The organism is Bradyrhizobium sp. LTSP857, assembly GCF_000938285.1.
Taxonomy (GTDB): domain Bacteria; phylum Pseudomonadota; class Alphaproteobacteria; order Rhizobiales; family Xanthobacteraceae; genus Bradyrhizobium.
The window spans coordinates 1-112,390 of the sequence record NZ_JYMS01000005.1 but is presented as its reverse complement, the minus strand read 5'-3'; the positions used below and the strand labels follow the sequence as shown (position 1 = coordinate 112,390).

Genomic DNA, 112,390 nt, shown 5'->3' with positions numbered 1-112,390 from the left:
CCTGAGAGCTTGTGACGCTTTTACTTGTTCGGAACGGAGTGGAGTTTCCTGTCGCGGTAAATGGCGGGTCTGAGTTCGTCGATGAGCTCTCGTTTATGCGCTGCGGAGGCGGTTGCCTTGCAGGATGTTGTTGGTGAGGGCGTACCAGAGCACGACGGCGCGGACCTTTTCGATCCCGCGCACGGTCAATTGCCGTAGGTTCCAGTTGCGCCAGCGGGCATGGATGCACTCGCATATCGAACGGGGCTTGTACCGGGCCTTGCCCTCTTTGCTCGCCATCCGCGCACGCCAAGCCAGTACCCCCGCGCCGTCGCCGCGTCGCGGCAGGTAGGGGTCGGTGCCGTGCTTGGATTGAGTGGGCGGGCAAAAAACCTCTATGCCCTCGGCATGCGCCCACTCGATGTCTTCCGCGCTGCCAAAGCCGCCATCGACGAGATGGTCTTTGGGCAGGCCGCCAGGGCGCGTGCGCTGCCGCTCCAGCATGGGCCGCATCAGCCCGCGGTCGGACCCCGTGTTGCATACCTTAACGTCAGTGACGAACTGCTCGCCGGCCGCACTCGTCACCTGCACGTTGTAGGCTGGGCGGAAGCCGCCATCCGCCATCTTCATGACCCGTGCATCGGCGTCCGTCGTCGACGCGCGCGGCTCCTTCGGCGTCTTGCCATTGCCTTGCTTGCTCTCGCGTTCCTTGCGCTGCTGCTTGATCTCGGCAAGCGCCGCCTGCGCCGCTTTCACGCGCGCGCTGCGTTCCTGCGCGGCTCGCTCCTTGGCTGCCCGGGCGCGCTGATTGCTGGCGTCAGAGCGCACGTCGACTTCGCGCTTGAGGTCTTCCACCACCGTCCCAGCCAGGGCCAGATGCCGCTCGAGTGTCGCCTCGCGCCGGAACGAGGCGGCTCCCGCGCTGGCCCGGACCCGCACCCCGTCCTGCGCCAGTGTCGCCAGATTGACGAGACCAGCCTTCGCCAGCGCCGCCAGATGCTCGCTGAGCAGCCGGTCCAGCAGGTCGGCGCAACCGACCCGGAAGTCCGCCAGCATGTGATAGTTCACCGACACCCCGCCGCACAGCCAACGATAGGCATCGTGGCTCTCGCACAGTCGCTCCAATGCTCGCGCGCTGCCGACGCCCTCGCTGGTGGCTGAGAGCCACAGCGCCAGCAAAAGCCGCGGCGAGGTCGCGGGGTGACCGGGGCGGTCGCCCCTGGCCTTGATCCGGTTCTCCAGCTCACTCAGATCAAGCTCTTCGACATAAGACCAGATCAGGCGCACCGGATGGTCTTCCCCGATCAGGCTCTCGATATCCACCGCTCGCAACGCGATCTGGTCGCGCTGTGGCTCACGCAGCCGTGGCGCGCCGAGCGGCGCCGCGTCGGCTTCAGGCTTCGACTGCGCCGGCAGATCACCGAACAATTCATCGGCAGCCATCTTCGCCTCCCGCCAATCCATCATCGCCAGAGAATCACATGCCACCGGCATTCGGACAGATTTACCTGGCACGCTGCCAAAAAATCACACGCTCTGAGGTGGCCGCTTCTTCAGCGGCCCTCGAAGGGCGACGGCCCGGCTGTATCGCGGCCGTGCATCCTTCGAGGCTCGCCCAGCGGCGCAATTGCGCCGCAAGGCTCGCACCTCAGGATGACGGGACTGAGAGTGCTACCCCGCCCCCGTCACGCAATTCACCCACAGCACCACCGCCTTTGCATCCTCGGCCGGATTTGAAAACCGGTGCGGCCGGCGGCTTGCAAACCGAAAGCTGTCGCCCGTCTTCAGCGACCACGTCTCATTGTCCACCGTCAGCATCATCTCGCCTTCGAGCACGAGGCCGGCTTCCTCGCCGTCATGGGTGTAGAGCTCGTCGCCGGGGGAGCCGCCGGGCTCCAGATGCACCAGGAACAGATTGAGCTTGTTGTCGGCGCTTGCCGGGCTGAGCAATTGTTTTGAGACGCCGGTGCGCCAGAGTTTCAGTTCGGGACGTTGCAACCCGCGCGTCACGACCTGATCGGACGTGCCGTCGGCGCTCGGGCTCGCACCGAACAGCGCGGCGATGCCGACGCCGAGCACGTCGGAGAGCGTCGCCAGCACGCGCAGCGACGGCGACGACAGGCCGCGCTCGATCTGGCTGAGGAAGCCGATCGACAGGTCCGTGCGCGCGGCGACCGTCTCCAGCGAGAATTGCCTGACACGCCGGAGATCGCGGATGCGACGACCGACCGCGAGGTCCATTGCAGGCTCCGCCGGCTTTGCAGCCTTCCTGGCGATAGCCTTGGCCTTCTTCACCGCCTTTGCGGCGGCCGGTTTGCGCATTCTTTTGCCACCGCTCACGTCAAACCGCTTCCTTCATGTGCATGAAAACCGCTTGCATCGTCCGTGAAAGTGTGACCAAAATTTCATATTGGTGAAAATAAGCCGAAACGGCTCTGCCCGCAATGTCTGCGATCACGACATCTGCGAGCGCCGCCATCGGCCGGACCCAAAGGGGAATGCGATGGCGTTGAAGCGTTTTGTTCAGGCCGCAGTCGCGGCGCTTGCGATTATCGCAGTGGTGCCGGCTTCGGCGCAGCAGGTGCTGAAGGTCGGCTCGACGCCGACAGGCATTCCCTTCACCTTCCTCGACACCAAGACCAACACGATCCAGGGCATCATGGTCGATCTCGTCACCGAGATCGGCAAGGACGCCGGCCTCAACGTGCAGATCGAGCCGATGGCGTTCTCGGCGCTGATCCCGTCGCTGACCTCGAGCAAGATCGACATCATCGCGGCTGCAATGTTCATCACGGCGCCGCGCAAAGAGGTGATCGACTTCTCCGACCCCATCTACACCTATGGCGAAGGCCTCGTGGTGCCGAAGACCGACACCAAGGCCTACGCCACGCAGGAAGATCTGAATGGCGAGACGGTCGGTGCCCAGGTCGGCACCGCCTTCGTCGACGCGCTGAAGAAGTCCGGCCTGTTTGCCGACGTCAAGGCCTACGACACCATCCCCGACATCCTGCGCGATGTGAACACCGGCCGCCTCAAGGCCGGCTTCGCCGACTATCCGATCCTCGCCTACAATCTGAAGCAGGGCGGTTTCCCCGAGGTGCGCCTCGTCGACAGCTATAAGCCGGTCACCGTCGGCTCGGTCGGCATCGGCGTGCGGAAGGGAGAGACCGCGCTGCTCGGCAAGATCAATGCTTCGCTGGCCAAGCTGAAGGCCAACGGCACCATCGACAAGATCCTCGAAAAATGGGGCCAGAAGGCGCAGGGCTAATCGATAGGGGCGATCGATGAAGGCTGGCCGATGAAAGGCTTCTGGCACGACGCCGTCGAGTTCTTCCCGATCCTGATGAGCGGCGTCGTGCTGACGATCGTCGTCACCATCGGCTCGCTGCTGCTCTCGACGGTGCTCGGCCTGGTCTGGGCGATGATGCGGGTCTCCGGCATCAAGGCGCTGTCGATGCTCAGCGCCAGCCTGATCAACGTGATTCGCGGCATCCCGATCATCGTGCTGCTGTTCTACCTCTACTTCGTGATGCCCGATCTCGGCGTCACGCTGTCGGCCTTGCAGGCCGCGATCCTCGGGCTCGGCATCGCCTACTCGGCCTACCAGGCCGAAAACTTCCGCGCCGGCATCGAGGCGATCGACAAGGGCCAGATCGAGGCGGCGCAGTCGATCGGCATGGGCTGGTGGCTCACCATGCGCCGTGTGGTGCTGCCGCAGGCGGTGCGCATCGTGCTGCCGCCGTACGGCAACGTCATGATCATGATGCTGAAGGATTCCTCGCAAGCCTCGACCATCACGGTCGCCGAGCTCGCGTTGCAGGGCAAGTTGATCGCGTCCTCAACCTTCAAGAACACCAACGTGTTCACGATGGTGGCGCTGATGTATCTGACCATGAGCATTCCGCTGATCCTGCTGGTCCGCCACGTCGAGAAGCGGGCGGGCAAGAAATGATCGAGCTCAAGGACGTCCACAAGAGCTTTGGCCAGAACGAGGTCCTCAAGGGCATCACCGCGAACGTCGAGAAGGGCGAGGTGGTCTGCGTCATCGGCCCGTCCGGTTCGGGCAAGTCCACGATCCTGCGCTGTATCAATGGCCTCGAAAGCTACGACCGCGGCGAGATCAGCGTTGAAGGCCTAAAGGTCGACCGCGATGCGTCCTCTATCGTGAACGTCCGCACCCAGGTCTCGATGGTGTTTCAGCGCTTCAATCTGTTCCCGCATCGCACAGTGCTGGAAAACGTCGTCGAAGGGCCGCTGTATGTGAAGAAGGAAGCGCGTGTGCGGGCGCTCGAACGCGGCCGTGCACTGCTTGCCCAGGTCGGCCTCGCCGAGAAGGCCGACGCGCATCCGCCGCAGCTTTCCGGCGGCCAGCAGCAGCGCGTTGCGATTGCGCGTGCGCTCGCGATGCAGCCCAAGGCAATCCTGTTCGACGAGCCGACCTCGGCGCTCGATCCTGAACTCGTCGGCGACGTCCTCGGCGTGATGCGCAAGCTCGCCGACGACGGCATGACCATGGTCGTCGTCACCCACGAGATGGGCTTTGCCCGCGATGTCGCCGACCGCGTGCTGTTCATCGACGGCGGCGTCATTGTCGAGCAGGGGCCGGCCAAGGCGCTGCTCAATCAACCCCAGCACCCGCGCACGCAGGACTTTTTGCGGCGCGTGCTGCATCCGCTCTGATCGGTCTGTCATGAACACGCGTCTGCCTTTGCCGCCCTCGCTCTACGCCGACACTGCGGTTGCGTCGGTCGCAACGCCGCCACTCGATACGAACAAGAATGTTTCCGTTGCCATCATCGGCGGTGGTTACACCGGTCTGTCCACAGCGCTGCATCTGGCAGAGCAGGGTGTCGAAGCCCTTGTGCTGGAGGCGCAGGAGCCGGGCTGGGGCGCGTCCGGCAATAATGGCGGCCACACCAATCCCGGCTTGAAGCACGACCCCGATCAGATCGAAGCCGATTTCGGTGCCGAGCTCGGCCGCCGCATGATCGACTTCTCCTACGGCACTCCGAACTTCACCCACGATCTGATCCGCCGCTACCAGATTCCGTGCGAGGCGCGGCAGAACGGGACGCTGCGCGCGGCCTATAACGAGGCCAGCGCCGCCGCGATCGAAAAGACGGCGCAGCAATGCATCCGCCGCGGCATGCCGGTGACATATCTGAACCGCGAGCAATTGCGTGAGATGACCGGCACCAATCGCTACATCGGCGCCATGCTGGACACGCGCGGCGGCGATCTGCATCCCCTCAGCTATGCCCGTGGCCTGGCGCGCGCCGTGATCTCGGCGGGCGTAAAGGTGCATGGCGGGACGCCCGCACTGTCGCTCCGCCGCGAAGGCGCGCGCTGGCGCATCGAAACGCCGCGCGCGATCGTGCATGCGGACAAGGTGTTGCTCGCCACGAACGGTTTCACCGACGATCTCTGGCCTGCACTCCGACGCACCATCGTGCCGGTGTTTTCCTCGATCGCCGCGACCGCGCCACTCTCCGACGAGGTCGCCCGCTCGATCATGCCGACGCGCCCGGTGCTCTATGAGAGCGGCCATATCACTGTCTATTACCGCATCGACCAGCACAATCGCCTGCTGATGGGCGGCCGCGGCCCGATGCGCTGGATCAAGTCGCCGACGGACGTCGGCTATCTCATGCGCTACGCCGAGCGGCTATGGCCGCAGCTCAAGGGCGTGGCCTGGACCCATGGCTGGAACAGCCGGCTCGCCATCACCAATGACCATTATCCGCATGTGCACGAGCCAGCGGAAAACATCCTGATCTCGCTCGGCTGCAACGGCCGCGGCGTCGCGCTCTCGACCGCAATGGGCGCCCAGCTCGCGCGCCGCCTGATCGGCGGAGCCAAGGCCGAGATCGACATGCCCGTCACCGGCATCAAGCCGATCGCGATGCACGCGTTCTGGCCGGTCGGCGTGACGACGGCCGTGATTGCGGGCCGCGTCCGCGATCGGCTCGGGATCTAGCCCTCCGCCACCGCGTCAGCCCAGGGCTGGAAGATCTCGACCGCGCCGGAGTTGGTGTCGCCGTCGCGCATCACCACACTCGGGCAGGCGAACTTCATCGGCAGAGTTTGCACCGGCGCTTCCCTGTAGTCGAAGCGCGCGGCGAGCTCTCTACGCGCATCCGCGGGCAGCCGCGTGTCGCCGACCACGACCGCGCCTTCGCTGCAATCGATGCGGGGCTGATGGATGGCGGCATCGAGATCCATGTCGAAATCCATCGCAAAGGACACGAGCTGCATCACCGAAGGCAGGATGCGGCGGCCGCCGGAGGCGCCGACCGCGAGGCGCTTGCCGTGCTCGGTCTCGGCGATGACCGGCGTGTAGTTGGTGAGGCAGCGCTTGCCGGGGGCGAGCGAATTGGTGGTACCCGGCGTCGGATCGAACCACATGATCCCGTTGTTCATGGGAATACCGGTGTGCGGCGTCACGTATTTCGAGCCGAAGGACGAGAGCAGCGTCTGAGTCACCGCGGCGATGTTGCCGTGGCGGTCCACGACGGAGAAATGCGTGGTGCAGGCCGGCGCCAGATATTCGGCGCCGAGCGAGCGCTTGCCGTCGGCATCGCCCATATCCTTGAGCCGCTCGCGATAGGCCGCTTGCAGGGCAGCGGCATATTCGGCATAGGCGGCCGCATCCGGCGTGCCTGCCGGCTTCATATTCTGCTGCAAGAGGCGCAGCGCATGCGCCAGCGTTGGCCCGGCGGTGAGCTCGGGCGTCGCAAGCACCTTGCCGCCGCGATAGGGGATCGCCAGCGGCTCGCGCAGATGCGCGCGGAACGCGGCGAGATCCTCGACCGACAGCGAGCCGCCATCGGCCCTGATGTCGGACGCGATGCTTTTGGCGAGATCGCCCTGATAGAAGTCGCGCGGCCCGGCCTCGGCGAGGTGCAACAGCGTCGCCTTCAAATTGTCCTGCGGTAGCCGGGTCTCAGCGTCGATACTCCAGGGCGGGCTCGGGGGCAGGCCGTCCTTCAGAAACATTGCCGCGCTTGCGGGATAGCGCCGAAGATCGGCGGCCGAGCCCGCGATCGTCAGTGTGGTCCACCAGTCGGCCAGCAGGCCCTCGCCGGCGATCTTCGCAGCCGGCTCGACCAGGTCTTTCCACGGCATCCTGGCGTGGCGACGGTGCGCCTCCTCCATGCCGGCGACGACACCGGGCACCGCGATCGCGCCGGGACCGTGAACGTTGCGATCGTCCTTCACCCGCGGCCATGGAAACAGGTCAGTGGCGACGCGATCTCCGGTGATGGGATAGTCGGCGGCGCGCAGGCTCTGCGGTGCGCACATGCCGTAGTCGATCACCTCGTAGCGATTTTCCTTGGCGCGGTAGAGCACCATCGCGCCGCCGCCCCCGATGCCGCTGTTCCAGGGCTCCAGCACATTCAGCGCGAAGGTGGTCGCGACGATCGCGTCGACGCAATCGCCGCCAGCCGCCAGCACTTGCGCTCCCACCTCGGCTGCGCGGCGCGACTGCGCAGCGACGATGCCGCCCTTGGACTTGATTGCGGGTTTGCGGACGGTTTGGGCGAGGCTGAACTGGTGAGGCATGATGTCGTCTTGTGTCTTGTCTTGGTTGGCGAGGCGCACGGACAATGGCACATTGCCGCCAACGAGAACATCCAGAGGGAGAAGCGACATGGCAGGTGTGAAACAGGCGCGGGATGGCGCGGTCGGGATCTTGACGCTCGACGAGCCGGCAAGCCTGAACGCGATGACGCCGGACCTGCTCGGCGCGCTCGCCGCTGCCGTGGCCGAGACGACGCGGGATGAGAGCATTCGCGCCCTGGTCCTGACCGGCGCGGGGCGCGGCTTCTGCTCGGGTCAGAACTTGAAGGCGTCGGAAGCGCTCGGCGAGGACATCGCGGCCGGCGTGATGCGCTTCTACTGGCCGGCCTTCAAGGCGTTGCGCGAATGCCGGGTGCCTGTGGTCGTTGCCGTCAACGGGGTGGCCGCTGGCGGCGGCTTCAGCCTCGCGATGGCAGGCGACATGATTGTTGCGGCGCGGTCAGCGAGTTTCATCCAGGTGTTCAGCCGCATTGCGCTGGTGCCCGATCTCGGCTCGACCTGGTTGTTGCCGCGGCTGATCGGCCGGCAACGCGCGCTCGAACTGATGCTCTTGAACGAACCACTCACGGCCGAGCGCGCCCAGGAGATCGGCCTGGTGCGGCAGGTCGTCGACGATGCGAAGCTGATGGAGGAAGCGTTGACCCTGGCGCGCCGGCTGGCGGAAGGTCCGACGCGCGCTCTGGTCGCGACCCGTGCGCTGGTCGAGGAGAGCGAGCACGCGAGCTACGAGGCCCAGTTCCGCCGCGAGATCGAGCTTCAGGCCGGGATCCGGAAGAGCGCCGACGCCGTCGAAGGCCGCAACGCCTTCGTCGAGAAGCGCAAGGCGAAGTTCACGGGCAAGTAGGGGTGGAGATGCGGGCTGCGCTCAAAGCCGGCGGTCCAGCCGGCTGGCCTGATACTTGGCGTGCCATTTTGGGCCAGGCCCGCGCATGTAGTGAAGTTCGGGGCGGTAGGGGTTGCCCGCGATGCTCAGCAGCTTCTGCCATTTGCTGGCGACGAAGTTCAGGGGCTGGCGGAGCAGGCTCAGTGAAGCGATCAGCACGGCATCACCTCAATGCGGCTTGCCGAGCATGGCGATGAAGGGGAGATCGAAAATCTCCTCGCCGTCGTCGCCGCTGACATGGATCACCCAGTCGCGCCAATCCTCAGAGCCGGGCGTCTGGATCATCGATTGCATGATCTGGGCGGCGCGGTCGCGCGCCTCGTTCAGATTGGCGACGGCCGTGCCGTAGCGATCAATCAGGGTGCCCTCGGGATTGGAGCAGTGGAAATACATCTGAACCATATACGCCTCCTGTAGAGAGCGACTAGGACGGCACACGGATACCATCTGAGGCCTTCGCGAAACATTCGGGTCGAGCCCGGTAAGGGAATCTACGGAGATTGGTCGGGACGAAGGCCCCTGCGGGTTTGATCACAAGGGGGTGTTGGTCAACTGGACGGCGTTCCCGCGGCATGGAACAACTTTGGACGGAAAGTCCGGGAGACCACCGTGAACCACCTCACATTTTGGCGTGAAAGCCGAAGCCTGCGCGCATGCGCGGGCGCCCTGGTGGTCCTCCTGACTCTTGCCTCGGTAGGCTCATCTGAACCGGTCCGCAAGAGCGGCTATGCGCTCGGTCTGGAAACCTGCGGCAGCGGCGATCTCGCCTTTCCCAAAATCCAGATCGACATGAAGGCGGGATTTTGCGCCGGGCTCGTCGCCAGCGAAGAGGACCATCTGAAATTTCCGCGTTCGATCATTCAGGTGCCCGGTCGTGATCTCTTCGTGGTCGCCGACATGGGCGGTTGGGGCCACACCGACGGCAGGTTGCTGCTGCTCGATCCGCATGCTCCCGAAGGCCAGCGGTTCAAGGAGCTGTTGACCGGTGTCGAATATCCGTTCGGCCTTGTGATCGGCCCGGATAAAAAGCTCTATGCCTCGACCGCCGAGACCATCTTCCGGTTCGACCCGCTCGCGGACAATCCGCGCAGCTCGGTCGAGACCATCATCCGTCATATGCCGGGCCGCCGGATCACGCTGCCCGATGGCACCAGGCTCGACGAGAGCGCGCACCCGCTCAAGCAATTCGTGTTCGACAAAAGCGGCCGGCTGTTCGTCAATATCGGCGCCCACAGCGACGACTGCATCACGCAGGCCCCGATCACGAGACCTTGCGCGGCGGCTGAAGGCGCCTCCGCCATGGCCGCGATCTGGCTGTTCACGCCGCCGTCAGGCGGCGTCTTCCCGGCGCTGAAGTCGAACGATCCGGATCAGCCACACACCGTCTATGCACGCGGCTTGCGCAACTCGATGGCGCTGGCGCTGCATCCGAATTTCCCCGACGACGGCTACGCCTTCCTACAAGGCGAGAACGGCCGAGACCTGCCCGATATCTTCAAGCCGAACGAGGAGATCAACGCGATCGAGCAGGGCAGGCATTATGGCTGGCCCTATTGCTTTGACCTGTCGACGCCGAGCCCCGAGTTCAGAAGCGTGCTGCAAGCGGGGACCTACAAATCGCTCTGTACGGCCAACGCGCTCTACAGGCCGCCGTTCTCGCTGCTGCCGCCGCACGGCGCGCCGCTGGCGATGCTCTATTATCACGGCGCGAAATTCCCGGAGCTTGAAGGCAAGCTCCTGATCGGTCTGCACGGCTATCGCCCGACCGGCAGCCGCGTCCTCGTCTACGACGTCGATGACCACGGCTTTCCCAAGCCGAGCCCGGCGCCGGTGCGCTATCACGTGAGTTGTGCGGCCGACCCGACCCGCAGTTTCCAGACCGACGCCGGCGAGGTCGCCGCCGCGCCGTTCGAGGAGCTGATCGCCGGCTGGCACCGCGTCAACGGTGCGCGACCGCAGGGCGCGCCCGTCGGCATGACGGTTGCGGAGGACGGCGCGATCTGGCTGGTCGAGGACAAGAACCAGACGGTGATCCGTATCGATCGCGCGGCCGGCGATCCGCCGCCGCCGCTGCCCTGCGACACGCGTAGCCAGGCGCTGATCGACCAGCTTGTAGCCTTCGTCACTAAGGACGCGCAGAACCGGATCCGGCTCGCCACGCTGCGCAAGGGCCTCGTCGAGAAGCACTGCCTCGGTTGCCATTCCGATTTCGGCCTGAAGCCGGGACAATCTGACGCGGACAAGGACTCAACCGTGCTGCGCTTCGTGCTGTCGCAGGATGGTTGGATCTATCCGGGCGATCCCAACTCCGGCAAGTTGCGCACGCGGCTGCGTGGCATCGGTGCAGAGAAGCTGATGCCGCCGGGTGGCGAAAACCTGCCGAAGACCGAGTCCGGTTACACGGGCCTGCTCAATACCGCGGACCTGCTCGTAGCAAAGATGGTTTCGGGAACGCGGATGCTCATCAAGCTTGGCCTGCCGCAGCGCAAGTTTTTCAGCAAGGCGAACAAGGAATGCGGCGAAATACCGGCCGCCAAGGTCGTCGTCGTGACACAAAGGAACGCTGTAGACAAACCCGGCTTCAGCCGCTTCTTCCGGCCGGCCGATCCCTATCTGAATGGCGAGTGCAGCGACGACGATGGCTATTACATCCGGCAGGAATTTCTGGTGCCTGTGCAGTAGCATTTTGCTCGTGATCGCGACGCCGCTGACTGCGGCCGAGACGAAGCTGTTCGAAAGCGTGCAGGTGACGCCCGCGAGCGAATACACGTTTGGCATCGAAGGGCCTGCCGCCGATCTCGACGGCAACCTCTTCGTCGTCAATTTCGGCAAGCCCGGCACCATCGGCAGATTGCCCGCGGGCGGCGCGGCTTCGGAAGCCTTCACGGCACTCCCCGACGGCAGCGTCGGCAACGCGATCCGCTTCGCGCGCGATGGCACGATGTTCATTGCCGACTACAAGAAGCACAACATCTTCGCGATCCCCAGGGGCGGCACTGAGCCCGCCGTCTGGTTTCACTCCGACGAGATGAGCCAGCCCAACGACATCACCATCGCCCGCGACGGCACGATCTATGCGAGCGACCCGAACTGGAAGGGCCGGGAAGGCCATATCTGGCGCATTGCGAAGGGAGCTGACGGCGCGGTGCAGGGACAGGTCATGACGGCGCCGCGGGCGATGGGCACAACCAACGGCATCGATCTCAGCCCCGACGGCAAGACGCTCTATGTCGGCGAGTCCAGCAACGGCCAAGTCTGGTCGTACACGATCAGCGGCAACGCGCTCACCGATGGGAAGCTCGTCAAGGCATTCCAGCCGGACACCATCGACGGCCTGCGCACCGATGTCGTCGGCCGCCTCTATGTCGCGCGCATCCTCAAGGGCACGATTGCGCTGATGAAGCCCAATGGCGCGGTTGAACGCGAGATCGTGCTGAAGGGCAAGGAGCCGACCAACCTTGCCTTCGGCGGCAGCGACGGCAAGACCGTCTTCGTCACCCAGCGCCAGGGCGGCTTCATCGAGTCCTTCCGCACCGATCAGCAGGGCCGCGAGCACTGCCTTCAGCGCGGGCGCTGCTGAGCATCAGAGGCGGTTTGCTTCCAGCGCAGAACAGCCCGGCAGGGACGGCATTCTTCTTGCTTGCATCTGGCCGCCGCAGGGATTTAGACATCTGTGGCGCCGTCAAAGAGCGCCAGCTTACGCTGCCGCCGAGCATGCGACCACGGAGTGTTTGAGTGAAAGCCGTCCATACCGAACTGCACCGCAGCCACGATCCGCAATTCTTCCTGGTTCGCGGCGTCGTCAAGCGCACCACCGAGCAACCCGAGCGTGCCGATCGTCTGCTGAAGGGCTTGAAGGACGGCAAGCATCAATTGGTCGAGCCGACCAAATTCGGGCAAGGCCCACGCGCGCGCATTCACAGCCCGGAATATCTGTCGTTCCTGAGCGAAGCCTGGGATGCCTGGAAAGCACTCGGCGATTCCGGCCCGGAGATGATCGGCAATATTCATCCGGTGCGGCATGCGGCGACCTATCCGACGCATATCGTGGGCAAGCTCGGCTGGCACACCGCTGATACTGCCGCACCGATCGGCCCCGGCACCTGGGCCGCGGCATGTGCTGCGACCGACGTTGCCGTCACCGCGGCTCAGATGGTGATGGACGGTGAGGACACGACTTACGCGCTCTGCCGCCCGCCCGGCCATCACGCCTATCGCGACATGGCCGGCGGCTTCTGCTTCCTCAACAACAGCGCGATCGCGGCGGCACATCTGCGGCTCAAGCATGAGCGCGTGGTGATCCTCGACGTCGATGTCCATCACGGCAACGGCACGCAAGGCATTTTTTACGCGCGGCCGGATGTCTATACGGTGTCGATCCACGCCGATCCCGTTGCGTATTATCCCTATGTGTGGGGCTACGCGCATGAACGTGGCGAAGGTCCGGGCCTCGGCACTAATCTCAACATTCCCCTGGCGATCGGCACCGGCGACGACGGCTACATCCAGGCGCTGGACGTCGCGCGCAAGGCGATCGAATCCTTTGCGCCCGGCGCCCTCGTCATTGCGCTTGGCCTCGATGCCTCCGAGCACGATCCGCTGAAGGGTCTCGCCGTCACCACGCCAGGCTTCCGCCGCATCGGCCAGGCGATTGCGAAGATGGGCCTGCCGACCGTGTTCGTGCAGGAGGGCGGCTATCTCTCGGATATTTTGGGCGCCAACCTGACCTCGGTTCTTGCAGGCTTCGAGGAGGCGCGCTGAGCGCCATCTTCGCCTCTCCCCGCAACCGGAGAGAGGGAGACGTTCAAAACATCCCGCTTGCCGCGAGCGCCTTGCAGACGTGCTGCATCTCTGCGTCATCCGCGACCATGTCGAGCATGATTGTGGTCAGGCCCTTGGCCGCAAATTCCCTGAGCTTCGCGCCGATCTCACTGTAGCTGCCAACGAGGTAGGGACAGTCGGCCTGGAAAGTCAGGAACGGCAGCAGCCAATAGCCATTGTCCTGAAGCTCGCCGCTTTGACCCTCATACAACCGTCGCTTCCAGACGGAATCGCTGTTCTCCACCGTGAGCGCGAGCAGCTCGCGGTCGTCGGAATTGTCGCGGAAGCGCGCCTTCGCCGCCTGCCGCGCCTCTTGGCTTTCCTCGCGCGCAAAAATCCCAAAGTTCATTCCGGGCGCGTTGAGGCTGCAATCGAGATCGGGCGGCAGCATCTGCATTTTGATGCAGCCGGTCTCCGTCGCGACGCGCTGCGCCGCTTCCGATTGGCCCGCGATCAGGAACTCCGGCATCAGCACGGCCGGCAGGCGCGGCCGCAGTTGCAGATTGCTTGCGCGATAGAACCGGCCGTCGACATTGACCGGGCGCGGACTTGAAAGCAGCTGGCGCACCAGCGCGATGAACTCGCCGAGGCGGAGGTAGCGGTCGGCATGCGATTGGTCGTCGCCGAGCCCCTGCAAGTCGCTGACCGCGGTTCCCGTGATCATGTTGAGATAGACCTTGCGGCCGTAGAGCTGCGCGAAGGACGAGACGAATTTCGCCGCGGTGAACGGGTGCATGTAGACGGGATTGACGGCGATCAGCGGCGAAGATCGCGTCGTCGTTGCCAGCATGTGCTGGGCCATCGCCCAGGGCTCGACGAACACGTCATTGCCTTCGAACAGCAGAATGCCCTCAAAGCCGTTGCGGTCGGCGAACTCTGCCACCCGCATCAGCTCGCCGACATATTTTTTGGGATCGCGGTTGCGCGAGATCGCGGGAAAGACGCGCAGCCGCGGGGGCGTCATTCAGCCGCTTCCTGGAACGGCCAGGCGTTGCGGGTGATGGGAAGGCCGCCGGCCGCGCGCGATCCGTCGGCGATCGCCAGACGATGCGAGGGCGATGGCGAGCATAGCGAGAAGCGCCAGCCTGCGGGATCGTCGGCGATATCGGGCTTGAAGCTGATCTCGATCGCCTCCCGCGACACCTGCATCGCGAACGCATCGAGCGGCAGATTGAGCCCGAAACCCCTGGCCTTCAGATAGGCTTCCTTCAGCGTCCAGTAGTCGAAGAAGCGCTCGATCGCGGCCGGCTCCGGCAGTGTGCGCAGCGTCTCCACCTCTTCCGGCGCAAAGAAGCGAAGCGCGGTCGACAGCGGTGCGACGCGTCGCGATACGGTCTCGACGTCGACGCCGACGGCCTCATGCCGGGATACGACGCAGGCGACACAGCCGTCGGCATGGGACAGACTGAAATGCAGTGCTGTCGAAGTGGCAGGCGCTGCGACAAAGGGCCGGCCGTAGCGGCCGGCCGCAAAGGACCAGTCGGTCGGCGCGACATCAGGTTCTGCGTGCGAGAGCGCAAGGCGCAACATGGCGTGCGCGAAGATATATTGCCGCTGATGCCGCTCGAACATGAAGCGGTCGGCGCGTATCCGTTCGTCGACCGAGAGCAGGCGCCGGCAGGCACTGACCGCGCCCGGCGTGTCAATGCTCTCGATCAGTCCGACAAACAGTTCAATTCCGGTGTCTGCCATCAATTGGGCCCATAGCGTCAGGCGGAGGCCAAATCCGGCCCTGACGGAAGTATCAACTGAGCAAGAATCAACTTGAGTGGACCGCTTCTAGCGGTCCACCCGGGCGAATTCTTGTCGATTGCTGGCCGGTTTACAGGCGCAAGCTTGTGCGAGACCCCAACTCGACAGGCGAGCGGCCCAAGTTCGAAAGGTGAAGTCTGAAGAGAAGATTCGTACGGCGTCCCGGCCGACGAGTCTTACTTTTTCTTCTTGGCCTTCTTCGACCCGCCCAGCACCGAAAGGCTGGCGTCGACGTCCTTCAGCGCGGACTGAAGCTTCTTCTTCTCGGCAGCGAGCAGCTTTTGCAGGGCCTTGCGGTCCTTGTCGCTCAGCGAGGTACCCTTGGTAAATTTGATGAAACCCATAATGACACTCCCCCGGTTGAAAATAATCGTCCAAATCAAAAACGCAGGAATAATCTTGCGCGGCAAGCGCCAAATAATCAAGATGCAACTTGATCATTCACAGCTTTGGCGAGTGAACCTGTGTTCGGCACGGACCGACGGCCGGTCATGCCGCTCTCCGATCGAGCAGCCGGCCGAGCGGCGTATTGGGTTGGGCGATGGCCGCCGCCAGCAGTGCGACGAGATCCTCAATCCAGGCGCCGACCATGCCGCCGTCGAGCAAGTCGCCCTTGTAATTGCAGGAACCGGTGATGCCGGTCGGACGCTCCTTCAGCATCAGGGATAGCCAGGTTTGGTCGATCGGCAGCACCGGCTGGCCCTCGCGCGCGACGTTTCCGGTCGATCGTACCGTGACATCTGGCAAATCGAGCGGCTGGCGCAGCGGATTTTGCAGGGTGAAATAGACCTGGAGCAGCGAGGACGGATCAATTCCCTCTCGCTCGAGATGGTCGGCCAGGATGTTGAACGGCAGCTCCTGCCGCGCATGTGCGTCGAGCACGCCCTGGCGCACCCGACCCAGGGCCTGCGCGAACGACAGCTCCGGCGTGATTCGGCTGCGGACGATCACCGTGTTCTCGAACGGGCCGACGATCCGGTCGGTGTCCGGCTGGCTGCGATTGGCCATGGCGGTGGCGACCGAAATGTCCGTGCGTCCGGTCCGCGCCAGCAGCAGGGACTTCAGGCCAGTGAGGAGACACATGAACAGCGTGGCGTTGTGCTGGCGCGCGAAGGCCGTGAGCCGGGCGACCAACTCGCGTTCCAGGTTGAGCGGATGGTGACCGGTGGACGCGCCCGGGCTTGATTCGCCGTCGAACACGGGGACCGCACCGCGTAAGGCGTCCGTCCACTCGGCGGCCTGCCGCCGGGCCGAATCAGTGCCGCACCACCAGCGCTGCCAGCGCGCAACGTCCGAGAAGGCGAGCGGCATTTTTGGCAAGGGGACGGACGGGTGTCCGGCCAGCGCGGCATAACGGTTGGACAATTCCTCGAACAGCACGCCGATCGACCAGCCATCGGCAATGGCGTGATGCAGCGTCAGCAGCAGGATGTGATCCTCGGCGTGAAGCCGCAGCAGCCGCGCCCGCAGCAGCGGTGCCCTTGTGGCGTCGACCGGCATATGGGACTCTTGCTCGATCAGGAGCTCGATCTTCCTGCGCTCGAGGGCCTTGCGCCGCTTGTTGTTGTGGTTCTGCCCATCGCCAATGGTCTCGACGGTCAGGACCGGGCCGAGCGTAGCGGGCGCGACGATGCGGCTGACCGGCTCCTTGCCGCTCCAGCCGAACGCCGTCCGCAACGATTCGTGGCGGCGCACGATGTCGTCGATGGCCTGCGCCAGCTTGCGTGGATCGATGGGGCCATCGAGGTGGAAGGCGAAGGGCAGGTTGAACAGCGGCAGATCCGGCAGGTTCGCCTCGATCCGCATCATCTGGTCCTGCGCGATCGAGAGCGTGGGAGGTCCGCTGTCGGCCAGCCGCGGCACGCTTGTCGGAGGCTTGCGCGGTTGCGCTACCACAGCTTCATCGACCCGCCGGGCAAGCTCCTCGACCGTCGGCGCCTCGAAAATGGTCTTGATCGGCAGTGAGACCCCGAGCGCGCGGGCCACGCGCGCCATCGCCTGGCCCGCCAGCAGCGAATGGCCGCCGAGGTCGAAGAAATTGTCGGTCATACCGAGACTCTCGACCTTCAGCAGGTCGATCCAGATGTCGGACAGCACCTTTTCGGTGAAGCGGCGTGCCGGCACGGCCGCCTCGGTCCCCGCGATTTCCTGTTGCGCGGGTGCCAGCAGTGCGGAGCGATCGACCTTGCCATGGGCATTGAGCGGAACCTGATCCAGGAACAGGAATGCGGACGGGATTGCATGGCTTGGCAGCCGGCTTTTGAGGAAGTCGCGCAGCGCGCTGGCGCTGGTCTGGCTGCCGGCTTTGGCAATGACATGGGCGATCAACCTGACATCGCCATTGGTGTCGCGACGCGGCTCGACGATGCCTGCGCGCACGCTCTCGTGGTCGGCGAGCGCGTTCTCGATCTCCTTCAGCTCGATGCGGTAGCCGCGGACCTTGACCTGGTGGTCGGCGCGGCCGAGGCATTCGATCGTCCCATCGGCGCGGCGGCGGGCGAGGTCGCCGGTCCGGTACAGCCGGAGACCTGCCTGGCGCGCGAACGGATCGGCGATGAAGCGCTGCCGACTCTGCGCGGGATCGTTGATGTAGCCGCGGCCGACGCCTGCGCCGCCGATGCAGAGCTCGCCGACCACGCCGACCGGCTGCGGCTCCAGATTTGGATCGAGCACGTAGAGCTGGGTGTTGGGCAGCGCCGCGCCGACCGGGACATTGATTGTCGTCGCGGCTGGCGCCTTGGTCAGCCGATGCAGGGAGACGTCGTCGGAGCATTCCGAGGCGCCATAGGCGTTGATCAGCGGCACCTTCGGGCAGCGGGCGAACCAGGCACGGCAGAGGTCGACCGGCAGCGGCTCGCCGGTCGAGATCAGGACCCGCAGTTTGGAGAAGGCGCGCAGCATCGGCGCCTCGTCGAGGCGTTCCAGGATCACGCGGAGCAGTGACGGGACAATCTCGAGCACCGTGATGCCCTCGCGCTCGATCTCGCGTGCAAGCAGGATTGGGTCCTGCACCACCGAATTGCCGCAGACATGGACGCGTGCGCCGGCCATCGGACCGGCCAGGAACTGCCAGACCGAGATCACAAAACTCTGGGGCGCGGTCTGGGCGATCACGTCCCTGGCCGACAGGCCGAGCTCTGAAATCAGCGACGCCAGATGGTTCGACAGCCCACGCTGCTCGATCATGACGCCCTTCGGCGCGCCGGAGGAACCGGACGTATAGATGAGATAGGCAAGACTTGAGGCCGCGCGCCGGGCCGCGCGGGCCGGCTTGGTCGATCCGAGCGCGATCGCATCTTCGAGCTCGGCCACCAGGATGCGCTCGACCAGCGGCTCGAGCAGCACTTCGACCATGGCGGACTGCGCACGTCCCGTCAGCAGTACGCGGGCGCAGCTCGATCCGAGGATAGTTGTGAGCCGCGACGGCGGCTGCTCGGGATCGAGGTTCAGGAACGCGGCGCCCACGCGCTGCACCGCGATCATCGCGGCAAGCAAATCGGGCCCGCGGTCTGCAAGCAGCGCGACCACGGTTTCGCCGCCGATGCCTTCGCGCGCCAGCCAGCGGGCGATCGCCTGGCTATGGCGCGCCAACTCGCGATAGCTCAGGGATACATGGCCATCGGATATCGCCACGGCATTCGGTGTCTTTTTCGCCTGCCGGTCGAAGCGTTCGCAGAGATTGCCGCGCGTCGTGAAATTGGCAGGCGTGCCTTTCGTCTGCAATCGCCGGCGTTCCGCGTCCGTCAGGAGCGGCAGGCGCGAGATGCGCTGCTCTGGATTTGCGATGACCGCCTTGAGCAGGGTCTTGAACTGCGCCGCCATGTCCTCGATCGTCACCGCGTCGAACAAATTGGTGGCGTATTCGAAGAAGCCGGTGAAACGGCCTTCAGCCTCGACCAGCTCGAGCGTGATGTCGAAGCGTGCGACTTTTGGGTCGACCTCCAGTCGGCGCGTCGATAGGCCTGGGAAGCGCGCGGCCTCGATCGATGCGTTCTGGAGGATGAACATGATCTGGAACAGCGGATTGCCGTCCGTCCTTCGCGCGATCTGCAACGCGCGCAGGACTTCCTCGATCGGAAGGTCCTGGTTGCGATAGGCATCGAGCGTGACCTGGCGCACCCGCCGCAGCAGCTCGCCGAAGGTCGGGTCGCCGCCGAAATCGTTGCGCAGGATCAGGGTATTGGCGAACAGCCCGATCAGGCGCTCGCTTTCGATCTGGTTACGGTTGGCGATCAGCGACCCCGTTGCCACGTCCTCATGCGAGGTGTGGCGGAACAGGAGACACTGGAACACCGCGAGCAGCGTCATGAACGGTGTGACGCCCTGATCCTGGCTCAGCGCCCTCAGATCGGCGGATAAGGCCTTCGAGAATTCGAGATAGTGACGGGCGCCCTGGCCGCTCCAGACATCAGGCCTCGGCCGGTCGGTTCGCAGCGGCAGCGTGGTGACGCCGTCGAGTTGCGTCCGCCAATAATCGAGCTGCTCTTTCGCCGCCGGCGTTTGCGCCCAGCTCTGCTGCCAGCGCGCAAAATCGCGATATTGGAAGGTGGGCGAGGGCAGTGTCGGCGCGCTCGCCTTGCGCGCGGCGGAATATTCGGCGGCGAGTTCCTCCCAGAACAGCCGCTGTGACCATCCGTCGGTGACGAGATGGTGGACATTGACCACCAGCGCGTGGCTCGACTTGTCGAACGAGAGCAACGTGACCTTCAGCGGCGGTTCGCTGGCAAGATCAAACGGATATTGCGCAAGCTTGAGCGCCTCGCGCCTGACGACCGTGGCCTGCTTGTCCGCGGGGCAAGGCTTGAGCTTGATCCGCTCGAGCGGCGGAGACTGAAGCACCCGCTGCATCGGCTCGCCCTGGCTTTCGATGAAGACCGAGCGCAGCGCCTCGTGGAGCTCGCAGATTGCGGCGAGGCTTGCCTGAAGCGCGGAGAGGTCGATCTGGCCCTTGAGCAGCGCGACCTCGACCACATTATAATTATAGCGCGTCGGATCGAGCCGCGAGAGCACATACATCCGCTGCTGCTGGAACGACAGCGGTGCATCTTCCTCACCGGTCGCGGTCTGGCCCCAGGCTGGCAGCATCGTCCCACGATGGGCCGCGGCGGTCTCCAGCCGGGCCGCAAGCGCCGACACCGTGGCGCAGTCAAAAATGTCCTCGAATGAGAAGTCGACGTTGAAGCGCTCGCGGAGCCGCGAACGCATTTGCGTTGCCGCGAGCGAGTCGGCACCAAGCGCAAAGACGTCCTGATCGACGCCGATCTGCGGCAGCTCCAGCAGATTGGCCCAGATGTCCGCGAGTTGGGTCTCCAGCGCAGTGTGCGGCAGGTGTGTTTCGTCGCCATCATTTGCGGCCGAAATCAGCTCGGCCAGCGCGTTGCGCTTGACCTTGCCGCTGGCGCCTTTCGGCAGCGCCGCCACGCCGCGGATCAGGCTCGGCACCTTGTAGGCGGCCAGCCGCTTGCGCGCGAACTGGCGCAACTGGTCCGAACTCGCCTCGGAATTCGCCCGCAGCACCACGACGGCGGCGACGTTCTCGCCGAGCTTGGGGTGCGGGACGGCAAAGACGCCGGCTTCCAGCACCGCCGGATGGCTCAGCAGGATCTCTTCCACCTCCAGCGGCGAGACCTTCTGCCCGCCGCGGTTGATGACGTCCTTGATGCGGCCGACGATGAAGAGATAACCGTCGGCGTCGAGATAGCCGAGATCGCCAGTCCGGAACCAGCCGTCGCGGAATGCAGCCTGCGTTGCCGCCTCGTCATTATAATATCCGCGGCTCATGTTCGGCCCGCGCAGCACGATCTCGCCATGCGCGCCGCTTGCAAGCCCGCGGCCGACCTCGTCCATGATCGCGATCTCGGGACCAGCGGCGCATCCGACCGATCCGATCTTGCGCAGCTCGAACGGATTGGCCGCAATCTGCGAGGCTGCCTCCGTCATGCCGTAGGTCTCGAGCACGGGAACGCCGAACGTCGCCTCCAGCCCATTGAGGATGGCAGGTGCAAGCGAGGCCGAAGCCGAGCGGATCACGCGCAACGACGACGATCTGGCGCGGTCCGGGTCCGCTTCCGCCGCCGTCAGCAGCGCGCGATGAATCGTCGGCACGGCCGTGTACCAGGTCGGTTGCAGCGTCCGCATCCAGCCAAAGAAGGACGCTGCGTCGAAACCGTTGGTGCAGATGACGCTCGAACCGGCGGCCAGCGCCGTCAGCAAGCCGGAGATCAGCCCATGGGCATGAAACAGCGGCAGGACATTAAGGAGACGATCGTGCGACGTGAGCGACAGCACACGCCCGGCATTGTTGGCGGACAGGCACACGTTGCGATGCGTCAACGGCACCATTTTCGGCCGCGCCGCCGTGCCTGACGTCAGCAGGATGAACGCGTCGTCGTCGCCGCGCGCAGCGCCGCTTGTACAGGCCGGACCGACCGTCGGGCCGATGAATTCGCAGCCGCCGAGATCGGTCTCAGGCCCCGGCATGAAGTCGATCACCGCGATATCCAGCGTCTTGGCGACGTCGCGGCTCGCTGAGTTCATGTCGGCCCGGGTGACGAGCGCCGTCAGCTTCAATTCGCTGAAATAGCGTTGCAGCTCGTCCGCCGTCAGGTCGGGGTTGACGGGGATACAGGCACAGGCCGTCGCCACCGCGATCAGCGCCAGCGCGCTATCGGCCCCGCGCGGCAGCGCAACGGCAATCCGGTCGGCAGGCGCAATTCCGAGCCCGCGCAGCGTGTGGACCAGATGCTCGGTCCTGGCGCCGAGCGCGCCATAACTCAGGGGCGGCCGGCCGGGGGCGAGGAGGGCGGGCGCCGTCGGCGTCCTTCGCGCGTAGTAGTCGAGAAGACCGCCGACATGCGCAAAGACCTTCGTTTCGGCGCTCAAGCTGGCCGAGCCCTCTCCCGCTCCGTGTGTAACGTCCGACAATTCCATTCCTTTTTGGTTCGATTGAGCTATTCTTCCAAGAACTTAGGGAACGCGTCCAGTCCGAGGTGAAGTTTGAGCCCCAAAATCTGTGGTTGAGGGGCCTTAAGTCCTTCGACGGAGTGATAGTCGAGCGGAATCACCATGCTGGAGAAAGACCCGGAGACGGAAGGCGGGTTGAAGCGCTGGCTCGAAGGCGTTGGTCTTGGCCACTACACCGATCTGTTCGCGCAGCACCGCCTCGATCTCGACGTCATGGGGGACCTGACTGAGGCTGACCTGGCCGAGCTTGGACTGCCGCTCGGCGATCGCAAGCGGCTCCAACGGGCGATGGCGGCATTGTTCCAGGCTGAAACAGCGGAAGCGCCGGTCGCAGCGGTGCGCCCGCAAGCCCGGACGGAGGTCGGCGCCGAGCGGCGTCAGCTCACCACCATGTTCTGCGACATGGTGGACTCGACCTCGCTCTCGGCCCAGTTCGACCCGGAAGACGTGCGCGACATGATCGCGAGCTTCCGCGAGACCTGCGTCCGCGTGGTCAAGCATTATGAAGGCTTTGCCGCCCGCTTCGTCGGTGACGGCATTCTGGTCTATTTCGGTTATCCGACCGCGCATGAGGACGACGCCGAGCGCTCGGTGCGCGCCGGGCTCGAGATCGTGCGTGTGCTATCGACCGCACGCGCGATCGAGCCGCGCGGTGCGCTCAGCCACGCGCCTGCCGTCCGCATCGGGATCGCGACCGGTCTCGTCGTGGTCGGCGACCTCGTCGGCCAGGGCACCGAAGAACGCGACTCCGCGGTCGGCGAAACCGTCAATCTCGCCGCGCGCCTGCAGGCGCTGGCACCACCCAACGGCGTCGTGATCTCCGCCTCGACGCAATCGCTGCTGAAGGGGAAGTTCGACTACCGCAATCTCGGCGCGCATGCGCTCAAGGGCATCACGGAAAAGGCCCAGGCCTGGCACGTCGTGCGCGCCTCGCGGGTCGAGACCCGCTTCGCGGCCGCCATGGGCACGCGGCTGACCCCGCTCGTCAATCGCGAGGAGGAGATCGCGCTCCTGATGGGGCGCTGGCAGCAGGTCAAGGAGGGCGCCGGCCAGGTCGTGGTCAAGTTTGGCGAGCCCGGCATCGGCAAGTCGCGCATCATCCAGGAAATCTTCGAGCGGATTGCGGGCGACCGGCACGGGCAGGTCTCATTCCAGTGCTCGCCCTATTATACGTCCACGGCGTTCTATCCCTTCGTCGAGCAACTTAAATTTTCTCTCGGCCTCGACCGCGAGGATGCCTCCGCGATGTCGCTGGGGACCCTGGAGACCGCGATCGCCGCCGCCCATGGCGACATCGAGCAGGTCACGCCGCTGTTTGCTGCGCTTCTGTCAATCCCGGCCGGAGATCGCTATCCGCCGCTCGATCTGTCGCCGCAGCAGCAGAAGGACGCAACCGTCGCGGCGCTGGTCAACCATTTCCTGGGGCTCGCGCGCGACCAGCCCTTGGTGATCGCCTTCGAGGATCTGCACTGGATCGACCCCACCTCCCGCGAGGTGATCGACCTCCTCGTCGACCGGGTGCAGAACCGGCCGATCCTTGTCGTCATCACTGCGCGCTCGGAATTCCAGCCGAGCTGGAACGCGCATTCGCACATCACGACCCTGGTGCTGAACCGGCTGAGCCGGCAGTTGCGCGCGACGCTGGTCGAGCGCGTCGCAGGACGCGAGCTTCCCAAGGAGGTCGTCGAGGAGATCATCGTCAAGACCGATGGCGTGCCGCTGTTCCTGGAAGAGCTGACCAAGACGGTTCTCGAATCCAACCTGTTGACCGAGCGGCACGGACGTTACGTGCTGTCGGGCCCGTGGCGGCAGCTCGCCATCCCGGCGACGCTGACGGACTCGCTGATGGCGCGTCTGGACCGCATGGGGCCGTTCAAGCGGATCGCGCAGATCGGCGCCACCATCGGCCGCGAGTTCTCCTATGAGACCCTGCACGCGGTCGCCAACACGCCTCCGGAGCAGATCGAAGCGGCGCTCAATCACCTGGAGGAGGCGGGACTGATCATGCGCCGCGGCCATCCGCCGGACGCGCTCTACTCCTTCAAGCATGTGATGATCCAGAACGCTGCGCATGCGAGCCTGTTGCACAGCGAGCGGCGCAAGCTGCATGCCCGCATCGCCCAGGTGCTCTCCGAGATGTATCCGGAGAAGACCGAACGCGAGCCGGAGCTCCTCGCCCATCATCTGACCGAGTCCGGCCAGAGCGAGGGCGCGGCGAGCTTCTGGCTCAAGGCCGGCAAGCAGGCGGCCAAGAGCGGCGCCAATCTGGAGGCGATCGGCCATCTGCGCCGGGGCTTGAGCGTCGTGCAGGCCAATGCGCGCATGCAGGGCGCCGACGAGATCGAGCTCGAGCTGCGGATCGCGCTCGGCAACGCGCTGATCGCCGCCAAGGGCTATGCGGTGCAGGAGGTCGAGGAGAATTACATCCGCGCGCTCGAGCTCGGCCAGCAGCTCGACGACGACGAAAAGGCTTTTGCCGCCACACGCGGGCTCTGGGTGTGCCATTTCATCCGTGCTGATCTCACCCGTGCGCACGATCTCAGCGTCGAGCTGTTGAAGTTCGCCAAGCGTGAGCGGCTGAACGAGCGGACCCAGCCGGCGCAGCAGACCGGCTATCTGATCGAGGCGCACCGCTCGATCGCGATGACCATGCTCTATCGCGGGCGCTTTGCTGCTTCACAGCATCATCTGCACCGCTGCATCAATCTCTACAGCCCCGATCTGCACTCGGACCTGATGGAGCGGCACGGTACCGATCCCGGCGTGGTCTCGCTGTCCTATCTCGGCTATCTGCTGTGGTTCCTCGGCCGGCCCGACGCAGCGCGCCAGCACAGCGAGCAGGCGATCCTGCTTGCGGAGAAGATTCGCCATCCTTTCTCGCTCGCCTTCGCGTTGGTGTTCGGCGCCTATCTCTGTCAGCATTTGCGCGACATCGAAGGCACGCGCGACCACGCCAACCGCGCCATGATCATCGCCACCGAGCACAATTTCCTGCACTGGAAGCAACAGGCTGCGATCCTGCGCGGCTGGGCGCTGGCCCAGCTCGGCGAGGCCGATGAGGGCATTAGCCAGATGCGCTTCGGCCTCGACGAATATGAGGCGATGGATTCGTGGCTCGCCGGCTGCTGGTTCCGCTGCCTGCTCGCGGAGGCCTATGCCAAGGTCGGCATGCGCGACGCTGCCTTGCGCGCGCTGGACGGTGCGCTGGCGACCGCAAGACGGACCGGCGATCACTCCTATCTCGCCGAAGTCTATCGCCTGCAAGGCGAGATCACGCTGTCGGACGGCAATCCGGCCTCGGTGCAGGAGGCCGAGGATCTGTTTGGCCTGTCGCTGGAGACGGCGCGCAAGCAGGGCGCGTTGTCATGGGAGCTTCGCACCGCCGTCAGCCTCGCACGCCTGTCGCACCAGGCCGGTAAGCGCGAGCATGCGAGCCTCCTGCTCGTGCCGATCGTCGGTAAGTTCAACGAGGGATTCCTCACGCCGGACCTGAAGCAGGCCATGCAGCTCGTGCACGAGCTCGGTGGGGACACGCCCGTTCGTCAGCAGGCCGATCCGGTGAAATGAGTGATCTTGCCACCGCGCGTGCGCGCTATGTCGAGCTGATCGCGAAGCGGGAACGGATTTCCTCGCCCCAGCTGCTCGCAGCCTTGGCGGCAGTTCCGCGCGAAAATTTTCTGGCGGAGGGGCCCTGGCGCATCAAGAGCGAGGCGGCGCGCAGCTATCGGTTGACGCCGGACGCCGATCCCGTTCATCTCTACGACAATGTGCTGGTCGCGATCGACGCACGCCGCAAGCTCGACACCGGGCTGCCGAGCCTGTGGGCGCATTTCATCGACGTGCTCGACGTCAAGCCGAAGCAGTGCGTGGTCCAGATCGGTTGCGGGCTCGGCTATTTCTCGGCGGTGCTGTCGAAGATCGTCGGCCCAAAGGGCAGGGTGCTCGCGGTCGAATGCGACGAGCGGCTTGCGGCGCGCGCTGCGAACTACCTTCGCGCCTATCGCAATGTCGAGGTCATCAACCGCGACGGATGTGCGGAGGTCCGCGAACCGGCCGATGTGATCATCGTGCATGCCGGTTTCTCGCATCCGCATCCGCACTGGCTTCAGTCGCTCCGCCCGCGCGGCCGTCTTTTGGTGCCGTTGACCCAGCGGGACCGTGAAGGCGCGGTCATCAAGATCACGCGCAAGGGCAAGGGCTTCGAGGCCGAGGCGGTCCAGCAGATCCGGATCTTTCCCGGCCAGGGCCGCGGCACGACCGCTCTCGACGACCGCGTCGCCGACTGGTGGCAGCGGGTCTCCGCATTGGCGCCGCTGCGGTTTCGCGGCATTGAGCGGGGGCTGCCGGCGCACGGCTAGTCTCGGTTCGCTTTACCTTGATTCGGATTGTGAGTTCCCAGCGTCTCCCGGCGGGGCTATGACTGCGGTTCGGTCGCCATTTGAGCACGCATTATGCATTCCGTTGCACTGCTGACTGCCAGCTATGCCAAGGATATCGAGCGCTTTTCGCTGCTCAGCGAGAGCATCGACACCTGGTTGACGGGATACACGCGGCATTATGTTCTCGTTAACGATGAGGATTTGCCGCTGTTCGAGCGGTTTGCTTCCGACAAGCGCGTCATCGTTCCGGCCTCGCGCTATCTGCCGAAATGGCTCTGGGCGTTGCCGCCGGCGCTTCAGTTTATCAGCAATCGCCGGGTCTGGCTGTCGCTGTTGTCCTCGCCGGTGCATGGCTGGCACATTCAGCAGATCCTGAAGATCGCCGGCGTCCTCAACGCGCCGGAGCAGCGGGTCTGCATCCTGGACTCGGACAATCTGTTCTTCCGTGAATTCGACGTCAGCCAATATGCCGGCGCCGAGAAGACGCCGCTGTTTGTGACACCTAAGGCGATCGACGCCGACCACCCGTTGCATGGCCTGTGGCTCCGCACGATCGATCAGCTTCTCGGTATCAAGGAGCGCTCGTTCCCGGCAGACGACTATGTCGGAAACGCGCTGGTCTGGGACAAGGACACCGCGCGCGCGATGACTGACGCCATCAAGTCGGCGACGGGCTTAAGCTGGGCTCTGGCGTTGTGCCGGAAGAAAAAATTCTCCGAGTATCTGCTTTACGGAAACTTCGTCGCGAACTCGTCGGAACATTTGGCGATACATCGGATCACTGAAGACAGCATTGCTGTTTCGCACTGGGAGGACACGCGCCTCGATCGCCCAGCCATCGAAGCGCTGATGGGCACCGCTTCGCCCGAGCAGGTCGCGCTCTGCATCCAGTCCTATTCGTCGACCTCGATCGACGACATTCGCGACGTGTTCCGACTAAGCTCGCGCGACCGGCGCGGCCCGAGCCTGTCTCCCGATCACATGGGAGATGCGGCTGCATTCGAGGCGCCCAAGACGCGTTAGATCCTGGACGGCGCGCTTACACGTCTTTCGTGAATTTGGTCAGGACGTCCATGAACGGCTTGGGCTTGAACTCGCCGTCGAGCGGCAGAGGACGGTTCGGCTGCTTGTCCTTGCGGGCGAAGGTGCCGTTGATCCAGCTATAGCGGTCCGAGAGGCCCCAGGTCAGGATCGAGCGTACCGGGCCGCTGGTCGAGATCGCGGTCAGGAGATCGTCGACGCGTTTGGCGACGATGGCGTCGCGCTCCACCGGATTACCCGTCAGCTTCTGGTCGTCGACATCGAGCTCGGTGACGTAGACTTCCAGGCCCCACGACCGCAGTTCGGTGACAAATTCCGCCAGCCCATGCGTGTCGATCTCGAGCTCCGCGTGCAGATGCGACTGAAGACCCACGGCGTGAAGCGGAACGCCCTGGTCGAGCAGATCCATGATGAGGTTGCGGTAGGCTGCGCGCTTGGCAATGAAGGAGTCCTTGGCCGACTCGATGTCGTATTCGTTGATCGCGAGCTTGACGTAAGGATCGGCTGCGGCGGCCGTGCGGAAAGCCAGCGGAATCCAGCGATCGCCGAGATTTTGCGACCAGAATGAGTCTCGCCTGTCTTTCGGACCGCGGGGATTGTCCGGGATCGGTTCGTTGACGACGTCCCACGACGTCAGCTTGTCCTTGTAGTAGGAGACCACGGTCGAGATGTGGTCGACGAAGGCGCGTTCGATGCCTTTCGTTTCCTTGATCTGCTTGGTCCAGTCCGGAATGTCGTGATACCAGGCGAGCGCGTGGCCGCGCATGGTCAGATCGTTCTGCTGAGCGAAATCAAAGATCGCATCGGCGCGCTCGAAAGCAAAAGTGTGCGCATCCGGCCGCAGCATCGGCCATTTCAGCTCGAGCACCGGTACGACCTGCGTGCAATAGGTGCTGATGGCTTCGCCGAGCCGCGGATCGGCTTGCAGGTCCCACAGCGTGGCCGCAGCGCCAAAGCCTTGGCGGCGCTGGGCAAGCTTTGCCGCAGGGACCGCGGACGCCGATGCGCCCGCCGCAAGCGTCGCGGCGCTGCCGAGAAGAAATTCGCGTCTGTCGAGCTTGATCACGTGGCCGTAGTCCTTCCGGAACCAACGCGCCATCGTACCAAGCGGTGCCTTGCGACGCCGGGGTTTCCAGCGATTGGGTTAACTGTTCGGCCGCTGCTGCACGAGGCTTTCGGCGATCTCGTAATATCGCAGCGCCTGCTGCTCGAGTGCGAGATTGTCCATCACGTAATCGCGAGGCGAGAAGCCGTCTGCTGCGGCGCGCTCCCAGAATGCGCTCCAGCTGGACTTGAAGCTGTCGGCGTCGATGAACTTCATGCCGCAGCGCGCGTCGAAATAGGGCACCGAGGACACGCCCTCGAACGTCACTCTGTGGGGGAAATAATCCGGATCCTGCCAGGCGCCGCCGCCGTCCCAGGCGAAGACAGGAACGCCGCTGGCGAGCGCCTCCTGATAGGCGATGCCCTGGCTTTCATGCTGGCAAAGAAAGATCATGGCGCGGCAGCGCGAAAGCGCGCGCCGGTAATCGCTTTCCTCGTAGCTGCCATAGCGGAGTTCCTCGACCGAATGCCCGTTCACCGCAAGATGTGAGCGGATTTGCGCGACCAGTTCGACCGAATGGCGCTCGCGCTGCCATTGCACCTTGTCGTACAGCAGCACGTCGGTGGTTTTCTGCTCGGGCGATGACGGCCTCCACGCATCCGTGTCGATGCCGATCGGCCAGACCTCGATTTTGGGCCATCCCGGCCTGCACATGTCCGCATACCAGGTGCTCGGAACCAGAACGGTCTTGACCGGAAGGCGCTGGAACAGATCCGGGGCGTCGATCGGGTGATTGAACGCTGCGACACCGAGCAGGATCGGATTCTTCCACGTAATCCAATCGAGCACGAAAGGGCGGCCGATAATGCAGGCGAGCTCTTCCGGATGCTTTTGGATGTGGCCGTAGTCGTTGACCCGGTAGCGGATCCCAAGCCGGTCGAGGCCGGCGCACAGATTGAGAAAGACGCGATGCTGGCCGCTCATCCGGGCCTTGCCGTAGAGCAGACGCCTGAGCCACGGCCTCACATGCCGGTCGCCGGGAAACCAGCGGTCGTCTCTCTCCTCGAAGAAGAGATTGAGGACCATGCGCTCGCGTCCGTGCCTGGAACCGGCAGGCGACAGCGTGGCGAGCCGGCCGGCGTCGCCCGAAAGGTCGCTCGCAGGCGACGTCGTCCGTATACGTTCGGCAACGTCCATGTCAGTTACGTCCAGGCATTAAACAGACGGCCGGCGCCAGTCTTGAAATCATGGTTTCTTTTCGGTGATCGCGCCTTCAGGTTCAAGGAAAGGGCAAATTTAACGCTAACGCGCGAAACCGGTGGGCCTGCCCCATTCGGGGGCCGATTTGCAGACTTATGTGACTATCTTGGGGGATGCTGCGGCGCAGTCCGATCGCCAAGCCTCCGATAGTCACGCCAAGGTCCAACTGATTAACGGCCACTCGATCGCAAGGCCGCCGGTCCCGTGCACGCATGCTGAATCGCCATTTCTCGATCTACCTGGTCGCCTACATCCTGCCTGCGGCGGTGGGCTTCTTCGCGGTCACCGCCTACACGCGGCTGCTGACCCCGGCTGAGTATGGCGTCTATGTCGTCGGCATCAGCATTGCCGGCATTTTGGGCGCGATCTTCTTTGCCTGGATCAAGCTGTCGGTGTCGCGCTATCAGGCGATGTCGGCGGAGGTGGATTTTCGCGGCACGGCGATGGCCGCCTTCGCGCTGACGGTCGCCGCCATGTGCGCTGCAACGCCACTGGTCTTCCTGTTTCGCAGCGACGTCAGCATTGAATTGCTGCTCGCCAGCATGTTCGTCGCGATCATGTCGAATGCGGTCGATGTCGGACAGGAGTTCGAACGCGCCAAGCTACGCCCCTACCGGTTCGCCACAATCTCGATCGTGCGGAGCCTGGCGAGCGTCGGCTTTGGCCTGCTCGGGATCTGGCTCGGCTGGGGCGGAATGGGCTTGCTCGCGGCGTTCGGCCTGGGCTCGCTGAGCGGTATCATCCTGAATCTCGTCGGCGATCGCACGAAGATCGCGCGCTTCCAGCGCAGCCAGTTCATGCAACTGGCGCGCTATGGCCTGCCGCTGACGCTGGCCGGTCTTTCGGTCGCGCTGTACTCTACCTGCGATCGTCTCATCGTCGCCTGGCTGCTCGGCAAGGACGCCGCCGGCATCTTTGGCGTCGCCGCGGATCTGCCGCGCCAGTTCATGGTGATGATCGCCTCGAGCGTCGCCGCGGCGACCGTGCCGCTCGTGTTCCGATCGCTGTCGGAGAAGAGCGCGGATGCGACCCGCGAGCGTCTATCCGAGAGCTTCGAACTGTTGCTCGTCGTCGTGGCGCCAGTTGCCGTTTGGCTTGCGCTCGCGGCGGACCAGGTCGCCGGCACGCTCGTCGGCATCGATTTCCGCGCCGGCGTGTCGGCGCTGCTGCCGATTTTGGTGCTCGCCCGCTTCTTCGGGATCGCCAACCAGTTCTATGTGCAGATCAGTTTTCAGCTCGCCGAGCGCCCCTTCATGCTGGCGGCGCAATCGTTCCTCATCCTGGTCGTGAGCGTGGCATTGATGTTCGCGCTGGTGGCAGGCTACGGCCTCTACGGTGCGGCGCTCGCGACGCTTGCGACCGAGGCGATTGGCTTCGTCGTCGCCGTCGTTCTGATGCATCGCGCCCATCCGGTGCCGTTCGATTTCAACCGGCTTGCCGGCGTCGGCGTGTCGGCCGCAGCGATGGCGGCCGCGATCCTCATTGCACGCTCGGCGGTCGGCGGCACCGCCCTCGTGTCGTTGATCGTCGTGAGTGTTGCGGGCGGCCTTGCTTACGCCGCCGCAGCGTGGCTGCTGAATGTTGCGAACGTGCGGACGCTGTCGCTGCGCTTCCTACGGACGTTCAACCGCAAGGCGCTGGGCGTTTAGGGGCGGTTTCCGCCCTACCGAATGCCCCACGCTGAACATTTGCCGAGAACTATTGCAGCGGGGATCTCGTCCTGGTGGCAGCATCGTAGATCAGGACCTGCAACATTGGAAACCTGCCCAACAGCTCGGCGCCAGCTTCTTGCGCGGCATTTCCGTCGTCGTAATGCGCCTTGAACTGACCGTCGACCACCAGCGAGAATCCATCTGTTGGCGCCACATCAGCCCTTTGAACGATTCTCGGCTCATTCTCGTCTGCTGGCGTGATGGTCTTTTTCATTGGGTGCCTTTGTATCGTTATAGAATAGAGGTCGCTGGTTCCGAGGCCGCTATCCCCGCATCGCGTCGGGGCCGACGGCCCTTGTTGGCAACCCGACGGCGCGCTTGATGTTCCGCAATGCGCGGGAGACCGCTCGAGCCGATTCGACCCTTGCGTCCTAATGCCTCAGTCGTCGTTTCTCACGATCTCAGGCTTGTCATACAAGACCGCGTTCAGGAGCGAATTGTGAACCTCGATCTTGCCGTTGTAGCTGATGAAGCCGAGTTTGCGAAACTTGTTCATGAAAAAGCTGACACGCGAGCGGGTTGTCCCGATCATCTCAGCGAGCGTCTCCTGGCTGATCTGCACTGCGATGGGCTGAGGGACACCTTCCTTTCCAAAATTTGCCAACAGCAGCAGGAGACGCGCAAGCCGCTTCTCGCTGGAATTGAACAATTGGTCGATCAGGTCTTCCTCGATGCGGCTGTTTCGACTGAGAAGGTAGCCCATAAACAACTCGGAAAACTTCGGTTCGCTTTTGAGTGCCGCAAGCATCGCGGATTTTGCGATGGAAGTGATCACACATTGCTCCATCGCCACCGTTGTCGAAATTCGCAAGGGATGTCCGTTCAGGCAACCTTCGCCGAAGAATTGTCCGGGCTCCATGATTCCGACCACCGCTTCCTTGCCCTGCTCGGAGACGACGAGAACCTTGATCTTCCCCTGCTGGATATAGAAAACGGTATCTGCGGCGTCGCCTTGCGAAAACACCACCTGGCTCTTGTCAAATTTCAATATGGCTTTGCCCTCGCCGACCATGGCGAGAAAGATTTTTGGATCAAATGAGCTTTTCGGCGCTTTTGCCATGAAGTCGTGAAAGCCTGATGGGGAATACTCAGTTTAGCAGGCCCGGTGCTGGGTCCGTTAGCCAAATCTTGCTTCTGACCTCCGACCCGTCTGGCATCCGAACCGGCGAATTGGAGTGGCTGTTTCGACAGGCTCGCAATGCGGCGCACGTCCGCGCAGTGCCGTGCGATCGTCCGATGCCGGTCCCAATGAACCTATCGGTTGCGCGTTGTCACAGAGCAGAAGTGCTCAGGTTCGGCGAAGCAATGGTCCACACTTGGCAGCAAGCCGTGCGCTGTTCAAACGACCGGTATCTGAGCAGTTTTCGCTGTGTGACCCGCTGGAACCAACATTGCTGCGGTCGCTTGATGATGGCGACCGGATGTAATGCCCACTCACTATATCCGATGAATGGCGGCCCTGTTCGCACCCCCGTGCTGGGGCCACTTCGTCGAGCGTTCCGATTCACCTGGCCGATTTGATCGGATCGTCAGCTGGTCGTCCATAGACCTGACCGCAGTTGGAGCATTCGAAGACTCGCATATCTGGATCGCTGCAACCCAATCCGATGCGGATCAGCGTCATGCGACGTTGGCACATCGGGCAGAGTGGCCGCGGTATCGGAATCAGCGACGGTTCCGGACGAGCGTAGACCTCGGACATGTGATGCTCCTGCCCATATGGCGGGGTATGCCGTACGCGAAGCTGCTGCCGCTGGCGGCCGATCCGCTGGCTGCGACGGCGTGAGCATGCCGTAGTCCCGTGTCATCCACTGGTCAATATTGCTCATATTCCGGAAAATTGCCTGCGGTCTGGCAAATTCGCGAGTGAATGTTGGATCTTGGACTGAGCAATATTGCTCAGCAAGACATCCTCGCACGGATCAATATGGCGGTGCGTGGGGCGCGCGACCTCAGAGCCGCTGCCGAAGGCGTCCGTGCGCGAGAACCATGCCGTCTTGGGCGGGCCTGCTCGGAAGCAAACCAGATATGAGCCAAAGGCTGCCGGAAATCCGCGCATTGCCGCGATTGCTCGCCCGTTATCGCGAACCCGACAGCGCGCGCGGGGTTTTTGAGCTGGTGATCACGGCAGTGCCGTTCCTGATCATCTGGGCGCTGATCCAAAATGCTCTTGACCATGGCTATTGGGCTGGCCTGCTGCTTGAGGTGCCCGCGGCTGGCTTGCTGGTGCGCCTCTTCATGATCCAGCACGATTGCGGACACGGCTCGTTCTTTCGCAGCCGCGTTGCGAATGATTGGGTCGGCCGAGCCATCGGTGTCATGACCCTGACGCCATACGATTATTGGCGACATAACCATGCGCGCCATCATGCGAGCTCCGGCAACCTCGATCATAGGGGCCTGGGCGACATCGATACATTGACCGTGCGGGAGTTTCTTGCGCAGTCGCGCTGGCGTCGGATGCGATATCGCCTCTATCGGCATCCCATGGTGATGTTTGGCGTAGGTCCCACGTACCTGTTCGTCTTGAAGCATCGATTGCCGGTGGGGTTGATGCGTGGCGGCTGGAAGCCCTGGCTGAGTACCATGGGCACGAATACCGCCATTGCGGTTCTCGTCGTGGCGATGATCCGGCTGGTCGGCTATGGGCCATTCCTGCTTGTGCATTTGCCGATCATGGTTCTGGCGGCGTCGATCGGTGTCTGGCTGTTCTACGTCCAGCACCAGTTCGAGGACACGTACTGGTCCCATGGCAAAGACTGGAGTTTTCACGAAGCTGCACTGCATGGCAGTTCCCATTACCACTTGCCGGTCGTCTTGCGATGGTTCACGGCAAATATCGGTATCCACCACATCCATCATTTGTGCAGTCGGATTCCCTGCTATCGATTGCCGGACGTGTTGCGGGACTATCCGCAACTCGCTGGCGTCGGACGAATGACCCTGCTCCAGAGTCTGCGGTCTGTGCGACTGGTTTTGTGGGATGAAGAGCGGCTGCAGCTCGTCTCCTTTGGAGAGGCGCGGGCTCGGGTCCAAGCCCGATCTGCCGGCGGTCGCGGGCTGTCGTAGCCTCCAGCCGGCGCCAGCCCGGATGGTCGCGCGAGGCCTCTGCGTTCCGGCTGGTGTTCTATTTCTCATCACGGAAATTTCTGCGAACGGGATGGACAGTCGGCCTTACATTTTGCCGTAGCGGCGGCCGAAGCCATGCCTTGCCGAGCTTGTCAATCAAAGCTCGTTCTGCTCAGTATGGGTTTGAAATTGCGCAGCAATATGCGCATGCATCTATCGACTAAAGTCGAAATTCAGCGAGGAAACAAAATAATGCGCAAGCTCACTTTGGCCATTGCCGTGATCGCTCCGATGCTCGGTCATGCAGCGTCGGCCGAGGACACCATCAAGATCGGCTACATCGATCCGCTTTCCGGCGGCGGCGCCAGCGTCGGCGAGGGTGGTTTAAAGACATTCCAATATCTGGCCGATGAGCTCAACGCCAAGGGCGGCATTCTCGGCCACAAGATCGAGATCGTCCCGCTCGATAACAAGACCAATCCGCAAGAGAGCCTGGTGCAGGCCCAGAAGGCGATCGATGCCGGGGTCCACTACATCACGCAAGGAAATGGCTCGTCCGTCGGCGCGGCGCTCTCGGACTTCGTCACCAAGAACAACACGCGCAATCCCGGCAAGGAAGTCCTGTACTTCAACTACGCCGCCGTCGATCCGAGCTTGACCAACGAGAAGTGCAGCTACTGGCATTTCCGCTGGGATGCCAGCTCCGACATCAAGATGGAAGCGCTCACCAACTACATGAAGGACACCGCCTCCATTAAGAAGGTGTACCTGATCAACCAGGATTATTCGTTCGGCCAGTCGGTGCGAACCGACGCGCGCAAGATGCTTGGGGCCAAGCGGCCCGACATCCAGATCGTCGGCGATGAGCTGCACCCGCTGCTGAAGGTCACGGATTTCTCGCCTTATATTGCGAAGATCAAGGCGTCGGGCGCCGACAGCGTCGTCACCGGTAACTGGGGCCAGGATTTTGCGCTGCTGCTCAAGGCTGCGGCCGACGCCGGCCTGAAGGTCAATTGGTACACTTATTACGCCGGCGGCGCCGGCGGCCCGACCGCGATCAAGCAGACCGGTCTTGACCAGCAGGTCTTCCAGATCACCGAAGGCTTTGCCAACTCCGGCAACAAGGCCGCGATGGACTACGAGAAGGCGTTCCGCGCCAAGGTCAATTTGTCGCTGTGGTACCCGCGCGCGGTCAACGAGATGCGCATGTTCAAGGCGGCTGCCGAGAAGGCCAACTCGATCGACCCCGTGAAGGTGGCGGCGGCGCTCGAGGACCTGAAGTTCGAGGTGCTGGATGGCGGCACCGGCATCATGCGCAAGGACGATCACCAGTTCCTGCAGCCGATCTACATCTCCTCCTTCGGCAAGCTGACCGAGAGCGAGCCGTTCGACGAGGAGAGCACCGGTTGGGGCTGGCATCTGGTCTCCAGGATCGATACGCCGCAGGCCATGGTCTCCACGACCTGCAAGATGACGCGGCCGTAATCACGGGGTACGTCGCCTTTCCGCGACCGTCATCGGTCGCGGGAGGGCGGCCGGAATGCATTTGATCGATTGGGCGATGTTCACCGGGGCCATTCGGCCCCGGACATTCATGAGTGCGCTGTGCTTGAACTCATTGTCATTTCAACCCTGAACGGCGTGTTGTTCGGCATGCTGCTCTTCCTGCTGTCGAGCGGTCTGACCGTCATCTTCAGCATGATGGGCGTGCTCAACTTCGCCCATGCCAGCTTCTACATGCTCGGCGCCTTCTTCGGCTTCCAGCTCACGAAGTGGATCGGCTTCTGGCCGGCGCTGGTGCTGGCGCCGCTGCTGGTCGGCGCCATCGGCATGGCGGTCGAGCGCTATGGCCTGCGCAACACCCACAAGCACGGCCATGTCGCCGAGCTGCTGCTGACGTTCGGCTTGGCTTTTGCGATCGAAGAGATCGTGTCGATGATCTGGGGCAAGAGCCCGCTCGACTATCGCGTGCCGGCGCTGCTCGACTTCCCGGCCTTCACGATCTTCTCGACCAACTATCCCGCCTACAAGATCTTCATGCTGGCGATCTCGGTCGTGATCTTCGTGGCGCTGCTGCTCGTGCTCAAACGCACCCGCGTCGGCCTCATCGTCCAGGCTGCGCTCACCCATCCTCATATGGTGGGCCATCTCGGTCACAATGTCGGGCGCGTGTTCATGGTGGTGTTCGGCGTCGGTAGCGCGCTGGCCGGGCTTGCCGGCGTCATCGCCGGCCCCGCTCTGGTGACGCAATCGGACATGGCGGCTTCGCTCGGGCCCATCCTGTTCGTGGTCATCGTGTTCGGCGGCCTCGGCTCTTTGCCGGGCGCCTTCATCGCATCGCTCGTGATCGGACTGGTGCAGACCTTTGCGGTGGCACTCGATGGCTCGCTGGCGAGCGCCTTCGGCCCGCTCGATCCATCGACGGGACCGTCTGTCCTCACCGATATCTGGAACGTCACGATCGCGCAGGTCGCGCCGATCGTTCCCTATATGCTGCTGGTGCTCATTCTGATCGTTCGCCCCATGGGCCTGATGGGGACGCGCGAGTCATGACCGCTGCAACAACATCGAGCGTCACAGCAAAACCCGCGGGTGAAAATCTGCGCTTCTACGGTATCTGGCTGATCGGCATCGCCGCGCTGATCGTCCTGCCGCAGGTGTTCTCGTCGGGCGGCTCGCTGACGTCCTTCAGCCTGATCGGCATCGCGATCGTCTTTGCGCTGTCCTACAACATCTTGCTCGGCCAGACCGGCCTGCTGTCGTTCGGCCATGCGGTTCACTACGGCCTTGGCGGCTTCGCGGCTTGCCACATGATGAATGCGGTGGTGTCGCGCGGCTGGCCGATCCCGCTCCCGTTCATTCCGCTGTTCGGCGGTATCGGCGGCCTCGTCTTCGCAATGATCATCGGCTGGGTCATGACCAAGCGAGCCGGCACGGTGTTTGCGATGATCTCACTCGGCATCGGTGAATTGGTGGCGTCCTCCTCGCTGATCCTGCGCTCCGTGTTCGGCGGAGAGTCCGGCATCACGACGGACCGCACCGCGCTGCCGAAGATGCTCGGCTGGTCGTTCGGGCCGCAGCTTCAGGTCTATTATCTGATCTCCTTCTGGTTGGTGCTATCAGCCATCGCGATGTACGCCCTGACCCGGACGCCGCTGGGGCGGATCAGCAATGCCGTCCGCGACAATCCCGAGCGTGTCCAGTTCATCGGCTACGATCCTCACGTCGTCCGCTACCTCGCTTATTGCTTTGCCGGGTTTTTCGCAGGCGTCGCCGGCGGCCTGACCGCGATCAATTTCGAGATCGCGAACTCCGCGCTGCTCGGTGCGATCCAGTCCGGTCTGGTGCTGTTCTCCACCTTCATCGGCGGCACCGCTTTTTTCTTTGGTCCAATCCTCGGCGCGATCCTGGTCACCTATCTCCAGCTCGGGCTGACCAACCTCACCACGGCATGGCAGCTCTATTTCGGCATCATCTTCATCGGGATTGTGATGTATGCGCCGGGCGGAATTGCAGGTCTTCTGATGATGCATCGGCCGCTGATCCGCGCCGGGACGTTGTGGACGGTGATCCCGTCCTATCTCGTCGCGATCGTGCCGACGGTCGCGTTGGCTTGCGGCGTGATCTTGACCATCGAAACGGTCGCGCGCTATTCCGGCGGAGACCCCATCAATCTCTTCGGCATTCCCTTCAATCCGACCTCGCCGATGACGTGGCTCACCGCAGCGGTTCTCGTTGTCGGCGGCGCGTTCGTCGCGCGGCTGACCTGGCGGCGGATTGCGGAGGCGTGGGACCGCGCCGCCACGGTTGCCCGTGATCGGGGGTATCTGGCATGAGCGGAGCGGTATCTGGAAAGAGCCCAGCGATCGAAGTCCACGCCGTCGAAAAGCGCTTTGGCAATGTCGGCATCATCCGCGACCTCAACCTCAGCGTCGCGCAAGGCGAGCGGCATGCCATCATCGGCCCGAACGGCGCCGGCAAGTCGACGACGTTCAATCTGATCAGCGGTCATATCAAGCCGACCTCGGGCGAGGTGAGGCTCAATGGCGATTTGATCTCCGGCCTGCAGCCGTTCGAGATCAACCGGCGCGGCCTGTCGCGCTCGTTCCAGGTCACCAACGTGTTCGCCCGCATGTCGGTCTGGGAGAACGTGCGCTGCGCCGTGCTGTGGGCGACCGGCCACCGCTACGCCTTCTGGAAGAACGTCGACAGCCTGCCTGAGGTGCGCGAGCGCACCGCTCAGATCCTCGACGACATCCATCTGACTCATCGGCGGGATGTTCCGGCCGGTCTCCTGACCTACGCCGAGCAGCGCGAACTCGAGATCGGCATCACCATCGCGAGCGGCGCCACCGTCGTCATGCTCGACGAGCCGACCGCCGGCATGAGCCACGCCGAAACCGACCGCGCGGTGTCGCTGATCCGGCGCTTGACCGAGGGCAAGACCCTGGTGATCGTCGAGCACGACATGAGCGTCGTGTTCGGGCTCGCGGACCGCATCTCGGTTCTGGTTTACGGCCACATCATCGCGTCGGGCACGCCGGAAGAAATCCGCCGCGATCCGAAGGTCAAGGAAGCCTATCTCGGCGAGGAAGCGCACTGATGCTCGAGGTCAGGAATCTCCACGCCTATTACGGCAAGAGCCACATCCTCCAGGGCGTCGACCTCGATGTCGCCGCAGGCGAGGTCGTGAGCCTGCTCGGCCGCAACGGCGTCGGCCGCTCTACCACGGTCAAGGCGATCATGGGCGAGGTCGCCCCGCAAGGCACGATCCGCTTCAAGGGCAAGGATATCGCTGGTCTGCCCAGCTACAAGATCGCGCATCTCGGCCTCGGCTACGTGCCCGAGCATCGCGACATCTTCCCGAGTCTGACGGTTCGGCAGAACCTGCTGCTCGGTGTCAAGGACACGCGCCGGCCCGGCAAATGGCGGCTTCAGGACATGCTCGACATGTTCCCCAATCTCGCCGCGCGCGCCGATACGGCCGCGGGTGTGCTGTCCGGCGGCGAGAAACAGATGCTCACCACATGCCGCACGCTGATGGGCGATCCCGACCTCATCATGATCGACGAGCCGACCGAGGGGCTGGCGCCGTTGATCGTGCAGCAGGTCGGCGATCTCATTGCCCGCATCGCACAGGCCGGCGTGGCGATTTTGCTCGTCGAGCAGAAGCTGTCGATCGCGATGCGGATCTCCAAGCGCGTCTATATCATGGGTCACGGCCGCGTCGTGTTCGAAGGCACGCCGGACGAGCTCAAGGCGAATGCCGCCGTACGGCAGGAATGGCTCGAGGTCTGACGTCACCTCTGGTGACGTGGTCGTGAACGGCTGCGGCTCGCGCATACGTATCTGTATTCTGCGCTACATCTCACGCCCCATAATCAAGGTATCGTCTGCCTCGCCGCCATCGCGTGCGATGCGGCCGATGATAACCAAGAACAGAAGTGGAGGATGTTGACGGCGGCCTGTGGGGCCACGCGTCGACGCACTCTGCCAGGGAAGGAGATGCCGCGCATGCTCGGTCAGACATTCAAGCTCATCGGCGGAGCTGTCGCTCTGCTTGCCGTCCTGGGCGCTGCCTCGGCAGCTCGCGCCGGAAATTACGACACCGGCGCGACCGATACCTCGATCAAGCTCGGCCAGACCATGCCCTATTCCGGGCCGGCGTCCGCCTATTCCGCGATCGGCCGCGCTGAAATCGCCTACTTCAAGATGCTCAACGAGAAGGGCGGCATCAACGGCCGCAAGGTTGAGCTCCTCAGCATGGACGACGCCTACTCGCCGGCGAAGACGGTCGAGCAGGTGCGGCGCCTTGCCGAGAGCGACGAAGTCTTCGCGATGTTCTCGATGCTCGGCACCGGCCCAAACATCGCTGCGCAAAAATATCTCAATGCCAAGAAGATCCCGCAGTTGTTCCCGTCGAGTGGCGCCAGCCGCTGGAATGATCCGCAGCATTTCCCCTGGACCACCGGCTCGCAGCCGACCTACAGAACCGAGGGGCGCGTCTACGCCAAGTGGATCCTGGCGAACAAGCCCGACGCCAAGATCGCCGTCATCACGCCGGACGAGGATCCGGGGCGCGACTATCTCGCAGGCTTCAAGGAAGGGCTCGGCGAGCACGTCAGCCAGATCGTGTCGGAAGCCGTTTACGAGACGACCGATCCGACGGTCGACTCCCAGATTGTCAAGTTTAAGGCCGCGGGGGCCGACGTGCTGTTCAACGAGTGCACGCCGAAATTCGCGGCGCAGGCGATCAAGAAGGCCGCCGAGCTCGGCTGGAAGCCGCAGATCATTCTTCCGGCTGTCTCCAATTCCGTCGGCTCCGTGCTGATCCCTGCCGGGCTCGAGAATGCCGTCGGCATCGTCACCGGCGCGTTCCAGAAGGATCCCGGCGATCCGCGCTGGGCGGATGATGCCGGCATGAAGGCCTGGCGTGAATGGATGAAGACCTACAATGCGGGTGCGGACCCCGCCGATATCTTCAATGTTACCGGCTACACCATGGCGCAGATGATGGAGCTGGTGCTGCAACGCGCCGGCAATGACCTCACGCGCGCCAATTTGATGAAGCAGGCGCAGTCTTTCAAGGACGTCGAGTTGCCGATGCTGCTGCCGGGCATCAGGCTCAACACCTCGGCCGAGCAGGTCACGCCGATCCGGCAATTGCAGATGGCGCGCTTCAACGGAAAGTCCTGGGAGCTGTTCGGCGACGTCATCGGCGAATAACATCCAGATATCGATTGATAGCTTCCTCCAGCCACAGTGTAGACATGACGACACCGACCGGTCCTCTCAGCGGCATCCGCGTTCTCGATCTGACGAGCGTGCTGTTCGGTCCCTATGCCGCGCAAATGCTCGGCGATTGGGGCGCCGACGTCATCAAGGTGGAGCCGCCGTCGGGTGACAATTGGCGCTACACCGGCGTGTTTCGAAACCGCGGCATGAGCGGCCAGTTCATGGCGGTCAATCGCAACAAGCGCAGCCTCGCGCTCGATCTCAAGCATCCCGACGGCAAGGCGGTGTTGGCAAAGTTGATCCCGACGGTCGATGCGCTCGTCACCAATGTGCGCCCCGCAGCGATGGCGCGGCTCGGCTTCGGTTACGGGGACTGCGCAAAGCTCAATCCGCGGCTGATCTACGCCGCCGCGACCGGCTTCGGCCAGGACGGTCCATGGGCGGCACGCCCGGCCTTCGACGAGATCATCCAGGCCGCCTCGGGCCTGGCATCATCGATCGGATCGGATGAGGAGCCGCAATTCGTCCCCAGCCTGATCGGTGACAAGATTTGCGCCATGGCCATGGTCGGCGCGGTGTCCGCGGCCTTGTTCCGGCGCGAGCGCACCGGACAGGGCCAGATGGTCGAAGTGCCGATGCTGGAGACGATCGCGGGCTTCAACAGCATCGAGATGCTGGGCGGGCACGCCTTCGATCCTCCGATCGGCCCGACCGGATACAAGCGGATGAAGAACCGGCGTCCGGTGAAGACCAAGGACGGCTGGCTGACGATGCTGCCCTATTCCGGGGACAATTGGTGCGCCTTCTTCGAGGCCGTTGGCCGTCCTGAACTAAGCGACGAGCTCGGCGTGCGCGATCCCGTGCTGCGCTCCCAGAATATCGACAAAATCTACGATCGCATGAGCGAGATCGGACCGACCCGCACCACGGCCGAGTGGGAGGAATTGCTGCTGCGGCTGGACGTGCCGCACACGGCCTTCGCCCGGCTCACCGAGATTGGCGAGCAGCCGCATCTCGCCGCCGTCGGGTTGTTTGCGGATATCGATCATCCGACCGAAGGCCGCATCCGGCAGGCCCGCCCCGCAACGAAATTTTCCGAAAGCCCCGCCGGCATCCATCGCATGCCGCCGCGCCTCGGTGAGCATTCGCGCGAGGTGCTGCGCGAAGCGGGCCTGAGCGAGGGTGAAATCGAGACGCTCGTTGCGAACAAGGCAGTTGGCGCGCCCTAAGGCGCGCCGCTCTGGCGTCAGCGTTTGCCGATCGCCGACGCCGTTACGGTTGTCGCCTCAAAGCTCTGCTGCCAGTACTGCTCGACCTGTTGGATCAGGGCGGCCGGCAACGGAACGTAATTGAGCGTTTCGGCCTGCGATTTTCCGTTGTCCAGCGACCAGCGCACGAAGTCGATGGCTGCCGCCGATCTCTCCGGCGATTTCGGCTTGATCGGCATCAACACAAAGGTCGTCGCCGTGATCGGGTAGGCATCCTCGCCGGGCGCGTTGGTGAGAACCAGGTGGAAATCCTTTTCCGCTTTCCAGTCCGCGCTCGAGGCAGCCGCCTGGAACGATGCGGCGTCGGGGACGACGAAATTGCCGGCGCTGTTCTGCACCACGCCGAACGAGATCTTGTCGAGCCGTTGCAGCGCATAGGCATATTCGAGGTATCCGATCGAGCCGGGCACGAGACCGACGAGCGAGGCGACGCCGTCATTGCCCCTTCCGCCCACGCCGACCGGCCACTCGACAGCCGTGCCTTCGCCAACACTCGTCTTCCATTGCGGGCTAACCTTGGAGAGATAGTTCGACCAGTTGAACGTCGTGCCGGAGCCGTCGATGCGATGAACGACGGTGATCGGCGCATTCGGCAGCTTTAGGTCGGGATTGATCGCGCGAATGGCCGGATCATTCCAGGATTTGAGCTTGCCGAGATAGATGCCCGCGAGCACCTCGCCGGTGAAGTGAATCTGGCCCGGCTTGACGCCGTCGATGTTGACGACCGGAACGACGCCACCGATCACGATCGGAAACTGGATCATGCCGAGCTTCTCCAGCTCCTTAGGATCAAGCGGCATGTCGGTGGCGCCGAAATCGACAGTGGCCTTCTTGATCAAGCCGACGCCGATGCTCGATCCCACCGCCTGATAGCTGACGGTGTTGCCGGTCTTTGCCTTGTAGGCGTCGATCCATTTCGCCATCACGGGCGAAACGAAGGTTGAGCCTGCACCCGTGGTCTCGGCGGCGAAGCTTTGCGTCGCGACGACCAGGGCGGTGAGGACGATCGGTAGCCTGAGATGTTTCATCATGCATGCGAAATTAGCAGCATGAGCCGGAGGCCTATGTGGCCTACGTCACAAAAATGTAATGGATATCAGAACCATCTGGTTTGGCTGCAACGTGATGTCAGCCCGCCGTGACTGAAAACGCCTGCCCCCTTCAAGAACCAAGGTTGCGTGCCACCGTGATCAGAACAGCCGCGAGCACGGCAAGCGAGATCGAGATGGCCAGGCCTTTCGCGAGACTTCTTCTATAGTTTTCGGGAAAGACGATGAAGCCGGTGGTGAGCAGCGCGAGGCCAGCCACGACCGAAGCAATCTGCGAGAGAATTGAGGACACCTGCTCATCCTCCGATAGGCCGCCTCACAGAGGTTAGGGCCAAGGTTGCCGCGGTCTAACGCAATTCTCTGTGATTCCGGTCACATCCTGTCCGCGTCGCCTCCGAAGGCGGACATTCTGCCGCGCAGGTCCGCCAGCCCCTGGCCAGCCTCTCAGCCACCAGCTTCAGTCCCCGGTCGCCCTTCCGCCCGCGCGAGCCGTCGTATATGAGAGATTTGTCACTGGTACGGACCGAAAATCGCCGGATACGGAACGGATGGTGGCTGCGATTTCTTAATCCAAAGATCGCAATCTGACCGATGATCGACGCAAGTGCTGACAGGCAACCGGGGTATGGCATGAAAGACCGACTGACGACGGCGCAATCCAAGGAAACGATGCGGCGTTGGGGGCCTCCCGGAATTGTGATGTTCGCGGCAGTGGCTGCGCTGACCGCGCTGAGCACAGGTGCGATGGCTGCGAAGCAGCCGCGCCAGACCGCCGAGGCAGTTGCGCCGCGCGAAGCCGGCGAGCCGATCATGGCGGTCGTGTCGATCAAGAGCCAGCAGGTCACCTTCTATGACGCCGAGGGCTGGATCCTGCGTGCGCCGGTTTCGACCGGAACCACGGGGCGCGAGACGCCGGCCGGTGTTTTCGCCGTCGTCGAGAAGGACAAGGACCACCACTCGACCATGTATGACGATGCCTGGATGCCGAACATGCAGCGCATCACCTGGAACGGCATCGCGCTGCACGGCGGACCGCTGCCCGGCTACGCGGCCTCGCACGGCTGCGTGCGGATGCCCTTCAACTTCGCCGAGGGGCTGTTCGAGAAGACCAATATCGGGATGCGGGTGATCATCTCGCCGAACGACGCCGCTCCGGTCGACTTTTCGCATCCTTCGCTGTTCGTGCCGAATAAGGAGGCCATTGCTGCGGCTCCCGGCCGTATCGGCAAACTCGCAGCCGAGGCCGAGGAGGCCACCAGGGCGGCCGACGAAACCAAGAAGGCTGCTGCCGCGGCGGCGAAAGAAGCGCAATCGCTCCCGGCGTCGCTGCGCAAGCTCGAGCAGCAGAAGGCCCGCGCCGACGCCGAGAACGCCTATGCCGACAAGCTGGTTGCGAATGCCAAGAACGACCAGGCCAAAGCCAAGGCCGACGAGCTGAAGCAGAAGGCCGCAACCAAGGCCGCGGATGCGGCGACTCAGTTGGACGCCGCCAAGGCCGCCGCGCAGCCGAAGCGCGATGCAGTTGCCGCAACCAAGGATGCCGCCAAGGCCGCCGCGACCAAGAAGACCGATGCTGTCAAAGCGTCGACTGACGCAAAGCTCGCACTCGAACCGGTCTCGGTCTACATCAGCCGCTCGACCCAGAAGCTCTACGTCCGTCGCAACACCCATAAGCCGGCGCCGGACGGCGGTGGCGAGGTGTTCGACACCAGCATCGAGGTTCCCGTCACCATCCGCAATCCCGACCAGCCGCTCGGCACCCACATCTTCACGGCGATGGCGAAGAACGACACGGGCCTGCGCTGGAGCGTCGTCACGATCGACGAGGGCGACAACGCCAAGGACGCACTCGACCGCGTCACCATCCCGCAGGAGATCATCGATCGTATCGGGCCGACCGCATTGCCGCGGTCCTCGATCATCATCTCGGACGAGCCTCTGAGCGCCGAGACCAACTACCGAACCGAGTTCGTCGCGGTCTTGAGCAACCATCCCCAGGGTGGCTTCATCACGCGCAAGCCGACCGCGCCGCCGATGGAAATTGCCAGCGACGATGGCTGGGGCAATGGCGGCAACGGCTTCGGCTTCTTCTTTGGGCAGCGCGATCCGGCGCCACAACCGGTCAATCCGCGCCGGCAGCGCGGCGGTCAGTACCAGTACTATCAACCGGCGCAGCCGATGCAGCGGAGCTTCTGGTAGGACGCGGGCCGCATCGTTGGCCTCGCAGTTCAGCCGATCGATCGCAGAAGCCGCGCGGCTACGACGACTGGCTTAGACGGGAGGCCGCCATGAAATCTACGAACAGGCGGACGCGCGGCGCTACCGGATGGCCGGGCTGAAACGTGGCGAATAGTTCGATCTCGTCGCATGAATATTCGGTGAGGCACGCAACGAGCCGCCCGGCTTGCAGGTCCTCAGCCACGTCCCAAAGGGCCTCTGACGAAAGGCCGCGCCCTTCCAGAGCCCAGCCGTGCAGCACGTCACCGCTGCTGCTGGAGAGATGACCGCCGACCGCGATCTCCTCCACACCGTGCTCCGTGTGAAAGCGCCAGCGATCGTGCAAGTGGTGTCGGCGGGCGAGGCGCAGGCAATCGTGATCCGCCAGATCCGCGGGCCTCTTGGGCGTGCCGCGCGCCGTCAGATAGGACGGCGCTGCGCAGAGCACGCGCCGCGTCGAGGCGATCTTGCGCGTCATGACCGCCGGATTGTCGGGCCGATCAACGCGAAGCGCGACGTCAATTCCATCCTGCCCGACTTCGAGGCCGGCGTCGGACAGAACCAGATGGGCTTCGAGCCCCGGATGCCGCGCCGCAAATTCCGCAAGCAATGGTGCGATCCGCCGTCGGCCAAGCTCCATCGGTGCTCCGACCTTCAAGAGCCCGCGGGCGGCCGCGCCTCGCGCGGAAACCTCCGCTTCCACGTCGCGCATCGTCGCAAGAAGCCTGCGGCAGTGCTCGTAGAACAGCGCCCCCTCTTCGGTCAGCCGAAACCGTCGCGCGTTGCGTTCGGCGAGGCGCACGCCAAGGCGGTTTTCCAGCGCGGCCAGACGGCGGCTGGTCGCCGGAGGCGAGGAACGCAACGCCGTGGCGCCCGCGGAGATTCCGCGCGCTTCAACGACCGTACAAAATAGCTCAATATCCCCAATGCTATCCGTCAAGATAATACCCTTATGTTTCCATCTATCGGAAACATAGCATGCTTTCGCACCACTTTCCGGCGCGCGTGTGATCACACATTTTCTGGCCATCAAAGCGAGGAGCTAGATCATGCGTGCAATACAATTCGAAGCCTTTGGCGATCCCTCGGTTCTGAAATTGACGGAGGTCGCAAAGCCGGTTGTCGGCAACGACGCCGCGCTGGTGCGGGTCATCGCAGCGTCCATCAATCCCAGTGATGTCAAGAACGTGGCTGGGGCCATGAGCCAGACGACGCTGCCGCGTATCCCGGGTCGGGATTATGCAGGTGTGGTCGAGACGGGACCCGTTGAATGGCGTGGTGCCGCGGTCTGGGGCACTGGCGGCGATACCGGCTTCACTCGCGATGGCACCCATGCAGAGTTTATTGCAGTGCCGCTGGCGAGCCTCAGGCGCAAGCCGGAAAATCTCAGCTTCGAGCAGGCGGCGTCTGTCGGTGTCAACTACGTCGCCGCGTGGTGCGGCATCGAGGCGGCCGGCCTGGAGGCGGACGAGACGATGGTTCTGATCGGTGCCGGCGGAGGCGTCGGTGGCGCCGCGGCGCAGATCGCCAAGCGCCTCGGCGCTCGCGTGATTGGTGTCGATAGGCATGCGCCGCACCAGGACGCGCCGATCCACGCCATCGCGGAGAAACTGTTGATCGATCCAAAGGATCTGCCCGCGGCGATTCGCGCGGCCACGGGCGGCAAGGGCGCCGATGTCGTGTTCGATCTCGTCGGTGGCGTGATGTTCCGCAGTGCGGTCAACAGCCTGGCTCTGCGGGGGAGGCTCGTTGAAATCTCCGCGACCGGTCAACGCGAAGTCGGCTTTGACCTCGCCGATTTCTACCACAACGAAAGCCGATTGTTCGGGGTGGATACGCTCAAGCGCGATCTTGCGGCGTCAGCGCAGGTGCTTGATGCGCTGACACCGGGGTTCGCCGCCGGCGACTACCGCGCGGCACCGATCACGGAAACCTGTGGGCTCGCTGAAGCCCAGGAGGCGTATCGCAAGGTCGCAACGGGATGGACAGGTCGCGTCGTGCTCCGGCCCCAGCAATAGGAGGGTGACGATGACCGGATATATGGTCTCCCTGCTGATGGGTGCGGCCGTCGGCGTCGCCTACGGCCTCGTCCAGGTTCGCTCGCCAGCCCCTCCATTGATCGCGTTGGTCGGTCTGCTGGGAATGGTGCTGGGAGAACAGGCAATCAAAGCGGCGCGAGTTCATTTCGTACAGAGCGATGCACCAGTGCGGCAGGCGCCCAACGATGTTCAGAAACCGCGCGGTGTAGTATCCGATCAAATGCCGAAACCAACTACGGACGCGCTGTGATCACCAGGGCCTGAATTCCAGCTTCGACCGGTCCGGGTCCGTGGCGCATTCGGATCGCCTCGGCGACGGCCTCAGTTGCAGCCTGAAGCTTGCCTGCATCCCTTGCCTCGATCTCGCTCCGCAGCGGCGTCCCCTGGCAGTAGGCAATTGCGACGTAGTCGGGCGTTGGCGCGCGGCTCACCGCAGAAAGCGTTTCGATCGATATGTGGCCGAACCCTGCTTGTTCCAGATCGGCCTTGATGGCGGTCTTGTCGTGATAGCCGTGCGGCGTCCGCGCCATGAAGCGGGGCGGATCATCGGGAAACATCTTGCCGAGCGCGATCGTCGCGTCATGCGCGAACACATTGTCCTCGATGCGGTCCCAGACATTGAACACAAACGCGCCATCCGGCCGCAGCACCCGCTTCGCCTCCGCGTAACCCTTGATGCGGTCCGGAAAGAACATGGCGCCGAACTGGCAGCAGACCACGTCGAACGTGGCATCGTCGAAGGGCAGGGCGGTGGCATCAGCCTGGCGCCATGAGATGCGATCGTCCTCGCCCTGACGCTGCGCCGCGACGGCGAGCATCGGCTCGTTGAGGTCCGTTGCAATGTAACGGACGTCGCGCGGCAGCGCAGCCGCAACAGCGCGTGTCACCGCGCCGGTGCCCGCCGCCGTCTCGAGTAGCACCGTGGGAGAGAGCGCCGCGACGCGCCTTGCGATGTCGTCGGCATAAACGGAAAAGATCAGCGGGACGAGATACTCGTCGTAAAGCTTCGGAATCGAGCCGGCGAAGACCTTGTCGGTTGCGGACATGCTTGCCTCGCTGAAATCTGGGCAGGACGGGGTATGCTATCACGGATAGGCCGCGTGCCGTCCTTCCCCAGCATTGTCCTGGCGAACGCCAGGACCCATAACCACCGTCAGTAATTGTGGGACGACGGCGTGGCCGCTCGCTCGCCACAATCACAACCATTCGAGATAATGGGTCCTGGCTTTCGCCAGGACGACGGCGAAATTTAAGTACCCTCCGGGCTACTGACTGGCGGCTTTGCTGGGCACCCAAATTCAGATTGCACCCGCTATCCATTCCCTCTAATTGTCTTGGACAAGTGACCAAATTAAATGGTCATACGCCAAAGGGCGTGGTCAGGGATGGATATCGCAGCATGTCGCAGGCGGATGGATTTGGGCTGGCGGGCGTCATCGGAATGCCGGTCGCGCATTCGCGCTCGCCTGTCATTCATAATTACTGGCTGAAGGCGCACGGCATTCGCGGCGCCTATGTGCCGCTCGCGGTCAAGCCGGAGCGGCTCGAGGATGCGCTCGACGGCCTGATCGCGCTTGGCTTCCGTGGCTGCAACGTCACCATGCCGCACAAGCAGGCGGCAATGCCGCTGCTGACCCGCGTCAACGAGACCGCAAAGCGCATCGGCGCCGTCAACACCATCGTCGTCGAAACGGACGGCACGCTCTCCGGCTTTAACAATGACGGTAACGGCTTTGTGCAAAGCCTGCGCGACGCCAAGGCCGACTGGCGCGGCGACGCCGGACCGATCCTGCTGTTGGGGGCGGGCGGTGCCTCGCGTGCGGTGGTCGTGGCGTTGCTCGAAAACGGCGCGCGCGAGATCCGCATCGCCAACCGCACCACTGAGAAGGCGCAGGCCATCGCGAAGGAGTTCGGCGCCGCCGTCAGCACCATTGCTTGGAACGACCGTAGCGCCGCACTTGCCGATGTCGCGCTTCTCGTCAACTGTACCGACCGCGGCATGGTCGGCAAGGACGCGCTGGAGATCGACTTGTCGCGGCTCAAGCCCACGACGCTCACCGCCGATCTCATCTATACGCCGCTCGAGACGCCGTTCCTGGCCGAGGCCCGCGCGCGCGGCTGCGTCACCGTGAACGGACTCGGCCTGCTGCTTAACCAGGCGCGGCTCGCCTTCAAGGCCTGGTTCGGTATCATGCCGGACGTGACGCCCGAGCTGATCAAGGCCATCGAGGCCACGTTCTGATCCGAACGCCGGGGAGTTTGCGCCATGACAATGCCGGCGTCCCCCAGGATCGATTGCCACATCCACGCTATCGATCCCGTTCGCTTTCCGTATGGTGAGGATACGCCATACCGGCCGAGCGGGCAGGAGATCGCGACGGCGGCGCAGCTCATCCGCGTGTTCGACGCCTTTGATGTCCGCCACGCGCTCGTGGTGGCGACCAACACCGGTTACGGCAGCGATAGCCGTATCCTGCTCGACACGCTGGAGCAGGGCGGTGGCCGCCTCAAGGGCGTTGCCGTCGTCGAAAACGACGTCGACATCGGGGAGCTCGAACGGCTGAAGGCAGCCGGCGTGATCGGCGTCGCCTTCAACGTGCCGTTCCACAGCGCCGACTATTATCTCAAGGCAGCACCGCTGCTGGAGAAGCTGACGAGCCTTGGTCTGTTCCTGCAAATCCAGGTCGAGAACGATCAGTTGATCCCGCTCTTGCCGCTCATCGAAAAATCACACGTGCGTCTGGTGTTCGACCATTGCGGGCGTCCCTCGGTCGCGCAGGGGATGAAGGGCAAAGCCTTCCAGGCCCTGCTCGCGATCGGCCGTGAGCGCGATGCGCACATAAAGCTCTCCGGCTATTACAAGTTCTCGCAGCAGCCGCATCCTTATGAGGATATCTGGCCGTTCATCGCCGCGCTGGTCGATGCTTTCACGCTCGACCGTTGCGTCTGGGGCTCGGACTATCCGTTCCTGCGCGCCGCGGAGCGGCTCGATTACGGACCACTGCTCGCGGTGCTGACAAAGCTGTTTCCGGACCCCGGCGACCAGCATCGCCTGCTGTGGCAAACGCCGGCAAGACTGCTCGGCTTCGACGGCGCGGCGGATCAAACAAGATAACAACAGAGCCAAACGGGAGGGACATCATGAGGCATCTTGCAGGGCCGCTCGGCATCGCCATTGCGGCATCGCTCTCGGCGGGCGGGGCTAGCGCGCAGACCACGGTCTATATTCCTGATGTCATCGAGCTGTCCGGGCCCGGCGCGGTCTCCGGTACCAACTGGCGCGACGGCGTTGCGCTCGCGGTCGACGAGATCAACAATGCCGGCGGCATTTTGGGCCGCAAGATCCAGACCGAGCATCTCGACACCCAGAGCAATCCGGGCATCTCGCGCGCGCAGGTGCAGAAGGTGTTGGACAGGGAGCCCTATGTCGTGCTCGGACCGATCTATTCCGGCTCGGTCAAGGTCAACATGGCGCTGACGCAACAGGCCGAGATCCCGCAGATCGTCGGCGCGGAAGCCGCCGACATCACCACGCAGGGCAATCCCTGGGTGTTCCGCACCGCCTTCGGCCAGCAATTCTCGATGCCTAAGATCGCCAACTATCTGCACGACCGCCTCAACGTGAAGTCGGTCGCGGTGGTCTGGGTCAACAATGATTTCGGCAAGGGCGGCCGCGATAATTTCGTGAAGGAGATGAAGGCGCGCAGCATCGAGGTTGCGGCCGATATCTCGACCGAGCAGGGCCAGGTCGATTTCGGCTCGGACGTCATCAAGCTGAAAAGCGCCAAGGCGGACGCGATCTTCGTCTACACCAACGAGGAGGAGAGCGCGCGCTTCCTGATCGAGGCGAAGCGGCAGGGCTTGTCGACGCCGCTGTTCGGCGAGACCACGCTGCTCAGCCAGAAGGTGGTCGAGCTTGCCGGCCCCGCAGCCAACGGCGTGCGTGGTCATGTCGGCCTCAGCGCCGACGCGCCGGTGCCCGCGATCGAGGAGTTCACGAAGAAATTCAGCGAACGCTTCAAGTACCGGCCCGATCACAACGGCATCAAGGGCTACACCGCGGTCTATCTTATCAAATATGTCACCGAAAAGATCGGCAAGTTCGACAGCAAGGCCTTTGGCGCAACGATGAAGGGCCTGACGCTGACACCCGACAAGGCCCCGGGCATGCTGATGGAAGCAAGCTGGGACCAGAACGGCGACATCGACCGCGCGAGTTTTCTCGCCGAGATCGTCGACGGCAAGCAGAAGATCGTCGAGACGCTGCCGAAGCTGAAGAGCGGGAAGGGCGAGTGAGGGAGGCAGCCTATTGCGCGGGTGATGTTGCTCGACATGCCATTTTCGGGCAGTCTCCAAAACATGAAAACCACGCTGCTGAAATCCGAAGATTACACCCGCTCGCCGTGGAAGAACGGCGGCGGAATTTTTACCGATATCGCGGACGCGCATCGGGCAGATAGCCCGGTGAAGGATTGGGACAGCCTGCTGTGGCGCTTCGCCGCGACGCCGATCGTGGCGCCCGGCGCCTTCTCCTACATGCAGGGCATCGACCGCTTGCAGATGGTCGTTGGCGGGCGCGGTCTGGTGCTCAAATCGCCGGGGCTGGAGTTCGACGAGCGCGAGCCCTTCACGACCGTCCGCTTCACCGGCGAGCTCGACATCGTGACTGAGCTCGAGGCCGGCCCGGTCGAGGTCGTGAACCTGATGGCACGGCGCGGCGCAGTTGAGATCGACCTTCTGGCGCTCAGAGAGCCCGGTGATCGGCAATTGTCCGCCGGCACGCATCTCCTCTATGCGGCTCGCGGCGATTGCAGCATCCGTCTCGGCGGCGCTGATTTTGCGATTTCGCACGAAAACACGTTGAAGGTCGAACTGACCGGGGCGTCGACGCTCGCGCTCGTCTCGGGGCTGGCCGTGCTGGGATCTATCCAAATCCTGGGCTGAACGGCGGTCCTGCCCGCCAGAGCGATGCGCACAATCCATGCAACTGGCTAGGTTGACGCCGCCGCGCCGGAGCACGATATCTCCCCGATGCAGACCGCAGCCCAAGGGCAGGATATGAACGCGCCGCCAAACAATGAATCCGCCCGTTCCGGCAGCGATGCCGTCGTCGACTGGCTGACCAACGGCACACACGACCAGCGCTTCATCGACAACATCTTTGCCGAGATGTGCGTCCGGCTGCAGCAAGCGGGCATTCCGCTCAAGCGGTCGACGCTTCATGTCCTGATCCAGCACCCGCAATGGCTCGGTGCTCGTTTCATGTGGTCCGATGGCATGCGCGAGGCGGAGATCTCGCGGGTCGATTTCGATGTGCGGGAGCGGTCCGAATATATCGGCAGCCCGGCCAATGAGATGCAGGACGGTGCCGCCGAGGTGCGCGAGAATCTCGAACAGGACCCGTCGCTCGGCCGCAAGCACGCCCTCTATGACGAGATGAGGGCAAAGGGCCTGACCGATTACGTGGCCTGGCCGCTCTACCACACCCTCGGCAAGCGGCATCTCGTCACGTTCTCGACCGACCGTCCCGGCGGTTTTGACGCGACGCATATCGCCAGCCTGAAGCAAGTGTTGCCGGTGCTGGCGCTCGTCAGCGAAATCCGCATCAAGAACCGCCTGGCGCGAACGTTGCTCGAGACCTATGTCGGCTCCCATGCCGGCGAGCTCATCCTGGCCGGCGCCACAAGGCGCGGCACCGGGACAACGGTCCGCGCCGCGATCATGATCTGCGATCTGCGCGAGTTCACCAAGATCTCCGACAATTGGCCGCGCGACGACGTCATCGATCTCCTCAACGACTATTTCGATGCGATGTCCGAGCCGATCGCGCGCCACGGCGGCGAGATCCTGAAATTCATCGGCGACGGCCTGCTCGCCATCTTCCCGCTCAACGAGCCCAACGCCTGCGCAAACCTGCTGCATGCCGTGACCGAGGCGCGTCAGGCCATGGTCGCCCTGAACGAAAGGAACAGCGCGACCAGCCGCGCACCGTTGAATTACGGCATCGGCGTCCATGTCGGCGACGTCATGTACGGCAATATCGGGTCGAGCACCCGGCTCGACTTCACGGTCATCGGTCCCGCCGTCAACATGGCCTCGCGTCTGGAAGCGCTGACCAAGCAGCTGGGAAAAACGGTGCTGCTGTCGCGCGACTTTGCGGAGCTGGTGAAACGGGAGTTCGAGCTCGAGCGGGTAGGCCAGCACGCCGTGCGCGGATTCAGTGAGCCGATCGAATTGTTTGCGTTTCACGGGTGAGGGTCGAAGCAAGCTCCGGGAGTTCGACGACCGACCGGGTGGTCACCAGATGTGACCAAAGATCTTCCGCACAATCACTGAAAGAGACGGCGATGAACGCGAATCTTCCTAAGACGAATGCGCCGGGTGGCGACTATGTGTCGGTCATCGTTCACGGCGGCGTTGCCTATGTCAGCGGGCAATTGCCACGCCGGGGCGATGAACTCGTCTTCAAGGGCAAGGTGGGCGCCGAGATCGATCTCGCGAGCGCGCAGCGTGCAGCGGCCATCTGCGCCGAGCTGTGCCTCGCGGTCCTCGCGGAAGCCGTCGGCGGGCTCGACCGGGTCGAACAGATTCTCCGAATAACCGGCTATGTCGCCTCCGCGCCCGGTTTCGTACAGCAGTCGCAAGTCATGAACGGCGCCTCGGAAGTTTTCGTGGCACATCTCGGCAGCAGAGGCCGGCACGCGCGAACGTCGGTGGGTGTGGCCGAACTCCCGCGCGGTGCCCCGGTCGAGATCGATATCATCGCGGCGATCGGGACCGCGTAGTGATCTCCGGGAACGGCCCGGCGGCGGCAAGGGCCGAGTGTGGCGCCTTCACGCACCTGAACGCCGCCGGCGCCGGTCTGATGCCCGAGAGCGTCGTTACGGCCATCAAGTCTCACCTCGATCTCGAGGTGAGACGCGGCGCGCACTGGGCGGCGGCCGATGCGATCGGCGCCATCGAAGAGACGCGCATCCTGGCGGCCGGCTTGATGGGCGTCGCCCCGACGCATCTCGGCTTCGGCGAGCAGGCAAGCCGGCTCTGGGCGGTTGCCATTGCATCGATGCCGCTGAAGCGCGGGGATCGTATCCTGATCGCACGGAACGATTGGGGTGGAAATATTCTGAGCGCCGTGCGGCGTGCAGCTTGTGCCGGAGCCGAGGTGATCAGACTGCCCATGACGGGGAAGGGGCTGATCGACATCGAGAAGGTCGCCGCACTGGTGGACGAGCGCACTGTCGCGATCTGCGCGTCGGCCGTTGCCAGCAGTTTTGGACTGCGCCAGCCCGTCGAGGCGCTCGGCTCAATTCCGCGGCCGGAGACCTGCCTCTACTTCGTCGACGCAGCGCAAGCCATCGGCCAGTTTGACCTGACGCTACCGGCGGCATCTGCCGACGTCATGGTTGCGCCGGGCCGGAAGTGGCTCAGGGGCGGTCGCGGGCAGGCGATGATGGCGCTATCGGACCGGGCATTGCGCCGTCTGGCGCAGCCGATTGTCATCGACCAGAGTGCCGGCGCCTGGTGCCCGGACGATAGCTTCCTGGTGCGGGAGGATGCCAAACGCTTCGAGGCCTGGGAATTCTCCGCCGCCGGCCGTCTTGGCCTGCGGGCGTCCCTTCAGGAACTCGATCGCATTGGCCGATCGCATGTTCGCGCCCACAACGCCGAAAAGCTGCGCTGTTTGGGTGCGAATTTGCGCGACGTCCCCGGTCTCACGGTGTTCGAGGACGAGGATGCGGATGCGGCATTCCTGACCTTCCAGCATGCGCTGCTTCCCGCGGACACCATTGTCGACCAACTGGCGATGCGCGGCATCGCGGTCGCGTCCGTTGGCCTCGACTATGCCCGGTGGGAACTCGAAGCGCGGGGCCTTACGAAAATCGTGCGCGTGGCGCCTCATGTCTACTCGACCGACGATGATATCGGGCGGTTCACCGAAGAGCTCGTGCGTCTTTCGACACAGGCAGGCCAGGATCGCGGCCATTCAGCCCAAAGATAAACGCACTCAGCGAACCCGCGCGTTACGTCTTGCTCGCCGAACGGGCGGGCTTCTTGCGTAACGAATCCGGATCGTCAGTCTCTTCCTGGTCGACCTCGACGGCAAAGCCCGCGGAGACGACCTGCTTGCTCTTGTTGCGCAAGTGCATCTTCAGGATGGCGGCGAGCGTAACCGGATCTCTCCGCACGAGCGCGTTGAGAATCCCCTCATGCTCGCTCATAGCCTCGTCCCAACGGTGATTAGGCATTGCGGCGACGAACCGTGCTCGGCGGATACGGGCGCCGATCTGTTCGTACAGGGTCTGTAGAACGACGCTGCGCGAGGCCTTCACGATGGCCTCATGTATCCGGCGGTTGAGAGTGTAGTAAGGGGCGAGCTCGCGACGCTGATGGTAGAGGGCCATCTCGTAGTGCATGGCCTTGATTTCAGCGAGTTCCTCGTTAGTCATCCGGGCAACGGCCAATTCGCCGGCCAGCGCTTCGAGAGCACCCAGCACTTCATAGAGCTCGTCGACATCGCGCGTCGTGAGAAGAATCACGCGCGCTCCCTTGTTCTGGGAGAGCGTCACGTGGCCTTCCGCCGCGAGAACCTTCAAGACCTCGCGCAAAGGCGTCCTCGAAATCTTGAATCTTTCGCACAGCTCTCGCTCCGGAATCTTTGAGCCGGGCGGCAGAACGCCGTCGACAATCATGGTCCTGATCTGAGCGACGAGCTCATCGTGGCTGATGCTTGCGCTGGCGTTGCCCATGTCCTGTCCGTCAGTTGCCGGACTTCCCTACGAGATTTGCATGCATTTTGGAAGCTTATAGCCAGTCCTGGCTTGACGAGCCAAATAATGCATGCATTATTGCCGGATATCGCCGTATATCTTGGGAAAACATCCGATAATTCCAGATAATGAATGCAAATGGAGGAATTAATGACTGCTGCTCAAACTGCTCCCGCCCGCGAGCTGTCGAGCGGTCTGCGTCTGGACGACGAGCGCTTTCCGGATGCGATGGGGTGGCGCGCCAAGTTTGGTGTTCTGACGCCGGCCCCGAACACCATCGTCGAGAGCGAATTTCACGAGATGGCCCCGCGCGGCGTCATCAACGTGGTCAATCGGTACTACGTGCCGAACCAGAAGGTTCGCTCGGACGACGATTGGCGCCTGATCATGGCGCACACGCGCCAGAACGTTGCCAACGCCGTCGACGCGCTGGTCCAGGCCCAGATGGATCACCTGATCATGGGCATGTCGTCCGAAAGCTTCATGGGCGGCGTCGAGGGCAGCATGGCCCTTCGAAAGGAGCTCAAGGACCGCGCCGGATGCGATGTGACCGTCGGTGCGGAAGCCGCGGAGCGCGCTTTCGAAGCGGTCGGTGCCAAGCGCATTGCTCTTCTCACGCCGTATTATCCCGTCATCGATCAGAACGCGGTCCGCTACTTCACCGAACGCGGCTACGACGTGGTCGCGACGGAAGGGCTCAAGTGCAAGAGCATCATCCATGTGGGTTCGCAGCGCGCGGATACGTTGATTCCCGCGGTCACGAAGCTTGCTGCCGCCAAGCCGGACGCAATCGTTCAGCTCGGGACCAATCTGAGATTTGCCCGCATCGCTGACGAAGCCGAGCGCTGGCTCGGCCTTCCCGTGTTCTCCGTCGGCACGGCGATCTATTGGACGGCGCTTCGCAAGATGGGAATCAACGACCAATTCCCGGGGTTTGGCTCGCTGTTCGAGCGGCACTGACGCCGTCGACCGTTCAGCGACTTCAATAAGCAAACATAGAGGAAATACCCATGACGCCTTCAAAGTGGCGCGCGCTCGCGCTTTCGCTGTCGCTAACCCTGTTCACCGCGGCATCCGTCCCTGCGCAGGACGCGCCGATCACCAGACGAGAGATCCTGAAGACCGAACTCCAGGGCCTTCAGGGGATGGACGGCATCATGTACGTCACGGACATTGCGCCGGGAGCAGCCGCGCCGCGACACTCCCATCCCGGATATGAATTCAATTATGTCCTCAAGGGTGCGCTGACGTTCGAGATCGACGGCGAGCAGCCGAAGACGATCAGCGCCGGCCAGGCAACGTTTACGCCTCGCGGGCACATCCACAAGGTGACCAACGCCAGCAGCACAGAGCCTGCGCAAATCGTCGTCGTTCTGATTCACGAAGAAGGCCAGCCGCTTGCCCTGAACGCGAAGTAACAGGCTCAACACCAGCCTCCGGAACAGCTCCCATGCGCAGATATGGCTATCGAGCGACGACGCTTGTTCTCTTTCTTCTCTGCCTCATGTACGCGATCACCTACGTCGATCGCGTCAACATCGCAACGGCCGCGATCGCTTTTCGGCGGGACTTCAACCTCTCCAATATCGAATATGGTTGGGTCTTTTCGGCGTTCGCCTATACCTACGCGGCGTTCCAGATCATCGGCGGCTTTCTCGGTGACCGGTTTGGGCCGCGCTTGACGCTCGCGACATGCGGCGTGATCTGGGGCATCGCAACGATCGGCATGGGGCTGACGAGCGGCTTCTGGTCGCTCGTCCTGGTGCGGCTTCTGCTCGGAATCGGCGAGGGCGCGACGTTCCCGACGGCCACGCGCGCGCTCGCCAAGTGGACCAAGGTCGGGTCGAGAGGCTTCGCCCAAGGCATAACCCATTCCTTTGCCCGGCTCGGCAATTCATTGGCCCCTCCGCTCGTCGCAGCACTTATCGTGGTGTGGGGGTGGCGCGGCTCGTTCTTTGGCCTCGGTTTGCTGAGTTGTGCGTGGGCAGTTCTGTGGTTCTTCTACTTCCGGGACGAGCCGGCCGATCATGCCGGGATCAGCCAAGCGGAACTGGCTGTCCTTCCCAAGACATCGGCCGCACCCCAGGGGGCTGCCACGCCATGGCGACCGCTGGTGCGACGGATGCTGCCGACCACGCTTGTGTACTTCTGCTACGGCTGGACTCTCTGGGTCTACGTCAGCTGGCTTCCTCAGTTCTTCCAGCAAGGTCAAAACCTGGACTTGAAGAGCTCCGCGTTATTTTCAGCGGCGGTGTTTCTGGCCGGCGTCGTCGGCGATACCCTGGGCGGCGTCATCAGCGATCGCATCCTGGCAAGGACCGGCAATCTCAAGCGGGCGCGCTGCAACCTCATCTGCCTGAGCTTCCTCGGCTCTCTGATCTGTCTGATACCTGTCTTCTACACGCATGATCTCGCAGTCCTGACGGCTTCACTTGCCGCGGCATTCTTCTGCCTGGAGCTAAGCATTGGACCGGTCTGGTCCGTGCCCATGGATATTGCTCCGAACCATGCCGGCACGGCGTCAGGCATCATGAATACCGGCGCGGCCATTGCGGCGATCATTTCGCCAACCGTGTTCGGATACGTTGTCGAATTGACGGGAAGCTGGACGGCGCCGTTCATCGCGTCAATCGGCCTGTTGCTGGTTGGTGCAGCGGCAACCTTCTTCATGCGCCCCGATCAGACTTTGGACGTCGAAGAAAATCAGAGCTCGTCGGACAAAATGCCCGTCGTCGGTGTCCCCGGCACGGCAATAGCCGGCTAGGCGGGGGCGCGGTTGCAACAATCGTGACGTGAAGGCGACGCAGGTCGCTCGGCGAAGCGAGTGAAGCTCTGTGCGGCCAAGAGTCACCGAAATTCTACGAGGGCGAAAATTGCCTGGAGATACACAAATGCGGCCTATCGAGGTTGGTTCAACAAGCTCCGTTCGGTGTGCTGTTGGGCCCGAACATTTGGCGGCTCGACTGGCGAGTGAGCCGGAAGAAAATTATCCGTCCGTATTCTCGACGCCGTGGCTCTTGGCTCAGTTCGAGCGAGCTGCCGCCAAAGTGCTGCGCCCAATTCTGGAGTCCGGACAAGTGTCGGTGGGAGCGCGCGTCACGATGGAGCACCTTGCGCCAACGCCACTCGGCGGCGAGGTGACGGCGTATGCGCGATATGTCGGCTCGGACGGAGCGCTCTATCTATTTGAAATATGGGCGACGGATGAAGGCGGCCTCATCGGGAAAGGAACCCATGCGCGGGCGATCGTTCCCGAAGCAGCGGTCGAGAAACGAGCCGAAAAGCGGTTCGCTCAGCTGTCCAATCAGGCAGACGGCTTCAATTGATGATTCGACGAGGCTCCTAGCTGCGCCAGATCATTTGCATCCTGAGCTGACAAGTCAGTTCAACCCATTGTTTCACCTGACGTAGATTTCGAGCCAAGCCATGTCGATTCGCCGATTTCTGTCGATTTCACTCATCCTCGTGGCGTGCCTTGTATGCTTGCTGGGAGGCATTCTCGCGGTTGGCGAGGTTCGTCAGATCGGACGCGTCACCACTGCTGCCAAGCGACTCGACGCTCTGAGCAATCTTGCGAAAGTCTCGCCTTTCATCTCGTCGGAGCGGGGAATCGCAACGCTGGCTGTCGCTTCCGTCGCGCCCGGCAATCCAGGCAGTTTGAATAACCTGGTCGACGTCCGCAAGCTGACCGATGCAGCCTTTGCAACGGCACGACTCAGTGTCTCGGCTTTGCAGGATGCCGTCGAAGATGGCGCGGGCATCCAGGTGAAGATGGCAGAGGTTGACGGTCTGTTCGCGCGGTTTCGCCAGGAAACCGACGACCATTTGGCGAAACCGATAGATCAGCGTGGCGGCGGCATTGAAAAAATGACCGCCGACAGCTTCGCCCTCAACGGCTTGATCGCAGTGCTGATCAACGACCAACTGGCCGGACTTTCAGCGCTGGATGGCACGGTCTATCGCTACGCTGAAATAGCCAATACAGCATCGTCCTTGCGAGATATTGGCGGCCGGCAAGGCGGCTTTCTGCTGAATCTCGTCGCTGCTCATAAGCCGGTCTCGGACGATCAGCGCTCGACCATGCTGCTTTTGCAGGGGCAGATCGATCAGATCTGGAGCCGCCTCTTCGCAATCCGCGATCTGCCGACCACGCCAGACAGCCTGCGCGACGGTATAAGGAAGGTGCAGGAAGGCTTCATTGACGGCTTCGATGCCATCAAGAAGGATCTGTCGGCCCAATACGCGACCGGGAATTTCCCATACGACGGCTCGCCCTTTCGCGAGAAGGTGTTCCCGCTCTACGCAAATATCCTTGCATTGCGTGACGTGTTGTATATTGCCGCCGCCACAAACATGGCCGATGCGCACAATAAGGCTGTGTTTGGTGCACTCATGTCTGTCGCCGGAGTACTGGCAGCTTTGGCGATCGTCATTGCGGTCTTGATGTTGGTCAACCGACGCGTAACCAGACCGTTGACAGAACTGTCCGACGTCATCGGACGAATTGCCGATGGCACGCGTGATTTGGAAATCAAATACCGCGAGCGTGCTGACGAGATGGGCACACTCGCAAAAGCGATCGGTGTATTGCAGGATAAATCGGCCGAGGCTGACCGTCTGAACCGCGAGCAGGCTCAGGCTGACGAACACCGAGAGGCGCGGCGTCGGAAGTTGGAAGCCCTGACCCACGAATTCAGCAACCTCATGGACGGAGTTTGCCGGAGTCTGGCCGAGGCCGCCGGCGGTATGAAGCAATCATCTGAGAGCCTGAACCTGTCGGCCGAGACAACGGCGTCGCGGGCGACAGCCGTTGCCGAGGCGGCGATGGCCGCGACGTCCGGCGTCAACTCGGTGGCTTCCGCATCGGAAGAACTGCACGCGTCCATCAACGAGATTACCCGTCAAATGGCTGATGCTGCGTCCTCGTCCAACAGCGCAAAGGCGCAGGCGCTTGATACCACTGCCAAGGTCCAGTCATTGGCCGAGTCTGCAAAACGAATCGGCGATGTCGTCCAGCTAATTCGGACAATTGCCGGACAAACCAAGTTGCTGGCGCTGAATGCGACGATTGAAGCGGCACGCGCAGGTGAGGCTGGCAAAGGTTTTGCCGTCGTGGCATCCGAAGTCGAAAGTCTTGCGACCCAGACCGCTCGGGCGACAGAGGAAATCGAAAGTCAGATCATGGCAATCCAGGGCGAGACTGGTGCCACGGTCGTCGCTATTGAAAAGATCGCTTCGGTTATCAATGATATCAGTACTGTCAGCGGTTCCATTGCGGCCGCCGTTGAGGAACAAAGTGCTGCGACCCGGGAGATCGCCCGCAATGTCCAGCAGACCGCGTCAAGAACCGACGAAGTGTCGTCTTCGATCACACTCGTAAGTACCACTGCCACGGATACGCAAAGTTCGGCCGGGTTGTTGCTCGTGGCTGCCGCGGCTTTGGCGAATCAGGCTGTCGATCTTCGCCGCGAGTTCGAGGCATTTGTGGCCGATGTGAAGGCTGCATAATGTAGAGACACTGACGGCTTCGACCGACAGAGCCATTTTTCCGCTCAGCCAGCCCAACGCCTGCGGCACGACGTGACCCGGGCCAGCTCCCGCAATACCTAAAATCCAATCGATCCGATTAGGCGGACCTTAAGCCCGGCGCAAAGCGACTGGGGAGGTTTTACCGTGCGTTGAGGTCTGAAGTGGTGTGATCGCCTCGTTTCGTGGAACCTCTTTTCTCGTTTGATCGTTTTCAAACTGCGAGCGCATCGATGGCTGTTACTGCGTCATTCCTGGCCGAGTTGGACGAAGCGGTTGCGAGAGGAAATCCCGAGAGCTGTCTGCGGGCGCTCTGGCATGCGGCAGACGTTTTGATCGCCGGCACTTATTCCGAAGAGCAGATCTGGACCTTTGGCGAGGTCATCGGTCGTCTCGCGCAGGAGATCGAGACGAGTGCGCGGGTGAAGCTCGCAGGAAAGCTCGCCTGTAGCTCGAACGCGCCCTATGCACTGACCCGGCAGATGGCCAGCGACGACTGCATCGACGTCGCATGGCCGATTCTCAGCCAGTCGGAACGGCTTGATACCGAGACATTGATCGCGTGCGCCAAAAGCAAGAGCCAGCAGCATTTGCTGGCGATCTCCAAGCGGCAGGCGGTCCCGGAAGCGGTCACCGATGTACTGGTGGTGCGCGGATCGACCGAGGTCGTGACCTCGGTCGCCTCGAACACCGGAGCGAATTTTTCCAATTCCGGATTTCTTCACCTGGTCCGGCGCTCGGAAAGCGATTCGATCCTTGCGGAGTCGGTGGGCCTCCGAAAGGACATTCCCCGACACCTCTTCCACCAGTTGATCGCCAAGGCCTCCGAAGAGGTGCGGCAAAAGCTCCAGAGGGAGTGTCCGGATATTGAAACCCAGATCCATCGCGTCGTCGCCGACGTCACCGGGGCCATTCACGCCAGGTTTGGCCCGGCGTCGAAGGATTACTTCACGGCGAAACGCACGGTGGCGAAGCTGCATGAGAGAGGCGAACTGACGGAAGACAAGGTCTTCGAACTCGCCCACTCGCTCAAGTTCAACGAGACCACTGTCGCGCTGTCGTTGCTCTGCGGGTTGCCGATCGATGTCGCGGAACGGGCGTTGATCGAGAAAGATCGCGAGCCGGCCTTGATCCTGGCCAAATCTCTCGATTTCTCGTGGCCCACCACGATGGCGCTGCTATTCCTGGGAGCGGCCAATTACCGGATAACCGCCGGTGAGCTGGAGCGATTGAAGCTCGATTTCCACCGGTTGAATGTACGGGCGTGCCGGGAGGTCGTCACCATCTACCGAACGCGCAAGGAAGAGGCTTTCGGGGGCCCATTTCAACAGTCCCGGCGTGTGATCTAGGGATCGCCAAGGTCGCCGCGCGTTCGTCCTGTTGCCAACGCAGCAATGTACAATTACGCTTGATCGCAGGCCACCCAGACGTTCCTTATTGGCCGCATGGTCATGCCAAAATTCCTTCGCATCGGACTCCATCAGTCGAACGTTTCCGGATACACGTCGAAAGCGTGGTGTGTTCGGAGAGTTGGCTCTACGGTTTTCTTGAAGTGGGGCGCCGTGGAGGTCCTGGGCGCCGGAACCGGGCGAAAGGTTTACTGGACGCGTCTGCCGCAGGAGAAAACAGTTCGTTGTGGCACGGAGCAGCGTGCCCAGGACTATGCAAAAGCCGCGATCGTGCGGCGACGCAGCCATCGCTATGAGCCGCTGACGGGGCCTATCGCGAACCGGCGCCGATCCGCCGGCGGGAATGACGACCTCAAGCAAGCGCTCGCCACAATCCTGATTGTCGATATCGTCCGCTCCACCGAAAAGGCAGCAAAGCTCGGCGATGCCCGCTGGACGCAGGTGATGGGCCACTATTACGCCGCCGTCCGCAAGGAGCTGAAGACCTTGCGCGGAAAGGAAGTCGTGACGACGGGCGACGGACTACTCGCGACATTCAAGGTGCCGGCGTCCGGCGTCCGTTGTGCCACCGCGATCCTTAAGGCCGTGCGCACGTTGGGGCTCGAGATCAGGGTGGGGCTGCATGCCGGCGAATACAAGGTGAGCGGAGGCGAGGTGGTCGGTCTCGCCTTTCACATCGGCGCGCGCGTCGCCGCGAAAGCGCGCGCCGGCGAAGTCCTGGTCTCGAGCGCGGTCAAGGACCTGCTGAAGACGCAGTCCGCAATCCGCTTCAGGGATCACGGCGTCCACCAGCTCAAGGGCGTGCCGGAGCGATGGCGCCTGTACCGCGTCGAGCACTGATACCGCTTGATTTCATTGCATTTTCATCAGCCTTCCAGCCGGCTCGCTGCGTTTTGGCGCGGTCGCCTCGGTGTGAAACTGGTGCATGGAGTTTGACCGTTTTTTCTGCGAGCGCTATCCTGTGTCGGCTGGGACCCTTGCGAATTGTTTGGGGTGCTCATGGAATGGTCAACACATCCGCGACATCAGGACCAGCCCTTTGGAAGCTGGGCTGACAACCTTGCTGCCGCCTTCGTACGGCTGGAGCCGCGCAGGATCGCTGAGCAGTCCTTTGAGGGCGCAATCTCGCGGGTCGACGCGGCTCCGATCCAGATATCGCTGGTCACAGCCACCCGGCACACCGTGCTTCGCCTCGCTTCGCACATTGCCTCGAGCACCGACGATCTTTGCTTTCTCAACCTCCAGCTGGAGGGGGTGGGGCGTACCACGCAGCGCGGTTACGAACAGATTTGCGCCCCCGGGGACCTGGCGCTTGCGGATACAACAGAGCCGTTCGAGATCGCCAACGGCCACGACTTCAAACTGTTCTGTTTTGCCGTCCCGCGACGACTGTTACCGAAAAGGCTGCTCGACCGTCCGCGGCTCAACCTGTCCGTGACCGAAGCCGGCCGGGCGCTCTCCAGAACCCTCGCCGGCTATGCCGAACTCTGCCTGAGCGATTGCCCACTCCCAAAGACATCGGCCCTCGCCGGGGCGCACGTGATCGATCTGATTTCGCATGCGCCGGAAACTCTCACCGACATGTCCGTGGAGCGCGTGCATGTCCCCGTGCTGCTGTCGATGATGCTCAGCCACATCGACCGTCACAGCGACGATCCTGAGCTCGGCGCAGCCAAACTCGCCGCGAAATTCCGCTGTTCCGAGCGCTACGTGCACCGTCTGTTTGCGACAACCAACCGCTCGGTTGGCGAGCACGTCAACGGGAAGCGGATCGTCGCATGCGCGCGGGATCTGCTCGATCGCAACTCACGCCACCGGACCGTCGCCGAAATCGCCTTTGCCGCCGGTTTCCGTGACATCTCGCATTTCAACCGCCTGTTCAAGCGCTGCAATGGCATGGCACCGCGGGAGTTTCGCCGCGCAATGGCTGCGCGCTAGTCAGTCTGGTTCACTCCAGGCCAAGAAATCGGGCGCCACCGTCCGAGAGTCCCTCTCCGTGCAGGAATAGCCTTGGGTCAAAGGCCGACATTCCGGTCAGGGAGAGATTACCTTGGCGATTGATTTCACGCTGACCGCGCAACAGCGCGATTTACAGCTTACTTCCCGAAAATTTGCGAAAGAGGTGCTCAACGACGCCAAAGCAGCGGAGTTGCTGTCTTCTCCGGAAGAGCGCTTTCTTGCGACCAAGCCGACCTACGAGGCGATGGTGGCGTCCGGCTATTTGCGCAAGTGCATCCCGGCACCTGCCGGCGGCGACAATGCCGGCCTGATAGACATGGCGATCCTCGCGGAAGAATTTTACAGCGTGAACGCCAGCGTGACGCTGACGATGCTCGGCACCGTGCTCGGCCTGTTGCCGATTCTGCTCGGTGGCACCCCGGACCTGTGCAAGTGGCTGCTCGGACCGTTTCTGAAAACAAGCGGCGCGCCGCTTGCTGGCTTCTGCTCCAGCGAACCGGGCGGAAGCGCCAACGCTGGCTCCCCTCCGCCCGGTGAGGGCGTCCGCACCATGGCCAGGCGAGAGGGCGGCAACTGGATAATCAACGGCCGCAAGAAATGGGTTTCGTCAGCCACGGGTTGGAACCGCGAAGGCGCCGACGTTCTCTGCGTCGTGTGCCGAACCGATCCAGCGGCGCCACCCGATGCGGCGATCTCCATCATTGCGGTCGAAGGACCGGTTACAGGCCTTGTCTTCGAACGTGCGATCGACACGATCGGTCATCGGGCGCATCTCGTCCCGCAATTCGGCCTCCAGAACGTCGTGACACCTGGCCACAATCTGCTCGGACAGGAAGGTTCGGGGCTCGCGCTGACGGCTGCGGCGTTCACGGGCACTGCGGCACTCGTTGGCATCTTCGGTGTTGCCTTGATGCGTGCGGCATTCGAGTTTGCGCTTCATTTTGCGCGTACCGAGAAACGTGGCGGCGTTCACCCGATCATCGAGCACCAGGCGGTCGGATATGCGCTGGCCGATGCAAAGACCACGATCGAAGCGGCGCGCTATCTCAGCTGGCGCGCCTGCCATGCGCTTGACGCCCAGTCGCCGGCAGCCGAGGAGCTTGCAGTCGAAGCGAAGATTTTTGGTTCCGAGGCGGCGGTACGCGTCATCACCGATCTCATGCGGGTGGTCGGCATCGACAGCTATGATCATGAGGCTCCGTTCGCTCGTCTGCTGCAGGATGCGCTCGCGCTGCCGATCTTCGACGGCGGCAATATGGGCGTCAGGCGGCGGCAGCTGCACATGATGTTCAGGCGTAGCGACTATGATTCGCTTGCTGCATGCGGAGCGACGTAGTGCGTCTGGCTGATGATGTCCCGATGGGAGGGAAGATCGGTGGCCATTGACTTTCGTCTGACCGCAGGCCAGCGCGAGCTACAGCTGCAATCCCGGAAGTTCGCACGGGAGGTGCTTTCGCCGGCATTGGCGGCAGAGGCTCTGCCCACGCCGGAGCAGCGGTTTGCTGCCACGAAGCCCGCTTACGAAGCGATGGTTGCGGCCGGGTTTCTGCGGAAATGCATTCCTCTTTCCGCCGGGGGAGACAACGCCGGTCTCACCGATACCGCGATCATGATCGAGGAGCTCTATGCGGTGAACGCCAGCGTGACCTTGACGCTGGTTGGAACCGTCCTTGGACTGTTGCCGCTCCTGATCGGCGGCACGGAGGAGCAGCGGGCTCGGCTGCTACCTCCATTCCTCAAGCAAACTGGAGCGCCCCTGGCGGGGTTTTGCGCCACCGAACCGGGCGGCAGCGCCAATGCCGCGTCGCCGCCACCGGGCGAAGGCGTTCGGACCACCGCGACGCTGCGGGGGGACCGATGGATCATCGAAGGTCGAAAAAGCTGGGTTTCCTCGGCCACAGGTTGGGATCGCAAGGGCGCCGACCTTCTATCGGTCCTTTGCCGAACCGATCCTGAGGCCCCTCCCGAACGGGGTATTTCAATCTTGGTGGTGGAGCGCCCCGCATCAGGCCTGGTCTTCGAGCGTGCGATCGATTCGATGGGGCATCGTGCACACCTCTTGCCCCAGTTCAGTCTGAGGGGAGTCGGAGTTTCCGGAGATAATATCTTGGGCAGCCTCGGCGGGGGTTTGGCTCTCACCGGCGCTTGCTTCACGGGCGCGGCCGCCCTGGTCGGAGTTTTCGCCGTGGCGCTGATGCGAGCCGCGTTTGAGTTCACGCTGGGTTTCGCGCGCAATGAAAGGCGAGGCGGCACTCAGCCCATGATCGAACATCAAGCCGTCGGATACGCGCTGGCGGATGCAAAGATGGCCATCGAAGCGACCCGCTGTCTTTGCTGGCGGGCGTGCCACGCGGTCGATATGCAATCGCCTGGCGCGCAGGAGCTGGCGATCGAAGCGAAAATCCATGGTTCGGAAACCGCCGTGCGGGTTCTGACGGATCTCATGCGTGTCGTCGGGGTAGAGAGCTACGATCATGCTGTTCCGTTAGGGCGCCTGCTGCAGGATGCGCTGGCGCTTCCGCTCTTTGGCGGAGGCAACATCGGTGTCCGACGTCGACAACTCCACGCGATCTTGAAACGGCCTGAATACGATCCGCTGGTGACCAGCGGCGAGGTGGAGGCCTGATGCGAAGCTTCTTTGTCGAGGAGGATGAATCATGAGCGCAGGGCAGAAAGTAGCCATCGTAACAGGAGCATCTCAGGGGATCGGCGCGGGAATGCGCCAGGCTTTCAGAGATCGCAACTATCGCGTTGTTGCGACGTCGCGGTCGATCAAGCCGGTCGCCGATTCGGACGTCGTGACCGTACAAGGCGATATCGGCGCCGCGGACACGGCCGAGAGGGTGTTCAAAACGGCGTTCGAGAAGTTCGGTCGTATCGACACGCTGGTCAACAACGCCGGCCTGTTCATGGCGAAGCCTTTCGCGCTTTATTCGCAGGACGACTATGCAGCCTACATGTCGACCAACGTCACCGGCTTCTTTCACATGACTCAGCGTGCGCTGGAATTCATGAGCAAACAGGGATCCGGCCATGTCGTCACGATCACGACAAGTCTTGTCGACCAGCCGATGAGCAGTGTCCCGGCCGCCTTGGCCTCTCTCACGAAAGGAGCGCTGGCCGCCGCAACGCGAGCGCTTGCGATCGAATACGCGAAGGCCGGGGTTCGCATCAATGCCGTGTCACCGGGGATCATCAAGACGCCGATGCATCCGCCGGAAGCGCATCAGGCGTTGGCGGCCCTCCATCCGATGGGGCGGATGGGAGAAGTGTCCGACATCGTAGACGCGGTGCTCTACCTGGACGGTGCGGCGTTTGTGACCGGGGAGATTCTCCACGTCGACGGAGGGCAGGCTGCTGGCCACCATATGGTGCAGGGCGCTTAGCACAAGCGGCCCCGCTTCCGGCTCCGGCGGATGCTTGCCAACTGGGCAATGCGCCTACAAGAATGCCTCGATCGCGTGCTGGTATGACGATCCGATCTGTGTAGGATCGCGGCTGGTGTTCGCTGTGTATCGATACCCGGGGTAATGCAAGTGACGATGACGGAGGTACTGCCGGTCAGGATCGGTGTTGATATCGGCGGCACTTTTACTGACCTTCAGATTTATGATGCACGCTCGGGTGCGATCTTTGGCTTCAAGACGCCGACAACGCCGGAAGACCCTTCAATCGGTCTGATGACCGGAATCAAGGAAGCGGCGGATCGTCACGGCTTCGCGCTTCGCGATGTCGGCTTTTTGCTCCATGGCACGACGATCGCCACCAATGCGATCCTCGAGCGCAAGCTCGCCAAGGGTGTGCTGGTGACCACGGCAGGATTTGAGGATGTCCTCGAGATCGGCCGCCACGTTCGGCGCGAAGTCTATGCCCTCAATCCGCAGCAGCCGCCGACCCTCATCCCGCGCGACTGCCGCATTGGCATCACTGAAAGAGTGCGGGCGGACGGTAGCGTCGAGGTGCCGCTGACCGCCGCCGCGCTGGACGGCCTCGCCGAGACGCTCGACAGGCTCGATCCAGCCTGCGTGGCCGTCTGCCTGATGAATTCCTACCTCAATCCGGAGCATGAACAGCGCATTGCCGAGTACCTTGCGAAGGCCCGGCCTGGGCTCAAGGTGTCGTGCTCGAGCGCTTTGAGCGCCGAGATCCGCGAATACGAACGCACGTCGACCACCGTGCTTAACGCGCTGCTGATCCCGGTCATCGCGGGATATCTCGACAAACTGACACACCGGATGCAGGCGGAAGGGTTTGCGCCGCGGCTGCTCCTCGTGCAGTCGAACGGTGGGGTGTGTTCGGCCAGGACCGCGGCGCTGGAGCCGGTGCGCCTTCTACTTTCGGGGCCATCGGGCGGGAGCGCGGCCTGCGCGCTGTTGAGCGGAATCCTCGGCGAGGACAACCTCATTGGCGTCGACATGGGCGGGACGAGCTTCGACGTCTCGGTTGTCCGCAACGGTCGTGTCAACGTCGTCATGCAGGGTGAAGTGGACCGGATGCCGGTGCGCATACCGATGGTCGAAATCCGCGCCATCGGCGCCGGCGGCGGCTCGCTTGCCAAGGTGCAGCAGGACAAGCGAATGACGGTCGGGCCCGAAAGCGCAGGCTCGCGCCCAGGCCCTGCCTGCTATGGTCGCGGCGGAGTCGGGGCGACGGTGACCGATGCCAATGTCACGCTTGGCCGTCTCAACGACGAAAGCTTTCTGGGCGGCGGGATGCGTCTCGACCGCGAAGCAGCGCGCGTAGCGATCGACACCGGAGTAGCGAAACCGCTCGGTCTTTCGGTCGAAGCTGCCGCGGAGGGATTGCTGGCGGTGACCAACGCGAATCTGGGCGCCGCGATCCGTTTATCGTTGTTCGAGAAAGGGGTCGATCCGCGCGAATTCACCATGGTCGCCTTCGGTGGTGCCGCCGGGTTGCACGCGGTTGCGGTCGCAGACGAGACAGGGATCCGGCGCGTCGTGTTTCCGCAGAATGCTAGCACGTTGTCCGCCTACGGCATTCTTCATTCGGATCTGATCCATGACCTCGTCCGCTCGCGCGTTATCGACGCAAAGCCCGAGAGCCTTGCCGTGATCGAGCCTCTGCTCGAAAACCTCCTCGCCGACGCGCGGGCAAGGCTTGACGCCGACGCCATCCCCGCCAGCGACCGTCACATCGAGCTCGCTGCCGATATGCACTACAAGGGGCAGGCGTTCGAGCTGACGGTGCCGATGCGCTCCTTGCAGCTCGATGAGGCGGCGCTGTCGGCGCTGATCGCCGATTTTCATGATCTCCACCGCCAGCGTTTCTCTTATTCCAATCCTGGTTCAGCCGTCGAGATCGTGTCGTTGCGCGCTTCGGCGATAGGACGCCTGCCCAAGCCCGCAGCCAAACCGCCGGCTGCGCACGATAGCGGCCGGCCACCCGGCACGCGTAAAGTCTGGCTTGCGGGCCATTGGCGGGNGGGATGTCGCGGTCTGGAGCCGCGACGAGCTGTCTCCCGGCGCCACGATCGAGGGGCCCGCCGTCATCGAGGAAGCCTACACGAGCGTGCTTCTCGGCGACGGATGGAGTTGCCGGCGCGACAACAGCGGCCACCTCGTGGCGGGGAGGCATCAATGAACGCGGATGTGGCGGACGTCGAGATTACGCCGATCGAGCTCGAGATCATCTACAATGCCCTGACCGCTGCGGCCGCCGAAATGGATGTCACCATCTGGCGCACAAGTCGCTCGACCATCGTGCGGGAATTGCTCGACTACTCGACCGCGATCTTCGACCGCAATGGCTGGAACGTCGCGCAGGCGGCACGGATCCCGAGCCATCTCAATTCCATGAGCTATTTCCTCACCGAGATCCTGGCTCGTCACATTGCGCCCGATCGTTGGGGCCCCGACGATATCATTGTATCCAACGACCCCTACTGCGGAGGCCAACATCTCCCCGATATCGTCGCCTTCAAGGCCATCTTCCACAAGGGCCGCCGCATCGGGTTCGTCGGAACGCTGTGTCACCATCTCGACGTCGGGGGCTCCTCGCCGGGCAGTTACGGCTCGAGCGCCACGGAGATATTCCAGGAAGGCCTGCGCATACCGCCGGTGAAGCTCGTCGAAGGCGGCAAGCTCAATGAGCCAATTCGCGACATCATCCTGCAGAATGTCCGCCAGCCCGAGATCCTGTGGGGAGATCTGCAGTCCCAACTCGCCTCGCTTCACATCGGCGCGGCCAGTGTGGAACGCCTCGCCATGAAGCTCGGCGACGTGCGTTTCGAAGCCGCGCTCGGTCAATTGCTCGATCGATCCGAGGCTGCCATGCGGGCGGTCATCGGCCGTATCCCCGATGGCACTTACGAATTCGAGGACCATGTCGACGACGACGGCATCTCGGATGCGCCAATACGCATTCACGCCAGGCTGATGGTCGAGGGTGACGAACTCACGGTCGATCTCTCCGGCTGTAGCCCGCAGGTGATGGGGCCGAGCAATGCAACGCTGTCGTCGACATGCTCGACGGTCTTCTATGCGCTGATCGCATCGGCCGATGTCACTATCGCGGCAAATGCGGGCTGCTATCGCCCGGTCAAGATCATTGCGCCGCCGGGCCTGTGCGTGAGTGCTGCTGCACCTGCACCCGTCGTGCATCGCATTGCCATCGGGCACCGGCTCGCCACGGTGTTGTTCGGTGCGCTGCATCAAGCCGTGCCGGAGCGCATGCCGGCCGCCTACTATGCGGTGTCCTACGTCGTCACGCTCCAGACCGTCGATCCCGTGCTCGGCCGTCGCGTCCTGGTCGAGATCGAGGTCGGGGGCATCGGCGCGCTGCCGGTTTCGGACGGTGCCTCGGCGCTGTCGTTCGGAATGCACAACAACGCGAACATTCCAATGGAGATGATCGAAAGCGACATGCCGGTGACGTTTCTGGGCTACGGGCTGTTGACCGATACGGGGGGGCCCGGCCAGTGGCGCGGCGGCCTGGGTCTCTGGCGCGAATGGCGGATCAACTGTGCGATGGCGCAGCTCTCGACCAATCTCGATCGCTTCAAGTTCCGCCCGTTTGGTCTAGCCGGCGGAGAGCCCGCGGCGCCAAGCGCGCTCTATCTGACCCGCGATGGTCAAACGCAGGCGTTGCGCTCCAAGGTGACGAACATGATGCTGAAGAGTGGCGATATCGTTCGGCTCGAAACGTCCGGCGGTGGCGGCTTCGGCGAGGCCGGATTGCGAGCGCGGGAGCTCGTCGAGCGCGATGTCCGGCTCGGCTATGTCAGTGCTGAGGCCGCAAAGCGCAGTTACGGGCAGAGCGTCTGAGCGCTTCTTCGCTGAACGAAATCATGTGCCGAAAACGGTCACCGGCGGGGCACCGACGATGGCCGTTTCCGTATGCGTCGTCCCTGACTACGCAGCAGGCACGAAGGTGTAACCTGCGCCGTCCGTCACGATCCTGCCGACGGCCGGGAACGGGAAATGGTAGCCGGTCACGAGCGCCTTGTCGGCCACGGCACGGTCGAACAGTTTGCGCCGCGTCGCTTCGGCCAGCACTGGGTCGGCGTCGATCGCGCCGTGCCAATTCGGGTGCTTCGCGAACAGCGCAGGCATGTTCGTCGTGTCGCTCAGCACCATCAGTTGCTCGTTGCCTGACGCGACATGGAACGCAGTGTGGCCCGGCGTATGGCCCGGTGCCGCGATGGAGCGGATGCCCGGAATGACCTCGGTGTCCCACTCGTACTGTTTCAGTCTGTCTTTCAGGAGTGGGAACATCGCCTGAAGCCTTTTGGGCAGGCCGTGCTGCTTTTCAGGGAGCTTGGTGAAGATGCTCTCATCCATCCAGAACTTGTACTCGTTGCTTGGCACGTAAACCACGGCGTTCGGGAAAACCGGTGTGTTGTCAGGGGCCTTGCTCATCAGCCCAAAGACATGGTCCGGGTGGAAATGCGAAACGATCACCTTCGTGATCTGTTCCGGCTTGATTCCGGCTGCCGCCATATTGGCGATCATTGCGCCGGCGGTGAGCTGAAACTGACCACCCGTGCCGGCGTCGAAAAGGATCGTCTCGTTGCCGAACCTGAGCAGAGTTATGTTGAACGGAATCGGCACGACGTCATTCGCGATCCCCGCGGCCGCCAGTGCGGCCTTGGTTTCCTCAACGGACACGTTCTCGATGAACTTGGGATCGTGAGGTTTCTCCCAAACGCCATCGTTCAGGATGAACCCTTGGTTCGCACCGAACTTGAACGGCCGGAAGCCTTTGCCAGCCTCCGGTCCCTTCTGGGCGAGTGCTGCCTCGATGAACGAGACGGGCCTGGGCAGGCCGAACGCTGCTCCTGCGCACGCTGCCGTCAACAGAGCGTTACGGCGGGTTAGATTTAGCATCACGATCTCCTTTGGGGAATTCTGGAATCCTGGCCCTCCGCCCCCAGATGCGGCGAGTAGCTGACAAAGTCGAACACATGCGGAAATGCGTGCTCGCGGGTCACGACGCACGCGATGTCGAGAAAGATGAGCCGTTCGATTCCAGCGGACCGCGTGGTTTCCGGAACGTCCCAGCGGATCCGGGCTCTCCCGATGATGTGCAGCATCCTGCCGCTCCGGAAGTCGATGAACAGAAGCCCGGCGCGCGCATCCGCTTCCAGATTGCCGAGCGTGTTGAAGAGCAAATTGCCGCTGAAATCGGGAAAGCAAAGTTCGCTTGGTGAGACCACCCGCACGAAGCCGGGACGTCCGCCGCGGTGGGACACATCGAGACCTTGCGAGGATTCCTCCTGGTCGAGCTGCGCCGACCGCGATGCAATGAAGAACGTGTCGGCTTCGGCAATGAAGCTGACCTCGTCATCGCCCAGATCGGAAGCCATTCGGGGTTCGGGCACGGCCGTTGAACGGAGCTGTGGCCGCTCGTTGCGGGCCTGGATGTATTTCGGGCAGTTTCCAAAACTCTGCTGAACCCTGATCGAGAAACCTTCACCGACGATGCAATCCTCGATGCGGCCGTTGATCCGGTTTCGACGACGCGTTGAAAGTTCGATCCCAAGCCCGCCGATCGGGCGGCCATCCCGAATGCACGAATGCAAGGGATCGCCCGGCTCGAGCCACGCTTTGATGGCAAGTAGGTTCGCTTCCGGCGAATTCATGAACCCTGCGGGGCCGGACAGGGTGGTGGCCCAGGGATGGCCGTTCTGGTCCGCCAGCCCCACGACCAAGAACGGCAGCGCAGCGAAGAACGCCCGATGCTGCTCCGGCATGTAGTCGCGAATGACTGCGCGCCCCCTGAGTTCGATGCGATCGCGGACGCCGGCAAGGCTCTGAATCCTCTGCTCGCCGTCGTGAAAGGGAGACGTGGTCCCTGTCATGAGAGTCCTGCGATCATGGACGCACGCCTTTGCGAAAACATGGCTGATACCCGTTATTGGCGGTTGTCTGTACATACTAGTAGTTACAAAATACAATTACGTTCGGTTGATTCGAATACGGTGTTGAGGACGTCATGAAGGCGAAGGGTGAGCTCGTTAAGGCGGCCAAGAAGTTGATGTGGGAGCGTGGCTACGAGGCCGTCAGTCCGCGCGACCTGCTGGACGAAAGTGGTGCGGGGCAGGGCAGCCTCTATCATCATTTCAAGGGAAAAATGGACCTGGCGTCTGTGGCTCTCGGTGAAGTCTCCGATGAAATGTGCGAGCTCGCACGCCAGACCGTGGGGACCGACGGTTCTGCCCTGGATCGCGTCGTCCGCTATCTCGACGTTGCGCGCGACGGCCTCAAGGGTTGCAGGATGGGGAGATTTGCCTGCGAAGCGTCCATCGCCGAGGCCTCGCTGAGGAAGCCGGTCGAACGTTATTTCCGCGAACTCCAGCAGATCCTTGCGGCGGCGCTTCGCGAAGCTCAAGCCGATGGCGACATTGCGAAACGACTCGACGCCGACGAGCTTGCGCTGATGCTCATCACTGTCGTGCAGGGCGGCTTCGTCGTTTCGAGGGTTTACCGCGATCGGAATGCGATCAATCGGGCTACGGAGACGGCCAAGTCGCTGCTCAAATCGCTGCCACGCCGCTAGGCCACAGTTGCGACGCATCCGGCAGCTCATCGGAGGACCTATGGTAGATGACCTCAAGACCGGCACCTACGGTGTCGACCACATTGGGCTCAGTGTTCGCGATCTCGCGAGCACGCGAGACTTCTTTTGCGATTGTCTGGGATGGCGGATCGTCGGCGAGCGGCCGGAGTATCCAGCGGTGTTCGTATCCGACGGACACGACGTTGTGACGTTGTGGCAGGTCCAATCGCCTGGCGACGCAATCCCGTTCGATCGGCGTGCCAATGTCGGATTGCATCATCTGGCCCTCGCCGTCGTCGACCAGGCCGGCCTCGATACCCTCTACAAGCGCGTGTCGAATTGGCCTGGCGTCGTCGTCGAGTTCAGCCCGGAACGATCGGGTGCCGGCCCCAAGATCCATTTCATCGTGCGCGAGCCCAGCGGAGTACGGATCGAGTTTGCGTTCGATCCTCGCCTCGAGGAAGCGCGCAAGGCGCAGTGAGCCGGACGTCTGTTCGATTTTACTCGGCAGGAAGAAGCAAAGACGGCTCTTGCACTGGCTGCCATGCGGAAGCCAGGCGCTCGAGCGCGAGGCGAACGCCGTCCACGACGCTGGCCCAGTCGCCTCGCTTTGGTTGCCTGAACAGCTTCATGGACGAATACCATGGGCTGTCGTCGCGGTTGAGCAGCCAGCGCCAATCCGGGTTGAAAGGCAACATCGTCCAGACGGGGGCGCCCAGCGCGCCGGCGAGGTGAACGATGCTGGTGTCGACCGAGATCACCAGATCAAGGCACGAAATCAGCGCCGCGGTTTCGCTGAAATCCGTGAGCTGTTCAGTGAGGTCGACGATATCGGGACGTTCGCGGAGGAAGGCCCCGTCCTGATCCCGGACGCCTTTTTGCAATGAGACGAACTGGACGTCGCAATCCAGCAGAGGCGCAAGCGTGCGCAGCGCCATCGATCGATTGTGGTCGTTGTTGTGATCTGGATTCCCCGACCAGACGAGACCGACGCGGAAGCGCATGCGGGGGCCGAGCCGGTCTTCCCACGCCTTCACGCGCGCCACTGGGGGCGCAGAAAGGTAGCCTTCCGCGAACGGGATCGTATCGAGCCGCGTCCCGAACGCCAGCGGCAGACTTCCAAGAGGACAATGCAGGTCGAACGCCAGCGACGTCGAAGACGATAGGCCGATACAATTTGCGACTCCAGCGACACCAACCAAAAGCTGCTGGATCGGAGGCTGGACCTCCAGGATGACCTGAGCCCCGAGCGCGGCGACGATGGGCGCATAGCGCGCAAATTGAATTGCGTCGCCCAATCCCTCTTCAGAGTGAAGCAATAGGGTCTTGCCTTCGATCGGCTGGTCGCCGAGCCAAAGGGGTTGGGAAAAACCGCGATCGGGCAAGCCGACGGGAAGCTTCCAACGCGCTTCGCGCCCAAGCCAGCCTCGCTCATAGTCTCCGGTCAGCAGTTGAAGCGTCGCTAAATTATAGGTCGCTGGCGCATTGCCCGGGTCGACCGTCAGCGATCTGTGAAAGGTCGCGAAGGCTTCATCCAGCAATTGCAGATTCAACAATGCCAATGCCTTGTTGTTAAGCACCGCGGAAAAATCGGGACGAAGTTCAAGCGACCGATCGAAACGCGCAAGTGCCTGCTCGGTTCGGCCAAGTCTCGCATGAAGCAAGCCGAGGTTGTTGTGCGTCTCCGCCAGGCCGGGGTCCAGTGCCATGGACCTCTCGTAGTCGGCCTCCGCTTCCTCGAACCGGCTCGCCTCTTGGAGACAAGCGCCGCGCATTTGATACAGGGCTGCGGAATTTGGATCCAGTTTCTCGGCTATGTCCAGGCACTCCAGGGCCTCCGCATACCGGCCGAGATTGAACAACAGTCCGCCGCAGCTATGCGCTGCCTCCAAATATTGCGGATACAGTTGTAGCGCCCGCTGGAAATGCAGCACAGCATCGTCCATGCGCTTGCGTTGCCAGAGCAGATTGCCGAGATAATTAGACAGGACCGCATCCTGTGGTTTGGTGGTCGGGGCCGTGCTCTGGTGCTGCCGTGCTCCCGACCGCCACGCGGAAACCAGGCGCTCCAGTTCGAGGCGAACGCCGTCGACGACGCTGGCCCAGTCGCCTCGCTTTGGTTGCCTGAACAGCCTCATGGACGAATACCACGGGCTGTCGTCGCGGTTGAGCAGCCAGCGCCAATCCGGGTTGAAGGGCAACATCGTCCAGACCGGAGCGCCCAGCGCGCCGGCGAGGTGAACGACGCTGGTGTCGACCGAAATCACCAGATCAAGGCAGCTAATCAGCGCCGCCGTTTCGCTGAAATCCGTCAGCTGTTCCGTCGGGTCGACGATATCGGGACGTTCGCCGAGGAAGGCCCGGTCTGGATCCCGGACGCCTTTTTGCAAGGAGACGAACTGGACGTCGCAATCCAGCAGAGGCGCAAGCGTGCGCAGTGCCATCGATCGATTGTGGTCGTTGTTGTGATCTGGATTCCCCGACCAGACAAGACCAACGCGGAAGCGCGTGCGGGGGCCAAGCCGGTCTTCCCACGCCTGCACGCGCGCCACCGGGGGCGTAGAAAGGTAGCCTTCCGCGAGTGGGATCGTATCGAGCCGTGTCCCGAACGCCAGCGGCAGGCTTCCAAGAGGACAGTGCAGGTCGAACGCCGGCGACGTCGAAGACGATCGGCCGACACAATTGGCGACGCCAGTGATCCCACCCAAAAGCTGCTGGATCGGAGGCTGGACCTCCAGAATGATCTGAGCCCCGAGCACGGCCACGATGGGCGCATAGCGCGCAAACTGGATTGCATCGCCCAATGCCTCGTCGGCATGCAGCAAGATGGTCTTGCCTTCGATCGGCTCGTCACCAAGCCAGAGGGGCTGCGAAAAACCACGATCGACGAGGCCGAGAGACGACGCTTTCCAACGGGCCTCGCGTCCCGACCAGCCCCGCTCGAAATCTCCGGTCAGCATCTGAAGCAGTGCGAGATTCCAGATCGTGTCCGCATTGCCGGGGTCAACCGCCAGCGATTGATGGAAGGCTGCGAAAGCCTCGTCCAGCAAATGCAGGCTCCACAACGCCCGGGCCTTCTCGTTGAGCGCTGCGGAAAAATTCGGACGAAGTGCGAGCGCGCGATCGAAGCTCGCAAATGCCTGCTCCATCCGGCCAAATCTCGCATGCAGCGAGCCAAGGTTCTTGTGCGTCTCCGCCTCGCGGGGGTTCAGCGCAATGGATCTCTCGAAGTCGGCCTGCGCTTCCTCGAACCGGCCCAGCCGCTGCAAGCAAAGGCCGCGCGTTTGATAGAGAGCTGCGATATTTGGATTGTGCTTCTCGAATATGTTGAAGCATTCCAGGGCTTCGGCATACCGGCCGAGATCAAACAGTGACTTGCCCTGTTTTACGGCCTCAAAATGTTGCGGCAAACGTTGAGGTGCGACCGGTTTGGTTTGTTTGGCCGCGGTCCGGCGCTCTTGTCGATTCATCAGTTCGCTGCAGCTGTGCTTGCGGGGTCCACCGAGCGCGACCGTAGCGTCCCGTTGCGGTAGTTTCTGGTGCAAAGCTGGTGTGAAGCTGGCGCAATCCGCGTCATCCGCCATCCCTACAAGGATGCCGGTCGACAATGACCTTAGGGGCGCGACAATGATCCCTCGCCGCGTCCGGCGCGGGCACCACATCGCACCTTCGAGGGCCGCTATAGGTCGATCAGACCGCCATCGACGAACAGTTCGGCGCCGGTGGTGTAGGTGGCGTCGGCGGCAAGGTAGAGCGCTGCTGCGGCCACTTCGGCGACCGTACCAGTGCGGCCAAGCGGGATGCGCGTCTTGGCGCCTTCGATGAAGTTATCCTTCTGGGCGGGGGTGAGGCCGCCTTTGTCGAGGATCGGGGTGATGATCGGACCGGGGCTGATGGTGTTGACCCGAATGCCGCGCGGCGTCAGCTCTTTGGCGATCGTGCGACCGAACGAACGCAGCGCCGCCTTGGTCGAGCCGTATATGGTGCTGCCTCCCAAGCCGCCGCCCGCGCCCGCCACCGAAGCGGTCAGAATGATCGCGCCGCCGTCCGGAATGACTGGAATGGCATGCTTGATCAGGAAGAACGCGCCCTTCACGTTGATGTTGAACTGGCTGTCGTAAAGCGCCTCATCGACTTGTGCGATCGGCGCGAACTTGGCGATGCCGGCGTTGACGAACAGGACGTCGATGCGGCCGTGCCTGGCCTTGACCTTGTCGACCAGCATCTGAGTGGCGGCCACGTTGCCGGCGTCCGAGAGCAGCACCTCGATCCCGGGCAGCGCCACCTTGGCGGATTCCACCGAGCGCTCGCTGGAGCCGGTGACGATGACCGTTGCGCCTTCGGATTGGAAGAGTTTGGCTGTCTCAGCGCCGATGCCGGTCGTGCCTCCGCTGATGAGAGCGATCATTCCGTCGAGCTTGGCCATGTAAGGTGTCCTGACTTGAGTGGTTGGTCTGGTCAGACAGATGGGGGCCTGCGTGGCACACGCAATAGCGCCCCGCAGTCTGCTCGTCCGCGCCTCTTCAGCCGCGGTCGCACTCGCCTGGCTGATGACGACGTCGTCCGCCAGCGTGCCGACTTTCCGCTTTTATCCCTGAGGCTTAGCCATTAAGATCGGGGCAAGCGCACCCTTCTCCGCGGCGGTCCGGGCCAAGACTCAAGCCTTTCACTCGATCGTTGCTTCATCCTGAAGAAGAATTTGGCTTGCAGACGGCTATTCCAACGAGCAGCCCACGTACCCAGGAGGTCGTCTCCTTCGGTCCGTTTCAGTTGTTTCCCGCAGAGCGCGTTCTCAAGAAGGTTGATGAGGCGGTCAAGCTTGGCAGCCGTGCGTTCGATATCCTGCTTGTTCTGGTCGAGCATGCAGGTGAAGTGGTTGGCCAGAGAGAGCTGATCGCCAAGGTTTGGCCCGGGGTTTTCGTCGAAGAGGTCACCCTTCGGGTCCATATCACGGCCTTGCGCAAAGCCCTCGAAACCGGCGAAGGCGGCGAGCGATACCTCACCAATGTGCCGGGCCGCGGTTATTGCTTCATTGCGCCGACGTCGCGGGACACGGCAGGTTTGCCGACTGCCGATGATTTTCCTGAAGCTCACTACCCTCTGCCACCGTTGCTCGTGCAAATGGTTGGGCGCGACAAGATCGTTCGCGGAATCTGTCGCAAGCTGACAGCCGAGCGGTTCGTGACCATCGTCGGACCAGGCGGATTGGGCAAGACGACGGTCGTGCTGTCGGTCGCGCATACATTGCTGCCGGAATTTTTTGGCGCCGTCTGCTTTGTGGAGCTGAGCCCGGTCTCCGATCCGCGCCTGCTGGCGCCAGCCGTCGTCTCCGCGTTCGGCCTGCCGGTTCAGTCTGGCGACCCGATTCCGGGACTGGTCAGTCATTTGCGTGGCAGGCCCGTCCTGCTGATTCTCGACGGCTCCGAACACCTTATTTCGGAGGCGGCGGTGCTGTCGGAGAGGCTTTTTGCCGAGCTGCCGCAGCTTCATTTGCTCGTGACCAGCCGAGAAGTCCTGCGCGTCGGTGGCGAAAACGTCTACCGGCTGTCTCCCCTCGAGACTCCGCCTGACGGCCCCGGTTTGACGGCGGCCGAGTTGCTCGACTTCCCGGCCGTCAAACTCTTCCTGCAGCGCGCGACGACGAGCGGCGGGCAGATCAATCTGACGGACCAGGACGTCAAGATCGCCGGCAATATCTGCCGCAAGCTTGGCGGCAACGCACTCGCTATCGAGTTGGCGGCGGGGCGTGTCGAAGCCTATGGTTTGCAAGAGATTGCAAGGCTGCTCGACACCGAATTTGCCTTGCGTTGGCCCGGACGGCGGACGGCTCCGCCGCGTCATCAAACACTGGGCGCGACGCTTGACTGGAGTTACAACCTGTTGTCGGAGGTCGAGCGCACGATTTTACGGCGCCTGTCCGTATTCGTCACAGGCTTCACGCTCGAAGCCGCGTACCAGGTCGCACGAGGTCAGGGGGCCGGGGCGGAAGAGGTGTTCGACGCAGTCGGCGGACTGCTGATGAAATCGCTTGCCTCTGCCGACACCACGGGATCGAGCGCGCGCTATCGGCTCCTTGACACGACCCGCACTTATGCCGCGCTGAAATTGGCCGATGCCGGAGAGCTCGGCCAATTCCGGCGCGCGCACGCCGAATATTATTGCGCATTGTTGAAGACGGCGAATGAGGCGGATTTGCCGACAGATGAGCGGCGCGCCTTGGTCTCGCATCTCGACGACATCCGCGCCGCGCTGCATTGGGCGTTTGGACGCGACGGCGATCCAGGGATCGGTGTCAACCTGACGAGCTATGCGAGCTCGATCTGGTTGAGCAAGGCTTTGTTTGCCGAATGCCGTGAATGGACGATCCTGGCCGGCGCGGTTGCGCCAAGCCGCGAGGATGGCAAGGCGACTGATCAGCAGATCGTGATCCATCTGGCGCTCGCGAGCTCCCAGTTGTTCACGACGAGCTTCTCGGTGGAGGCAATGGTCGCCTGGACCAGGACGCTGGAAAGAACCGTTCGCGAAACCCAGGGGCAGTTGATACTGCGCTACCTGGCGTCGTGGGGGAGCAGCATCCGTACCTGCTATGATGAGGCGCTCGAACTTGCTCAGCGTTGTGCCGAGGATGCGAAGAGGCTGACTGATCCGGGTCCGACCGCTCTGGCGGAATGGATGCTGGGCCACTCGCTGCATCATCTCGGCAAGCTTGCGGAGGCGCGAACGCATCTCCAGCGTTCGCTCGACATCGATACGGAAAAGGCGCGGCTCGCGCAGGTCAATGCGATCGGCTACGACCGTCGCGTGGATACGCTCGGCAATCTCGCGAGCACGGTGTGGATGCAGGGGTTTCCCGAGCAGGCCCAGTTGTTGGGGGTGCGCGTGCTGGCGGCGGCAAGGCCGCTTCAATTCGCAATGCCGCTCAGCGTTGCGATGACATGGGCCAGCTTCCACCGGTACTTGTCCGATACCGACATCGATTCCGTCGAGCACGACATTGTCGAGCTGATCGAGCATGCCAGAACCCATTCGATAAAGCCCCAGGTGGGGATTGGTAATTGCCTTTTGGCCCTGTGCCAGACGAGGCGGAATCAGTTCGATGCAGCGATGCCGCTGGCGGCCGAAGGGCTGCGACTATTGGCCGAAATGCAATACGAAGTGTTCGTTCCTCTCATCCTGGCTCACCTCAGTGAATCCGCAATTGCGGCGGATCGATACGTTGATGCTGTGTCCCTGATGGCGCAGCTGGCGAGCAGGGATCGTAACGGAGAACATTGGTGCACGGCCGAGGTCCTGCGGGTGAAAGGACTGTTGGCGCAATCGGATGGTGACGCCGACGCGGCAGCCACTCTCTTTCTGCAAGCGGTGGCGATGGCACGCAAGCAAGGTGCACTGGCCTGGGAGCTGCGGGCGGCCATGAATCTCGCCAGATTGCAGGCCAATCACGGCCGCCAAAGCGAGGCCATGGAGTTGCTGGAGCCGGTTTACAACAGGTTCAGCGAAGGCTTCGAAACTGTCGATCTGCTTGCCGCGCGTAGCTTGCTTGGCCAGCTCGCCCAATGAAGCTTCGTAAGGCTCTTCTACCTGCGGCGAGAATGCCGTAGGGATGGCCGGGACGAGGATTTGAGATGGCAAAGCAGACTGTGAAGAAGCCGCCCGCATTGAAGGGCGTGTCAGCGGCCGAACGGGCACTCGCGGTATTGACCGCGTTTCGTCGCGGGGATGGCGCCTTGAGCCTGGCCGAATTGGCGGAGCGGACCGGTCTGGTCAAGAGCACGATCCTGCGGCTTGCCTTGTCGTTGCAGCAATATCGGCTCCTCGCGCGCCTGCCGGACGGCTCTTACCGGCTTGATGCGGAGACCTTGCGTCTCGGCACTGCCTATCAGCAGGCGTTTCGTCTGTCCGATCACGTCATGCCTGTCCTCGAGCAACTCGCGGCGAAGACGGGGGAGACGACGTCCTTCTATATTCGAAACGGTGAAGACAGGCTGTGTCTTTTCAGGGTGGAGACCACCAATCGGATCCGGATGACCGTGCAGCCGGGCGATACACGTCCCATGGACAAATCTGCCATCGCTCAAACGCTGCGGCGGTACGAGTCCGGTCCGCCTGAATCGGACGACGAACTGCCGCTGTTTACGTCTGGCGTGACGGATCCTCATGCGGCCGCTCTCGCCATGCCCGTCTTCGGCATTGCCGACTCCCTGGTCGGGGCGCTCGCGATCTCGGGGCCAGTCAGCCGGCTCACGACAGCGCGGGCGGAGCAGATCAAAGGGGCGCTGGTCGAGGCTGCAAGCAAGCTCACCCTGGCGTGTGGGGGAACTCCGTCCTCCGGCACGGGGAAGAATGCACGCAAACGGACGGCATAGTCTAAAACGAAACGGCGTTTCGTTTTAACTTGCGCGGACATCGGCGGGCCTATAAGCCTTCTCCATAACAACGATGGGGGAGGACAAACGTCGTGGCAGCAGCATCGCTCACGCGGAGAGCCGTTCTGGTCGGACTGGGCGCCTCCGTTCTTCCGCACGTCGGGACAGCGCAGGAGGTGCGTTGGTCGAACGGCTCCGAGAAGCCACGTTTCGTCCCGCCCGCCGGCGCGGTCGATTGCCACTTCCACACCTATGACAAGAACTATCCGATCGCGAAGGGCGCGACATTGCTGCCCGACGACGCCTTGCCCGAGGATTATCGCGCACTGCAACGCCGGATCGGCACGACGCGTGGCGTCATCATCCAGCCTTCCACTTATGGCACCGACAACCGGTTGCAGATCGCGTCGCGACAGGCGCTCGGCGCGGAGAACTTTCGTGTGGTCGCGGTGGTGCCCGAGGATATATCGGACGCCGATCTGCGAAGGCTCGACGAGCAGGGTGTGCGCGGCGTCCGCTTCAATCTCGGTTTTCCGGGCGTGTTGACGTTAGACTCTCTCAAGTTGCTCGCCCCGAGGCTCGCCAATCTCGGCTGGCACTGCCAGATCAACATGCGTCCCAAGCAGATTGAGGACAAACGCGGACCTTCTTGTCTCTTTGCCTGGGCGTCTCGTCTTCGACCATTTGGCTCAGATACCGCAGCCGGCTGGCCTGGAGAGCGCGCCTTACAAGATCATCCGAGGCCTGCTCGACCGCGGCAAGACCTGGGTGAAGCTGTCAGGTCCCTATGTCTCGAGCAAGCAGGGCGCGCCGGATTACGCTGACGCAGGCGCCGTTGCGGCAGCCTACGTCAAGGCAGCGCCTGAGCGGCTGGTCTGGGGCAGTGACTGGCCGCATCCCTCCGAGCCGAAGGAGCGCAAGCCGGATGACGCGCGGTTGTTCGACCTTTTTGCGCAATGCGCAGGCGACGACGTCGCGTTCAAGCGCATCCTGGTGGATAATCCTGTCGAGCTCTATGGTTTCCCAAAGGTCGTCCCAAAGGTCGTCCCATGACGTTCTTCAACCCGCCGCGTCGGATCGAAACCAGCACCTTCACGCGGCTTCCGGATCAGTTCCGCAAGCCGCGCCGCACCTCATGGGCGGATGCCAATCAGGGCGGACGTGAGATCGACTGCTTCCTTGAAGGGCCATCCTTCGATCGGCAGGGCCGATTGTATGTCACCGATATTCCCTATGGACGCATCTTCCGTGTCAGCGCGGAAGGCGCGTGGGAGCTCGTGTCCGAGTATGATGGATGGCCGAACGGGCTGAAGATTCATCGCGACGGCCGCGTGTTCATCACCGACTACAAGCGCGGGATCATGCTGCTGGATTCTTCCAGCGGCGCCGTAACGCCATTTCTGGAGACAGCGGCGAGCGAGAGCTTCAAGGGCGTGAACGATCTCATCTTTGCGCCGTCGGGCAATCTCTATTTCACCGACCAGGGGCAGACCGGGATGCATGATCCCACGGGCCGCGTCTGGAAACTCACGCCGGATGGCCGGCTCACCTGTCTGATCAACACGATCCCGAGTCCGAACGGCATCGTCGTTGATCCCGAGGAAAGTTTTCTGCTCGTCGCTGTGACGCGGGCGAACCAGATCTGGCGCGTGCCGCTGCCGGCGAGCGGCCTGACCACAAAGGTCGGCATCTTCTCGCATTTGCATGGCGGTCCTGGTGGTCCCGACGGACTGGCGCTGGACGACGGCGGCAACCTCTTGGTCTGCCACACCGGCTTCGGCTCGGTATGGCGGTTGTCGCCGCTGGCTGAGCCGCTCGACCGCATCGTCTCCTGCGCGGGCGTCGGTACGACCAACCTGGCTTTTGGCGGGCCGCAACGAAAGAGCCTCTTCATCACCGAGAGCCGCACCGGAACCCTGCTGCGCGCCGAGCTCGAAACGCCGGGCATGCCGATGTTCTCGCACGCCGACTAGTGGTCGTGTCGATCGGCGCTGCCGCATGCAGGCCCCCTAACCGATGGCCAGCGCTCCACTTTTCCCAGGGAACACGTCCAGTCGCGCGACGCAGGCGCCTCGGCGCCTTCACGTAAAATGAAACGCCGTTTCAAAATAAATTGCAACGGCGTTCTATTTTTGGTAAGCCGCCTCATGGCCGGGAAACACCGGCCGCCCGGAGGAAACCCATGGCAAGTGTCGCTGCCGCCTCAGCCGGCTCGGGCTTCACACCTGAGCAGGAGAAGATCCTCTCGAAGGTGCTGTGGCGGATCGTGCCGTTCCTGCTGCTCTGCTACATCATCGCCTATCTCGACCGGGTGAACGTCGGCATCGCCAGCCTGACGATGAACCACGACCTCGGCATCTCGCCGTCCGAATTCGGTTGGAGCGCCGGGCTGTTCTTCTTCGGCTATTTCCTGGCCGAAGTGCCGAGCAATCTGGCCTTGCAGGCCATCGGCGCGCGCAAGTGGATCGCCCGCATCCTGATCACGTGGGGCGTGATCTCGGCCGCAACGGCGTTCGTGGTCGGTCCTGTGAGTTTCGGCGCGATGCGCTTCCTGCTCGGGCTAGGCGAAGCCGGCTTCACGCCCGGCGTATTTCTCTATTTTACATACTGGTTTCCGGCGCGTGCGCGGGGGACGGCGACCGCGGCATTTCTGCTCGGCATCCCGATCGCGAACATCATCGGCGCGCCGATATCGAGTTCGCTGCTCACCATCGATGGTGTGGCGGGGTTGCACGGTTGGCAGTGGCTCCTGATCCTTGAAGGTCTGCCCGCAATAATTCTTGGTTTCGTGTGCTTCTTCACGCTCACCGACAAGCCCGAACAGGCCAAATGGTTGAGCCCTGAGGAGCGGAGCTGGCTTGCCGAGGTGTTGGCGGCGGAGCGTCAGGCCATTGCCGCCAAGCACTCATCGCGGCTCAAGGACGCCTTCCTGAATTGGCGGGTCCTTGTGTGCGCAGCCGTCAATTTCTGCGCCATCATCGGCTCCGTCGGCCTTGGGCTGTGGATGCCGCAAATCATCAAGGGCCTCGGCTTCGGTGTCGTTGCCGTCGGCTTTATCGCTGCTGTCCCTTACATCTGCGGCGCCATCACGATGATGCTGTGGGCCCGCCTGTCGGACAAGGGCGGGGAACGAAGCTGGTTTGTGGCCAGCGCGTTGCTGTTGGGGGCGGTGTCGTTGGTAGCCTGCAGCTACGCGACGTCTTCGGCGCTCACCTCGGTTGTGGCGCTGTGCGGCGCGGTGATCGGGATCATGTGCTACCAGTCCACCTTCTGGCCGATCCCGTCGAGCTTCCTCACCGGCAGCGCGGCCGCCGGCGGCCTGGCGATGATCGTCTCGATCGGCAATCTCGGTGGCTTCGTCGGTCCTTATCTCATTGGTGTGATCAAGCAGTCGACCGACAGCTTCTCGTGGGCCCTGATGTCGGTGGCCGCATTTCTTGCTTTGGCCGCCATCCTGATCCGGGTGGTTGGTGTCAGTCTCCAGCGACAGACCGGAGCGGCTGACAGCCGCACCAGCCCGATCGCAACCCTCTCGAAAGGAATTTAGAAATGAGCGAACGAAAGCAGTTCCGCCTTGGTCTGGTCGGTTACGGCGAGATCGGCAGCACGCTGGGCAAAGGACTGCGCGAGGCCGGCCTGAAGCAGATCTTCTGCTACGACAAATACGCCTTCGACGGCCCGTATGCCGATCTGATCCAGGGGCGCGCCAAGGCGGCAGGCGTCACGCTGGTGAAGTCCAATCAAGAGCTGGCGGATGCAGCGGAGCTGATCTTCAGCGTCACGCCGGGCTCCAGGTCGCTCGAAAGCGCAACCGCGTTCGCATCCGTGCTCGATGGCCGCCACACCTTCCTCGACTTCGCCTCCGCCACGCCCAAGGTGAAATACGGCGTGGCCGAGCGGCTCGCCAAGACCGGTGCCACGCTTGGCGACGGCTCCATCATGGGGACGCCCAAGCACGGCTATGCGATGCACATGATGTCGAGTGGTCCCGCCGGGCCGCGCGTCGTCGACCTGCTCGTGCCCTGGGGCATGAGCATCGAATTCGCAGGCGAGAAGCTCGGCACGGCTTCGGGCATCAAGATCCTTCGCTCCGTCCTGATCAAGGGCATCGAGGCACTGATCGATGAGACGCTGTTGGCGGCCCGGTCCTACGGTCTGGAGGAGACCGTATTGGCCTCGGCGTCGAAGACGCTCACGCGTCCGTTCATGGACACCGTTGAGAGCCTGACGCCCTCCGGCGTCATCCATGCCAAGCGGCGCACCGAAGAGGTCGAGATGGCCGCCGAGGCGGTCGCAGATGCCGGGATCGAGCCGCTGATGGCGCGCGCCACGGTGGCGCGGCTGCGCTGGAAGGACAGCCTGGGTCTGAAAGAGCATTTCAAGGGCATCGTTCCGGAAAACTATAAGATCGCCATTGATGCGATCGCGGCCAGGATGCAGGTAACGGCGAAAGCGGCCGAATAAGACCAATAACAACAGGGAGAGAGACGTGACGGCCGCTCAAACGGAAATCGACCCGATAGAGAAGGTGACGATGCGCAGGGTTATCCTGCGCCTCGTGCCGTTCCTGATGATCTGCTACTTCTTTGCGCTGCTCGATCGCGTCAACGTCGGCTTCGCAGCGCTCCAGATGAACAAGGATTTGGGGCTCACGCCGGCGATGTTCGGCTTTGCCGCCAGCCTGTTCTTCGTCTCGTATTTTCTGGTGGAAGTGCCAAGCAACCTGGCTCTCCAGAAATTCGGCGCCAGGCGCTGGATCGCGCGCATCATGATCACCTGGGGATTGGTGACCGCGTGCATGGCCTTCGTCGTCGGGCCTTATTCGCTCTACGCCATGCGCTTTATTCTGGGCGCAGCGGAAGCCGGCTTTTTTCCAGGTGCGATCCTCTATTTGACCTATTGGCTTCCGTCGCAATATCGGGCGCGCATCCTGGCGACGTTCACGGTTTCGATCCCGCTCGCCACTTTCCTGGGCTCGCCCCTGTCTGTCGGCCTGCTCGAACTCGACGGCGCTCTCGGTCTGCGAGGGTGGCAGTGGCTCTTCATCCTGGAAGGGTTGCCGACCATTCTGCTGGGTCTCGTGTGCCTGTTCGTTCTGACCGACAAGCCGGCGCAGGCGTCCTGGCTCACCGCAGAGCAGCGGGAGTGGCTGATCGGACGCATGGAGACGGATGCGGCCGCGCGCAAGCCGGTCGGACATCTCTCCCTCTGGCAGCTCGCGACCAACAAGTATTTTCTTGTCATGGCTTTGGTTTGCTCCGGCGCCTCCGCCACCGGCAGTGTGCTGTCGGTCTGGCAACCGCAATTGTTGAAGTCGTTCGGCCTCTCGAACCTCCAGACTGGCTTTGTCAATGCGATCCCATACGGCATCGCGACCGTGCTCATGGTGTTGTGGGGACGCCATTCGGACAGGACAGATGAGCGCCGCTGGCACACGGCCATTCCGCTCTTGCTCGCCGCCGGAGGCTTCGCTGCATTGGGCATGACCGGAACTGCAATCGTGCCGACGGTCATCATGGTCACGTGCTGTCTGGTGGGCGCGTATGCCTTCAAGGGGCCATTCTGGGCGCTTTCGTCAAGCTGGCTTTCGGCGAGCACGCTCGCGGCAGGCCTTGCCGGGATCAACGCGATCTCCAACCTGATCGGCGGCGGCCTGATGGTCAACGTGGTCGGAATTGTCAAAGAGCAGACAGGTAGCTTCGTACTCGGGATGTTACCGCTTGCGCTGCTTTGTGCGGTGGCCGCAGCCTGTGTCCTGGTGCTTGGCCGAAACGCCGCGCGCGCAACCGAAATGGTGGCGGTGAAACCATGAGCGTGCGCAACAACAGTCCGAAGCAAGTCATCACCCGACGCGGCATTCTCGCAGGCATGCTGGCTGCGAGCACAGGCGCCTTGGCTGCCGGGGTCGAGCAGGCGGTGCCCAACAGCACCGGGTCGGCGCCGCCGCGCCTGAGCGCTCCTGTGGGTGCGTGCGACTGCCATCATCACATCTACGACGGACGGTTTCCCGTCTCACCGCATTGGCACCAGGGCTTTCCACCCGGTGCAACCGTCGCTGATTATCGAAATCTCCAGCGCCGGCTCGGCACCAGCAGGAGTGTCGTGGTGCAGCCATCCACCTACGGGGTCGACAACCGGTGTCTTGTGGATGCGCTGGGCCAGCTCGGCTCGGCGTCGCGCGGTGTTGCCGTCGTCGACACCGACGTCAAGGATGCGGAACTGCAAACACTGACGGATGCAGGCGTCCGTGCCATCCGCGTCAATTTCGTTTCTCCCCAGACCTGGGGGACGACCACACCGGAGATGCTGACCACGCTCGCAAGACGGGTGAGCCCATTCGGTTGGCACGTGCAGATCCTGATGACCGGCGATCAGATCGTCACCCATGAGAGCGTCATCCGCTCGCTTCCCACGAGGGTGGTGATCGACCATCTCGGACGTATCCCGCAGCCGGACGGCGTCAAGCATCCCGCGTTTGCCGCGGTCCGTCGCATGCTGGATGAGGGCCGCACTTGGGTAAAGGTCACTGAGCCCTATGAGGACAGCAAGCTCGGTCCGCCCTATGCCGACTCCAGCGAAGTTGCGCGGGCTTACGTGCAGGCGGCGCCGGAGCGCATCTTGTGGGGTACGGATTGGCCGCATCCGACCCAGCGTGGCACAAAGCCCGATGATGCCCTGTTGCTCGATCTGCTCGCGGACTGGGCGCCGGAGGAACTCACGCGCCGGCGCATCCTGGTCGACAATCCCACCGAATTGTTCGGCTTCTAGCCAACTAGCCGAAGGCGTCTCAATCGACGCCCTCGCACTTCAACTCACGCAATTGCCGATCCACCCAGGAGGCGTCATGGGTGCCGGCCTCGATATTGGCCATCTGCTTCTGCTCGGCCTCAAACTTCGCCGTTGACGCCTTGAACACCGCATCGATCTGATCAAACGGCACGCAGAGCAGGCCATCATCATCTCCGATGATGAGGTCGCCGGGCTCGATCACCATCCCGTCGATCGCGATCGGAACGTTGATTTCGCCCGGCCCATTCTTGTACGGGCCGCGGTGCGTGACTCCCGCCGCGAAAACCGGAAACTTCTGGCCGCGGATAAAGCCGGCGTCGCGGATCGCGCCGTTGATGACCAGGCCAGCCACACCGCGCTTGACCATCTGCATCAACATCATCTCGCCGGTGATGGCATTGGTCAGGTCGCCGCCGGCATCGACGACGATGACGTCGCCGGGTTCGGCGAGCGCAATCGCCTTGTGGACCATTAGATTGTCGCCTGGGGCTGTCTTGACAGTCAGCGCTGGGCCCGCGAGCCCGCCACCCTGGTGCATCGGACGAAGCCGCGCGCCGCCGGCCGTCAGGCGGGACATGCTGTCGCTGACATTGGCGACCGGCAACGGGACGAAACGGGCGACGACGTCGGCGCCGACCTTGCGTTTCCGCGGCAAAATTCGAAATCCAACAGACATCGTTTCCCTTCCACGCAAAGGTCAGTCGCATTTTAGAACGTCGTTTCATTATCAGAGGAAGGGGTGTTGATGCAAGGCGCTGTGTCGGCAACCGCGGAACTCCAGGCGGGCAGTGCCACGTTGAACGCGCTGAGGCCCGCGTAACAGGCCTCAGTGCCAAGCTCACGCTCAATCCGCATGAGACGGTTGTATTTGGCCGTGCGATCGGACCGCGAAAGAGAGCCTGCCTTGATCTGTCCGCACTGGGTGGCGACAGCGAGATCGGCGATCGTCGTATCTTCGGTTTCGCCGGAGCGATGCGACATCACAACGGTGTAGCCGGCCTTGTGGGCGCGGGTGACGGTTTGCAGGGCCTCCGTGAGGGTCCCGATCTGGTTGACCTTGACCAGAATGGAATTGGCAATGCCCGCACGAATGCCGGCGTCGAGCAATTCAGGATTGGTGCAGAAGACGTCGTCGCCGGTGAGCTGGCAGCTGGATCCTAGCTCACGAGTGATCAGTTGCCAGCCGGCAAAGTCCGTCTCGGCCATCGGATCCTCGATCGAGCAGACCGGATACTGCCGAACGATGTCGAGGAGATAGGCAACGTGCTGTTCGACCGACCGCACCAGTTTCTCGCCGCGATAGTGATAGGCGCCGTCCTCGAAGAACTCCGATGACGCGGGGTCGATGACCAGCGCGACGTCCTGGCCCGGCCTGTAGCTGGACGCTTCGACCGCCGCGAGGATGGTCTCGATCGCCTCGTGCGCGTCGCGCATGTTCGGCGCGAAGCCGCCTTCGTCGCCGACATTGGTCTGGTGGCCTGCGCGCATCAGGTGCTGCTTGAGGGTGTGGAAGATTTCCGAGCCCATCCTGATTGCGTCCGCGAACGTCGCAGCGCCGATCGGCATGATCATGAATTCCTGGAAGTCGAGGGGATTGTCGGCGTGCGCGCCACCGTTGATGACGTTCATGCCGGGGGCAGGCAGTAGCCGCGCGTTGGCGCCGCCGACATAGCGGTAGAGCGGAATGTCGATGGAGGCAGCCGCGGCCTTGGCCACCGCCAGCGACACGCCGAGGATGGCGTTGGCACCGAGACGGCTCTTGCCGCGCGTGCCGTCGAGATCGATCATGGTGCGGTCGATGGACGCCTGTGCGAACGCGTCCCGGCCGCGCAAGGCGCTGCTGATCTCGGTGTTGACGGCCTCGATCGCCCGCAGGACGCCCTTGCCGTGAAAACGCGGGCCGCCATCGCGCAGCTCATGCGCTTCATGCGCGCCTGTCGATGCTCCGGACGGCACCGCGGCGCGGCCGCGCGCGCCGTCCGCGAGGCCAACCTCGACCTCGACGGTCGGGTTGCCGCGGCTGTCGAGAATTTCGCTGGCGGCGATCTCTGTGATGGCTGTCATGGGCGTGCTCTCATCCTTGTCGGCATGGTGAGCCATATGCACGGCAATTAGGCCGCGCAGGCATCCAATTGCTTGAATTTCACGCTAACTATCGCGCTACGTACAAAGCTGCTATCGACTTCGCTTCGCCAATGCGTGAGTATTATTCACAAATAGGAGCTCCGCTTGGCACGTCGCCTGCCGCCATTGTTCGCACTCAAAGCCTTCGAAGCGACGGCGCGGCTGGGCTCGGTCACGCGCGCCGCCGAGGAGCTGGGCCGGACGCATGGCGCCGTCAGCAAGCAGATTCGTGCCCTGCAGGAGCACGCCGGCACGGCGCTGTTCGACAAGGCGGGGACCGGCCTGCGGCTGAGCCGGCAGGGCGAAGAACTGCTGCCGGCTGTCGCGCAGGCGCTCGATCATCTCGAGCACGCCTGGCTGCGGATGCTCGACGAGGCGCGCGCGCCCAGTGTCCACGTTGCTTGCAGCGCCACCTTCGCGATGCGTTGGCTGGTGCCGCATCTTGCGGGCTTCTATCGCCGTCATCCCGGCATGCGGGTGCGGCTATCGATGACGTCGGCCCGCGAGATCCGCCACCAGGGCGCGGATCTCGTCGTTGCCTGGGACCGTCAGTCCTATCCCGAGCGCGACCAGGCGCGCGCCATCCGCGTGGCCGACGTCGCCTTCGGCCCCGTCTGCGCACCGGACTATCCGGTGTCGGTCAAGGGGCGCCGGGTGTCGTGCGAGACGCGCATCGTGCACGAGCACACTTCGCGCGCCTGGAACGTCTGGCAGGACAACGCCGACCGGAAGATCACCAGCAAGGCCGAGCTCAGCTTTCCGCACACGCATCTTTGCATCGAGGCCGCGTTGTCCGGCCTCGGCGTGGCGCTGGTCGAGCGCCGGATGGTCCACGACGACCTCCTCGCCGGCAGGCTGGTCGCGCCAGCCCAGTTCGTGCCGTTTGCGGATGGCCTCGCCATCGTGCCGGCCTCAGAGCGCGCGGATTCGCCGGCGGCCAACGCGTTCATCGCCTGGATGATCGACGAACTTGAAGGCGGCTGAGCGAGCCAGGTGACACTGGTTCGTCCAGCACGCCCTCTCAAAGCTCCCTTCCAATCAAGCGGTCCACCGAGAACCGCCCTCCGCCGCGAAACGAAATGTGCAGGGCAACGAGGCCCAGCAGGAACGGGTACTCCATGCCTCGATCGATCCAGGCCCATTTGGGGTAATGGATCAGGCAGATCATCGCCATCTGCACGGCGATCATGGGTGCGATGAGCCGGGTGAAGAACCCTGCCGCGAGCATGACGGCCCCGAACGTTTCCAGGTACATCACAAAATACCCGAACAGTATCGGGGCTGGAAGATGCAGCGAATTCGTGATGAAGTTCACGGAGCTCGCGAACGGATTGGCCATGGCGCCGTGGGACTCGCCGAGCAGTTTTGGCAGCCCGTGCGTGAGCAGGATCAATCCGAAGGCAACGCGCAGAAGCGCATAGGAAACCGGATTTGAGATCTCGTAGAAATTGCGCAAGGCCGGCAACAGCAGGGATGGGGACTCGTGCCGCTGAGCCCTGCCGGTCATCGCATCACTCGTCATGGTCGGTCTCCCTCTCATGATAGGGAGATTAGACGGTCACGCGCGTCGGATAACCTCGTGCAGCCTGGCTTCACTCTTCGGTCGGGGCGAACAATGTGCCCGATCGCGTTGACGGGAACGTCGTTCGTTCCCGAGAGTTCATCAACTCAACATCACCGCACGCCCGTGCCTTTGCAGCGCTGACACTTCACCACCTTGTCGCCCTTCTTGAGCAAACCTTTGCCTTCACAATTTTTGCATTTCTGCTTCTTCTTGATGTTCGGGCCTTTTTCACTCGTCATGAAATTCTCCTGCCGCTGGAGGGCGGTCAATGTTCTTGTGCGCCAGCTCGGCGAAACAGACAAGCGGTGCCAGGCAAGCGGCGCCAGGTAAGCCCTGCACTATGCCGGCTTCGGCACCACCAATACGGGCACGCTTCCGTTCACCAGGACCTCGGATGTCTGGCTGCCCAAAAACAGCTTCCTGAGACCGCGACGCCCGTGAGTGGCCATGACGATCAAGTCGCAACCCCTCGATTTTGCCGTTTCAATGATCGCAGTGGCCGGGTGCGCATTCGGAACATGCAGGAGTTCTGCCGGCTTGCCGATCTGCTCCGACATGGCGCGAGCTTCATCGAGCACTTTGCCCGCACGGGCCTTGCAGGCTGCGTCATAGCTATCAACCTCGTCCTGCGTCGGAATCCATCCCGAGTCGTGTCCGCCGCCATAGTCGACCGGCAGCGCTTCCGTCACGGTGATGATTGTCAGCCTGGCGTTCAAGGCCTTCGCCAAGGCAATGCCATGCTCAACGCCTTTTTTCGCGACGTCCGATCCATCCGTGCTCAAGAGAATGTTGGCGTACATTCGGTGGCTCCCTTGCTCGTCGAACAAAGTGATGCCCGGCTAATATGGTCCGATACCCGCCGTGGGTCCATGCGCCTTTTTCGGCCCCGGTCTCACTGCCATAGCCTCGAAGGGCTGGCCTCGCACGACGAGTTTCAAAAGGTAGACCGTCCTCTCTTACCCCGGAAACGGCCTGGGATGTGCCGCAACAAGCTTGATCAAGTCAGCCTGGCGGCGCACGCCGGTCTTTCCGAAGATATTCTGGAGATGAGTTTTCACGGTGGACTCGCTGACGCCAAGCGCCTCCGCTATCTCAGATACTCCGCTTACTTTCAGCACCGCATCAAGGACCCGCACTTCGCTCGGCGTGAGCTGAAATTGTCGCGCCGCCACTTCGGTCGGATAAGGCGCCGCCATTGATACCTTTCGGACGAAGACGGCAGCGACCGCAGAATGTCGGCCCCCGGCTTGTTGGCGGGCCCCCGAGGTCAGTGGCAGGATATCAGCGACCCAATTCTGGCCAGGCTGACTGGACAGCGGAATGGCAACACCATTCGCGCCGACAGCGCCATCGCCACCGCTCGCGGCGGCGATAACATTCCGCAATAGCTGTGCCGCCTGTGGGTCCACGGCGATCAATGCATTGTTGACGGTTCTTAAAATCGTCGCATCATCGAGCAGCGCTTGCGCGGCCATGTTGGAGAATGCAATATGACAATGATCGTCCAACAGAAAAACGCCGGCGTCGAGCCGGTTGAGCGCATCTGATAGATTTCCGGCCTTTGTCTTTTGAAGGTCGATGACATTGCCGATCAACACCGCGCGGCGCACGTGAGGAACCAGCAGACCCATGCGCTGCCGCATATTGTCGTCGGCAAGCCCTTGGCGCTCGTTTCGGAATACCCCGAACTGAGCGAAGCTCGTTGCGGATTTGTCGAGCGTGGCAGCCAAATGATCGGCCCAACCGTTCGGCTTGACCCACTCCTTATAGAAAGTCGTCTCGACGAACTCGCTGTAGGGCAAAACGTTGGTCGTGCTGTAAATCTCCTCGACCTTGAAAAAAAATTGAGCCGTCAAACTCGGATCGAAACGGATATACTTATTGAAATAAGCGTCCACGCTGGACGGTTCAACATTGTAAACGTAGTGAAGTTCACCCTGAACGGTGATGTCCTTCCAGTAAATTCCAGCCGCAGTTCCGCCGATGAAGTGCGTCGCCTGCTCGAGCGCTCCGACCCACAAGCTGGAATCGAGCGCTGCGTCGTAGATATCTCCGATCAGCTGCGACAAAAGTTCCGAATCGACCATTCCCAACACCGCTCATTCGAATGACCACGATATTGATGCAACTGAGCAAGCGCATCAACCGACCTGTGGGGCACCAATATGCTCTGACACCTGATGGCTTTCAGTGTGTGTATGGCGCGTGTCGACTGCCTCCCACCTTGGTCGAGCGTTGTAAAGGCGTAGAATATCGCAGACCAGCGTAGACTTTGCGCGCCAGTATCGGGTCGAACGGCAAGACGGCATAGCGAACAGGCACTTTGTCGAGCGGAACGGCAAGTATGGCGGTGACGGTGCTGGACTGCTTAATTCATAAGCCTTCGAGCCCAGGAACGCGGCCGGACTCATCGAGTGCGCTAGCGCCGTAATTTCGGTGATACGCATGACATCGGCGTTGACCGGGTTGCGCGGGCGAGATCGAGCGGAACGGCAAAAATCCGTCGACTTTCGATCGCGGCAGGAACAGAGTGCCTTGCCATGTCTCGGATGTGTGCAATCCTCCGTCTTGAAGCGAAGGTTGGAATCGTTTTGACGTCACCGTGTGATCAGTAAGCGCCAATCGGCGCACACGCCAGCGCTCGGTTTGAGGGCTCGGTTTGCATGACTGCGCTCTGGTGGCAGACATGCGTGATCTATCAGATCTACTCGCGCTCCTTTCAGGACAGCAACGACGACGGCATCGGCGACCTCAAGGGGATCGCACAGCGGCTCGACTATCTCACCGGCCTTGGCGTCGACGCGATCTGGATCTCGCCGGTCTACCCGTCGCCGATGGTCGATTTCGGCTATGACGTTACCGGCTATTGCGACATCGATCCATGCTTCGGCACTTTGACGGATTTCGACGATTTGCTGATGCAGGCGCATCGGCGAGGGCTCAAGGTCCTGCTCGACTTCGTGCCCAACCACACCTCCGACCAGCATCCATGGTTCGTCGAGAGCCGCGCTGCCCGGGAAAATCAGAAAAGAGACTGGTACATCTGGCGCGATGCCGCCGCGGACGGCGGGCCGCCCAACAACTGGATCAGCGATTTCGGCGGCTCAGCCTGGCAATGGGACGAGATCACCGGGCAATATTACTACCACGCCTTTCTGAAGGAGCAGCCCGACCTCAACTGGCGTCATCCGGATGTGCAGGCGGCGATGGTTGATGTGATGCGGTTCTGGTTCGACCGCGGCGTCGATGGCTTCCGTATCGATGTGCTGTGGCACATGCTGAAGGCGGCAGACTTCCCGGACAATCCGCCCAACCCGGACTATCGGCCCGGCATGGGCGAGATGCACCGCCTGCTGCAACGTCACTCGACAGACCAGCCCGAGGTGCACCACATCGCGGCGGCGATGCGCGACGTCGCCGACAGCTACGGCGCAAGAGGACTGGGCGAGCGGGTTCTGATCGGCGAGATCTACCTGCCGGTCGACCGTCTCATGCACTATTACGGCCGAGAACGCCCGGGCGTGCATCTGCCCTTCAATTTCCAGCTCATCGATATGCCGTGGGACGCGCGCACGGTTGCTGCGGCAATCACCAATTATGAGGCCGCACTTCCGTCCGCCGGCTGGCCAAACTGGGTGCTCGGCAACCACGACCGGCCGCGCGTCGCCACCAGGCTGGGTCAGGCTCAGGCCCGCGTCGCTTGTGTCTTGTTGCTGACGCTGCGCGGTACGCCCACGCTCTATTATGGCGACGAGCTGGGTTTGAGCGATGTCATGATCGAACCATCGCAAGTGAGGGACCCGCGCGAGTTGCGCGAGCCCGGGTTGGCGTTGGGCCGGGATCCCGTGCGCACGCCGATGCCGTGGGATGGCAGCGAAAATGCGGGTTTCAGCACGGCCAAGCCGTGGCTGCCGCTTCATGCCGACTGGCGGACGCGCAACGTGGCGCGGATGATGGAAGATCCTCGATCCATCCTGGCACTTTATCGTCGCTTGCTTGCGCTCAGACGCGATTGTCCGGCTTTGTCGATCGGCGACTTCGCTGTGTTGAATGTCGAAGACGAGGTCCTGGTCTACGCGCGCCGGCACGATTCGGAGCGACTGCTGGTGGCGCTCAACCTCGGGGAACGGCCGCATCTTCTGCAATTGCCGGATTGGGCGCGTGGGAGCCGGCAGCTCCTGTCCACGCACGAAGATGCGGCGCTGGCCGAACACGGCGCTCTCCTGCTACGGTCGAATGAAGCCGTCGTGCTCGAGGCTGGATAGCACAAAGAGAAGGATGGTCGTTTGCGCATTGCCATGCTGGCGCCGATCTCCTGGCGGACACCGCCGCGCCACTACGGGCCCTGGGAGCAGGTCACGAGTCTGCTGACGGAGGCGTTGGTGGCGCGCGGCGTCGACGTCACCCTGTTCGCCACGTTGGATAGCAGGACGTCAGCCCGTCTGGATGGAGTCTGCCCGGCGCCCTATTCCGAAGATCCCGCGATCGACGCGAAAGTGTGGGAGATGCTCCACGTCGCCCATGTCTTCGAGCAGGCCGGCGCGTTCGACTTGATTCACAACCAGGCCGATTTCGTACCGCACGCTTTCTCGCGGCTGGTCGGGACCCCGATGGTGACGACAATCCACGGCTTCTCGTCGGAACGCATTCTGCCTGCCTACAAGCAATACGAAGATCGCGTCCACTATGTCGCCATCAGCGAGGCCAATCGTCATCCGGACTTGCGCTATGCCGCAACGATCCACCACGGTATCCCGCTGGCAGACTTTCCATTCGATCCGCATGGCGGCGAAGACCTGCTGTTCTTCGGCCGCATTCATCCGGACAAGGGGGCTGCTGAGGCGATCATGGCGGCCCGTCGATCGGGACGGAAACTGGTCATGGCCGGCATCGTCCAGGACCGGACTTACCACGATGAGCGGGTCGTCCCCGCACTCGCGGACGGCTCTGCGGTCTATCTTGGCCCGGTCGGCGGCGCGGCGCGCGCGAAAACCCTCGGGTCCGCGCGCGCGGTGCTCCACCTCATCAATTTCGATGAGCCGTTTGGCCTGTCGGTGGTGGAAGCGCTGGCTTGCGGAACGCCAGTCATTGCCTGCAACCGGGGATCGATGCGTGAGCTGATCGATGATGGCGTGACCGGGTTTCTGGTCGACAGTCTCGACGCCGCGGTCGATGCGATCGCGCGCATCGACCAGATCGATCGCGCGGCTTGCCGTGCCGCGGTCTCTGCGCGCTTCACGGTAGACCGCATGGCGGATCGATATCTGGCCTTGTACCGATCGATCCTGGGATGAGAGCGGGAAGAGCGGAGAGAGAGTGTCGGCGGACATGGTCCAACTAAACTTTTGTTCACGTTGGATGCAGGCAAGCGGATCTGGCGCAGCTCTCTGTCTCGTGACCGCTAAGATGACGTGCGGCGGGCATATCGGGCACTACTTCGTGATCTGGTAACAAGCGTGCGGCCGCGGACGTCTAAGGTGATGTATCGGATCTCTTGCCTCGCGGGAGATCACCCAATCGAAAGGAACCGCCACCATGATCACATCTCAAAGTCCCATCGGATCAGTCCTGTCCAGGGCCTTGCTGGCCGGACTGGTCGTCACCGCAATCTTCACGACGCCGCTCCAGGCGCGTGAGAACCGCGCCGGCGATCGACACACCGAACAGAGTGTGGGGTCGAGCATCCCTCGCATCGAGGGCGAGCGGTCGATCGCTGCGCCGGCCCACCACGCATTTGCGCCGGTGCCCTCGGAGCAACCGGATGGCGTTTGCGACCACGGGGATAACCCGATGGTATGCTGAGAAGCGGAGCTAGCCGCATGACGGTGACAGTGCACTTAGTTCACGCGTCTTCGCACCCTCGAAAGCGGCTGAGCCATTGAGTGCACTGATACCGCAATCTCGATATTGATGAAGTTTAACCCGGTCACACGCCGGGCGGTCCTTGAGCCATATCGATCACGTGGCGGTCCGATCCTGCGGTGATCACCACAGTATAGGTCTTTTGCGCACCGCCCTGATCAGTGGGCGGCGCGAGGTGCAGTTGGCCTCCGTACCATTCGCCGGGCAGAAGCGTATTGTCCTTGATCACCGCTTGCTCGAGCACAGCCATGTTGCGTTGACCTGTTTCAATCGTCACGGAAATCATCGATGGAATAGTGTCGGTGATTTGCCCGACCTGTCAAAACGTTTTGCAGGATTTAGCCCAAAGGCATCCATGCCGGCGCCCCCCATCAGGCGTCAGCCTGCATGGTTAGCCATCAGGTTTTGTCGGAGCCTTACCTTGTCGATCTTGCCAAGCGAGGTGAGTGGCAACTCGGTAACGATTTGAATGCGCTTCGGCGTGTGAATCGCTCCCTTCAATGCTTTGACATGAGCGATGATCGTTTCCTTTGAGATGTCGGATCCAGGATCCACGATGACGGCAGCCGCGACCGTTTCGCCCCAGTAATTGTCCGGTAGTCCAACCACGGCCGCCATTTTTACTCCCGGACAGTTCGTCAGCGCATCTTCCACTTCTCGCGGATAGACATTGAAGCCGCCGGAGATAATGAGGTCTTTCTTGCGATCGACGATGAACATGTACCCGCGTTCATCCATGCGTGCGATGTCGCCGGTATGTACCCATCCGTCTCGAAGTGTTTCGGCTGAGAGTTCGGGCTGACGCCAGTAGAAATCCATCGCCGCCGGAGTGCGAGCGCATATCTCGCCGGGCTCGCCAACCGGGACCTCTTGACCTGCGCTGTCCAAAAGCCGCACTTCGCAGTTCGCCACCGGCAACCCGCAAGACGTCAAGAGCTCCGGGACCAAGTGATCTTGGCGCCGGAGCACTGAAATCGGGTAGCACTCGGTTTGACCGTATCCCTGTGAGAGAATCGGTCCCAACCGATCGATCGCCTGCTGCAGCCTTTGTGGCGACGCCGGTGCCGCACCATAATAGATGCACTGAAGCGACCTGATATCATTCCGGGCGAGTTCGAGATGGTCCAGCAAGGCGTACAGCATTGTCGGCACCAGGAATGTTATGTTGATCCGTCCCTTTTCAATCGCATTGAAAACTCGGTCGGGTTCGAACTTCGATACCGTATGAACGGTTCCACCTCGACGCCAGGTCGGAAGTAGCATCGTTCCACCTGCATGACTGTTCGGGGCGATAGCCAGATAGTGAGGGAGCTCAGGCAATTCGATATCGGCGAGAACGCTCACGCACGCGAAGGCGACTGCGTTTCGATTCGACCGAACGGCGCCTTTGCTTCGACCAGTCGTGCCGCCGGTATAGTGGACAAGTGCGATATCATCGGGCTCTGCCAGATCGACCGCCGTCGCCGCGCCGCTATCCGCAGCGAGTTGCAGCAGGTTGGGGGCGGCGTCGAAAGAGCCCAGCGAGAATAGCTTGACCGCGCTCCCGCATTTGGAAGCCAAGTCTCTGCCGCGCTCGGCGTGCGACGCAGCGGAGATGACGATAGCGGCTGATTCACTGTCCTCCACCTGGAAGGAATGGTCCGCAAGTGAGCCCTTGGGATGTAGCCATGTGACGCTTAGCCCCAACCCTTGAGCTGCGACGGCGGTGCACCAGCTCTCGGCCGAATTCTCGGAGAGCAGGGCTACGCGTTCGCCTCGTTTGAGGCCACCGCGCGAAAACACCGACTGAATGCGTCCGATCAAGTCGACTGCCCCAGCATAGCTGAGGGTCCCCACTTCGGAGCAAAACGCAATCCGGTCGGGATATCGGCGGAGGGCGCGAAGTGTCTGTCCGGCGATGGTAAGGCCGCTGTGGATCGACAAGTTCATCCTCCCTTATTTGCCTTTTCCGGCTATAAAGTTACTTCAAAGTAAAAACGCTGCCAGACCTTTGCGATACACGGAATCAGTGCACGGCCTGTGGTTCTAGCGTCAGGTTTGGTTCGAACGCGCCTTTATGGACTCTTGCAGATAGTCGGCGAACCGATCCGCCATTTCTTGCCCGTTGAAGGTGCCATCCGGTCGAAACCAGCGGGTCATCCAGTTCACCGATCCCATGAAGAAAAAGACGGTGAGCTTGGGATCAACTTTACGGATGGACCCGTCTTCGACACCCTTGGCAATAAGGCTACGGAAACGACGATCAAAGCGGTTTCGGCCGGCCACGATCGTCTTCTTGTTTTCGGGCTGGAGGGCATCAAACTCCATCAACACCGCGGATGCGCCAAATTCGCCCGTGAGGAGCTCGACGTACCGGCGTGCGAGCGCCACCACCCGATCGAGCCCGCAGCCGGGCAGGCTCTCCGCGAAGGTCATCGCCTGAGTACCGAGTTCGTTCGAAATCAGGTGGCAGGCGTAAAGGATCTCTTCCTTGTTCTTGACGTAGTAGTAAAGAGCCGGCTTGGTGACGCCGAGTTCTGCCGCAATGTCGTCGAGCGAGGTGTTATAGAAGCCCCGCGCACTAAAGGCTCTGGCCGCCTTCCGGATCAGAGCAGCCCGCTTTGCCGCGAACTGCTCGTCGCGACTCTGGCCGGCGTCTTTCCATGCGTCGGCCTTCCGAGGTCGTGCTGGCAATGTTGTCTCCCTTCGTCCCGCGATTACCAGAACCGGCAGACTTAAACAATCAGCTCGGGGTTCGATCCGGTGCATATCGGAGGTCCTCACGAGGAAACGGCGTACCCTCCGTTGACCGGATAGGTCTGGCCGGTGATCCAACTCGCCGCATCAGAACTCAGGAAGAGGATCATATTGGCGGCGTCGGTCGGTTCACCGAGACGGCGGATCAAGTAGCTCTTTAACATTCGGGCAACCGCTTCATCGCTGATGAGACCGGCTACTCCAGGCGTACGGATTCCCGACAATGCAACGCAATTCGCGGTGACGTCCGACCGTCCGACGGCCTTGGCAAGCGCTCTCATGAAGCCGGCCGCTCCCGCCTTTGCGCCGGAATAGACCGCAAGGTGCGGTTCGCCCACGCGGCCCGCATCCGAAATCACCGTGGTTATCCGTCCGTATCGTCGCGACATCATATTCGGCAATGCTGCCTTGCAACAGTTCAACACGCCGTAGAAATTGGTACCGAGCCACGTAGCCCAGTCGTGTGGGCCGGTCTCCCAAAACGGCTTGATGTCGGCAACATCCCGGGTCGGTCCGGCATTGCCCGCATTGTTGATCAGGACATCGACGGGACCGAAAGCCTCCTGGGCCTTCGCGAACATCTGCTCGACCGATTCGAGTGAAGTGACATCCGCCTGAACGGCGGTAGCGGACCCACCAATAGCGCGAATTTCCTCGGCGACGGCCAGCGCCCGATCCAAATGGAAATCGTTGACCACCACGCCGCCGGCGCCGTTGGAAGCCAGGTGCAGCGCGGCCTGCCGACCCACCCCTTGCCCTGCGCCGGTGACGAGCGCGACGCGTCCCTTGAGGTCGAGAATGTTGGTCATCAGGCATGCTCCTTTGGCGCTATTGACTTTTAGTACAATCTTTTTACTCTGAAGTAAATAGCGGGAGCGTTGAATGAAAGAACTGTCCATTGAACGACGCGATGCGGCTGCGTGGTTCACGCTGAATCGCCCTAAGGAGTTGAACAGCCTGTGCCCGGACTTGTTGAAGGCCCTGGACATTGGCCTCGCCGATATGCTGGCGGATCAATCCGTCCGGACGATCGTCTTCACGGGTGCTGGTCGGGCCTTTTGCGCAGGCGCCGACCTCAAATTCCTTGAAACACTGCCTGATCACGAGCGTGACGAAGCAACCGCGGCGTTCCTTCTGACCGCGACGACTCTCATGTCGAGAATTGCGGCAAGTCCGAAGCCGACGATCGCTGCGGTCAACGGCGCCGCCGTCGGTGGTGGTCTGGAATTGCTGTTAGCCTGCGACATCATCGTCGCGGCGCGTGGAGCACCGATCGGCGATGGTCACGCCAACTACGGTCTTCTGCCGGGCGCTGGTAGCAGCATTCGCTTGCCTCGTCGGATCGGCATGGCACGAGCGAAACAACTCCTGTTCACAGGCGAGCTGTTGCCTGCCGAACGACTGGCAGAGTTCGGTCTCGTCAACGAGGTCGTAGAGGCCGCGGAACTTCATGCGCGCGCCGATGCCATCGCCACGGCCATTGCGGCCAAAAGCCCGATCGGGCTCGCGCGGGTGAAGCAGATCGTCGCCCACGCCTTCGACATGTCCGAGTCGGCCGGCCTCGCGCTGGAACAGGCGCTAAGCAATCTCCACACGACAAGCTTCGACCGAAGCGAAGGTTTGGCGGCGTTCCGCGAACGCCGCAAGCCGAACTTCCTCGGCCGATGACGATCACTCCAGGGAGCACGTCTCATGAATGAAGAAGTCTTTGTCGTCGGCGTCGGTATGACACGCTTCGGCCGCTGGTTGGATCGGTCTCTGAAATCGCTTGTGACCGAAGCCGTTCTGCAGGCGATTAGAGATGCGAACTGTCGGGCCGCCGATATCGAGGCCGCATTCTTCTCGAATACGACCCAGTCGATCATCGAGGGTCAGCATCTGATTCGTGGTCAGATCGCATTGCGAGAGAGCGGAATCGAGTCCATCCCGATTGTGAATGTCGAAAACGCCTGTGCCAGCGGCTCTACCGCCTTCTATCAGGCGATGAACCATCTTCGCGCCGGCGCCGCCGATATCGCTCTCGTGGTTGGCGCGGAGAAGATGTACAATGAGGATCGCCTCAAATCCGCCGCCGTTTTCGATGGCGGATGGGACGTCCACCAGTCGAAGGCCATTGCCGAGCGGCTCGCCTCGATCGGGGCCGACTTCCCGACCCCGGCGGGGCGTGGGCCCGGGGTAGCAAGCCCGTTCATGGAGCTGTACGCGTCCCTCGCCAAGGGCCACATGAGCAGATTCGGCACGACCGAACGTCAGCTTGCGACAGTCGCCGCCAAGAACCACCGCCATTCCACGTTGAACCCTCTATCGCAATACCAGAACGACATGAGTGTCGAAGATGTGTTGGAGGGAAAACTCATCGCCTGGCCACTCACGCTCCCGATGTGTTCGCCGATCAGCGACGGTGCAGCGGCAGCGATCCTCTGCACCAAGCGAGCATTGCCGCGATTTTCCGACGCCCGGCCGGTCAGTGTTCTCGGTTGCGCTCTCACCAGCGGATCTTCCCGCGATTGGTCCGATGCCGAAGGACACATTTGTCGACGTGCAGCGGACAAGGCGTACGACGAGGCGGGTGTCGGACCGAAGGACGTGTCAGTCGCGGAAGTGCACGACGCGTCCGCATTCGCAGAAATCGTCCAGATCGAGAATCTGAGGTTCTGCGAAATCGGCGAGGGTGGGGCGTTTTCGGAACGTGGTGAGACCGCATTGGGTGGTCGAATTCCGGTAAATCCGTCGGGAGGTCTCGAATCAAAGGGGCACCCGATCGGCGCCACCGGTCTCGGTCAGATCTACGAACTCACACAGCAGCTCCGCGGCGAGGCTGGCGCCCGGCAGGTCGCTGACGCGCGTATCGCGATCGCTGAAAATGGCGGCGGCTTCATCGGCGTTGAAGAGGCTGCCGCTGTTGTCACCATCCTCGGGAGATGACGGATGATCCCCGAGAAACTGCGTCAAAGACTGAAGCTGCCGGTGATGGCCGCACCGCTATTCCTGGTGTCGGGACCAGACCTTGTCGTCGAGGCATGCAAGGCCGGCGTCGTCGGAGCATTTCCGACCCTCAACCAACGAAAGGCGGAAGGGTTTGAAGCGTGGCTCATCGAAATTCGACGCCGTCTGCCCGACGAGAGCTCAGCGCCGTTTGCCCCCATGTTCGGGATTCATCGCACCAATCCGCGCCAAGCTCCTGATTTGGCGCTTGCGATCAAGTACCAGGCCCCCATCGTCGTCACGACGCTTGGCATCACGCGCGAGATTGTCGATGCGATCCACGCCTATGGTGGTCTTGTATTTCACGATGCGACCACCGTCAGACACGCGATCAAGGCGCTGGAAGCGGGAGTCGATGGGATCATCGCGGTTACGCAGGGCGCCGGTGGCCATGCGGGGACATACAATCCGTTCGCCTTCCTGGCTGAACTGCGGCCCATCGTTGGGAAGAAGACTCTCATCCTCGCCGGCGCGATCAGCAGTGGGCAGGCGATCGCGGGGGCGATCGCCGCGGGGGCCGACATGGTGTCGCTTGGAACGAGGTTCGTCGCCACCGAGGAGAGCATGGCTTCCCGCGGCCAGAAGGAGATGATCGTCTCCTCATGCATCGAAGATATCGTCTTCACGGATGAGATCTCGGGGATGGGAGCGAGTTTCCTCAAGCAAACCATCGAGAAATTCCGTCGACCGGAGAGCGGTCCCGTTCAATTCAACGTGGCCGAGGAAATCAGCCCAAAGGTCTGGAAGGACTATTGGTCCGCCGGTCAGGGCGTGGGGGCGATAACCGAAATCGTGCCGGTCCGCGCCCTCTGTGAGCAGCTCAAGGATGAATACCAAAATGGTGTCGCCCGCCTCATCGGAGCTCAAGTGAGAGGACCTGGCGAGCTCATCGGCCAGCAATAATACGTAATTCGTCACGGGGAGGAATCAACGATGCAAATACGCGTTCTGCTGTCGTCAATCGCGCTTGCGACATTCTTTATGTCGGCGCACGTCCAAGCTGCCGATGATCGCGTCAAAATCGGTGTTCTGACAGATATGAACGGACCCTATGCAGCGATAACTGGCAAGGGGTCAGTCGCCGCGGCAGAGCTGGCGATCGAGGATTTCGGCGGGAAGGTGCTTGGCAAGCCGGTCGAACTCGTCGTCGCCGACCACATGCAAAAGCCCGACATCGGCGCAAGCATCGTCAGAAAGTGGTACGACAATGAGGGAGTCGATGCCATCTTCGATGGTGCCGGCTCATCCGTTGCTCTGGCGATCCTGGAAATTGCGAAATCACGCAATAAGATCGTTGCATTTTCCGGCGTTGTTTCGCCCGACGTAACCGGAAAGTTGTGTGCCGAAACGATCTCGAGCTGGGCATGGGACACACATGCGATGGTCGCGACCAGCATCAAGTCTCTGATGAAGTCCGGCGGAAAGCGCTTCTTCTTTCTGACTCTCGACGCTGCCGCAGGTCGCGCGTTGGAGGCGGACGCGACCAAGATCATCGAAGCGGACGGTGGATCCGTCGTAGGCTCCGTGAAACACCCGATCAATACTGCGGATTTCTCCTCGTTTCTTTTGCAGGCTCAGGGAGCCAAGCCTGATGTTATCGTGCTGGCCAACGCCGGTGCTGATGTCGTCACTTCGCTCAAGCAGGCAGCCGAATTTGGCCTTACATCAGGGCCCAATGCGATCAAGGTGGCGGGTCTGCTTGCCATGATCAACGACATTGAAGCGCTGGGTCTCGAGTTTGCGCACGGCGTCGTCGTCTCGGAATCATTCTACTGGGACATGAATGATGCCACCCGAGCCTGGACAAAACGGTTCAGGGAACGCACAGGGGCGGCGCCGAACATGCTCCAGGCGGCGGTTTACAGCTCGGTGCTTCACTATCTGAAGGCGGTCGAAAGCGTCGGCAAGACCGAGGGGATTGCCCTGCGGCCAGATGAAGACTTATCCGAGCCATATCGCTCCCCGCAACGCACGCAGCGGATTTTCGCGTGCCACAATGCCGGAATTGCCCGGCGAATAAAGGATACTATGTCCGACAAGCTCGACTTTATCAAATACCTAACTTCAACGCTTACCGCGGCTTCCACAAAGCTCCTTGCCGCTCCATCACCCGACACGGCCACAGCCGGCCGCTTAAATCAGATCGTGCGGACGGCGGACGACAATGTCTCAGAGGGGCATTTCCAAGACCTTGGAACGCACATCAGCTTGGCGCAAGTCGCTAACGGTACGCTGGCCAGATGATCCGCGAAACGCTCGCGCTGCCGCTTGGCTCGACGAACTCGCCACGGCTGTGAACGATATGACAGATGCACAATGGGAAGAACTGAGAGCTTACTATAGTTGGGGATCAGAGATTTGGAGAAACGGTCTCAATCAATCGACAAAGCAGATTGGTTTCTATCATCGCTCCGGCGACTTGGCCTTCTTCATTGAAGCGCTAATTAAGAACCTGTCTCCTTTGAGCAGCGTTGCCGCGTAAGATGGAAATGACTTTTGACGACACGCTGCCACCTGCGGAAGAAGTTGAGCGGGAGTTTCTAAAACATGCCGGTGACAAGGCGTCGGCGATGACGTGGCTCGTTGAACATGGCATCAACACACCGCCCCCGCCGCAAGCCGCGGTCTTTCAGTACGGCGTCGTGTGGACTCCTGAAGCCGGCCGATACAAGTTCGTTGTGTATTCGCAAGACCATGTTGAACATCCACCTGAGCTAGCCGTTCCTATCTTCGAGAATGGGAAGTTCATCGATCTGTTGGTGATCAGTGACGAAATGCAATTCGCATCCATCACCGGCCGGGCGTTGTGGCTTGGTCGCGAGAATCTAGCATTGCCGGTGGTTCGGCTTCACGCGCATCCGATGGATTGGATTGAGGCTGGCTGCACGGGCGCCTGCCACGTCGCGCCGGTCAGCCGAAAGGCTCTTAAGGAACTGGCCAAAGCCGAGACGATCGAATGCAGTGATATCGAGACTGCGCTAGAGGCGTGGGATTGGGGATTTGCATCGGACGAAGCAGCACTAGCGCGGTTTGAGATCGACGACACGCCGCAGGCTATCCAAGCGTATTACGAACGTGAGGTTAAATGGCACGCGATCCGCGTTGCGGTAGAAATGGAGGCGCGTCGCTCATGGTGAACCTTGCAGACATACACCCGCGATTCAGCGCCGAAGTCGAAGCGGCGAAAGCTGAAATTGACGCCTACGCCAAGGCCGCAAACGACAACAGGCAAAAAACGTTGCAATTGCCTGACGCCGTCAAGGCGGACCTGAAAGCGGGCCTTCCGGTAATTGATCCGCGGCATTGGCAAGACAAGCCGATTCCGGAGCGTCATTGGTTTGTCGAGGGCTGGATTCCACACCGCACAGTCACAAACCTGAGCGGTGCCGGTGGTTCAGGCAAAACCGAGATCATCCTACAACTGATCGCAGCGTCATCTCTCGGGGAGCAATGGTTCGGCCATAACGTTGCTGCCGGCCCCTGTCTCTACTTCGGGGCCGAAGACGAGGCGGACGAATTGCACCGTCGATTGGGCACGATCGTGGACCGCGCAGGCCGAAAACTTTCCGACCTTGACGGCGTGCGGCTCATTCCGTTGGCCGGCTCGGATGCTGTTTTGGCCGAACCGGACCGGAAAGGAAATTTGTCTGCCACGGCCATATTTAGGAAGCTTGAAGCCGAGACTCGAACCTTGGCACCGCGGCTTGTCGTGATCGACCCATCCGCAGATGTCTTCGGAGGTGACGAGATCAACCGGGCTCAGGTGCGTAAGTTCGTTTCGATGCTTCGTGGCTTGGCGATAGATTTTGATTGCGCCGTACTGTTGCTGAGTCATCCCAGCGTCGCCGGTTTGACTAGCGGCACAGGAACTTCAGGCAGTACCGCTTGGAATAACTCGGTTCGTAGTCGCCTCTATCTTGAGGCAAACGAAAGGGACCCGGACGCTCGCGTTCTAAAGGTCGTCAAGGCCAACTACGGCCGGGTGGGTGAGTCTATCGCCATGCGGTGGGATGACGGCCTGTACGCCCTCGACAGCGGCCCTGATCCGATCATTGAAGGTCTGATCGGCAGCAAGACGGACGCGTTGTTTGTGGATTTGCTCGCCCTGTTCACCGACCAAGGCCAAAATCTAGGGGTACAGCCGGGCACGTCCTATGCGCCTGTCAAAATGGCCAAGCACCCGAAGGGGAAAGGGTTCAGCAAGGATCAGTTCGCCAAGGCAATGCAGCGGCTGTTGGACGCCAAGCGGGTTGCAGTGGTGACCGAAGGGCCACCCTCACGGCAACGTTCGCGGCTGGTCGTGGTTCAGGGGTAGGGGCTTCCACCGCCTCTTCCACCGGCTTCCACCCCCTACCACCGACCTAGCCACACCACCCCCCATACCCCCCATGGCGGTGGAAGCACCGCCTGCCCGGTGGAAGCCGGGCCGGCGCTACCACCGTCAATCCGTTTTTCGATCGCAGTATGGCGTCCGCTTTGGGCCGTATTGCGGAAGTGCTGACCCGGCGCGGTCAGGTCGGAGTTTGACCCAAAGCGGACCTTTGCGGCGGTAGTTCTCGGCAGCTATGATGCCAGCCCATGAAGACAGCATCTGACATAGCAACGAGGCTTGTCGTCGATGAGACTAGCATGCGTGTTCCTGTTGCTTGCATCGATGCAGTCCGTCGGTGCGCAGCAGCAAAGCTCGAAAATCACTTTACGCTGCACTGGAACGAGTAGGTTGGTGGGTAAGCCCGGAGCAGAGTTGGAATTTACGCCCCTCTCCAATCTCAGCATCATTGTGAGCGGCGTCGATCAAACAGTGTCGTTCCAGGATAAGATCCTACCGATCGCGAAGATTACTCCCTTGCTTGTCGGGTTCAGCAGCCAATACGCGAATGGGAAGCCGACCATCTCTGGCCGGATCGATCGGCTGACCAAGAGCGTCGAAATCGATTGGACGTATGAAAACGTCGGCGAGAACACCCATTGGGAACTTAAGTGCCGTCCCGAAGGTCCCTTTCGTGATTGGGGGTGAGCAGCTTTACCTAGGGGGTTGGTTTATCCTGATCGGGCATCATAGCGGCGCGGCTTATCGATGATATTTCGGCCGACGTGCCCCTTTCCGTTTCTGGCCCTTCGCAACCGTCCGGGTGGTGCCCGGTCATGTCCGAAGTTGAGGGGAGACTGGACCTGACTGCCCACGGCCGAAACGGGCGCTGTTGACCCAAAGCAGACGAACGTCCGCCGATCACGTCGTGTTTTCTCCAACGAACATTCTGTAAATGAGCTGAAACTTACCAGACTCTGAATAGATGCCCTTTCCCCGCTGTGCCTCCTGCAGTGCCGAATACCAAGGCAGCTTCATTGCGATGTCCACCACGATTGGATCTTGTGTGATTTCCACGAAGGCGTCCGTGAAGCGAGCCGCGGGATCGATAATGCTCGCGACATTCCCGATCGTCACTTTCTGGGCGGATTTTGGATCGGCTGGGTTCGAGAACCAGACCAGCCGTGGAAAGTTATCCGGCGAAAGTGCGCGACGACCCGTAAGATGTGGGAGCTTGGGCAAGTCCTCACTGGTGCTTCGATTGCCGAACGCCCTCGCACAGAGCCATATAGCATCAACGGCTCCGTCCGGGACCGGACTGACATTTTCACCGGTATACAAGGTCGCGACGACGACCCCGCGGGATCCAAGGTCCATTACGGTAGCCTGTCCGCCAAGGCTTGGCGAACACTGAGCCAGCCCGGCGACGTGCGGCCCACACTCCCACGTCACCTCGATGACACTCGATCCGGTGTAAACTATTTGATCGACCGAAAGAGATATCTCAAGGCGGTAGCGATAAGAATAGGTCGGAAAGTTCAGCTTGTAGGCCGCGTAAACGGCAACAACGACACCCAGCATTACCGCAAGCCATTTCATGCTGGTTAGCGAACCTCTACAGCAGATTTTTGAACACGAACAAATGCGCGGCCTAAACAACCAGAACGGCTGGTATCCCGTTTAGGTAGCAACATGAGTTTAATCGAATGTTTGGGTGACGCCAGCAATTGTCTCCTATTGGCCCGGAGCAGTCTGTGAGGGCAGCGCAGAGCACGTCTGCTCTGCCCCCGAAGTCAGACGTCAACTTGTTCTGCTATCGCGAGGGCATCGTCGACCTCGATGCCGAGATACCGGACGGTACTTTCGATCTTGGTGTGCCCCAGTAGCAGCTGCACGGCTCGCAGGTTGCCGGTTCGGCGGTAGATCAAGGTCGCTTTAGTTCGACGAAGAGAATGCGTCCCGAACAGATGCGGGTCCAGCCCGATGTCGATGAGCCAGTGGGATAGGAGGCGGGCATACTGGCGGGTCGTCATATGTCCACCCAATCGCCGGCCTGTGAACAGGTATTCTCCTGGCTTCTTGCCGGTGATACGCAGGTAATCGTCAATTGCCTGCCGGGTCGATTCCGTCAGCTCAAATTTTACCGGCCGGCCGGTCTTCCTTTGTCGGACGGTCGCGCGGTC

Annotated in this window: 97 protein-coding genes and 3 pseudogenes; 65 read left to right on the top strand and 35 right to left on the bottom strand. The window is 62.4% G+C overall.

What is annotated here, in order from left to right; translation table 11 throughout:
• Positions 1-93: 93 nt before the first annotated feature.
• Both UP06_RS00845 and UP06_RS00840 read right to left on the bottom strand, forming a co-directional pair.
• Positions 94-1,422: an IS1182-like element ISBrsp9 family transposase gene (locus UP06_RS00845; RefSeq protein ID WP_044999801.1), complete on the bottom strand. Its 1,329-nt coding sequence runs from the start codon at positions 1,420-1,422 to the stop codon at positions 94-96.
• Positions 1,423-1,650: 228 nt separating this feature from the next.
• Positions 1,651-2,301: a helix-turn-helix domain-containing protein gene (locus tag UP06_RS00840; protein WP_044999778.1), complete on the bottom strand. Its 651-nt coding sequence runs from the start codon at positions 2,299-2,301 to the stop codon at positions 1,651-1,653.
• A 181-nt stretch (positions 2,302-2,482) separates the two neighbouring features.
• On the opposite strand from UP06_RS00840, the gene UP06_RS00835 reads away from it, so the two are divergent.
• Genes UP06_RS00835 through UP06_RS00820 form a run of 4 tightly spaced genes read left to right on the top strand, consistent with a single transcriptional unit; the run spans position 2,483 to position 5,956 of the window.
• Positions 2,483-3,247, top strand: coding sequence for an ABC transporter substrate-binding protein (locus UP06_RS00835; RefSeq protein ID WP_082078761.1), 765 nt, complete (start codon positions 2,483-2,485; stop codon positions 3,245-3,247).
• Between the two features lie 30 nt (positions 3,248-3,277).
• Positions 3,278-3,931 (top strand): amino acid ABC transporter permease, encoded by a 654-nt coding sequence (locus tag UP06_RS00830; protein WP_044999777.1) that lies wholly within the window; start codon positions 3,278-3,280, stop codon positions 3,929-3,931.
• A complete protein-coding gene (locus UP06_RS00825; protein ID WP_044999776.1) occupies positions 3,928-4,659 on the top strand; it encodes an amino acid ABC transporter ATP-binding protein in 732 nt (243 codons plus the stop codon). The genes UP06_RS00830 and UP06_RS00825 overlap by 4 nt, the downstream gene beginning before the upstream one ends.
• A gap of 10 nt (positions 4,660-4,669) precedes the next feature.
• Entirely contained in the window at positions 4,670-5,956 is a 1,287-nt protein-coding gene (locus tag UP06_RS00820) for an NAD(P)/FAD-dependent oxidoreductase (protein ID WP_044999775.1), read from the top strand.
• Here UP06_RS00820 and UP06_RS00815 read toward each other — a convergent pair.
• Positions 5,953-7,542 carry a gamma-glutamyltransferase gene (locus UP06_RS00815; RefSeq protein ID WP_044999798.1) on the bottom strand — a complete coding sequence of 530 codons (1,590 nt, stop codon included), beginning with the start codon at positions 7,540-7,542 and terminating at the stop codon, positions 5,953-5,955. The two genes, UP06_RS00820 and UP06_RS00815, sit on opposite strands and share 4 nt — an antisense overlap.
• 88 nt (positions 7,543-7,630) lie before the next feature.
• Between UP06_RS00815 and UP06_RS00810 the strand changes: the two genes are divergently transcribed.
• Entirely contained in the window at positions 7,631-8,404 is a 774-nt protein-coding gene (locus UP06_RS00810; RefSeq protein ID WP_044999773.1) for an enoyl-CoA hydratase-related protein, read from the top strand.
• A 21-nt stretch (positions 8,405-8,425) separates the two neighbouring features.
• Here UP06_RS00810 and UP06_RS41355 read toward each other — a convergent pair whose 3' ends face one another.
• Both UP06_RS41355 and UP06_RS41350 read right to left on the bottom strand, forming a co-directional pair.
• Positions 8,426-8,602: a hypothetical protein gene (locus UP06_RS41355; protein ID WP_197087092.1), complete on the bottom strand. Its 177-nt coding sequence runs from the start codon at positions 8,600-8,602 to the stop codon at positions 8,426-8,428.
• Positions 8,603-8,611: 9 nt separating this feature from the next.
• Positions 8,612-8,845 carry a DUF6894 family protein gene (locus UP06_RS41350; protein ID WP_044999772.1) on the bottom strand — a complete coding sequence of 78 codons (234 nt, stop codon included), beginning with the start codon at positions 8,843-8,845 and terminating at the stop codon, positions 8,612-8,614.
• Positions 8,846-9,052: 207 nt separating this feature from the next.
• Here UP06_RS41350 and UP06_RS00800 point away from each other — a divergent pair, with 207 nt between their 5' ends.
• The 3 genes from UP06_RS00800 (at position 9,053) to UP06_RS00790 (ending at position 13,204) form a co-directional block, all read left to right on the top strand.
• Positions 9,053-11,125 (top strand): PQQ-dependent sugar dehydrogenase, encoded by a 2,073-nt coding sequence (locus UP06_RS00800; RefSeq protein ID WP_044999771.1) that lies wholly within the window; start codon positions 9,053-9,055, stop codon positions 11,123-11,125.
• The gene (locus tag UP06_RS00795; RefSeq protein WP_044999770.1) at positions 11,082-12,023 is read left to right on the top strand and encodes an SMP-30/gluconolactonase/LRE family protein; all 942 of its coding nucleotides are present in this window, start codon (positions 11,082-11,084) and stop codon (positions 12,021-12,023) included. Before UP06_RS00800 ends, UP06_RS00795 begins: the two co-directional genes overlap by 44 nt.
• Before the next feature lie 155 nt (positions 12,024-12,178).
• Positions 12,179-13,204, top strand: coding sequence for a histone deacetylase family protein (locus UP06_RS00790; RefSeq protein ID WP_044999768.1), 1,026 nt, complete (start codon positions 12,179-12,181; stop codon positions 13,202-13,204).
• A gap of 43 nt (positions 13,205-13,247) precedes the next feature.
• Here UP06_RS00790 and UP06_RS00785 read toward each other — a convergent pair whose 3' ends face one another.
• The 4 genes from UP06_RS00785 to UP06_RS00775 all read right to left on the bottom strand — a co-directional run bounded on the left by UP06_RS00785 (position 13,248) and on the right by UP06_RS00775 (position 21,946).
• Positions 13,248-14,228 carry an LLM class flavin-dependent oxidoreductase gene (locus UP06_RS00785; protein WP_044999766.1) on the bottom strand — a complete coding sequence of 327 codons (981 nt, stop codon included), beginning with the start codon at positions 14,226-14,228 and terminating at the stop codon, positions 13,248-13,250.
• Positions 14,225-14,956 carry a 4'-phosphopantetheinyl transferase family protein gene (locus tag UP06_RS00780; protein WP_044999764.1) on the bottom strand — a complete coding sequence of 244 codons (732 nt, stop codon included), beginning with the start codon at positions 14,954-14,956 and terminating at the stop codon, positions 14,225-14,227. The genes UP06_RS00785 and UP06_RS00780 overlap by 4 nt, the downstream gene beginning before the upstream one ends.
• 236 nt (positions 14,957-15,192) lie before the next feature.
• Positions 15,193-15,360, bottom strand: a complete 168-nt coding sequence (locus tag UP06_RS41345) for a hypothetical protein (protein ID WP_015688246.1) — start codon at positions 15,358-15,360, stop codon at positions 15,193-15,195.
• A gap of 145 nt (positions 15,361-15,505) precedes the next feature.
• On the bottom strand, positions 15,506-21,946 hold the full coding sequence (locus tag UP06_RS00775) for a non-ribosomal peptide synthetase (protein WP_044999763.1): 6,441 nt from the start codon (positions 21,944-21,946) through the stop codon (positions 15,506-15,508).
• A gap of 135 nt (positions 21,947-22,081) precedes the next feature.
• Between UP06_RS00775 and UP06_RS00770 the strand changes: the two genes are divergently transcribed.
• The 3 genes from UP06_RS00770 (at position 22,082) to UP06_RS00760 (ending at position 27,381) form a co-directional block, all read left to right on the top strand.
• Positions 22,082-25,546, top strand: a complete 3,465-nt coding sequence (locus tag UP06_RS00770) for an ATP-binding protein (protein WP_044999762.1) — start codon at positions 22,082-22,084, stop codon at positions 25,544-25,546.
• Complete coding sequence (locus UP06_RS00765) at positions 25,543-26,337, top strand: protein-L-isoaspartate O-methyltransferase family protein (RefSeq protein ID WP_044999760.1); 795 nt, start codon at positions 25,543-25,545, stop codon at positions 26,335-26,337. Before UP06_RS00770 ends, UP06_RS00765 begins: the two co-directional genes overlap by 4 nt.
• 93 nt (positions 26,338-26,430) lie before the next feature.
• Complete coding sequence (locus UP06_RS00760) at positions 26,431-27,381, top strand: DUF6492 family protein (protein ID WP_044999759.1); 951 nt, start codon at positions 26,431-26,433, stop codon at positions 27,379-27,381.
• A 16-nt stretch (positions 27,382-27,397) separates the two neighbouring features.
• Here the strand turns inward: UP06_RS00760 and UP06_RS00755 are convergent, their stop codons facing one another.
• Positions 27,398-28,465, bottom strand: a complete 1,068-nt coding sequence (locus UP06_RS00755) for an endo-1,4-beta-xylanase (RefSeq protein WP_050031514.1) — start codon at positions 28,463-28,465, stop codon at positions 27,398-27,400.
• Positions 28,466-28,543: 78 nt separating this feature from the next.
• Positions 28,544-29,641: a glycosyltransferase gene (locus UP06_RS00750; RefSeq protein ID WP_044999757.1), complete on the bottom strand. Its 1,098-nt coding sequence runs from the start codon at positions 29,639-29,641 to the stop codon at positions 28,544-28,546.
• A gap of 275 nt (positions 29,642-29,916) precedes the next feature.
• Between UP06_RS00750 and UP06_RS00745 the strand changes: the two genes are divergently transcribed.
• The gene (locus tag UP06_RS00745; RefSeq protein WP_044999756.1) at positions 29,917-31,353 is read left to right on the top strand and encodes a lipopolysaccharide biosynthesis protein; all 1,437 of its coding nucleotides are present in this window, start codon (positions 29,917-29,919) and stop codon (positions 31,351-31,353) included.
• A 49-nt stretch (positions 31,354-31,402) separates the two neighbouring features.
• Here the strand turns inward: UP06_RS00745 and UP06_RS00740 are convergent, their stop codons facing one another.
• The 3 genes from UP06_RS00740 to UP06_RS39530 all read right to left on the bottom strand — a co-directional run bounded on the left by UP06_RS00740 (position 31,403) and on the right by UP06_RS39530 (position 33,118).
• Positions 31,403-31,630 (bottom strand): hypothetical protein, encoded by a 228-nt coding sequence (locus tag UP06_RS00740; protein WP_044999755.1) that lies wholly within the window; start codon positions 31,628-31,630, stop codon positions 31,403-31,405.
• Between the two features lie 165 nt (positions 31,631-31,795).
• Entirely contained in the window at positions 31,796-32,476 is a 681-nt protein-coding gene (locus tag UP06_RS00735) for a Crp/Fnr family transcriptional regulator (RefSeq protein ID WP_044999752.1), read from the bottom strand.
• A gap of 444 nt (positions 32,477-32,920) precedes the next feature.
• Positions 32,921-33,118, bottom strand: a complete 198-nt coding sequence (locus tag UP06_RS39530) for a hypothetical protein (RefSeq protein ID WP_082078760.1) — start codon at positions 33,116-33,118, stop codon at positions 32,921-32,923.
• 326 nt (positions 33,119-33,444) lie between these two features.
• Between UP06_RS39530 and UP06_RS00730 the strand changes: the two genes are divergently transcribed.
• The 8 genes from UP06_RS00730 to UP06_RS00695 all read left to right on the top strand — a co-directional run bounded on the left by UP06_RS00730 (position 33,445) and on the right by UP06_RS00695 (position 42,449).
• Positions 33,445-34,485 carry a fatty acid desaturase gene (locus tag UP06_RS00730; protein ID WP_044999751.1) on the top strand — a complete coding sequence of 347 codons (1,041 nt, stop codon included), beginning with the start codon at positions 33,445-33,447 and terminating at the stop codon, positions 34,483-34,485.
• Positions 34,486-34,737: 252 nt separating this feature from the next.
• Positions 34,738-35,970 carry a branched-chain amino acid ABC transporter substrate-binding protein gene (locus UP06_RS00725; protein ID WP_044999748.1) on the top strand — a complete coding sequence of 411 codons (1,233 nt, stop codon included), beginning with the start codon at positions 34,738-34,740 and terminating at the stop codon, positions 35,968-35,970.
• A gap of 120 nt (positions 35,971-36,090) precedes the next feature.
• Entirely contained in the window at positions 36,091-37,038 is a 948-nt protein-coding gene (locus tag UP06_RS00720; protein ID WP_044999747.1) for a branched-chain amino acid ABC transporter permease, read from the top strand.
• Entirely contained in the window at positions 37,035-38,321 is a 1,287-nt protein-coding gene (locus tag UP06_RS00715) for a branched-chain amino acid ABC transporter permease (RefSeq protein WP_044999746.1), read from the top strand. The genes UP06_RS00720 and UP06_RS00715 overlap by 4 nt, the downstream gene beginning before the upstream one ends.
• Positions 38,318-39,088 carry an ABC transporter ATP-binding protein gene (locus tag UP06_RS00710; RefSeq protein WP_044999744.1) on the top strand — a complete coding sequence of 257 codons (771 nt, stop codon included), beginning with the start codon at positions 38,318-38,320 and terminating at the stop codon, positions 39,086-39,088. The genes UP06_RS00715 and UP06_RS00710 overlap by 4 nt, the downstream gene beginning before the upstream one ends.
• Entirely contained in the window at positions 39,088-39,783 is a 696-nt protein-coding gene (locus tag UP06_RS00705) for an ABC transporter ATP-binding protein (RefSeq protein WP_044999742.1), read from the top strand. The genes UP06_RS00710 and UP06_RS00705 overlap by 1 nt, the downstream gene beginning before the upstream one ends.
• 216 nt (positions 39,784-39,999) lie before the next feature.
• Positions 40,000-41,211 (top strand): ABC transporter substrate-binding protein, encoded by a 1,212-nt coding sequence (locus tag UP06_RS00700; RefSeq protein ID WP_044999795.1) that lies wholly within the window; start codon positions 40,000-40,002, stop codon positions 41,209-41,211.
• 44 nt (positions 41,212-41,255) lie between these two features.
• Entirely contained in the window at positions 41,256-42,449 is a 1,194-nt protein-coding gene (locus tag UP06_RS00695; protein WP_044999740.1) for a CaiB/BaiF CoA transferase family protein, read from the top strand.
• Between the two features lie 17 nt (positions 42,450-42,466).
• Here the strand turns inward: UP06_RS00695 and pstS are convergent, their stop codons facing one another.
• Together pstS and UP06_RS00685 are read right to left on the bottom strand one after the other, a co-directional pair.
• Positions 42,467-43,519: a phosphate ABC transporter substrate-binding protein PstS gene (gene pstS, locus UP06_RS00690; protein WP_044999739.1), complete on the bottom strand. Its 1,053-nt coding sequence runs from the start codon at positions 43,517-43,519 to the stop codon at positions 42,467-42,469.
• 130 nt (positions 43,520-43,649) lie between these two features.
• Positions 43,650-43,829: a hypothetical protein gene (locus UP06_RS00685; RefSeq protein ID WP_044999738.1), complete on the bottom strand. Its 180-nt coding sequence runs from the start codon at positions 43,827-43,829 to the stop codon at positions 43,650-43,652.
• A gap of 338 nt (positions 43,830-44,167) precedes the next feature.
• Between UP06_RS00685 and UP06_RS00680 the strand changes: the two genes are divergently transcribed.
• Positions 44,168-45,736 (top strand): L,D-transpeptidase, encoded by a 1,569-nt coding sequence (locus tag UP06_RS00680; RefSeq protein WP_044999737.1) that lies wholly within the window; start codon positions 44,168-44,170, stop codon positions 45,734-45,736.
• A 58-nt stretch (positions 45,737-45,794) separates the two neighbouring features.
• On the opposite strand, the gene UP06_RS00675 is transcribed toward UP06_RS00680, so the two are convergent.
• On the bottom strand, positions 45,795-46,769 hold the full coding sequence (locus tag UP06_RS00675) for a LysR family transcriptional regulator (protein ID WP_197087090.1): 975 nt from the start codon (positions 46,767-46,769) through the stop codon (positions 45,795-45,797).
• A 34-nt stretch (positions 46,770-46,803) separates the two neighbouring features.
• Between UP06_RS00675 and UP06_RS00670 the strand changes: the two genes are divergently transcribed.
• A complete protein-coding gene (locus UP06_RS00670; RefSeq protein ID WP_044999735.1) occupies positions 46,804-47,772 on the top strand; it encodes a quinone oxidoreductase family protein in 969 nt (322 codons plus the stop codon).
• 10 nt (positions 47,773-47,782) lie between these two features.
• Positions 47,783-48,043 carry a DUF1427 family protein gene (locus UP06_RS00665; protein ID WP_044999734.1) on the top strand — a complete coding sequence of 87 codons (261 nt, stop codon included), beginning with the start codon at positions 47,783-47,785 and terminating at the stop codon, positions 48,041-48,043.
• Here the strand turns inward: UP06_RS00665 and UP06_RS00660 are convergent.
• A complete protein-coding gene (locus UP06_RS00660) occupies positions 48,027-48,839 on the bottom strand; it encodes a class I SAM-dependent methyltransferase (protein WP_044999732.1) in 813 nt (270 codons plus the stop codon). The genes UP06_RS00665 and UP06_RS00660 overlap by 17 nt on opposite strands.
• A 353-nt stretch (positions 48,840-49,192) precedes the next feature.
• Here UP06_RS00660 and UP06_RS00655 point away from each other — a divergent pair, with 353 nt between their 5' ends.
• From UP06_RS00655 to UP06_RS00625, 7 genes are all read left to right on the top strand, one after another.
• Positions 49,193-50,035, top strand: coding sequence for a shikimate dehydrogenase (locus UP06_RS00655; RefSeq protein WP_044999731.1), 843 nt, complete (start codon positions 49,193-49,195; stop codon positions 50,033-50,035).
• Between the two features lie 24 nt (positions 50,036-50,059).
• A complete protein-coding gene (locus UP06_RS00650; RefSeq protein ID WP_044999730.1) occupies positions 50,060-50,908 on the top strand; it encodes an amidohydrolase family protein in 849 nt (282 codons plus the stop codon).
• 26 nt (positions 50,909-50,934) lie between these two features.
• Positions 50,935-52,089, top strand: a complete 1,155-nt coding sequence (locus UP06_RS00645) for an ABC transporter substrate-binding protein (protein ID WP_044999729.1) — start codon at positions 50,935-50,937, stop codon at positions 52,087-52,089.
• A 63-nt stretch (positions 52,090-52,152) separates the two neighbouring features.
• Positions 52,153-52,737, top strand: a complete 585-nt coding sequence (locus UP06_RS00640; protein ID WP_044999728.1) for a HutD/Ves family protein — start codon at positions 52,153-52,155, stop codon at positions 52,735-52,737.
• 114 nt (positions 52,738-52,851) lie between these two features.
• The gene (locus UP06_RS00635; protein ID WP_044999727.1) at positions 52,852-54,048 is read left to right on the top strand and encodes an adenylate/guanylate cyclase domain-containing protein; all 1,197 of its coding nucleotides are present in this window, start codon (positions 52,852-52,854) and stop codon (positions 54,046-54,048) included.
• Positions 54,049-54,140: 92 nt separating this feature from the next.
• Positions 54,141-54,578: a RidA family protein gene (locus UP06_RS00630; protein ID WP_044999725.1), complete on the top strand. Its 438-nt coding sequence runs from the start codon at positions 54,141-54,143 to the stop codon at positions 54,576-54,578.
• Positions 54,578-55,792, top strand: coding sequence for an aminotransferase class V-fold PLP-dependent enzyme (locus UP06_RS00625; protein ID WP_044999723.1), 1,215 nt, complete (start codon positions 54,578-54,580; stop codon positions 55,790-55,792). The genes UP06_RS00630 and UP06_RS00625 overlap by 1 nt, the downstream gene beginning before the upstream one ends.
• A 22-nt stretch (positions 55,793-55,814) precedes the next feature.
• Here the strand turns inward: UP06_RS00625 and UP06_RS00620 are convergent, their stop codons facing one another.
• On the bottom strand, positions 55,815-56,540 hold the full coding sequence (locus UP06_RS00620; protein WP_063775655.1) for a GntR family transcriptional regulator: 726 nt from the start codon (positions 56,538-56,540) through the stop codon (positions 55,815-55,817).
• Between the two features lie 171 nt (positions 56,541-56,711).
• On the opposite strand from UP06_RS00620, the gene UP06_RS00615 reads away from it, so the two are divergent.
• From UP06_RS00615 to UP06_RS41830, 14 genes and pseudogenes are all read left to right on the top strand, one after another.
• Positions 56,712-57,521, top strand: coding sequence for a maleate cis-trans isomerase family protein (locus tag UP06_RS00615; protein ID WP_197087089.1), 810 nt, complete (start codon positions 56,712-56,714; stop codon positions 57,519-57,521).
• 50 nt (positions 57,522-57,571) lie between these two features.
• Positions 57,572-57,979, top strand: a complete 408-nt coding sequence (locus UP06_RS00610) for a cupin domain-containing protein (RefSeq protein ID WP_044999721.1) — start codon at positions 57,572-57,574, stop codon at positions 57,977-57,979.
• A 32-nt stretch (positions 57,980-58,011) separates the two neighbouring features.
• Positions 58,012-59,325: an MFS transporter gene (locus UP06_RS00605; protein WP_044999720.1), complete on the top strand. Its 1,314-nt coding sequence runs from the start codon at positions 58,012-58,014 to the stop codon at positions 59,323-59,325.
• Positions 59,326-59,452: 127 nt separating this feature from the next.
• Positions 59,453-59,887 (top strand): thioesterase family protein, encoded by a 435-nt coding sequence (locus UP06_RS00600; protein ID WP_044999718.1) that lies wholly within the window; start codon positions 59,453-59,455, stop codon positions 59,885-59,887.
• A 100-nt stretch (positions 59,888-59,987) separates the two neighbouring features.
• Positions 59,988-62,069 carry a methyl-accepting chemotaxis protein gene (locus UP06_RS00595; RefSeq protein ID WP_044999717.1) on the top strand — a complete coding sequence of 694 codons (2,082 nt, stop codon included), beginning with the start codon at positions 59,988-59,990 and terminating at the stop codon, positions 62,067-62,069.
• A 500-nt stretch (positions 62,070-62,569) separates the two neighbouring features.
• Positions 62,570-63,436 carry a DUF2336 domain-containing protein gene (locus tag UP06_RS00590; protein WP_349509918.1) on the top strand — a complete coding sequence of 289 codons (867 nt, stop codon included), beginning with the start codon at positions 62,570-62,572 and terminating at the stop codon, positions 63,434-63,436.
• A 102-nt stretch (positions 63,437-63,538) separates the two neighbouring features.
• Entirely contained in the window at positions 63,539-64,336 is a 798-nt protein-coding gene (locus UP06_RS00585) for an adenylate/guanylate cyclase domain-containing protein (protein ID WP_044999791.1), read from the top strand.
• Positions 64,337-64,489: 153 nt separating this feature from the next.
• Entirely contained in the window at positions 64,490-65,434 is a 945-nt protein-coding gene (locus tag UP06_RS00580; protein WP_245305367.1) for a helix-turn-helix domain-containing protein, read from the top strand.
• Between the two features lie 112 nt (positions 65,435-65,546).
• Complete coding sequence (locus UP06_RS00575; RefSeq protein WP_044999711.1) at positions 65,547-66,791, top strand: acyl-CoA dehydrogenase family protein; 1,245 nt, start codon at positions 65,547-65,549, stop codon at positions 66,789-66,791.
• A gap of 39 nt (positions 66,792-66,830) precedes the next feature.
• Positions 66,831-68,081 carry an acyl-CoA dehydrogenase family protein gene (locus UP06_RS00570; protein ID WP_044999709.1) on the top strand — a complete coding sequence of 417 codons (1,251 nt, stop codon included), beginning with the start codon at positions 66,831-66,833 and terminating at the stop codon, positions 68,079-68,081.
• A 31-nt stretch (positions 68,082-68,112) separates the two neighbouring features.
• Positions 68,113-68,841, top strand: coding sequence for an SDR family NAD(P)-dependent oxidoreductase (locus UP06_RS00565; RefSeq protein WP_044999707.1), 729 nt, complete (start codon positions 68,113-68,115; stop codon positions 68,839-68,841).
• A gap of 144 nt (positions 68,842-68,985) precedes the next feature.
• Positions 68,986-70,897: pseudogene (locus tag UP06_RS42625) on the top strand (hydantoinase/oxoprolinase family protein); the annotation flags it as partial.
• Position 70,898: 1 nt separating this feature from the next.
• Positions 70,899-71,056: hypothetical protein (locus UP06_RS42620; protein ID WP_502691506.1), on the top strand; the 158-nt coding region annotated here is incomplete at its 5' end.
• A complete protein-coding gene (locus UP06_RS41830) occupies positions 71,053-72,738 on the top strand; it encodes a hydantoinase B/oxoprolinase family protein (RefSeq protein ID WP_044999787.1) in 1,686 nt (561 codons plus the stop codon). The genes UP06_RS42620 and UP06_RS41830, both read left to right, overlap by 4 nt.
• An 87-nt stretch (positions 72,739-72,825) precedes the next feature.
• Here UP06_RS41830 and UP06_RS00550 read toward each other — a convergent pair whose 3' ends face one another.
• Together UP06_RS00550 and UP06_RS00545 are read right to left on the bottom strand one after the other, a co-directional pair.
• The gene (locus tag UP06_RS00550; protein WP_044999706.1) at positions 72,826-73,800 is read right to left on the bottom strand and encodes an MBL fold metallo-hydrolase; all 975 of its coding nucleotides are present in this window, start codon (positions 73,798-73,800) and stop codon (positions 72,826-72,828) included.
• A complete protein-coding gene (locus UP06_RS00545; RefSeq protein ID WP_044999705.1) occupies positions 73,800-74,774 on the bottom strand; it encodes a pyridoxamine 5'-phosphate oxidase family protein in 975 nt (324 codons plus the stop codon). Before UP06_RS00545 ends, UP06_RS00550 begins: the two co-directional genes overlap by 1 nt.
• Positions 74,775-74,908: 134 nt before the next feature.
• On the opposite strand from UP06_RS00545, the gene UP06_RS00540 reads away from it, so the two are divergent.
• Complete coding sequence (locus UP06_RS00540) at positions 74,909-75,472, top strand: TetR/AcrR family transcriptional regulator (protein WP_044999703.1); 564 nt, start codon at positions 74,909-74,911, stop codon at positions 75,470-75,472.
• A 40-nt stretch (positions 75,473-75,512) separates the two neighbouring features.
• Complete coding sequence (locus tag UP06_RS00535; RefSeq protein ID WP_044999702.1) at positions 75,513-75,953, top strand: VOC family protein; 441 nt, start codon at positions 75,513-75,515, stop codon at positions 75,951-75,953.
• A 19-nt stretch (positions 75,954-75,972) separates the two neighbouring features.
• Here the strand turns inward: UP06_RS00535 and UP06_RS39165 are convergent, their stop codons facing one another.
• Positions 75,973-78,942: a tetratricopeptide repeat protein gene (locus UP06_RS39165; protein ID WP_197087087.1), complete on the bottom strand. Its 2,970-nt coding sequence runs from the start codon at positions 78,940-78,942 to the stop codon at positions 75,973-75,975.
• A 209-nt stretch (positions 78,943-79,151) separates the two neighbouring features.
• Positions 79,152-79,898 carry an SDR family oxidoreductase gene (locus UP06_RS00525; protein ID WP_044999701.1) on the bottom strand — a complete coding sequence of 249 codons (747 nt, stop codon included), beginning with the start codon at positions 79,896-79,898 and terminating at the stop codon, positions 79,152-79,154.
• A 278-nt stretch (positions 79,899-80,176) separates the two neighbouring features.
• Here UP06_RS00525 and UP06_RS00520 point away from each other — a divergent pair, with 278 nt between their 5' ends.
• The 9 genes and pseudogenes from UP06_RS00520 (at position 80,177) to UP06_RS00485 (ending at position 90,606) form a co-directional block, all read left to right on the top strand.
• Positions 80,177-83,032 carry an ATP-binding protein gene (locus UP06_RS00520; protein WP_197087086.1) on the top strand — a complete coding sequence of 952 codons (2,856 nt, stop codon included), beginning with the start codon at positions 80,177-80,179 and terminating at the stop codon, positions 83,030-83,032.
• Positions 83,033-83,097: 65 nt separating this feature from the next.
• Positions 83,098-83,838, top strand: a complete 741-nt coding sequence (locus UP06_RS00515; RefSeq protein ID WP_044999700.1) for an IclR family transcriptional regulator — start codon at positions 83,098-83,100, stop codon at positions 83,836-83,838.
• 92 nt (positions 83,839-83,930) lie between these two features.
• A pseudogene (locus UP06_RS41880) lies at positions 83,931-84,413 on the top strand (amidohydrolase family protein); the annotation flags it as partial.
• Positions 84,414-84,465: 52 nt separating this feature from the next.
• On the top strand, positions 84,466-84,891 hold the full coding sequence (locus UP06_RS41875) for an amidohydrolase family protein (protein ID WP_245305365.1): 426 nt from the start codon (positions 84,466-84,468) through the stop codon (positions 84,889-84,891).
• Positions 84,888-85,811, top strand: coding sequence for an SMP-30/gluconolactonase/LRE family protein (locus UP06_RS00505; protein ID WP_044999699.1), 924 nt, complete (start codon positions 84,888-84,890; stop codon positions 85,809-85,811). The genes UP06_RS41875 and UP06_RS00505 overlap by 4 nt, the downstream gene beginning before the upstream one ends.
• Positions 85,812-86,020: 209 nt before the next feature.
• Complete coding sequence (locus UP06_RS00500; protein WP_044999698.1) at positions 86,021-87,385, top strand: MFS transporter; 1,365 nt, start codon at positions 86,021-86,023, stop codon at positions 87,383-87,385.
• 2 nt (positions 87,386-87,387) lie between these two features.
• Complete coding sequence (locus UP06_RS00495) at positions 87,388-88,302, top strand: NAD(P)-dependent oxidoreductase (RefSeq protein ID WP_044999697.1); 915 nt, start codon at positions 87,388-87,390, stop codon at positions 88,300-88,302.
• 25 nt (positions 88,303-88,327) lie between these two features.
• Positions 88,328-89,650 carry an MFS transporter gene (locus tag UP06_RS00490; protein WP_082081193.1) on the top strand — a complete coding sequence of 441 codons (1,323 nt, stop codon included), beginning with the start codon at positions 88,328-88,330 and terminating at the stop codon, positions 89,648-89,650.
• Positions 89,647-90,606, top strand: coding sequence for an amidohydrolase family protein (locus UP06_RS00485; protein ID WP_044999695.1), 960 nt, complete (start codon positions 89,647-89,649; stop codon positions 90,604-90,606). The genes UP06_RS00490 and UP06_RS00485 overlap by 4 nt, the downstream gene beginning before the upstream one ends.
• Before the next feature lie 19 nt (positions 90,607-90,625).
• Here the strand turns inward: UP06_RS00485 and UP06_RS00480 are convergent, their stop codons facing one another.
• A complete protein-coding gene (locus UP06_RS00480; protein WP_044999694.1) occupies positions 90,626-91,303 on the bottom strand; it encodes an RraA family protein in 678 nt (225 codons plus the stop codon).
• 125 nt (positions 91,304-91,428) lie between these two features.
• Positions 91,429-92,691 (bottom strand): annotated as a pseudogene (eno, locus tag UP06_RS00475) (phosphopyruvate hydratase); the annotation flags it as partial.
• 165 nt (positions 92,692-92,856) lie between these two features.
• On the opposite strand from eno, the gene UP06_RS00470 reads away from it, so the two are divergent.
• Positions 92,857-93,735, top strand: coding sequence for a LysR substrate-binding domain-containing protein (locus UP06_RS00470; RefSeq protein ID WP_044999693.1), 879 nt, complete (start codon positions 92,857-92,859; stop codon positions 93,733-93,735).
• 37 nt (positions 93,736-93,772) lie between these two features.
• On the opposite strand, the gene UP06_RS00465 is transcribed toward UP06_RS00470, so the two are convergent.
• From UP06_RS00465 to UP06_RS00455, 4 genes are all read right to left on the bottom strand, one after another.
• Positions 93,773-94,273, bottom strand: a complete 501-nt coding sequence (locus tag UP06_RS00465; protein ID WP_245305364.1) for a DoxX family protein — start codon at positions 94,271-94,273, stop codon at positions 93,773-93,775.
• 152 nt (positions 94,274-94,425) lie between these two features.
• Positions 94,426-94,554, bottom strand: a complete 129-nt coding sequence (locus UP06_RS42375; RefSeq protein ID WP_007600646.1) for a hypothetical protein — start codon at positions 94,552-94,554, stop codon at positions 94,426-94,428.
• Between the two features lie 99 nt (positions 94,555-94,653).
• Positions 94,654-95,115, bottom strand: coding sequence for a universal stress protein (locus UP06_RS00460; RefSeq protein WP_044999689.1), 462 nt, complete (start codon positions 95,113-95,115; stop codon positions 94,654-94,656).
• A gap of 156 nt (positions 95,116-95,271) precedes the next feature.
• Positions 95,272-96,402, bottom strand: coding sequence for a helix-turn-helix transcriptional regulator (locus UP06_RS00455; RefSeq protein ID WP_044999688.1), 1,131 nt, complete (start codon positions 96,400-96,402; stop codon positions 95,272-95,274).
• Between the two features lie 576 nt (positions 96,403-96,978).
• Here UP06_RS00455 and UP06_RS40520 point away from each other — a divergent pair.
• Positions 96,979-98,580: an alpha-amylase family glycosyl hydrolase gene (locus tag UP06_RS40520; protein ID WP_044999687.1), complete on the top strand. Its 1,602-nt coding sequence runs from the start codon at positions 96,979-96,981 to the stop codon at positions 98,578-98,580.
• A 33-nt stretch (positions 98,581-98,613) separates the two neighbouring features.
• Positions 98,614-99,609, top strand: a complete 996-nt coding sequence (locus UP06_RS40515) for a glycosyltransferase family 4 protein (protein ID WP_283806007.1) — start codon at positions 98,614-98,616, stop codon at positions 99,607-99,609.
• 632 nt (positions 99,610-100,241) lie between these two features.
• Here the strand turns inward: UP06_RS40515 and UP06_RS00435 are convergent.
• The 4 genes from UP06_RS00435 to UP06_RS00420 all read right to left on the bottom strand — a co-directional run bounded on the left by UP06_RS00435 (position 100,242) and on the right by UP06_RS00420 (position 103,722).
• Entirely contained in the window at positions 100,242-100,454 is a 213-nt protein-coding gene (locus tag UP06_RS00435; protein WP_156162683.1) for a hypothetical protein, read from the bottom strand.
• Between the two features lie 101 nt (positions 100,455-100,555).
• Positions 100,556-102,106 carry an AMP-binding protein gene (locus tag UP06_RS00430; RefSeq protein WP_044999681.1) on the bottom strand — a complete coding sequence of 517 codons (1,551 nt, stop codon included), beginning with the start codon at positions 102,104-102,106 and terminating at the stop codon, positions 100,556-100,558.
• Between the two features lie 102 nt (positions 102,107-102,208).
• Entirely contained in the window at positions 102,209-102,850 is a 642-nt protein-coding gene (locus UP06_RS00425; RefSeq protein WP_050031510.1) for a TetR/AcrR family transcriptional regulator, read from the bottom strand.
• A gap of 86 nt (positions 102,851-102,936) precedes the next feature.
• Positions 102,937-103,722, bottom strand: coding sequence for an SDR family NAD(P)-dependent oxidoreductase (locus UP06_RS00420; protein WP_044999680.1), 786 nt, complete (start codon positions 103,720-103,722; stop codon positions 102,937-102,939).
• 73 nt (positions 103,723-103,795) lie between these two features.
• Here UP06_RS00420 and UP06_RS00415 point away from each other — a divergent pair, with 73 nt between their 5' ends.
• From UP06_RS00415 to UP06_RS00385, 7 genes are all read left to right on the top strand, one after another.
• Entirely contained in the window at positions 103,796-104,581 is a 786-nt protein-coding gene (locus UP06_RS00415; protein ID WP_044999678.1) for an enoyl-CoA hydratase/isomerase family protein, read from the top strand.
• Between the two features lie 24 nt (positions 104,582-104,605).
• Entirely contained in the window at positions 104,606-105,838 is a 1,233-nt protein-coding gene (locus UP06_RS00410; protein ID WP_044999677.1) for a thiolase family protein, read from the top strand.
• A gap of 3 nt (positions 105,839-105,841) precedes the next feature.
• Positions 105,842-106,801: an NAD(P)H-dependent flavin oxidoreductase gene (locus UP06_RS00405; RefSeq protein ID WP_044999676.1), complete on the top strand. Its 960-nt coding sequence runs from the start codon at positions 105,842-105,844 to the stop codon at positions 106,799-106,801.
• 30 nt (positions 106,802-106,831) lie between these two features.
• The gene (locus UP06_RS00400; protein ID WP_050031509.1) at positions 106,832-108,142 is read left to right on the top strand and encodes an ABC transporter substrate-binding protein; all 1,311 of its coding nucleotides are present in this window, start codon (positions 106,832-106,834) and stop codon (positions 108,140-108,142) included.
• Between the two features lie 245 nt (positions 108,143-108,387).
• Positions 108,388-109,035: a hypothetical protein gene (locus UP06_RS00395; RefSeq protein ID WP_156162682.1), complete on the top strand. Its 648-nt coding sequence runs from the start codon at positions 108,388-108,390 to the stop codon at positions 109,033-109,035.
• Positions 109,029-110,213: an AAA family ATPase gene (locus UP06_RS00390; RefSeq protein ID WP_050031508.1), complete on the top strand. Its 1,185-nt coding sequence runs from the start codon at positions 109,029-109,031 to the stop codon at positions 110,211-110,213. The genes UP06_RS00395 and UP06_RS00390 overlap by 7 nt, the downstream gene beginning before the upstream one ends.
• Positions 110,214-110,531: 318 nt before the next feature.
• The gene (locus tag UP06_RS00385) at positions 110,532-110,915 is read left to right on the top strand and encodes a hypothetical protein (protein WP_156162681.1); all 384 of its coding nucleotides are present in this window, start codon (positions 110,532-110,534) and stop codon (positions 110,913-110,915) included.
• A gap of 213 nt (positions 110,916-111,128) precedes the next feature.
• On the opposite strand, the gene UP06_RS00380 is transcribed toward UP06_RS00385, so the two are convergent.
• The gene (locus UP06_RS00380) at positions 111,129-111,806 is read right to left on the bottom strand and encodes a hypothetical protein (RefSeq protein ID WP_044999671.1); all 678 of its coding nucleotides are present in this window, start codon (positions 111,804-111,806) and stop codon (positions 111,129-111,131) included.
• A 194-nt stretch (positions 111,807-112,000) separates the two neighbouring features.
• On the bottom strand, positions 112,001-112,390 hold a 390-nt coding region (locus UP06_RS00375), incomplete at its 5' end, for a tyrosine-type recombinase/integrase (RefSeq protein WP_044999670.1).

Bases quoted from the DNA above. Each gene is read 5' to 3' on its own strand.
- UP06_RS00845 (WP_044999801.1), bottom strand. From the start codon at position 1,422: ATGGCTGCCGATGAATTGTTCGGTGATCTGCCGGCGCAGTCGAAGCCT.
- UP06_RS00840 (WP_044999778.1), bottom strand. From the start codon at position 2,301: ATGCGCAAACCGGCCGCCGCAAAGGCGGTGAAGAAGGCCAAGGCTATC.
- UP06_RS00835 (WP_082078761.1), top strand. From the start codon at position 2,483: ATGGCGTTGAAGCGTTTTGTTCAGGCCGCAGTCGCGGCGCTTGCGATT.
- UP06_RS00830 (WP_044999777.1), top strand. From the start codon at position 3,278: ATGAAAGGCTTCTGGCACGACGCCGTCGAGTTCTTCCCGATCCTGATG.
- UP06_RS00825 (WP_044999776.1), top strand. From the start codon at position 3,928: ATGATCGAGCTCAAGGACGTCCACAAGAGCTTTGGCCAGAACGAGGTC.
- UP06_RS00820 (WP_044999775.1), top strand. From the start codon at position 4,670: ATGAACACGCGTCTGCCTTTGCCGCCCTCGCTCTACGCCGACACTGCG.
- UP06_RS00815 (WP_044999798.1), bottom strand. From the start codon at position 7,542: ATGCCTCACCAGTTCAGCCTCGCCCAAACCGTCCGCAAACCCGCAATC.
- UP06_RS00810 (WP_044999773.1), top strand. From the start codon at position 7,631: ATGGCAGGTGTGAAACAGGCGCGGGATGGCGCGGTCGGGATCTTGACG.
- UP06_RS41350 (WP_044999772.1), bottom strand. From the start codon at position 8,845: ATGGTTCAGATGTATTTCCACTGCTCCAATCCCGAGGGCACCCTGATT.
- UP06_RS00795 (WP_044999770.1), top strand. From the start codon at position 11,082: ATGGCTATTACATCCGGCAGGAATTTCTGGTGCCTGTGCAGTAGCATT.
- UP06_RS00785 (WP_044999766.1), bottom strand. From the start codon at position 14,228: ATGACGCCCCCGCGGCTGCGCGTCTTTCCCGCGATCTCGCGCAACCGC.
- UP06_RS00780 (WP_044999764.1), bottom strand. From the start codon at position 14,956: ATGGCAGACACCGGAATTGAACTGTTTGTCGGACTGATCGAGAGCATT.
- UP06_RS41345 (WP_015688246.1), bottom strand. From the start codon at position 15,360: ATGGGTTTCATCAAATTTACCAAGGGTACCTCGCTGAGCGACAAGGAC.
- UP06_RS00775 (WP_044999763.1), bottom strand. From the start codon at position 21,946: ATGGAATTGTCGGACGTTACACACGGAGCGGGAGAGGGCTCGGCCAGC.
- UP06_RS00770 (WP_044999762.1), top strand. From the start codon at position 22,082: ATGCTGGAGAAAGACCCGGAGACGGAAGGCGGGTTGAAGCGCTGGCTC.
- UP06_RS00765 (WP_044999760.1), top strand. From the start codon at position 25,543: ATGAGTGATCTTGCCACCGCGCGTGCGCGCTATGTCGAGCTGATCGCG.
- UP06_RS00760 (WP_044999759.1), top strand. From the start codon at position 26,431: ATGCATTCCGTTGCACTGCTGACTGCCAGCTATGCCAAGGATATCGAG.
- UP06_RS00750 (WP_044999757.1), bottom strand. From the start codon at position 29,641: ATGGACGTTGCCGAACGTATACGGACGACGTCGCCTGCGAGCGACCTT.
- UP06_RS00745 (WP_044999756.1), top strand. From the start codon at position 29,917: ATGCTGAATCGCCATTTCTCGATCTACCTGGTCGCCTACATCCTGCCT.
- UP06_RS00740 (WP_044999755.1), bottom strand. From the start codon at position 31,630: ATGAAAAAGACCATCACGCCAGCAGACGAGAATGAGCCGAGAATCGTT.
- UP06_RS00735 (WP_044999752.1), bottom strand. From the start codon at position 32,476: ATGGCAAAAGCGCCGAAAAGCTCATTTGATCCAAAAATCTTTCTCGCC.
- UP06_RS39530 (WP_082078760.1), bottom strand. From the start codon at position 33,118: ATGTCCGAGGTCTACGCTCGTCCGGAACCGTCGCTGATTCCGATACCG.
- UP06_RS00730 (WP_044999751.1), top strand. From the start codon at position 33,445: ATGAGCCAAAGGCTGCCGGAAATCCGCGCATTGCCGCGATTGCTCGCC.
- UP06_RS00725 (WP_044999748.1), top strand. From the start codon at position 34,738: ATGCGCAAGCTCACTTTGGCCATTGCCGTGATCGCTCCGATGCTCGGT.
- UP06_RS00715 (WP_044999746.1), top strand. From the start codon at position 37,035: ATGACCGCTGCAACAACATCGAGCGTCACAGCAAAACCCGCGGGTGAA.
- UP06_RS00710 (WP_044999744.1), top strand. From the start codon at position 38,318: ATGAGCGGAGCGGTATCTGGAAAGAGCCCAGCGATCGAAGTCCACGCC.
- UP06_RS00705 (WP_044999742.1), top strand. From the start codon at position 39,088: ATGCTCGAGGTCAGGAATCTCCACGCCTATTACGGCAAGAGCCACATC.
- UP06_RS00700 (WP_044999795.1), top strand. From the start codon at position 40,000: ATGCTCGGTCAGACATTCAAGCTCATCGGCGGAGCTGTCGCTCTGCTT.
- UP06_RS00695 (WP_044999740.1), top strand. From the start codon at position 41,256: ATGACGACACCGACCGGTCCTCTCAGCGGCATCCGCGTTCTCGATCTG.
- pstS (WP_044999739.1), bottom strand. From the start codon at position 43,519: ATGATGAAACATCTCAGGCTACCGATCGTCCTCACCGCCCTGGTCGTC.
- UP06_RS00680 (WP_044999737.1), top strand. From the start codon at position 44,168: ATGAAAGACCGACTGACGACGGCGCAATCCAAGGAAACGATGCGGCGT.
- UP06_RS00670 (WP_044999735.1), top strand. From the start codon at position 46,804: ATGCGTGCAATACAATTCGAAGCCTTTGGCGATCCCTCGGTTCTGAAA.
- UP06_RS00665 (WP_044999734.1), top strand. From the start codon at position 47,783: ATGACCGGATATATGGTCTCCCTGCTGATGGGTGCGGCCGTCGGCGTC.
- UP06_RS00660 (WP_044999732.1), bottom strand. From the start codon at position 48,839: ATGTCCGCAACCGACAAGGTCTTCGCCGGCTCGATTCCGAAGCTTTAC.
- UP06_RS00655 (WP_044999731.1), top strand. From the start codon at position 49,193: ATGTCGCAGGCGGATGGATTTGGGCTGGCGGGCGTCATCGGAATGCCG.
- UP06_RS00650 (WP_044999730.1), top strand. From the start codon at position 50,060: ATGACAATGCCGGCGTCCCCCAGGATCGATTGCCACATCCACGCTATC.
- UP06_RS00645 (WP_044999729.1), top strand. From the start codon at position 50,935: ATGAGGCATCTTGCAGGGCCGCTCGGCATCGCCATTGCGGCATCGCTC.
- UP06_RS00640 (WP_044999728.1), top strand. From the start codon at position 52,153: ATGAAAACCACGCTGCTGAAATCCGAAGATTACACCCGCTCGCCGTGG.
- UP06_RS00635 (WP_044999727.1), top strand. From the start codon at position 52,852: ATGAACGCGCCGCCAAACAATGAATCCGCCCGTTCCGGCAGCGATGCC.
- UP06_RS00630 (WP_044999725.1), top strand. From the start codon at position 54,141: ATGAACGCGAATCTTCCTAAGACGAATGCGCCGGGTGGCGACTATGTG.
- UP06_RS00620 (WP_063775655.1), bottom strand. From the start codon at position 56,540: ATGGGCAACGCCAGCGCAAGCATCAGCCACGATGAGCTCGTCGCTCAG.
- UP06_RS00615 (WP_197087089.1), top strand. From the start codon at position 56,712: ATGACTGCTGCTCAAACTGCTCCCGCCCGCGAGCTGTCGAGCGGTCTG.
- UP06_RS00610 (WP_044999721.1), top strand. From the start codon at position 57,572: ATGACGCCTTCAAAGTGGCGCGCGCTCGCGCTTTCGCTGTCGCTAACC.
- UP06_RS00605 (WP_044999720.1), top strand. From the start codon at position 58,012: ATGCGCAGATATGGCTATCGAGCGACGACGCTTGTTCTCTTTCTTCTC.
- UP06_RS00600 (WP_044999718.1), top strand. From the start codon at position 59,453: ATGCGGCCTATCGAGGTTGGTTCAACAAGCTCCGTTCGGTGTGCTGTT.
- UP06_RS00595 (WP_044999717.1), top strand. From the start codon at position 59,988: ATGTCGATTCGCCGATTTCTGTCGATTTCACTCATCCTCGTGGCGTGC.
- UP06_RS00590 (WP_349509918.1), top strand. From the start codon at position 62,570: ATGGCCAGCGACGACTGCATCGACGTCGCATGGCCGATTCTCAGCCAG.
- UP06_RS00585 (WP_044999791.1), top strand. From the start codon at position 63,539: ATGCCAAAATTCCTTCGCATCGGACTCCATCAGTCGAACGTTTCCGGA.
- UP06_RS00565 (WP_044999707.1), top strand. From the start codon at position 68,113: ATGAGCGCAGGGCAGAAAGTAGCCATCGTAACAGGAGCATCTCAGGGG.
- UP06_RS41830 (WP_044999787.1), top strand. From the start codon at position 71,053: ATGAACGCGGATGTGGCGGACGTCGAGATTACGCCGATCGAGCTCGAG.
- UP06_RS00550 (WP_044999706.1), bottom strand. From the start codon at position 73,800: ATGCTAAATCTAACCCGCCGTAACGCTCTGTTGACGGCAGCGTGCGCA.
- UP06_RS00545 (WP_044999705.1), bottom strand. From the start codon at position 74,774: ATGACAGGGACCACGTCTCCCTTTCACGACGGCGAGCAGAGGATTCAG.
- UP06_RS00540 (WP_044999703.1), top strand. From the start codon at position 74,909: ATGAAGGCGAAGGGTGAGCTCGTTAAGGCGGCCAAGAAGTTGATGTGG.
- UP06_RS00535 (WP_044999702.1), top strand. From the start codon at position 75,513: ATGGTAGATGACCTCAAGACCGGCACCTACGGTGTCGACCACATTGGG.
- UP06_RS39165 (WP_197087087.1), bottom strand. From the start codon at position 78,942: ATGAATCGACAAGAGCGCCGGACCGCGGCCAAACAAACCAAACCGGTC.
- UP06_RS00525 (WP_044999701.1), bottom strand. From the start codon at position 79,898: ATGGCCAAGCTCGACGGAATGATCGCTCTCATCAGCGGAGGCACGACC.
- UP06_RS00515 (WP_044999700.1), top strand. From the start codon at position 83,098: ATGGCAAAGCAGACTGTGAAGAAGCCGCCCGCATTGAAGGGCGTGTCA.
- UP06_RS00505 (WP_044999699.1), top strand. From the start codon at position 84,888: ATGACGTTCTTCAACCCGCCGCGTCGGATCGAAACCAGCACCTTCACG.
- UP06_RS00500 (WP_044999698.1), top strand. From the start codon at position 86,021: ATGGCAAGTGTCGCTGCCGCCTCAGCCGGCTCGGGCTTCACACCTGAG.
- UP06_RS00495 (WP_044999697.1), top strand. From the start codon at position 87,388: ATGAGCGAACGAAAGCAGTTCCGCCTTGGTCTGGTCGGTTACGGCGAG.
- UP06_RS00485 (WP_044999695.1), top strand. From the start codon at position 89,647: ATGAGCGTGCGCAACAACAGTCCGAAGCAAGTCATCACCCGACGCGGC.
- UP06_RS00480 (WP_044999694.1), bottom strand. From the start codon at position 91,303: ATGTCTGTTGGATTTCGAATTTTGCCGCGGAAACGCAAGGTCGGCGCC.
- UP06_RS00465 (WP_245305364.1), bottom strand. From the start codon at position 94,273: ATGACGAGTGATGCGATGACCGGCAGGGCTCAGCGGCACGAGTCCCCA.
- UP06_RS42375 (WP_007600646.1), bottom strand. From the start codon at position 94,554: ATGACGAGTGAAAAAGGCCCGAACATCAAGAAGAAGCAGAAATGCAAA.
- UP06_RS00460 (WP_044999689.1), bottom strand. From the start codon at position 95,115: ATGTACGCCAACATTCTCTTGAGCACGGATGGATCGGACGTCGCGAAA.
- UP06_RS00455 (WP_044999688.1), bottom strand. From the start codon at position 96,402: ATGGTCGATTCGGAACTTTTGTCGCAGCTGATCGGAGATATCTACGAC.
- UP06_RS40520 (WP_044999687.1), top strand. From the start codon at position 96,979: ATGACTGCGCTCTGGTGGCAGACATGCGTGATCTATCAGATCTACTCG.
- UP06_RS40515 (WP_283806007.1), top strand. From the start codon at position 98,614: ATGCTGGCGCCGATCTCCTGGCGGACACCGCCGCGCCACTACGGGCCC.
- UP06_RS00430 (WP_044999681.1), bottom strand. From the start codon at position 102,106: ATGAACTTGTCGATCCACAGCGGCCTTACCATCGCCGGACAGACACTT.
- UP06_RS00420 (WP_044999680.1), bottom strand. From the start codon at position 103,722: ATGACCAACATTCTCGACCTCAAGGGACGCGTCGCGCTCGTCACCGGC.
- UP06_RS00415 (WP_044999678.1), top strand. From the start codon at position 103,796: ATGAAAGAACTGTCCATTGAACGACGCGATGCGGCTGCGTGGTTCACG.
- UP06_RS00410 (WP_044999677.1), top strand. From the start codon at position 104,606: ATGAATGAAGAAGTCTTTGTCGTCGGCGTCGGTATGACACGCTTCGGC.
- UP06_RS00405 (WP_044999676.1), top strand. From the start codon at position 105,842: ATGATCCCCGAGAAACTGCGTCAAAGACTGAAGCTGCCGGTGATGGCC.
- UP06_RS00400 (WP_050031509.1), top strand. From the start codon at position 106,832: ATGCAAATACGCGTTCTGCTGTCGTCAATCGCGCTTGCGACATTCTTT.
- UP06_RS00395 (WP_156162682.1), top strand. From the start codon at position 108,388: ATGACTTTTGACGACACGCTGCCACCTGCGGAAGAAGTTGAGCGGGAG.
- UP06_RS00390 (WP_050031508.1), top strand. From the start codon at position 109,029: ATGGTGAACCTTGCAGACATACACCCGCGATTCAGCGCCGAAGTCGAA.
- UP06_RS00380 (WP_044999671.1), bottom strand. From the start codon at position 111,806: ATGAAATGGCTTGCGGTAATGCTGGGTGTCGTTGTTGCCGTTTACGCG.